The organism is Thermomicrobium sp. 4228-Ro, assembly GCF_026241205.1.
In the GTDB taxonomy this organism is placed as follows: Bacteria; Chloroflexota; Chloroflexia; order Thermomicrobiales; family Thermomicrobiaceae; genus Thermomicrobium.
The window spans coordinates 1-115343 of the sequence record NZ_JAPFQM010000006.1 but is presented as its reverse complement, the minus strand read 5'-3'; the positions used below and the strand labels follow the sequence as shown (position 1 = coordinate 115343).

Below are 115343 nucleotides of genomic sequence, written 5' to 3'. Positions count from 1 at the left end.
TACGGGCACGCGATCGAGCAGGCAACGAGAGCGTGGCGACGGTGCAAATGCTCCGGGGAGCGTGAGCGATGCGCGAGCCGGGTGAGGAGAACCGGCCCTACGATCTCGAAGGGTGGTTGGGAGCATTCACGCTCTCCGATCTCCTGCAGATGCTCGCCTATACCCACAAGACGGGAACCCTCACGCTGATCCAAGGGTGGAATACGCGAACGATCACGTTCGAGCGCGGGCGGATTACGTATGTGGCGGCTGGCTCGCGCTTGCCGACGTTGAGCGAGCTGCTCGTGCGCGCCGGTGCGCTCCGTGCCGAGGAAGTCGAGCAGCTGGCTGCCGAGGAACCGGACGAGGAGCGGCTTTTGGAGCGCTTGCTGACGGAAGGGCGGATCGCACTCGACGATCTCGAGCGTTGCCGCGAACAGCAACTGGAAGTGGCGATCTACACGCTGTTTCTCTGGCGCAACTGTCGATTCACGTTTCGGGCCGGGGAATGTCGCTACGAGGACGGGATTCCGATCAGTGTCGACAGCATGCAGGTGATCCTCGAAGGAACACGCCGGGTCGACGAGTGGATTCAGTTCAGTCCGGTCATCCCGTCGGTGTCCGTGATCTTCCGCAAGCGGGGCCCGCTCCAGCCAGTTCCGGCGGAGCTCGTCGGGATCTACCAGCTCGTCGATGGACACCGTGACGTAGCGACGCTGGCTCGGGAGGCGGGTTTGACCCAGTTCGAGACGGCTCGGGCGCTGTTCCGCTTGTACCAGATGGGGCTGGTCGAGGCGATCCCGCCGAACCGGGCGAAGATCATCGAACTGTTCACCTTGGCGGTCGAGTCGATCTATCTCAAGCTGGTGCTGTACGACTATCCGCGGATCGCGCTGGAGTTCGAGCAGCAGTTGAATCAGTTCGCCCGGCAACATGGCCTGCGGGTACGCATGGCAGCAGGAAGGGTGATCAAGACCGATCGGGAGACGCGCCTCAGTTCGACCGAGCTGATCGATCTCTACAAGCTCTTCATCGCGATCCAGAACAACAAGTTCCAGAAGCTATTCGAACCGACGATCGCTCGTGGGTTGATGGAAGGTCTCTACCGGCACGCTGATCCGGAAATGCAGCAAATGCTCCGCATGTACGAGTTCTATGAGATCGAGGGCCTGTTCCCGCGGCGACGGGAGTATCGGGCGACGCGTTCGCAGGCCTGACCGCGACGCTTTGCGAACCAACCGGTCGAGAGGAGCGACCGCGCTCGCTCTGTGGAGCGCGTCGCTCGTGCTCCTCGTCATCCGGGTTTGCAGCGGTCGGACGTCGGCCAGCTGGGCTGGTTCAGCCGGTTCGGCCGGGGTAGCGTGCCAGTGCTTCGCCGAGGAGTCGAGCAGCGCGCTGGAGGAGTTCTTCGGGCTGAACCAGGGCGATACGAATCGCTCGGCGGCCGAAGCCGGGGGTCGCGTAGAACCCGGCGAGCGGTGCGACCATGACGGTCTCGCCGTCGAGCTGGAAGTCGGTGAGGAGCCAGACGGCGAAACGCTCGGCGTCGTCCACGGGAAGTTCCGCGACGAGATAGAGTGCGCCGGCCGGTGGAATGACGCGCACGCCGGGAATGCGGGCGAGTGCAGTGAGTGCGATGTCCCGGCGACGCCGATAGGTTGCGACGACCTCATGCACGTAGGTGTCAGGTGCCTCCAGCGCGGCGACTGCGGCGAGTTGGGCAGGGAGCGGGAGCGACAGACGTAACTCAGCGAGCTGCGCGACGGCGGCGACGATGTCCGGATTCCGACTGATGAGAGCACCGATACGAAGGCCACAGGCGTTGAAGCGCTTGGAGACACTGTCGAGAACGATCGCTGCACTCTCGAGCCCTGGGATCTCGAGTGCGCTGGGTGCGCGGCTGCCGCTGAAGACGATCTCGCGGTAAGTCTCGTCGCTGTAAAAGGAAAGGCCGTGCTCGCTCGCGAGCACGGCGAGGGCTTCGAACTGTGAACGATCGTAGACGACTCCGGTTGGATTGGACGGGCTACAGAGAAGAATCCCACGGACGCGCGGGGAGATCCGTTCGCGTACTGCGTCCGCTGATACCGGCCCATATCCATCCGGTGAGGGGACGGGAACGAGTTCGACGCCTGCCGCGGTAAGGATGCCCTGATAGGGCGCATAGAACGGCTCGGGAACGAGGATACGATCACCCGGATCGGTCGTCGCGAGTACAGCGAGAGACAGTGCTTCGCTCGCGCCTCCGGTCACGATGACCTGCTCGGGCTCGACGGTGAGGCCGACGCGCTGGTAATAGCGTGCCCAGGCGGTCACCAGCTCGGTCATGCCGCGGGAAGGTGTATACGTCGGTCGCTGCGTCGCTGCGGCAGCGAGCGCAGCGGGAACCCCGGGTGGGGGTGGAAGGTCAGGCTGGCCGATGTTGAGATGGATGACGCGGATACCACGCGCTTTCGCTGCTTCGGCATGGGGAACCAGTCCACGAATCGGAGACGGCGGGATCGATGCTGCCCGCACCGAAATCCTCGGTACGACCGTTCGCTCGACCATCGTTCCTCCCCCACCCGACGACATAGACAGCCAACGAGTGTAGCACCATGAGCGTGCGGATGGTGCATATTCGGACGAGTGGCGATGGGCCGGTGCGTGTTACGCTTGACAGCGAAACGAGGTGCGTCGTGCCGCTCGTCGATCACCGTCGATCTCCTGAGCAGGCAACGGCTCGCGATCTCCGCCGTACTGGAGCGATCGTCCTGCTCTCGTGCTACGAGCTCGGGCACCAGCCGCTGAGCCTGGCGTTGCCGTTGGCTTACCTGCGGGAGGCCGGCTATCGGCCCATAGCCATCGACGCTGCGGTTCAGGAGCCGGACGCTACGATGCTCGCCGGGGCAGCGTTGGTGGCGATTTCGGTGCCGATGCACACCGCGCTCCGGATCGGTGTGGCTCTGGGCCGGCGAATCCGGGAGGTCAACCCAGGCGTTCACCTGTGTTACTACGGACTCTACGCGTGGTTGAACCGAGACTACCTTCTGCGCGAACTCGCCGATAGCGTTATCGGCGGAGAGATCGAGTTGCCGCTCCTGGGGCTGGTGCAGGCGCTCGAGCGAGGGGAGCCGGTCACGGTGCCGGGTGTCGTCACGCGGCAGCGGGATGCCCAACCAGCACTCGTGCGCGTCTCGTTTCCTGTGCCAGCCCGGGAGACGTTGCCACCCCCGCGACACTATGCGCATCTCGTGATGAACGGACGGGTCGTACCGGCGGGGTACACGGAGACGACCAGGGGGTGTCATCACACCTGTGCGCATTGTCCGGTCGTGCCGGTGTACCGAGGGAGATTCTTCGCGATTCCTCGGCAGGTCGTGCTGGCCGATATTCGGCAGCAGGTGGCACAGGGAGTGCGGCACATCACGTTCGGTGACCCCGATTTCCTCAATGGGCCGACGCACGCGCTGCGGATCTGCCGTGCCCTACACGACGAGTTCCCGGATGTCACCTTCGACTTCACGACGCGGATCGAGCACATCGTTGCGCATCGTGACCTTATCCCGGAGTTCCAGCGGCTCGGCTGCGTCTTCATCGTCTCGGCTGTCGAGCTGCTGAGCGAGCGCGTGTTGCGCGCGATCCGGAAGGGGCACACGCGAGCTGACGTGGTCGAGGCGCTCCGCATCTGCGACGAGGCGGGGATCGCGCTCCGCCCCTCGCTCCTTCCGTTCACCCCCTGGACGACACTCGCCGATTATCTCGAGCTCCTTGCCTTCATCGAGGAGGAGGAGCTGATCGAACATGTCGATCCGGTTCACCTTTCCATTCGGCTGTTGATTCCGCCTGGATCGGCGCTGCTGGAGGAACCGGCCATCCAGCCGTATCTCGGTGAGCTGGACGAGGCGAATTTCACCTATACCTGGCGACACCCCGATCCGCGCATGGACGCGCTCCAGCGGGCCGTCGCAGCGCTGGCCGAGCAGGCGACGCGCGAGCAGTGGGATCCGTACTGCACCTTCGCCGCTGTCCGGGCGCTCGCCTACGAAGCAGCCGGTAAGATGCCGCCAGCCGAACCACCCCGACAGCGGCGCAAGCGACCGGCTCCGCCGCGCCTGACCGAATCGTGGTTCTGCTGAGCGGAGCCGCTGGAGGACTCGTCGGGTCCGGTAACCGAGTGAACGAGACAGCGTACTGGCGAGCAAAGCAGTAGGGTTGCTCTTCGTCACCGCATGGCTGTCTCAGGTTCGTGTGGCTGGATACCTCGGCAAGGGTGTCAGTAAGCGTGTCACTGTCGATGTGGTGTCGCGGAGACTGTGGTGACCGCAGCCGATCGCTCCTGCCGGGCGACAGGTACCAGCGGAACCGTCGCGACGAGCGTCGCTGCGGCCAGGAGCAGAAAGAGCCCGCTCCCGCTGGCCAGCCCGGGAACGAATCCACCGATGATGCCGCCGAATGACCCGACTCCGTTCACGATACCGACAGCGAGCGCGGAGTGCGCTCGCCCGGCCTCTGCGCTCGCGACACCGACGATGAGCGATTCAGCTGCGTAGAGCGTCACCCCGAGCGCCAGCAGGACGAGTGCGAGAAGCCACCACCGGCCTGTTCGAGCTGCGACCGGGTAGAGAACGAGCGTGAGACTACAGCCGAGGAGCGCCAACAGCGCCGGGAAGGCTCGTCGCGACGCGAAGAGGCGGTCGGATACCGTACCGGCGAGGAGCGGACCAGCCAGACCAGCCAATCCGAGGACACCAGCGAGGGTCGTCGCCAGCGCTGGGTCGAGCGTCGGGATGGCATCGTGAACGAGCACCGGTGCCCAGAACACGGTCGCGTAGATGACGGGCTTCAGCAGAAAATCCGCGACGCTGAGGAGCCAGACCGCCGGCTGGCGGAGAACGTCGCTCCAGCCCGCACTCGCTCCGGTGGTGACTGAGCGAGTCCTGCGGTGGCGAAGCCCGAGCCAGCGCAGGTAGATCGTGGTCACGAGAGCAGCAACGACTGCACTGGCGAGCGGGGCAGCACGCCAGGATCCAGCAACCGCGTAGGCGATCCAGCCGAGCACAACCGGTGCGGCGAGCGCGCCGAAGGCGTAACTCGTGCTCAGGACGCCGAAGGCGGTTCCGCGGCGTTCGACTGGCGTGTGCGAGGCAACATCAGCGCAGACTGCTGCCCACCCGGTCGATTGCGCGATTCCCTGGACGACGAGCGTGGCGACGAGCAACCAGGGATGCCGCACGACTGCCAGAGCGAGTGCCGCAGCGGCTGCGAGGAGCAGGCCGAAGCTGACGAGACGCCGGGGGCCGAGTCGTTCGGTCACTGCACCGGAAACGAACTGACCAGCGGCGTAAACAGCGAGGAAAAGGGCGTCAGCGAAACCCAAGAACGCGCGCGACAACGCGAGGGACGGGTCCGCTAAGAGACCGAGCTTGCTCGCCGAGAAGGCGAGACGAGGAAAGTAAAAGGTCGCGTAGGCGAGCCAGCTCGCAGCGAGTACCTGCGTCGTGCTGGTCGTTTCGGTCGAGCCATGATGGGGATCGTTCGATCGACTTCCGTCAACCATCGATCTCGAGCCGTACGACGCACCACCCTACGACTTCCAGCTCGACCAGGCAAGTCCGTGCTGGTAGGGGCCGCAGGCCTCACACCTGCGACCTTCTACGACGAGGATGCTCGGTGCGAACGGCTCACCGGCGCGGATCTGCAACGGAGTGCCGTACACTTGGAGCGATCGATATCACGCGAGGATATGGACGACAAGGATGAACGACGAACGACGTCGCGACGAGTGGGAAGAGGTTATCCCGGAACGCTCACTCGTTGTCCGCGAGCCGTGGGCATCGTATATCGTGCAAGGGCGGAAGACCTGGGAGATCCGGCGGTATCCGACGCGTATCCGCGGCCGTATCGGGATCGTGAGTCCCCGTGGCTTGATCGGGGCGGTACGGTTGGTTCGGGTCCTCGGGCCGTTCTCGGTAGAAGAGCTTCTCGAGGAGATCGAGAGGCACCTCGCTCCCGAGGAGTTCCTGCGGGCATATGCGCAGGAACGGCCACTCTGGGCCTGGGAGCTCGAGGAAGCGGAAGAGTTCGCTGAGCCGTACGAAGTCGAACGAGCCGGTGGACCGCGCATCTGGGTCGTCCGCCGCCAAGTACGCCGACGTGAACGCTAGGCTCCTTCAGCCTGGACGATGCCGCCATAGCCGACGACGAGGACGCGGTCCGGCTCGAGCGCTCGGATGACTTCCGGGCGATGCGTCGCGATGAGCGCGGTGATACGGAGCCGTCGCAGGAGCATCGCGATCTTGCGGGCGACTCGGCTGGCGAGCGCGGGATCGAGGTGGGCAGCGAACTCGTCGAGCAGCACGAGGTTCGGTCGTTCAGCGAGGAGGAGTGCGAGGCGCGCTCGCTCGCGTTGCCCGGTCGACAGCTCTTGCGGAGTCGCGCGCCAGAGCACGGCGTCGCTCAACCCGACGGCGTTGAGGAGTTCCATCGCGCTGACAGGGTCCTCGACCGCAGCGACGATGCGCTGGAGCAGCGGTTCTCGCCCCCACTTGGGCTCGATCTCGCCCGGTAAGAGGGCTGCAGCGACTGCGTTAGCGGGGACCTCGATGTGCCCAGAGTCGGGGCGGTAGCGCCGCCCGCGCTGCTCGCTCGTGGCACCCCACACGAGCCGGAGCAAAGTCGTTTTGCCGGCACCGGAGGCGCCGATGAGCGCCACGATCTCACCTGGCTCGACATCGAGATCGAGATGGCGGAGCACGACCGTCTCGACCACACGTCGCTCGACGCCGAAAGCCCGCAGGATGGCGCGGAGCTCCGGATCCAAGCGGTCCAGATCGAGCGAGCGCCGGTAGGCCTTGCGGACATGACGCAAGCGGATGGGTCCGGCCAGTGGCTCGGGAGGTTGAAGAGCTGGGCGGTACAAACGTCCCTGGTGCAGCTGAGCGACCGAATCGGTCGCGATGAACTGCTCGATCAGGGCATCGGCTTCCGGGACCAGACCATGGAACAGGACGGGGCGGCCCGAGGCGGTATCCCAAAGGTAACGGAAGCCAGCCCGTTCGAAGAACGGGTTGTAGCGCGCCATCATCGCGACCGTCTCGACGATCGCTTTGGGGCGGCGCATCTCGGGAATGCGCCGGTCGAGAATCCAGCGCAGGGCAGCGCTGACGAGCGTGTGGCCGAGCCCTTCACCGCGGTAGTCGGAATGGACGACGACGCGTGCGATACGTGCAGCCCGAGTGTCGCATTCGGCAAGAGCGCGCTCTTCCGCTTCGGCCCAGAGTTCGTCAGGATCGGCGTCCGACTCCTGCTCGCGCAGCTCGCGGTAGTGGTGTTCGGGCCAGTAGGTCGGCTCGAACCAGTCGGAAGGAAAGACCTGTCGGCGGATGTGCCGGACGAGGCTGCCGTCCGGTAGACGCCGGTGCATGATCGGGAGGGGTGGGTCGACGCGCACATACCCAACGATCGTCGGCTCGTACGGTTCGCGATCGACCAGTTCAGCGACCAGGAAGCGGCTCGCCCGGGTGGAGCCGAGGAGGTCGGTGAACCGCATGGGACGGTGGCAACGGGGGCAGAGTGGACGAGTGTTGGCATCGAGCGTCGTTTCGTCCACGGGGCACGTCCAGCGAGCGACATACTCGTGTTCGCTCGCGTAGTGCGATTGCTCGAGTTCGACGATCGCGAGGAAGTCGGTTTCGCGAGCTGCCTCCCGAAAGCGGAGGCGATAGGTAGCCAGGACGGTCTCGGTGAGCGGCGACCGGTGTTCGAAGGTCGCTTCTTCTTGCCACAGCGGCCAGACCGGTAGCAACTCGTCATCGGTCAGCTTCCACAGTGCATAGTTCTGGAAGTTGGGTGGATCGTTCGCTGCATCAGCGAGCGCGAGGACGAGTCGCTCGCCAGGTCGGAGCCACTGAGCTACTGTCCCGGTCATCGGCAGAGCCAGTTCCCCCGCGCCGTCGCTGACGACCAGGCGACCGAACCAGCGGTAGCGCCACCGCTCGAGTCGTGGCGCGAGAACGTGAACCACGCGCTCGCTCGTCACCTGCACGCTCTCTCCCGCTCCGGAGTATCGTACCCGAGCGGCAATGGCCAGGCAGCCCCCCGTTGCGTGGCGGGGTACCGACGGGCCGCTGGGTAGCGGGTCTCCCAGCAGCTCGTCACTGCAGGAGTACTACGGTCGCGCGAGGATCACGTCGAGCACGGCTGACTGCCCGTCGCGGACGTGAGCCAGCGCGCGGCGAAGGGCGGGAAGGACCTGATCAGGCTCCTCCACTCGCTCGCCGTAGGCATCGACCGAGCGGGCGAGCAGATCGAACCGTGGCGTCGGAGCGAGGTCGATACCGACGAACTGTCCCGTGCTGACCGAATACCCTGCTGGGTAAGCAGCGACGAGGGGAAGCCGGGTCGCGTTGTAGCAGCCATTGTTCAGAACCACGACGAGGATGGGTGCCTTCGCCTGCTGGGCGATCCACAGGCTCGCTTCTGGAACGCCGAACAGGAAGGATCCATCACCGATCAGCCCGACGACTGTCCGGTCCGGTGCGGCCAACTTGGCACCGATGGCAGCACCGAGTCCCCAACCGAGGCCAGAGCCACCGCTCTGGAACCAGCTGCCGAAACTGTCCGGCCGGATCTGGCAGAACAGTGGGACCTGGCTGGTGATCGCCTCGTCGATGAAGAGGATATCGGGGTTCTCGCGGCGGAACTCCTCGAGGCAATACCCCAGCCACTCGACGGTGATGGGGCGCGTCGTCGCCTGGGCGGCGGCTCGCTCGCGCCACTCGGCACGCCGGGCTGCGGTGGCCGCAGCGATGCGCTCCTTCCGTTCCTGGATCCGCCGCCGGTCGGCTTCGGTGATGCGCTCGCGCGCTGCAGCAGCGAGGAGTGGGAGAGCGGCTCCGGTATCGGCCCGAATGGGGAGATCGACTGGGAAACTCCAGAGCGGAATCCGTTCCTTGACCGGATCGACGTCGATCTGGATAACCGTCGCCTGTTCCGGAAGCGGTGTGCGCGTCGGGATATAAGGGACATCGTGGTCGAGGATCAAGACGACATCGGCTTCGGCCAGCCCGTGCTCGAGACCGTAGTTGTACCCGGCGTGGAGCGGGTGGTCAGCTGGGAAGTTGGCGCGCGTGCGCCATTCGACGACGGGGAGCGCCAGGAGCTCGGCCAGCTCGAGCAGCCCGTCCCAGCCGGCCCGTGTGCGACCGGTAGTCGAGGTGAGCACCAACGGTCGCTCGGCCGCGACGAGGATTTTGGCTGCCTGGCGCAGGAGATCCGGGTCGCCGGCGCCGAGGCGTACCGGTGGGAAGCGGCGAGGATCCGGGATCGTGACACGCTCGACACGCTCCATCAGGACCTCGCGCGGGAGGGTGAGATAGACCGGTCCGGTTGGATCGCTTTCCGCGATCTGATAGGCGCGCGCGATGACCTCGCCGACCTGGTCGGCACGACGTAACTCGTAGTCCCACTTGACGTAGTTCCGGACGATACCGTGCTGGTCGAGCTGCTCCTGCAGCCAGTGGATGTAACCGTCGCGTGTCCCACGAATCGCCGGATCAGTGGTATAGGGAGCCCGCCCCGCACTGAGCAGGACGGCAGCACGCCCGCGCTGGGCGTTGTGGACCATCGCTCCGAGATTCTGGGTGCCGACGTCGACGTGCACCAGCACTGCCTGGGGGCGGCCCGAGACAGCGTAGTACCCGTGAGCGGCCGCGAGGGCAGGAACTTCGAAGGGACAGAGCACGACCTCGACCGTCGGTTGGCCGAGTGCACGTCGCTTGGCGACCGCTTCCTGGATCGGAAACGTATCGGTACCTGGATTCAAGAAGAGGTACGAGACACCGCGGGCCAGCAGCGCTTCGACATACGCTTCAGCGATTTCCACATCGTACAACTCGCGGGCGCCGGTCAGTGGGGCGACATCGACCCGTTCAGCCATGCGTTTCCTCCTTCGTGCGTCCGCTCTCGTGGCGCGTCAAGTGTATGGCGGTTCGAGAACCTTCACCAGACGGCGGTTCCGAATGGTCGAACCTGGCGGACCGATCGCTGTGCAGGAGGGCTCGCGCAATCTCGATCAGCCGGATTCACAACCGATGCCGTCCCGGTCAGTATCCAAACGGTGGGGATCAGGCGGTTGTACGCGGAAGCGGCGATACGGGATATCGCGACAATCGAGGTCAGGCGGCGGGGGAGGGACACAGATGTCGGGATAGCTCGGATCGCAGCGTGCGTCGCGTGCTGGTGGTGCGGTGGACGTCGGTGTGACGTCCGCCGTGCTGCAGTGACTCCACAATCCCGCTCTGGTCGCCTGAGCGACCTGCTGGGCTGCGGCCAAGCGGGCTGCGTACCGTGTATCCGGCGGGTACTCGCGTGCGACAGCCGCACCGCGCCGTACGAGTTCCTCGTTGAGGAGCAGGCGCTGTCCGTTCCGGTCGATCCAGACGTACCGCAGGAGTCGCCCGTAGCGATCGGTCTCGCTGACGTCGCGTTCGAGAAGGACGACCGTACCGGGTGGGGCCAGCTCGGCGAGCAGTCGTGTCGCCTCTTCGTTGTAGCACTCCGGCGGATGTCCATCGCTTCCTCGCTCGGGAGCGTCGATCCCGATGAGCCGCACGACCGCTTCGCCGCGGAGGGTCACGACCGTGAGGGTGTCGCCGTCGATGACAGTGCGGACGGTGGCGGGCTCGGTGAACGGGGCGGGCGCGGTGGGAGGTGGCGAGGTGACCGGGCGAAGCCCCGCAGGAGCAGTCGGCGCGGTCAGCCCGGCCGGCGTGACGACCGGACTGACCGGTGAGCGTGGTACCGCTGCGCCGTCGCCCGATGGCGCTGGGGCGCATGCAGTGAGGACCAGCAGGAGGAAGAGGCCAGCCAACCGACGCATGAAAGTCACTCCCAGGCGACGATCAGCTGGTCGAGCGGGCGTCGTGGTCGACGCTGCGGGTCGGCAGCAGCATAGCCGAGTGTGATCAGGGCCTGCGGTTCGAGCTCCTCCCGGAGCCCCAAAACGCGGCGGACCACGTCGGGACAAAAGAGGGGAGCGCACATCCAGCCGGTGTCGAGGCCGAGGCGGTAGGCCATGAGGAGCAGATTCTGCACGGCTGCGCCGAGGCTCTGCACGGCCATGATGCGTTCAGCCTGCTGACGCTCGGCATCGGGATACCGATCGAGGTCGCACGGATCGAGGCAAACGAGAATGAGGACGGGTGCTTCGCGGAGTCGCCGTTGCGAGCCAGCCAGGCGGCGTGCGATGGTCTCCTCGTCCTGGCCGTCCAGAGCCAAGTGGTATCGCCAGGCGTCGGCCATCGCCTCGGCAAGTTCCTGTTTGCGCTCGTCTTGGGTAAGGACAACGAAGCGCCAGGGTTGCGTTCCGTGCGGCGATGGGGCCCAGGCGGCAGCTTCGAGCACGGCCATGACGAGTTCGCCGGGGACGGGATCGGGACGCAGGCGACGTACCGAGCGGCGACCGCGGATGAGTTCGGGCAAATCGAGCGGTCGCGCACCGGGTAATCGGTGCAGGTCGGGAAGCGGTACGAGCGGTGGCGGTACGGGGTGTCCGTTCTCTGGCATGGCCGTGCTCACGTGAGGGGTGTCGCCGGTCGCGGCTCGCTGGCCGGTGTCGGAGCCGGTATCCAGGACAGGACAGTGATCGATGTCCACAAGAGGACGAATCCAGCGAGCTGGACGATATCGATCGTCGCGCCCAGAGTGAGCCAGTTCACGACGATCGCGAGAGCCGGAAAGGCGAGTTCGGCCAGTGTCGCGTAGGAAGCTCGGGTGTGGCGAAGGCCAAGATAGTAGATCAGCATCGCGGCCAACCCCGGAACGAGAGCGAGAAAGGACAAGCGTGGTGCGTACTGCGCGAGGCCGACGGTAAAGGTGCGCACGAAGGTACCCTCGAAGAGCGCGAGACCAGCCAAGAACGGTAACGCGAAAAGGAAGCGCGCAGCGGCGAGCGTCGGGAACGACAGTGTACCCAGGACGTACCGACCGAGCACCGTGGCACTGCCCCACAGTGCAGCGGCACCCAGTGCCAAGAGTGCGGTGAGGATGCGCTCGCGGGGGAGGAGCCAGAGGGGCTCGAGCACATCGCGGCCGAACGACACGAGGTACGCACCGGCGAGTGCAGCGACGAAACAGGGCCAGTAGAGGCGCGGCAGTTGCTCTCGGAGCAGCACGGCGGCGAGCAGCACGGCGATGAGGGGTTGCACCTTCTGCAACAGGATCACCGTCGTCGGGTTGCCAATGCGGAAGGCAGCGGTGAAGAGGACAGTCGCCAGGCCAGATGCTCCCCAGGCGATGACGAACAACGCCAGCCAGCCGCGCGGCGACAAACTCAGCAGCGCGCGTCGCTGCCACAGGAGGACGGGGATGGCATAGAGTGCGAGAAACAGATGCTCGGCGAAAACGATCGACGTGGCAGGTAAGAGATCTGCCAGCGGTTTGCGGATCGGTGCGTCAACGGCCCAGAGTGCCGCGCCGAGCGCGACGACGAAGGCACCCCAGCGGGTTACCGGGAGCTGTCGTTCCGTCACGTCTCCCCCTCTCTCTCGCGGACGCTGCGCAGCCGTGCGAGATCTTCCGGAGTATCGAGATCCAGCGCGAGCGGCAGCGCCCACACCTCTCGAAGCGTACACCGAGCGCGACGCGCTGCAAGACGATGGCGCACGCGACTCTCGGGCCCGAATGCCGGGATCGGAAGGTCGGGAGGGGACAGGGCGAGGAGGTTGGTACCGGTGCCGTGGCGGTCCGGCGCCAGGACAACACCGTGCGGCTCGAGCAGTGCGAGCGCTGTGCGGAGCGTCGTCATCTCCAGCAGGGGCAAGTCACCGAGGACGACGAGCAAGGCACCGAAGTCTTCGGCAACGGCATACCGCTGGGCGAGCACGATCGCTCGCTCGAGCCCCGGCTCAGTCTGCTCGAGTGGGAGGGCTCCCCAGGCTCGGGCCGCGACGGCCAGGTGCGGGTCGGGAGTGACCAGAGCGACTTCGTCGATGCCGGACACGCTCCGGAGGAGCCGGACGGTCCGCTCGGCGAGCTGGAGCACGAGCGAACGGCGCGACGCCGGGTCGAGTACAGGGGCGAGTCGCGATTTGGCGGTATCGAGCCGCTGGACGGGAATGACGGCGAGCGTGCGGATCACCGCGTCACTCCGTGCAGCCGACGAGCGAAGTCGAGCGTCTCGCGTGCCAGACGCGCCCGGTCGGACTCATCGTGCATGACGGCATCGGTGACGTAGGGTTCGATCCCCATGTTCCGGAGCGCGTCGGCGAGCGCTGTATCCTGCACGTCGATGACGAGGCCATCGAGAAAGTCCTGGTAGAGACGAGCCACGCCGAGTGGTGACACCTCGTGCCCGAGCGAAGCGAGCATCCGGTCCGCTGGCCCTTTCAATGCCCGCCCGCCGACGATCGGGCTGACGGCGACGATCGGAACAGTGGCGTGGCGCAAGCGCTCGCGGAAGCCAGGAAGTGCAAGCAGCGGACCGATACTGACGATCGGGTTGGATGGGGCGAGGACGACGATCTCTGCTTCCTCGAGCGCTCGCTCGACCTCCGGGGTTGGACGTGCGTGCTCGATTCCATCGAAGCGCACGCCGAGTACCGGATCCTGCTGGCGTCGCCGGACGAAATATTCCTGGAAGGGGAGGTCACCCACGGGCGTGTGGACGATCGTGCGGACCGGTTCGTCGCACATGGGCAGGATGCGAGCGGCGACACCCAGTGCACCGGCCAGCTCGCTGATGACTTCGGTGAGGCGAGCTCCCTGGTGCAGTCGCTCGGTTCGCAGGATGTGCGTGGCGAGATCGCGATCGCCGAGCCAGAACCAGGTCGGTCGGCCGTAGCGGCCGAGCATTGCCAGCGTGTTGGCGGTATCGCCGAGAATGCCCCAGCCGGTCGCTGGGTTCGCGATGCCGGCGAGGGTGTACATGACGGTGTCGAGATCAGGGGAGATCGTGAGGCCGTAGAGTTCGAAATCGTCAGCTGTGTTGACGATGATCGCGAGTCGATGACCGAGGCCGAGCTGGGCGAAACCGTGAGCGAGCTTGGCACCTCCGACGCCGCCGGCCAGGACGACGACCGTTCCAGTGACCTCGGGTGGCTGTGCCATCGATGTGCTCCTCTCCGCCTCCGCTGTTTCGAAGCCGGGCATGCGGGCCGACGCGGCCAGTTCCGAACTCGTTCGGATGCTACGGGGAAACAGTGCGTCGCGGCAACGGCCGGGAAGCATGCCGTCGGCGAGAGGCTCGTTTGCCGAGATGCGGGCGGATGTCCATGAACTGGAGGTGCCTCGCGCTCAGACTCGTCGCGTGGGTAGTTGACTGTCGGGGGACTATCTGAGACAATGATCCTACATCCACCATCCCCCACCACGGAGGTAACGCTATGGATGCTCGCCAGGTCGAGCACGTCCTCACCCACTTGTGCAGGAAAGGGCTCTTCGGCGACGTGCGGCAGTGGTGTGAATCGCGCTACGACTGCGTCTACGTCGTCACGTGCCCGGACTGTGGGTGCCGCTTCGTCTTGAGCGAGGCCGAGTTCAACGAGCTGGTCGAGCGGAGCGTGGCGCTGCAGGTGTGCGGTGTCTTACCGGGATCCTTCGAGGTCCGGACGCCCTATCCGCGACCACCGTTGCTCAGCTGAGGGTGGCCTGGTCGTTGCCCGTTCGTTGCTGGTGACTCGGTCGTCATCTCCTGGGCGGCCTGGAGCACTGCCGCGAGGGTTCCTTCGGCGAGCGCAGCGGCGAGTCGCTCTGGTGCTCCCTCGACCGTCAAGATGCGGCGGGCGGACGTTCTCCCCCGATAGGCTGGGACATTGGCTGGATGGCAGATCACAGCGGTGAAGGTGGCCGGGTCGATCCGTGACCGGAGCTGCTCGAGCGACGGATCGTCCAGTACGAGGTCGACGAGGATCGTGTGGAGATGGGGACGTGACAGCTGCCCGACCCAGCGCGTGAGCTCCTCATCGGTACCGAGTTCGACGAGCGCGATATCGGCGGTGGCGAGGGTTCGACCGAGCCATTCGACCAGATCGGCTCCGAAGCGGTGCTCGACTGTGTGGTAACGAAGTTCCGGCCAGTCCGTGCTGAGCTCGCGATAGGCTGCAGCACCGCGGCGGCGTAGTGCAGTGACCGTCAGCGGATTCCCGCGCTCCTCGAGGAATAAAGCTTCCTGGTTGTGCTGGGCGAGGAACCGGCCGAGCAAGCGGAAGATCTGCGTGGGAGGGTGTTCCTCAGTGGCGACGAGCGAACGGACGAAAACGACCCACCGGAAGCGAGGGAGCGACACCGGTCACCTCCGCGTTTCGGCTGCAGAACCAACCAGGACGACGCTGATCTCAGGATCGCACTCTGCCTCGAGTACATAGCGACCGTTCTGTTTTCGGACGGACAGGTCGATCCGCGTTCCCGCGAAGGAGATTCCTTCGAGATGCACCTCGTTCAACCAGTCTGGAAAAGCGGGGCGGAGAATGAGCCGTCGCTCGGCAGCACGCGCTTCGGCACCGAGCAGGATGCGGAGCACGAAGGGGACAGTTCCGGCAGCCCAGGCTTGTGGACTGCAGCTCACCGGGTAGGAAATCGGAACCATGCATTCCGCTTCGTCACGGCCGAAACCGCAGAACAGCTCAGGTAGGCGGTAGTAAGGGAAAGTCGTCGCAACTTCTAGCAGATCACTCGCGAGCTGGACCGCTTCACGATCGAAACCGTAGCGGCGGAGCCCCGCGATCGTAAGCGCATTGTCGTGTGGCCAGATGCTTCCGTTGTGATAGCTCATCGGATTGTAGTGTGGCATCGACTTGGCGAGTGTCCGGATTCCCCAGCCGGAATAGAGGTCGGGAGTGAACAGTCGGGCGACGATCCGGTCTGCACGCTGCGGGCTCACGATCCCGCTCCAGAGGCAGTGTCCTGGGTTCGACGAGATAGTCGGAACGAGACGGCCACGACCGTCGATCGCCTGCCCGTAGAAGTGCTGTTCCTCCATCCAGAAACGCTGCTCGAAGCGCTCCCGCAAGCGCTCGGCTTCCGCACGGAGCCGCGCAGCGAGCATGTGGAGAGTGGTCTTCCCGTAGCGCTGCAGAACAGCAGCGAGGGCTCGCTTGGCCTGATAGACGTAACCTTGCACTTCGACCGGCGCGATCGGCGGTACGGGCTCGGTGCCGTCGAGGAAGAGGAGAGAATTGTGGCTATCTTTCCAGTTCTGGTGGACGAGACCGCGCGATGACGTTTTTCCGTAATCGACGAATCCGTCACGATCGTGATCGCCGTACTCGTCGATCCACCGGAGCGCTGCTTCGACGGCAGGGAACAAGTCCTCGAACAAGGTCGGTGAACCGATCCAGTCCATGAGCTCACAGAACGTAACGATGAAGAGTGGTGTGGCATCGGCGGTTCCGTAATACGGTGCGTGCGGCGTCTCGCCGAGCCGGACCATCTCACCGAAGCGGAGCTCGTGCAGGATCTTGCCCGGCTCCTCTTCGGTCCAGGGGTCGACTTTCTGGCCTTGGTACCGAGCGAGGAAGCGCAGCGTTTCCAGTGCGAGTTCCGGGGAGAAGAGCATCATCTGGAGGCTCACGATGAGACTGTCACGACCGAACGGGGCGACGAACCACGGAATACCGGCGGCGACGAGTCGTCCTCCTGGGAACGGTGTGAGGAGGGCGCGGAGATCGTCGAGACTGCGCTGGAGGATGCGGTCGAGGAACTCATGATCGGTTCGGACACGAGCGAAGACGATCGCAGCTGGCTCGGCTGGCTCGGTGAGGCGGGAGACATCCGGTACCCGTACGCTTACACGCCGTTCGAGCAGCTGGCGCGGTGCGACGCGGAAGGAGAGGCGCTCATTGCCGTGAGCCGGAAGAGTCAAGCGAAAGAGGGTGAAGGCGCGTGGTGGGTGAACGGTGCCGCGTGCGCGGATGAGTTGGTCGTGTCCTGGTAGGAGCATGCGTGGCAGGGCCAGGTCGGCGAGATGCGTCGTCCCCGGTTCGGTCGTGAAGACATCAGGCGGCCGGCTGAAGAGCACCTCTGTCTCGAGTACGACGTCGTCGGGTGCGCGGTAGGCGAGGCGGAGTTGGTGCCCCTCGTAGTGCGGCAGCAGGATATGGCCGCGTGGCCGCTCGCGGGGGAAACCGCGAACTTCGAAAATGTCCGAGAAATCGGCGGCGAAGACGAGGGCCAATTCCACGGTGACGAGGAACGGATTGTAGTTCTCGAGCACGAGTTCTTCCTCGAGCGTCCCTCGGCGGACGCTCCGGCAACGTCGCAGAGCGATCGTGTGAGCGAGGACGTCATGGCCTGCTTCGTCGCGGAAGACCGTGTTACCGAACTCGAAGACGGCAACGGTCGTCCGCTCGGCTGACGAGTCGAACAACTCCGGCTCTTCGCCGTTGAGGAGCAACCAGAGTTCGCTCAGAAAGCGCGTGTCGCGGGCGTAGACGCCAGCACCAGGGAAGGTGCGGCGGAGGTCGCCGCGTTCATCGCTCACGACGAAAAGTTCGCCGTCCTTGAGAATCCGTGCGTCGCGTACCAGTCCCATCGAACCCCCGCCTCGAGACCGAGCGGCCCGACTCCGGTGAAGTGTAGCGGGCTCTACTGGCTAAATCAGCTCACCGTACTCTTCCCATTCGTAGGGGTCGATACGGTGATTCCACTCGGGCGAGCGGTAATCAGGACAGCGGCGGCGACACTTTTCGGCGTCCCACCGCTTGACTGCGACGTACGTCTCGATGAATGGCCGCCCGAGCAGGTCGCAGAGGATCGTATCCCGCTCGAGCGCATCGAGGGCCTCGTCGAGCGAACGCGGCAGTGGCGGGAGCCCTTCGAGCCAGCCGACATCCTTTTGGATCGCTTCAGGAGGCTCGAGTCGACGTTCGATCCCGTCCCACCCAGCAGCGAGGGAGGCTGCGAGCGCGATGTACGGATTGGCGGCTGCACCGCCGAGCCGGTTTTCGATCCGCGCCTTCTTGCCATGCGCATCGGCTGGTACACGGAAGGCCGCCGAACGATTGTCGTATCCCCAACAGACGCTGGTCGGTGCGAAAAGGCCTGGTTGGTAGCGCTTGTAGTCGTTCGGCGTGGGCGAGAACACGGCGATCAAGGCGCGAGCGTGTTCAAAAAGTCCGCCGAGGAAGTACCAGGCGAGTTCAGAGAGGCCATGCATCCCCTGCGGGTCAGCGAACACGTTTTGGCCAGTCGTAGCATCGATGAGACTGTGATGGAGGTGGGTCCCCGAGGCAGCCTGGTCGATGAAGGGCTTGGTCATGAACGTTGCGATGTAGCCATGCTTGCGGGACACCTCCTTGACGACTGTCCGGAACATGAACGCCTGGTCGGCAGCAGCCAACCCGTCGGCTGGATCGAAGGTGATCTCGAACTGTCCTGGTGCATTCTCAACGCTGAGAGTAGACACCGCAATGCCGTGTGCCTCGAGAGCAGTCAACAGCTCGTCGCGCCAAGCAGGATCGAAGTTATTGCGCAATGTCGAGCAAATCTGTTTATCACGGAAGACCGGTTCACGCGTGGTCGCGTGAAGCAGGTAGAACTCGTACTCGAACGCGCTGCGGGGGATCCAACCCCGTGCTCGGAAGCGCTCGACCATACGCCGGCAGACGACGCGCGGATCCTCGGGCGCCGGCGAACCGTCGCGGTAGAGGTCGCCGAGGACGCGTACCTCGCCTGGGGCATACGGCAAGACAGTCAGGGTGTCCAAGTCAGGTTTGAGGAGGTAATCGGGCGGAGGTAGCCTCTCCTCGAGTGGAATGTCCCAGCCGGATGCGTCCTGGAGCAGCATCCCGCCGTAGAAGTTCACGCCTCTGGCTGCGTACGTGGGGAATTTCTCGATCGGTACGCTCTTCGAGCGAGCGATACCGTGGGTATCGGCCATTTCGATACGAACCCACCGTATACCCGCTGCGCGCAACAGTCGCGTAACGGTCGCGATATCCATAAAATCCTCCCAACCGTCCCATACGGCGTCAGTATAGCGACTCGAGGGCTGCCTTCGGCAAGGTGCACCGTGTCCGAGGCGAGCACGGATCGGCACGAGCTCGCCCTGCCGAACGCCGTTCCGCAGGCAGAACGAACGTGCTCGGAGGGCTTACACTGCACAGGACCAGGAATCAGTCACGAGCGGAGTGGCTACAGACTGTGCACACTGGCGGAAGAAGGCTGTGCTATCGGCGCGCAGGTTCCCGCTCGCGGACGTGCGGATGCTCCTCGACTGCCGATCCGGAGCGACGGCGTTCCCGCCAGATATGCAGCACGGATGGAGCGAGCGAAAGGGCGATGATAACGCTGACGATCGGCAGGAGATAGCGATCGATACCGGGTATGACACTGCCGAGCCAATAACCGCTGAGGGTCACACCGACAGCCCAGAAGAGTGCACCGAAGACATTGAAGACGACGAAGCGGCGGTAGCGCATGCGCCCCATTCCGGCGACGACCGGCGTGCAGGTGCGCACGATCGGGACGAAGCGTGCGAGCACGACCGCTTTGCCGCCGTGGCGTTCGAAGAACTGTTCAGTGCGGTGGAGATAATCCTTCTTGAAGAAACGGGAATCCTCGCGCTGGAAGAGTGCTCTCCCGACACGTGCTCCGAAGGTGTATCCGACCTGGTCGCCAGCAACAGCGGCAAGGAAGCAGGCTGGCACGAGCCAGCGAATGTCGAGAAATCCTTGCGACGCGAGGAAGCCAGCTGTAAAGAGAAGCGAGTCACCGGGCAAGAAGAGTCCGATCAGAAGCCCGCTCTCCGTGAACACGACAGCCGCGACGCCGATGACTCCGATCGTGCGGATGACCGTCGCGAGATCGAAACCGAACACCGATCCTCCTTCGCAACCCTGTCGAGTGTAACCGATCGACCCTTCATCGACAGCGTAGCCTTATCGGGAAGTCCAGTGGCACTGCACGAGCACTCGTTCGATGCCATCGTTGCCGTCCACACGATCGACTCGGTGAGGGCGAAAGCTGTTCGCTACTCCTGGTGTATGGTGGGCACGAGCGAAAGACCGGAGTCTCTTGACGGCATGGTGACGTTCTGCGATGTGTGCGTTCGGTACATGGAGAAGCAGGAGAGGAGGAACCATGGAGATCGAACAGCGGCTCGCGGAACTCGGTATCGAATTGCCACCGGTGCCAGCACCGGCCGGAAACTATGTCCACGCCGTACGCACGGGGAATCTCCTGTTCTTGGCCGGCAAAGGACCGTGGAATCCAGATGGGACGATGCCGACGGGCAAGGTCGGACGCGAGGTCACGGTGGAAGAAGCCTACCAGCATGCACGGTCGGTCGGACTGGTCCTGCTGGCGGTCCTCAAACAGGAGCTCGGGGACCTGGATCGTGTGAAGCGGATCGTCAAAGTCTTGGGGATGGTCAACGCGGTGCCGGAGTTCGAGCGGCATCCGGAGGTGATCAACGGCTGCTCGGATCTCTTCGTCGAAGTGTTCGGAGAACGTGGCCGGCACGCCCGCTCGGCGGTCGGCATGAGCTCGCTACCCCGCAATATCACTGTCGAGATCGAGGCGATTGTCGAAGTGGAGTGAGCGCCGTTACTGATTCGGCGACGTCGAAGGAGGCGAGGACTCTGCTCGAGAGCTGGCGTCCTGCTCCTCGGAGACCTTCTCTTCGACTTCTTCCAGCGACGCGGGCTCGTTTTCGGATTCGCCGCCGAGCATCTGGCGAACGAACAGCAGTTCCCGCCGCCGCAAGTCCCACAGTCGCTCGAGTTCGACGTTAATCTCGGCGACGCGTCGCAGTGCTTCCTCGCGCTCGAAGAGCATGTCCGGGATTGCTTGCAGGAGACGCCGACGCTCCTCAGCCAGCTCCTCGATGCGCGCGAGGACCGGTGATGGGAGGCGGATCCGTTCGAGTTCGAGCCAGATGAGTTCGTCTTCATCGAACATCGTTCAGCGCCCGGCTGCTATGTGTTCGACCAGGGAATCCAAACCCAGTTCGTGCAACCGAGTCGGCGGCACGAGACCGTCCGGGGTCCAGCCCCGTACACGGTAGTATGCCGCGACGAGCGCATCGAGTTCAGCTGGATCGATCCCATCAGGGCCGAGGAGTCGGGGTGGAAGCGTGTCGTCGGATCGTGTCCAGCCTTGCCGGAGGTTGAAGAGCTTCTTCAAGGTCACGATCCGTTCACCGATCACGCGCAGTTCGTCTGGATTGCAGGCCATCCCAGTGACCAGAGTGACCAATTCCGCTGCTTCGGCAAAGAAGTCGTCGAAGCAGTGGCGAAGAAACTTGCAGAGCGGCAGGGCGTCGAGGACAGCAGAACGGTCCTCGTTGCGCGCGGTTTCCAACGCGATGCGCTCGTACTGATCGCTGGTCTGCTCGGAGAAGTCGATCTCATAGGCCGAAGTCCGGTTGTGGCACGCGCCGCGCGGCGTTACGGCGAAGCCGAGGGCCATTGCGCGGAGCTTCTTGGGATGGTAGCCAGGAAGTTCCAGCCCTTTCACGTGCATCGCCCAGCTTTCGCTTCCCTGCCCGATGATTTCCGCTGCTCGCCTCGAGCCTTCGGCGAGAAGATCGCCGAGCGGGCCGCGTCGCTCACCGATCGCCTCGAGCGTGCGGAGCAGACTCATCCCGTCGCCGAAGCGTGGCCAGTCGGCCGGGTCACCGGGCAACGCGATCCCCCGTTCGACACACTCCATGGCCCAGGCGATCGTGCCGCCGGCACTGATCGCATCCATCCCATACTGGTCGCAGAGTGCAGCCGCCCGCAGGACGACATTCGGATCATCGATTCCGCACAAGGAGCCGAGCGCGAAGAGGGTCTCGTATTCGAGGCGGACCGTCGCCGGTGGGCCCGCATCGGTCGTCCGGAAGTGATGCTCACAGCCAACGGTACAGGCAGCACAGGCTTGGCGGTCGGCATGGTGCGCCGTTACCAGTCGTTCCCCAGCGAGTGCCTCAGCAGCAGGGAAGCTCCCCGCGGAGAAGTTGCGGGTCGGCAGGACACCGAGCCGACTGAAGAAGGCAAGATTCGCGACCGTGCCAAGCTCGCGGTATTTCGCGGTTTCGGGGCCGAGGCTCCGCTCAGCGAGACGGCGGGCGGCGCTCGCGACTGCAGCGGGATCAGCGACCGGCGGGAAGCGTCCGGTACCTCGCACCGCGACTGCCTTGAGTCGCTTGGCGCCGAGGACAGCGCCGGGGCCAGTTCGGCCAGCTAACCGGCCGTCGTTGACGACGGCAGCGAACCGCACCAAACGTTCGCCTGCCCGGCCGATCGCGGCGACCCGTACATCGCGGCCGAGTTCGGCGCGCAGGGCAGCAGCCGTCGCCTCCGGATCGAGACCGAGGAGGTCGTGTGCTGGCCGGAGGTTCACGCGATCGTCTTCGACGACGAGAACCGACCAGTCGGGTGCCTGGCCGATGAGGACGAGACCATCGAAGCCGGTCCGGCGAAGCACCAGCGCGAAATAACTCGAGGTCAGGGAATCGCCGATGAAGCCGGTCTGCGGCGAAGTGGTGGCGATCGCGAGTTTGCTCGAGGTGGTCAGTCCGGTGCCGATGAAGGGCCCGGTGGCGATGACGAAGGGGTTTTCAGGTGCCCATGGATCGACCCGCGGCGGAGCGAAGTCGAGGAGCAGCCGGGTGGCCAGTCCGGTACCACCGAGGACCGAGCGGGAGACCTCTGGCGGAATCGGGAAGGCTCGTGCATCTCCAGTACCGAGATCGACTAGGAGCGCGCGACCATGGACGGCTTGCATGGTTTCAGCCTCCAGCCTGAGCAGCGACGAGGAGGACTTCCGAGTCAGGGCGGAGCGGTGTGGCCGGGTCGCGAGTGAACCGGCCATCGACGACGAAGGTATAGCCACGGTTGAGCCAGTGCCGTTCGGGGTCAATGACGGTGCCACACAGTGGAGGGAACTGTGCTGCGAGAGTGTGGACCAGCTCCTGCAAGGTCGCTGCAGCGACCTCGATACGGCGTTGGCCGATGAGGAGCGCTGGAAGACCGTACAGTTCGACTCGAAGTGTTTTCGTTTCGCGCGTCATGGGAGCCGAGCCGTTCGCGACGAGGCCTGCACAGCGCTAGTATGGCCGGATCGAAGCCCGGAGTGCAAGCGAGTGCATCGGTTCCACGATACTTGGCTCACTGGAAGCGAGCCGGCTTTGCGGTGGGATAGCGAGACTGACCCACCGAGGCGGCGATCGGAACTGTGCGTCGGGATTCCCGCTCGACGATCTCGGATCGTCAGGGTTTCACCGCGATCGGTCCGGGGGAAAACGGTTCTGTTCCGCGTTGTCGAACACGATACTCGCCAGACAGGGTTCCGGTCGCGACAATACAGTGCGAAAGCGAGGGTGAACGTCGAGAAGGTGACCGATGGTCAAGGGCAGTGAGGGATCGGGTTGGCGGCGGTGGATCGATGGTGAAGCGTTTCTCGCCGTGCTCATCTGGGGTGCGTCGTTTCCGATCGTCAAGCACGGTGTCGACTCGTTCGGACCGTTGTCGTTTGCGGTTCTGCGACTCATCGTCGCGATCGCGTGCCTGGTACTCTGGCTCCGCCTGCGGGACGAAACGCTCCGGATCGCACGCAGTGACTGGCCGCGGCTGGCGCTCGCTGGATTCGGTGCGATGGGGATCTTCCAGATCGTGTTTCTCGTCGGGATGCGCCATACGACGTCAACGCACAGCGCGTTGTTCCTCAACACGAGTCCACTCTGGGCCCTTCCGATCTCCTGGTTGGTGGAGCGCGAGCGACCGCGTGCAGCGGGGCTCCTCGGTGCCGCGCTCGGTTTCATCGGGGTGGTCCTGATGGTCGGGACACCTGATCCGACGGGGACGGCAACGCTTCTCGGCGACGTGCTGACGCTCGGAGCCGCGATCTGCTGGGTGGGAGTGACGATGATTCCGCGTCCGCTCGTGGCCCGCTACGGTGCAGTACCGATCACGACGTGGTTACTGATTCTGAGTCTCGTTGTCGTCGGGCTCGCTGGGGCGAGCGAGACGGTGCGGTCGCTCGCGACGCTCCCGGGGTGGAGTGCGTGGGGGGCGCTCCTGTACACCGGCATTCTGGCGATGGTGGGTGCCAACGTGTTCTGGCAACGAGCTGTCCAACGCCTGGGTGCCTCGACGACACTCGTCTATTACTATCTGCAACCAGGCATTGCCGTGGCGCTCGGCGCAGCCTTCCTCGGCGAACGCGTTCGTCTCGTGCAGATCGTCGGGCTGTTCGCGGTGTTCGCCGGTGTGCTGGTCGCCCAACGAGCTGCGGTCAGGGAAGCGGTGCCTCAGGTAGCGGAGAAGGTGGGTCAGCGGGCCGATTGACCGTGGTCGAACTGTCGACAGGGATGGTTCCGGCGAGCTGCTCGCGGGCAGCCGTCGTCAGATCGATACCGGTCATGGCACTGAACTGACCGGCTCGTTGTTGGACGACGACCTCGACGGCGCGCTGGCCGGGGCTACTCCGTCCTTCAGCTGCTGCGCCAGAGTCGCAGTCGACGCGCTCGCGTCACGCGAGAAGCTCCACCGCGACTGTGGACTCCGTGTCGAGTACCCTCGCATCGGCTCGGCTTCGCAGCTTCGGCCAGACGTGCAGCGCGCTCTCCTTCTCGATGCCGCTCTCCCCTGACCGCTGACTGCGGCTGCAAAGCGAGCGAGTTTGCCCTGCTGTGCCGCGCTGCGTTCGCATGCCCCCGCCTCGACGAGCACCAATTGACCGGAGTCCGTGCTGGGCTTCCGCTCAGGATTCGTTATAGCCCCGACGGCAGCGGCTTCCTGGTCCGTCGCGCGTCTCTTCTCGGCTGTTTTGTTGCATCGGAGGAGACTGTGGACGCAGATAGAGAGAACGATACGGGACATTCTACCGGCATACGCGAGGGAACCACATGGGATCCTTCTCGGTGGTGAACTGGGCCGACCGGTGAAATCGCATCCGATGCGAGCGGCTGAGTACTCCGCGGAGGACCGATCATTCGCGTCGGCACCACCGCGGATACGGTTTCTGCACCTCTGCTCACGCTGGCACGATACGGAGGAGGCGATCGTCGTCGCGTTGTGGGCTGCCCCGGCCGTCGCGGTTGCTGGTGAGGAGGTAGATGGCGCCGTCCGGCCCCTCGACGACGGTCCGGAGGCGTCCGAACTCGCCCTGGTAGAGCGCTTCGAGTTGCTGGGCGCTCCGTCCATCCGGCGCGAGGACGAGTCGCCAGAGCGTTTGGCTCCGCAGACCAGCGAAGAGGAGATTGCCTAGCCACTGCGGGATGCGCCCCGAGCGGACGAACGTCGCACCACTGGGAGCCCAGGTGGTTGCGCCACTCTCGATGACCGGTAAGACCGCATCGGGTCGTTCCCGGCGGACGAGCGTGCCGACCACGTCGGGCCAGCCGTAGTTGCGACCCGGTTCGATCAGGTTGACCTCGTCGTGTGCTGCCAGGCCGAGGTCTCCGGTGGGACCGTGCTCGGTGGCGTAGAGCCGTCCCTCAGCCGTCCAGGCGAGCCCCTGCGGGTTGCGATGGCCGTACGACCAGACCGGCGAGCCAGGAAACGGGTTGTCAGCAGGAATGGAGCCGTCCGGTTCGAGGCGGAGGATCTTCCCGGCGAGTGAGGTGAGGTCTTGTGCTGCGTCGGGGTTGCGCGCATCGCCGGTCGTCACGTAGAGCTTGCCGTCCGGGCCGAAGGCGATGCGTCCACCGTCGTGGATCGTGGCACCAGGGATCCGATCGATCAGAACGATCGGATCGACCAGATGCCCGTCGGTTTCCGTATAGCGCACGACGCGGTTCCAGAGCTGATTGCCCTCGCGGTAGGTGTAGTAAAGGAACACCCAATGGGTGGCTGTGAAATCGGGATGGAGGGCGAGACCGAGGAGGCCGCCTTCCCCGACGGCGGCGACCGGGACTGTGAGAAGCGGCTGAGGCACGAGCTGGCCGTCGAGAACGACACGGACCCGCCCCGGGCGCTCGCTGAGGAAGATTCGCCCGTCCGGTGCGAAGGCGAGTTCCCAGGGGGCCTCGAGGCCGCTCGCGATCGTCTCGACACGGAGCGGCACCGGGCCGGTGGGGAGCGGTGTCGGTTCTGGAGTCGTGGTGGGTGCGGGTGGAGGAGCCATCGTCACGGTAGGACGTGGCGCAGTTGGTGTGGGAGAAGGTGCCGGTGAGGGGACTGCTGGTCCGGGCATGCTGGTTGCGGTCGGACTCATGGCTGGTGGTGTCCCCACGGTTCGGCGGATACCCAGGTTGCAAGCAGGAAGCAGCAACATGGCCAGGAGCAACGAGCGTCGGGTGGAGCGGCCGATCCGGCGCCATGCTGAGTGCCCTGGCTGCAGTGACCATTGGCCCATCGGTGTACGCTCCCTGCTCACGCTGCCCCGAGATAGCGCAGTGCGATGGCGGTCAGCAGCCGGACGCCGACCGCGAGTGCGTCCTCGTCGAGGTCGAACCGAGGATGGTGCGGTGGGTAGACGATACCGCGCTCCGGGTTCGCGACTCCCAGGCTGATCATGCAGACGGGCACACGCTGCGCGACGAAGGCGAAGTCCTCGCCGGCCATGAGCGGTTCACGGTCGAAGACGCGGTCAGGTCCGAGCAGTTCAGTGGCGACCTGGCGGGCGAGGGCAGTGAGTTCGGGATCGTTGTGCATGGCGGGGTAACCGCGGAGGTAGACCGTGTCGGCCTCGGCCCGCATCGCCTGCGCGATGCTGCGGGCGAGTTCAGCGATACGTCGTTCGATGTGGTCGCGAACGCTCGGCGAATAGGTGCGGACCGTACCCTCGAGCACGGCATGGTCAGGGATGATGTTGGTCGCTGTGCCGGCGTGGAGCTTGCCGACCGTGATGACGGCTGAATCGAGCGGATTCGTCTCGCGACTGACGAGCGTTTGCAGTGCGACGACGATGTGCGCCGCGATGACGATCGGGTCGACCGCAGCCTGCGGCTTGGCGGCGTGCCCACCGACGCCGCGCACGACGATCCGGAACGTATCGGCGGCAGCGGTGGCAGGCCCCGGCGAGACGGCAACCTCCCCGGCGCGACGCGTGCTATCGACGTGCAGGGCGAAGGCGGCATCGACGGGGGGATCATCGAGGATACCGTCGGCGACCATCGCGGCCGCGCCGCCCGGCCCTTCCTCGGCGGGTTGGAACATAAGCTTGACGGTGCCAGCGAAGCGATCGCGGAGCTGGTTCAAGAGCTCGGCGACACCGAGGAGGATAGTTGTGTGGGCATCGTGCCCGCAGGCGTGCATAACACCAGGCCGCGTCGAGCGATATTGGACGTCGTTCTGCTCGTCGATCGGCAGCGCGTCCATGTCGGCACGGAGCAAGACGGTTCGCCCGGGCCCGCGGTCGCCGCGGATCACTGCCAGGATGCCGTTTCCACCGGTCGGCGGTCCAGGTTGGATGCCAGCTGCACGCAAAGCTTCCGGTGACATGAAGAGGGAGCGACCGTCCCCACCCAGGCCGGATCGGTACTCGATACCGAGCTCGCGGAGATGCCCGGCGACGAGGCGAGCGGTGTTGGTCTCTTGCAGCGAGAGTTCGGGGTGCATGTGCAGGTAGCGACGGGTTTCCCGAAGCCAGGCATCGAGTTCCGGTGTCACCTGGACAAGTTCATCCCAGTGCATCGTTCCCCTCCTCGAGATCGCCCGATCCAGGGGTGATCGTACCATCGATCGGTGCCACACGATCGGTCGATCTCGTGCAGCGGGTCGGGATCATTTGCGCGCGCGTCGAGGAGTTTGCGAAGATGTTCCTGGACACTTTCGTGTACCGGGTGCCTCCTACTGGAACCGAAGGCCTGGTACACAGCACCGAAGGTACGAGCGGTGATCACGGTCTTTCTCGGACGGCTCCTCAGTATCGTTCTGATCGACCTCGTGCTCAGCGGGGACAATGCGCTGGTCATCGGGATGGCGGCTCATCAGTTACCGCCGCGCCAGCGTCGCTGGGCGATCGTTCTCGGTGGGGCAGGGGCGATCGCGCTGCGCGTGCTCTTCACCGCCCTGGCGGCACTGCTCCTGGCGATCCCGCTCCTCCGAGCGATGGGTGGGCTGCTGGTCGGCTGGATCGGCTTCAAGCTCGTGCGTGAGGAGAGCGAGGCGCGGGTGCTTGCGCCGGCGCTGTCGCTCTGGGAAGCGATCCAGACGATCACGCTCGCGGATTTCGTTATGAGTTTCGACAACATGCTGGCGGTCGGCGGGGCTTCACATGGAACGGTCGAGCTCCTCGCGTTCGGTCTCCTGCTTTCGATGCCGCTGATCCTGTTCGGGAGTGGGGTGATCGCGGCTTTGCTCGATCGTGTGCGATGGCTCGTGTGGATCGGCGTCGGTGTTTTGGCAGTCACCGGTGGACGCATGATCGTCGAAGACCCGATCGTCTCGGCCTGGTTGGGAGAGTCGCTGGCGTGGCCAGCAGTAGGCCTCTTCAGCACCGCGATCGGGATCGTGGCACTCTGGCCGAGCATGCGGCGGCGCTTGCGTCGAGAGCAGGCTGGAGGGCACCCGGTGCGACAGGATGAGACGCGGCACGCGAGGTGAGGGATGTACAGCGGGCGGTTTCCCTATGGACGGTACGATCGAGCTCCGCAACCGGATCTGACGCTCGAGGATCTGCGGCGCGTGTATGTCCTCGTACCGCGTGAGGACGGGCGAGGTGACGAGAACGTCACGGTGGTCGAGATGACCGACCGGCAGTTCCGCGAGTGGATCGTGGCGAAGGCGGCGTTGCACGGGGTACCGCTCATCCCGCCGTTGGGACGGATCGGGTTGGAGACGCGGCTCCGGCTCCTGAACTACCTGATCCACCACGGCGTGCGGATCTATCTGGTACCCAAGCCAGAGGCATGAGCGTAGCTGCTGGATACCACGAGCCACGCCGGTGGCGTCTCCACGAGGATACGGTGCGTCTCGCCATGTCAGTGCGCTGATTCCTCCGTCAACGAGAGTACAGAGGCCGCACAGCACGATTCGCGAACCCCCCTCTCTTCCCTGTTCAGATTCCTCGCCCATCCGGACATCCAGCCGTCCGGTACCGGGACTCCTGGACTTCTGTCCTGAAGCGGCTTCCGACCGACAGGATATCGGCACGAGGTCGACCGATGGGTAGTGTAGGTCGTGCGAACGTCGCGCAGGGAAGGGAAGGAGCGCCAGGATGGGGATCTTCGAGACGATGCGCGTCAGCCTCTCGGCGCTCACGGCACAGCGCGTGCGGATGGACGTGACCGCCTCGAACCTGGCGAACGTCGACACGACGAGGACGCCGCAAGGTGGGCCGTATCTCCGGCGTCAGGTCGTCTTCGCAACGGAGCAACCAGATGCGTTCGCGCGGCTGGTGCAGACGCGCACGGGACTCGTGCCGTCGGCACCGAGTGCAGCGCGCGGCGTGCGGGTGGCCGGGATCGTCGTCGACCAGCAAGCCGTGCGTGAGGTCTACGACCCGACGCACCCGGACGCGGACGAGAACGGAATCGTCCGGTACCCGGACATCGACGTGGTCAGCGAGATGACGAATCTCATGGCAGCGACCCGTGCCTATGAAGCGAACGTAACCGTGCTCGAGTCGCTCAAAGCGATGGCGATGCGCGCGTTGAGCATCGGCCGCGCATGAGCACTGTGGTGGAGAGGGAGTAGGGAGCGATGAGCATCTCGCCGATCGCGCCGATCGTTGCAGATATCACACCAGTCGGAGCCGCGAACTCGCCGACAGCAGCTGCTCGTCCATCGTTCGGCCAGGTGCTGGAGCGCGCCTTCGGTGCCCTGAACGAGCAGATCAACGAGGCAGACCGCTTGGCGGTCGCGCTCGCGGCGGGCGAGGACGTCGATCTGCATCAGGTGATGATCGCGCTCGAGACGGCCTCGATCGGCTTGCAAGCGGCATTGCAGATCCGGAACCGGGCGCTGGAAGCCTATCGTGAAGTGATGTCGATGCCGATCTGACGGAGTGAGCGGGACGGATCGAGCGCATGCTGCGGCGTCTCTCGGTCTACTGGGACTACGTCCGTGAACGGTGGGATAGTCTGAGCCAGAACCGCCGGGTGGCGATCGTCGCCGTGGCGCTGACGGCGATCTTCGCCGTGGCCTTGCTCCTGTTGATCCAGCCGCCGCAGCAGTATGCGCCGCTCTACACCGGGCTTTCGGCCGACGACGCAGCGGCGATTATCGAGCAGCTCCGTCAGCAAGGAGTACCCTACAAGCTCAGCAACGACGGGACGACGATCAGCGTCCCGGTCGATCAGGTGGCCAAGTTGCGGTTGGCGCTGGCCGCGCAGGGGTTGCCGAAGAGCGGGACGCTCGGGTTCGAGCTCTTCGATCGCTCGTCGTTCGGCGTGACGGACTTCCAGCAACGCGTGAACTACCAGCGGGCACTCGAAGGGGAACTGGCTCGGACGATCAGCCAGCTCGACGGCGTCCAGTCAGCGCGGGTACATCTGGTGATCCCCGAGGAATCGCTGTTCAGCGAGCAGCAACAGCCGACGACTGCGGCAGTCGTGCTCCAGCTGAAGCCAGGCAGCCGGCTGACCGACGAGCAGGTGCGCGGGGTCGTGCATCTGGTCTCGGCGGCGGTGCCGGGACTGCAGCCGGAGCATGTCACGGTCGTCGACGAGAGCGGGAATGCGTTGTGGTCCGGCGGTGGCGTGGCCGCTGCGGGCGGCATGAGCGATCACCTGAAGGCACAGCGGGCGTTCGAGAGCGCGCTGGCGACGCAGTTGCAGACGATCGTGGCGCGGGTAGTGGGGAACAACAACGCTGCCGTGCAAGTGAGTGCGAACTTCGACTGGGACCAGCGGCAGGTCGACAGCGAGATCTACAGCCCGAACGGGACACAGCCGCAGGTGCGCAGCCAGCAGGAGCGCGTGCAGACGACAGAGGGAACAGCGACCGGGCCGATCGGTGTGCCGGGGGTCGACAGCAACGTCGGGACTTATCAGGAAGGTGCCGCCGGGCAGAACCAGCAGCGCAGCGAGCTGCGCGAGACGACGGTCAACTACGAACTCTCGCGGCAAGTGGAGCGTGTCGTCCAGGCGCCTGGGAAGATCCAGCGCCTTTCGGTCGCGGTCGTGTTGAACAGCGCGGCGGTCGATCCGGCAGTGGCCGAACAGGTGCGCGATCTCGTGGCCGCGGCGGCGGGAATCGTCCCGGAGCGTGGTGACGAGGTGACGGTGAGCGTGGTGCCGTTCACGACGGCGAACGCCGAAGAAGCCGCGGCCCAACCGTCGCTCATGGAGCGGCTGCTGGAAGCGGCTCGGTTGGGAGCGATCGTCCTCATCCCGCTGATCGCGCTCTTGATCGCCTGGCGCGTGCTAGCGGCGCAGCGCGCTGCACTCCCACCGGCTCCGCGTTACGAGGTCGCGACCGAGGCCTTGCCCGGTGGGGCAGCGGCGGCCAGTGTCGCGCCGGGTACGGTGCCCGGCCTCGGCACACAACGAGAAGCGGCACTCAAGGAACCGGTCGGGCCGCCGCCGACGCTCCGGGAACTCCAGGAGCTGGCGAAGAAGGATCCGGCGACAGTAGCACACGTTGTCCGTGCCTGGTTGAACGAGGAGTAACCGGAGATGACGGCGCAGGTGCCGACACGACCAGGCCAGCAACCGGAGCGCCTGAAGGGCGCAGCGAAAGCGGCAGCCCTCTTGATGGCGCTTGGGCCGGACTACTCGGCGAAGGTACTCCAGCATCTCCAGGAACACGAGATCGAGGTGATCACCGTCAAGGTCGCGACGATGCCGCGTCTCAACGAAGAGGAGGTACACCAGGTACTCAACGAGGCGCACGAGATGGCGGTCGTACACCGCTACCTCGCGGTCGGTGGCATCGAGTACGCACGCGAGATGCTGGCGCGAGCGATGGGACTCGAGCGCGCGAACGCATTGATCGATCGGGTCGTGACGATGAACCCGCCGGCGCCGTTCGAGTTCCTGCGGAAGTCGGATCCGCGGCAGATGGCGATGTTCCTGCAGAACGAACACCCGCAGACGATCGCGTTGATCCTGTCGTACCTGCCGCCGGTGCAGGCGGCAGCCGTGATCAGCCATCTCAACGAGGACTTGCAGGCGGAAGTCGCTCGACGGATCGCGACGATCGATCGCACACCGGCTGAGATCGTCAAGCGGGTCGAGGAGATCATGCGACGGCGGATGTCCTCGCTGCTCACTCAGGATTCGCGGACGGTCGGTGGTGTGCCACATCTCGTGGCGATCCTGAGCAAGGTCGACCGCAGCACGGAGAAACACATCCTCGAGCGACTCACCGAAGTCGATCCCATGCTGGCGGAAGAAGTTCGCAAGCTGATGTTCACGTTCGATGACCTGATTTTGCTCGATGACCGCTCGCTCCAGCGCGTCCTGCGCGAGGTCGACATGCGGGATCTGGCGCTGGCGCTCAAGGCGGCGCGGGACGAACTCAAAGAGAAGATCTTCCGCAACATGTCGCAGCGAGCGGCCGAGCTGCTGCGGGAAGAGATCAGTTACCTCGGGCCGGTCCGGATCCGAGCTGTGGAAGAAGCGCAGCAGCGGATCGTCGCGATCGTGCGGCGCCTGGAAGAGGCCGAAGAAATCGTGATCTCACGCGGCGAGGAGGCGATCCTTGGCTAGCGGTCGCGTGGTCAAGGGGGATAGGGCGACGGTGGCGGGAAGCGCACTGGTACTTCCCCAACCGTCCGCTGCTGACCGGGAGCGTGCGGTGCAACTTCTCGCGGAGGCGGAAGAGCGGGCCCGGGAAATCGTGGCCGCAGCGGAAGCGGAGGCTGCGGCCTTGCGATCCGCAGTCGAGGCCGAAATCGAAAACTGGCGACGGCAGCTCTGGGAAACGGCACTGGCTGAAGCGCGGACGCACCTTGAAAAGGAACTGGCAGCGGAACAGCGGGCGCTCTTGGCACGGCTGCACGATCTCGTCGAGCGAGCGGTCATCCAGGAACAGGAGATCCGTCACGCATACGCGCATCTCGTCCTCGAGCTGAGTGTGCTGATCGCCGAGACGATTCTGCGGCGCGAGGTTGCCCGCGACGATGGCCTGCTCGGCCGGCTCGTCGAGACAGCTCTGGCTCAGGCGCCGCGTGCACCGGTTACACATCTCATCGTCCACCCGGACGATGTCGAGCGGGCACGCGCGTGGCTGGCTGCTGCCTGGGACGGCCGCCCACCCGTCGAGGTAGCCGGTGACCCACATGTCGATCGCGGTAGTTGCGTGCTCGGTACCCCGGTCGGGTTCGTTGATGCGCGGCTGTCCACGCAGCTGGAAGCGATTCGGCGAGCGCTTGCGGAGGTAGCCGATGAGTGGTGACCAGCTGCTCGAGCGGTTCCGCGAACGTCTGTGTGGCTTCGAGCCGATCCGGCGGGAAGGGCGGGTGGTGCGCGGTATCGGGTTGACGGTCGAAGCGATCGGGCTCGACCTGGAAATCGGCGATCTCTGCCACATCTTCCCCAGCTTCGCGGAAGAGGGGCGCCTGGCAGCGGAGGTGGTCGGCTTTCACGACGAGCGTCTCGTGCTGGTGCCACTCGCTGAGCTCCGTGGGGTGCGACACGGGAGCCGGGTGGTTCCAGCACCGGAGGCGCTGCACGTGCCGGTGGGGCCGGAGCTGCTCGGGCGGGTGATCGATGGCCTGGGGCGCCCGATCGACGGGAAGGGGCCCTTGCGTTGTCGGCGACGTGTGCGGCTGGGGGGCACGCCGCCCAGTCCGCTCCAGCGGGCACCGATCCGCGAGATCCTGCCGACCGGTGTGCGGGCGATCGACGCGACCTTGACGTGTGGACGCGGCCAGCGTCTCGGAATCTTCGCTGGTTCTGGGGTGGGGAAGAGTACCTTGCTCGGGATGATCAGTCGCAACGCAGTTTGCGACGTGCGGGTGATCGGGTTGATCGGCGAGCGCGGGCGGGAAGTGCAGGAGTTCATCGAGCGCGACCTCGGCCCGGAAGGGCTGGAGCGCGCGGTACTCGTGGTCTCGACCTCCGACCAACCGGCACTCATGCGGATCAAGGCAGCCTGGACGGCGACGCTCATCGCCGAATACTTCCGCGACCGTGGCATGAGCGTGGTGCTGATGATGGACTCGGTAACGCGGCTGGCGATGGCTCAGCGCGAGGTGGGTCTGGCGGCTGGTGAGCCGCCGGCGACGCGTGGCTACCCACCGTCGGTGTTCGCGCTGCTCCCACGGCTGCTCGAACGAGCGGGCAACGCCGAGCGGGGCAGTATCACCGCGTTTTACACCGTTCTCGTCGAAGGTGACGACCTGAACGAGCCGATCAGCGACACGGTGCGGGGAATCTTGGACGGTCACATCGTGCTCTCGCGGTCGCTGGCTGACCGTGGACATTTCCCTGCGATCGACATCCTCGCGAGCGTCAGCCGTCTGATGCCCAACCTGGTGAGTCCGGAACAGTGGCAGCTGGCGAGCGAGGTGCGGGAGTTGCTCGCTGCCTACGAGAGTGCGCGCGACCTCATCGATATCGGCGCGTACGTCAGCGGATCGAACCCGACAGTCGACCGGGCACTGGCATTGCTGCCCGAGTTGCGGCGCTTCCTGCAGCAGCGGCCCGAGGAGAAGGCACCGTTCGCTGCCACGCTGGAGTGGCTGGGACGGATCGTCCGTGGCCGAGGAGGTGTGGATCCACGAGAACGCGCACGAACACCGGTGGAGGCGTAGGAGGTAGGGCACGATGGTACGCGCGCTCCGCCAGCGAGCCGGACGGATGACGCGGCTCCTCGAACACCGGCAGAAGCTCGTCGAAGACGCACAGCGGGAGCTAGCTGAACGACAGCGCTGGGTGGCGACCTGTCAGGGAGCTCTGGACGAACTCGCCGCATCGCAGCGGGCACTGGCCGTCAGTCTGGCAGCACTGGCAGGTAAGCCGGTCGACCCGGTGGTGTTGGCCGGGGCGGAGTCGTACGAAGCCTGGCTGGTGCGACGCCGGGACGAGCAAGAGGCACTGCTGGAAGAGGCGAAACGACGTGCCGAACAGGCACGCGTAGCGCTGATCGCCCAGCGGCGGGAAGCCAAGAAGCTCGAGGTGATGCGTTCACGGTGGCTGACGGCGGCACGGCAGCTCGAGCAGAAAGCCGAGGAGGCGATGCTCGACGACGTCGCGACTGTCCGCGCAGCGTACCGGCTGCAGGCGCGTGACGGATCGGTCTGAGGAGTCGCTCTCGATGGCGGGAATCACGATCCCACCCGAAATTCTCGCGACGATGCCAGCGCGGTTCGGTGTTCGCTCGCCGCAGCTGGGCGGGCCGACATCGCGGTCGGCGCAATTCTGGACGCTGCTGGCCCAGCGTGGGATCGTCTCCAACACGGGCGTTGGATCGACGAGCGGAGCGAACGCCGCGAGCGATTCGCTGGCCGCCTTGCGAGGCTCGTGGCCGGTCTCCGGTGCGGTGACCTCGACCTACGGTCCGCGGTCGCTCTTGCCAGGAGAGACGCTCCATACCGGTATCGACATCGCTGTTCCGGAAGGAACGCCGGTGCGGGCGACAGCGAGCGGCACGGTGCGCTTCGTCGGCAATACCGACGGTTACGGGCTACGTGTCGAGATCGATCACGGGAACGGCGTGACGACGCTGTACGCGCATCTGAGTGCGGCTGCGGTCGCACCCGGTCAGCGGGTCGAACGTGGCCAGGTGATCGGCCGGAGCGGCAATACTGGTGCCTCGACTGGGCCGCATTTGCATTACGAGATCCGCCAGAACGGGCGGGCGATCGACCCTGCGCCGTTTCTGCAGGCGACTGGGGACGCGCGAGTGGACCGCCGTGCGCTCCCGGTTCCCTTCGGTCAGTTGATCGCGGTGACTGCGCAGCGTTACGGGCTCGACCCGGCGCTCCTGGCCGCGATGGTGCAGGTGGAGAGCGGGTTCGACCCACGGGCCGTTTCACCGGCGGGCGCGAAGGGGCTCTTGCAGCTCATGGACGGAACCGCGACGGCGCTCGGCGTACGCGATCCGTTCGATCCGGCTCAGAACCTGGACGGTGGTGCACGGTACTTCCGAGAGCTTTTGGACCGTTTCGGCGGTGACGTGCGACTGGCGCTGGCCGCATACAACGCTGGTCCGGCGGCAGTCCAGCGTGCGGGTGGGATCCCGCCGTACCCGGAGACGCAGCGATACGTGGAGGCGGTGCTCGCGACGTGGCGCAGTCTGGGCGGAACGGGATGAGAGGTGAGCGATGGCAGGCACGGTCGGTCCGATCGGCATCCTGGCGAGGACGCTCGATGCACTCGCTCTCCGGCAGCAGGTGACGGCGAGCAATGTGGCGAATGCCGACACGCCTGGTTTTCAGGCGCAGGCAGTGCGGTTCGAGGACCTCCTCGAATCGATGCTCAGCGGGCGATTCGCGCCGCTGCCGCTGGCGCGTACCGATCCGCGGCACATCGCTACCACGCCGGTCTCGGCTGCGAGTGTGGAGCCGGAAGTGGTCGAACTGCGTGGCACCCGGTATCGGGCCGACGGTAACAATGTCGACATCGAGCAACAGATGGGGCTCCTGGCCGAGACGACGCTGCGCTACAGCGCGGTGAGCGAGATCCTCGCCCGGCGGCTGGCGATGCTGCGGGCGATGGCGAGCGGTGGCCAAGGCAGCTAAACCGGTTGAGGAGGTGCGGCGGTGGTACTCCCGATCTCCAGTCCGACGGTCAACGAGGGGATGCCGCGAGGGCCGGGTTCGGTCGCGCCGACGACTGGTGACGCGTTCCTGCTGCTGCTCGCGGCGTTCCTGGGACTCGGTGAGGCGGCGGCGTCGGTTGCGGACGGTGACGCGAGCGCGCCCAAGCTCGACGCTTCCGGACAGGCCGAAAGTCCGAAGAAGGTCCTGCGCGACGAGCATGACGTGTTCGCGCTGCTGGCGCTGACTGGATCCTTCCCGATCCCGGTCGGAGTACGGGCGTCACCGGTACTCGGCGAGGAAGCGTCCCTACCGTCACCAGAGGTAGCGCCAGTCGGTGTCCAGACGGTCAGTGCCGTCGGTCCTGCACAGCAGCTGGCGCAGCCGGTCACTGGCGATGGGTCACCGAGTCTCGCTCCGAGCGGAGAGCAGACGGCAACCAGCCTGGCCGAGAGCCTGGCGGCGGCCACCTCGGCGGGAGCGGGACTCGCCGAGGTGGAGGGCGCGCTGCGCGACGCCGCGCCACTGGCGGGCGTACTGGCTACCGAAGAGAGCGCAGCAGGCACCGTATCGCAGCTGCTCGGATCGGTCGCGGTCCCAGGCAAGACGGAACAGGCTAGAGTACGGACAGGACAGCCACGGCAAATCCCAGCGGAGGCAGCGGTCGGGTCGGATGCGGTGTCACAGGCTGGTCAGGTCGTCCCGCGGACGGCCAAGGTTGGTGACGCGGTGCTGATCCCCGAGCCGGCGAACCTCGAGGGGGTGCTGTCCAGGCATTCGGTCGAACCAGAGCGGGCTGCGGCTGAGGAACGGATCGGCATACTGCCGAATGCAGCGACCGTGCCGGGCATCGAACAGCGCGGGTTGGCTCGCCCCGTGGAGGCGGGGGGGCCGGTGCCCGATGCGGACGTGGCTGGGCAGGTGCAGGAAGAACTATCGCGGGCGCTGGAGCGTGGCGCGCGGCAGATCCGGGTGCGTCTGGAACCGCCGGAGCTCGGTGTGGTGGACATCCGGGTGCGGGAAATCGGCGGGCGCCTCGAGGTGACGCTGGCAGCCAGTCGACCGGACGTGCACCAGGCGTTGGAGGCTGGGCGCGAGGGGCTGCGGACAGCGTTGGCGGCGAGCGGGTTCGCTGTGCAGCGCGTCGAGGTCCAGCCAGGATTCGCGGCGAGCGGGCAGGGGACGCTGGGCGGTGGGCAGTCCGGAACGGGATGGAACGGTGGACAACACGGGTTCGCGAGCGATACCGGATCCGGCCGCTGGAGCGGCGCGCCGACGAGTGACCGGGTGAGCCCGGGAGACGAGTCGGTTCGGGTGGGCCAACTCGAGATGAGCGGCCTGGTCGATACACGGGTGTGAGGAGGGGCGAGGATGAGCGTGAACGGCATTACGGCCAGCAGCCCCGCGACGACGAGTTCGACTGGGAACACCGGTTCGGTCGGGCCAGGTGGGAGGCTGGACAAGCACGCGTTCCTGATGCTGCTGGTCGCCCAGCTCAAGAACCAGGACCCGCTCAATCCGATGCAGGACCGCGAATTCATCGCACAGCTCGCGCAACTCAACGCGCTAGAGCAGCTCCAGCAGCTCAACGAGACGGTCGCGGCCATGGCTCAGCATGCGGCGCTCGGCCAGGTGGCGAGCTATCTCGGCAAAGTGGTGAGCGGGTTGGAGCGCTCGAGTCGCGAGCTGGTGAGCGGGACGGTGGTGCGGGCAACGATCCTGGACGGTACCGCGGTGCTCGAGCTGGATAGTGGACAGCGGGTGGCCGTGCAGGACGTCGTGAGCGTGGCCATGCCGAAAGAAGGGAACGACACGCGAGCTGGTGACAGCAGCTCCGGGCGTACAGGGGACGGCGGTGCGGACACGCCAACGTTGCCCGGTGAGGCGTAAGTGCGGACGCCAACGAGGAAAGGATCGGGGGACGAGCCATGATGCGATCGATGTTTTCCGCGATCTCCGGGTTGCGAGCACACCAGACGTGGATGGACGTGATCGGCAACAACATCGCCAACGTCAACACCACCGGCTTCAAGGTCGGGCGCGTGCGCTTCACGGATATCCTGAGCCAGCTGGTGCGCGGGGCGAGCGGCCCGACCGAGCAGCGGGGCGGCATCAACCCGCTGCAGATCGGACTCGGTTCAGTCGTCGGCGCGGTCGATACGATCCACACCCAGGGAGCGCTGCAGCTCACCGGGAAGCCGAGCGACCTCGCGATCCAGGGTGACGGCTTCTTCGTGGTGAGCGATGGCTCGCAGACGCTCTACACGCGGGACGGAGCGTTCGATATCGGTTCGGATCTCCGACTGGTCAACCCGTCGACCGGTTTCTACGTGCTCGGCTGGCAAGCGGATGCCGACGGCAAGGTCGATACGGCCGGGCCGGTGGGGCCTATCACCATTCCGATCGGGCAGCAACTCGATGCCGTGCCGACGACCCAGCTCACGGTGCAGGGGAACCTGGACGCGAACCAGAGTACCGCAGCGACCCCGCCGCACTACGTGACCAAGGTGAGCGTGGTCGACTCGCAAGGGAAGCGACACGAGTTCTATATCCTCTTCGAGAAGACGGGTGCGAACACGTGGGACTACACGATCCAGCAAGACGATCCCCGGACGTCGGCGGACGAAGACGCAGCCGATCCAGACTTCACGCTCGGTGGGGCGACGACGGGGACGCTCCAGTTCGACGCGAATGGGAATCTCGATTTGACCAACTCGACGATCGGAGCGGTCGACCTGGATGCGACAGCCGGTGGGGCGGGGATAGTGAGCGTCACCCCGGACTTCTCACGGTTGACGCAGCTCGCGGCCCCGTCCACGGCGAACGCTGCGGCCAACGGCGCACCGGCTGGCTCGCTGACGACGTTCACGGTGAGCCAGTCGGGCGAGGTGCTGGGTATCTACTCCAACGGCGTGACGAAGGTGATCGGGCAGATCGCGCTGGCGCTGTTCACCAATCCTGGTGGTCTCATGAAGGTCGGCGGGAATGCGTACTTGCCGACGGTCAACTCCGGTGAGCCGATCGTCGGTCCAGCTGACTCGGGAGGACGCGGCAAGATCGCCAGCGGCTATCTGGAGATGTCGAACGTCGACCTGGCGCAGGAGTTCACCAGCATGATCATGGCCCAGCGCGGATTCCAGGCGAACTCGCGTGTCATTACGACGAGCGACGAAGTCCTGCAGGAACTCGTGAACTTGCGCCGGTAGGGCGTTAAGCGACGCCAAGAAGGGACGGTCGCGCGGAGCTGGCGCGTGAGCCGGTCGCGGGAGCGTGTGTGCGCAGCGGAAGGGCAGGCGGAGTGCACTGGAAAGGTTTGCAGGTTACGTTGCTCGTGGGGTCGCTGGCACTGGCGGCGGTTGGCGGGGCGCTCGTGTTCGCGTCGCCGATCGGCGCTGCTGAGGTCACCATCAGTGTGACAGGAACCAGTGACGGTACCGGTGCCTGCTCGGGTTCCGGAGCGAGTCTGACGTGCCCGACGCTCCGCGCAGCTGTCCTCGCGGCGAACGACCTGACCGAGCCGGTCACGATCGACTTGGCGGCCGGTTCTTATCGACTGGATATCCCTCCGGCAACGGACGACACTGCGGAGACCGGTGACCTCGATATTACCAAGCGGGGCGGGGCGTTAACGGTACGCGGCCAGGGCTCGAGCCAGACGGCGATCGCGGGTGGATGGGCCGGCGAGGCAGACCGGTTGTTCGACGTGGGGCCAGGGGCGACCGTCGTCCTCGACGGTGTGCGCCTCACCGGTGGTCAGGCGGTGCACGACGACGCACGCGATCACGACGGTGGCGCGATCTGGGTCGGCGGCGTGCTGCAGCTGGGTGAGGTGGCCTTCGAGGGGAACCATGCCGCTGCAGACGGCGGGGCGATCTACGTCGCACCTTCAGGAACCGTGACGACGCTCACGGGAGCGCGGGTCACCTTCCGGGAGAACACCGCTGGTGAATCCGGGGAGGACGGTACTCCCGGCAAGGGGGGCGCGCTCGCGGTCGCGGGAACAGTGGTACTCGACGGCACGGTGGCGTTCACCGGCAACAGTGCAACGGAGACCGGTGGCGCGGTGCACGTCGCGGGTGGTCGGGTGGTTCTCGGTAGCCGGGTCGTCATCGGTGGGACAGCTGACGGTGCTGCGAACCAGGCTGGGACGGATGGAGGCGGTCTCGCGCTCGACGGTGGGCAGGTCGAGCTGCAGGGCACACTGGTGCAGGGGAACCGAGTGCCCACCGATGTCACCGAAGGAGACAGTGGCCGCGGTGGCGGGATCTGGGTCGCGAAGGGGCTGCTCACGCTGCGGAACGCGGTCGTGGCGGGTAACCGGGCTTCCAACGGTGGTGGTATCGCGACCGACCAGGGCAGGCTGACGGCCCTGGACAGCGAGATCCGGGACAACCGCGCGACGCACGGTGGAGGCGGTATCGCCGTCGTGGGGGCGGGGAATGTCGAGGTGGTCGGTGGGACCATCGCCGGTAACGTGGCCGAGAACGGTGACGGCGGCGGGATCGCCAATGCCGGCACGGTCGCGCTCTCCCGGACGGTGATCGAGAACAACCTCGCCGAAGCTGGGTCAGGAGGTGGTATCGCTAACGACGGCACGCTCGACCTGAGTTCGCCGGACACGGTGATCGTGCGGAACAACCGAGCGCGACTCGGTGGCGGCATCGCTAGTATCGGGAGCGGACGCCTGCGCAGCCTGATCGTGCAGGGCAACCTGGCGACGCAAGACGGCGGCGGTATCTGGAGCCGCGGAGAGCTCGTCCTGGAGGGTGCGACGATCGAAGGGAATCGATCGCAAGCCGCGGGTGGCGGTATCTACCATGAGGGGAGCAAGGCCCTCACGCTCCTCGGCGGTACTGTCGTCCGCAACAACCAGGCGGTACTCGATGGGGGCGGGATCGTTGGACTCGGCAAGGTGATCCTCACGAGCGTCACGATCGAGGCGAACAGCACGAGCGGGTCCGGTGGAGGAGTCGTGGCTGCGGCCCAGGCTGACCTGCAGCGGGTGCAGCTGATCGACAACCAGGCGGTGAACGATGCAGGCGGGCTTCTGGTGCTCGAGACCGGAAAGGTGACCGTGACCGATACAGCGGTGCGGCGGAGCACCGCGGGGCAGTTGGGGGGCGGCATCGTCGTGCGGAATGGTGGGCAATTGACGATGTCGGCAAGTTCGATCACCGAGAATCAGGCGAGTTCCTATGGCGGTGGTATCGCCGTTCTCGGGACAGCGGCCTTCACGAACGTGACGGTGAGTACCAATGTCAGCCAGCAACGGGGTGGTGGCCTGTGGGTCGGCCCGCAGGGGACAGCGACGCTGTCGTTCGTGACGATCGCCTCGAACGCAGCTGCTGCGGGTGGGGCGCTCTATAACGACGGGGGAACAGTCACGGTGCAGGGTACCCTGATCGCGGCGAGCCCGGGTGGGGGGAACTGTGGCGGCCTGGCGCCAGGGTCGCTCGGGACCAATCTCGAGGACCGTGACAGTTGTCTCCTGCGAAGGGAAGGTGACCTCGTCAACGCGATGGCTGGGCTGCAGCCACTCCAGGTCGATCCGGCTGGTGGAACGCTGTTCCACGCGCTCGGCCTGGGGAGCCCGGCAGTGGATGCAGCAGGAACGCAGAAGTGTCCGAAGGAGGACCAACTGCACGTGGAGCGGCCGCAAGGGCCAGCCTGCGATATCGGTGCCTACGAATACCCAGTGCCGCAAGTCACACCGATGCCGACGGCTGGCCCCACCAGTACGGCGGTCAGCGCGACGCCGACAGCACGCCCGGTGACACCGACACCGGCGCTCGGAGTCGGTTCGCCGATCGTCGCACCGAGGGCGACCCCGACACCGACGATCGGGCTACCAGCGACGGGGACGAGCGGTGACGGGAGCGGGCAGCGGGCACTCGGGTTCGGTCTCGTGGTCATCGGACTCGCCGGCGCCATGCTCGGGGGTGTCGGACTGGTCCGCTCGAACCGGCGGACGGAGCGGGAACCGGAGTGAGGAGTGCGGCAGCTGGTCGGTCTGGTGGTACTGGCGGTGGCGAGCTGGCTGATCGGCATGGGGCTCGGTCTGGCGGGTGCCTCCACACTCGGAGACCGGTACTCGCGAGCGAGTGCGGGAGCCGGCACGGTCGTGGTTCGGTCGTCTTCGACCCGTACCAGCGTCGTGGGACCGACTTCCACGTCCTCGACTCGGACCGCTGAGGCGGCAGTGACCCCGACGACGGCTGCGAGCGAGAGCCGGATCGTCGCGCTGCGGATTCCGGCCATCGGGGTCGAGGCGCCGGTCGTTGCGAAGGGTCTGGATGCGTCCCGGCGGATGGAGGCACCCGACCGGCCCGAGGAGGTGGCCTGGTACGATTTCACCGCTCTCCCCGGTGCGGGGAGCAATGTGGTGCTGGCTGGGCATGTCGACTTCGCCGGTGTGGGGCCGGCCGTGTTTTGGGACCTCTGGCGCGTGCGAGTTGGGGATATCGTGGAACTCGAGCTCGCTGACGGTCGGGTCGCGCGATATCGTGTCAGCGGGTTGGAAACCGTTGAGGAGGCCACAGCTCCGGTCGAGCGGATCGTCGGACCGACACCGGCGGAGCGGCTGACGCTGATTACCTGCGCTGGGAACTACAATCCGGCAACTGGTCGGTACGACCAGCGGCTGATCGTGGTGGCGGTGCCGCTGGAGCAGAGCCGGCGATAAGCAGTGGCAACGCGTATTGGCTGACCCCCGTTCTTTGCTGCGGACAACGCATCGCAGAGGGTCCGCTGCAGTTCCGGGGATGTGTGGCTCTGTGCAGCTGGCGAAACAGAGCGTGAGTCCCTTGCACGGGGGAGGATGCTTTCGGCATGATGACCTGCATGTGAGTGATCGCTCGGTGATCGTTCCGACCGGGGAAGGATGGAATCTGTGGGCGAGAGACCGACGCTCGGTTTCATCGGGTTGGGGAACATGGGGCGCCCGATGGTCCTTCGCCTGCTCGAGGCGGGATACCGGGTGTTGGTGAGCGACCGCCGTTGGGAGGTTGCCCAAGCACTCGAGCTGCATGGTGCCGAGGCAGTGCCGACACCGCTCCTGGTTGCTGACCAGGTGGATGTGTTCCTGACCTGCCTTCCGGGAGACGAAGAACTCTTTGAAGTGTACATCGGCCCGGAAGGGGCATTGGAGCACCTCAGAGCGGGAGCGCTGGTGATCGATCTGAGCACGGCCTCACCGATGATGGTGCAGCGGATCGCCGACGAAGCACGTGCTCGGCAGATCGACGTGATCGATGCGCCGGTGGGAGGGGGCCCAGCGGAGGCGCGGAACGGGAATCTGACGATCATCGTCGGTGCGGACGCGGCGGTGTTCGAGCGAGCGTTGCCGATCCTCCAGACACTGGGGCGCGATGTCTTTCTCGTCGGCGATCCGGGGATGGGAAAGGTCGTCAAGCTGGTCGGTAATCTCATCGCGGGGGTCAGTCTGATCCTGATCGGTGAGGCGCTGGCGCTGGCGGCGAATGCCGGTGCGGATCTGACGCGAGTCTATGAGGTCATTCGTTCGAGCAGCGGTGGCTGGAAGCTGTGGACGGAGGTTGTGCCGGAACTGCTCGGGGAATCGCGCGGAGCCGGGTTCCGCCTCGAATTGATGAAGCGGGACATGGAACTCGCGATGCGCCTCGGGAACGATGTCGGCTCGCCGGTGCCGCTCGCGGCGTTGGCGCACCAGTTCTACGTAGCCGCGATGGCGCGGGGCTGGGGTGGTCTGGCTGCACATGAGGTGGCGCGTTTGGTGGGGCGGCTGGCCAACGTCCAGTTCACAGCCGGAAGAGCGGTGAGCGGAGATCTTCTGGTAGCAGAATGACGGTCAAGCCGCACCGAGGTAAGCGGCCTGGACACGAGGGTCGCGAGCGAGGTCGCGGGCGTTGCCGGTGAGGACGATCTGGCCGGTCTCGAGGACATATCCCCGATGGGCGACTTCGAGCGCCATGCGGGCATTCTGCTCAACGAGCAGGATCGTCGTCCCGTCCTGGTTGAGCCGCTGGATAACCTCGAAGATGCTTTCGACCAGCACCGGTGCGAGCCCCATCGAGGGCTCGTCGAGGAGGAGGATGCGCGGCTGCATCATGAGGGCGCGACCGATCGCGAGCATCTGCTGCTCTCCTCCGGAGAGGGTACCGCCGGCTTGCTTCCGCCGCTCGGCGAGGCGAGGGAAGAGTGAAAAGACGTACTCCTGACGGCGAGCGATCTCGGCGCGATCGCGGACAGTGAACGCACCGAGACGGAGATTCTCCTCGACACTCAAGCGGGGAAAGATCCGGCGTCCTTCTGGGACATGGCCGACACCGAGCTCGACGATCTCGTGGGGTTTGCGATGCGTGATGTCGGTTTCGCCGAGAAGGATGCGGCCGGCAGAGGGGCGGACGAGGCCGGAAATGGCACGCAGTGTCGAGGTCTTACCGGCGCCGTTGGCACCGAGCAGCGTGACGATCTCGCCGTCGTCCACCGTGAGCGAAATGCCCTTGAGGGCCTGGATCGGCCCATAGTGCACGTAGACACGCTGGAGTTCGAGGAGTGCCATGGATCACGCCTCTCCTGGTTGCGCGAGTGACGACGGCCCGAGGCCGCTCGCTGCACCGCGCCCGAGGTAGGCCTCGATGACGCGTGGATCGCGGCGAACCTCGTCGGGTGTTCCCTCGGCGATCTTCTCGCCGAAATCGAGAACCGAGACCACTTCGCTGATGTTCATCACCACCTTCATGTCGTGCTCGATGAGGAGGATCGTGATGCCGCGCTCGTCGCGCAAGCGGCGAATGAGGTGAATCATCTCGTCCGTCTCGGCTGGGTTCATCCCCGCCGTCGGCTCGTCGAGCAGGAGAAGCTTCGGGCGCAGCGCGAGCGCTCGCGCGATTTCCAGACGACGCTGATCACCATAAGGAAGATTCGCTGCCATGAAGGATTCCTTGCCGGCGAGGCCGACGAAACGGAGGATCTCGAGTGCTTCGTCTTTCGCGTCCTTTTCGGCCTGGCGGTATCGCGGCGTGCGGAGAATCGCATCGAGCAACGAGTAGCGGAGGTGCGGATGCATACCGATCAACACGTTGTCCAGCACCGAGAGATGGCGGAACAGGCGGATGTTCTGATAGGTGCGGGCAATGCCTTGGGCCGCGATGAGATCGGGGCGGAGCCCAGCGATCGAGGTGCCGGCGAACCGGATGTCACCCCCATCGGGGACGAGGAAACCAGTGATGCAGTTGAAGAGTGTCGTCTTTCCGGCGCCGTTCGGGCCGATGACGCTGTGGATCGCACGCTCCTCTACGGTGAGGTCGATATCGCGGAGGGCGACCAGACCCCCGAAGCGTTTGGTGAGGTGAAACGTCTCGAGCAGGACCATCACGATCCCTTTCAGTCCTGACCGGTGGCCAGTTCGGCTGGGGTGGCCTCGCGCGATTCCTCGACTGCTTCCTCGAGTTCGACTCGATGGATCCGCTCGGGCAGGAGACCAGCCGGACGCAAGAGCATCATCGCGATGAGGACCATACCGTAGACGAGAAGACGGTATTCCTGGAATTCGCGCAGGAGCTCCGGGATACCGACCAAGGCGAGTGCTCCCACGAGGACACCGGGCAGGCTCCCCATGCCACCGAGGACGAGGAGCGCGACGACATTGATGCTGACGAGCAGCGAGAAGCTCGCAGGCACGACCGAGCCGACCAGCGAAGCGAAGAGGGCGCCACTGAGACCACCAAAGGATGCGCCGATCGCGAATGCGGTGAGTTTCGCTGTCACTCGATTGATGCCCATCGCTTGTGCGACATGCTCGTCTTCGCGGATCGCGAACCAGGCGCGACCGAGGCGCGAGTCGCGCAGGCGCACCGAAAGGAACCAGGCCAGGAGGCAGCCCAACAGGATGAGGAAGTAGAACTCTTGGGGTGAGTCGAGACGGAGCGAGCCGAGGTGTGGACGGCCGATCTGCGTAATGCCTTGCGCGCCGCCGAGGTGCGGCTTCAACCAGTCCGAAAGCACGAGAAGACGCACGATCTCGCCGAAGCCGAGGGTGGCGATCGCCAGGTAGTCGCCACGCATGCGCAGCACTGGGAGACCAACGAGGAGACCAGCACCGACGGTAACGACGACCGCGATCGGCAAGGCGAGCCAGAAGTCGAGGATGTAACCGCCGACTGCGATCTCCGGTGAAGTCAAAACAGCCATGGTGTAGGCACCGACGGCGAAGAACGCGACGTACCCGAGGTCGAGGAGGCCCGCGAAGCCGAGAACGAGGTTGAGACCGAGCCCCATGAGGATGTAGAAGCCGACGAAGTCAGCGACGTTGCTGAGGAAGAGGCCGGCCCATAGGGGGATACTGAGCAGGAGAAGCAATGCGATCGTGCGCACGAGTGGTCGGCGCAGCGGCGGTGGCACCGCGGTCGCTACCGCGCGTGTCGCGGTGCGACCGCTGGCTGTTGCACGGAGGGCGAACAGGAGCACGCTTGCAACCAGAACGACAACAGCACCCGAATAGGAAAGTCCGGCTGACCCGTAGAGGAAACCTGTCAGCACACCTGGTAAGACAGGGGCGAGGACATCTCGTAACAGACCGACGAGCAGCGTCGTCAAACTCGCAAAGACGAGGATACGCCCCCAGGGGGGTGGCAGGGCACCGACTGCGCTGGTGACCCCGGCAGCGACCACGGCTATGACGAGAACTCGCAAAAAGCCGTCGGGATCAGCCCCACCGCCGAACGTCAGCGTCCGAGCCAGCTCCGGGGTGGCGTTCAGGAGGATCTGGCGGAGGTTGAATGCGGTGACGACGAGGGCGAGGACGAAGAACATGATGCCTGTTACCAGTGCGCTGACCACTCCGAAAGTGAACCGAGGGAGCACACCACTGTAGCGCCGGGCAGTCGCGTGGGCCGCGATGACGATGAGCGCGAGGAGCAAGGCGGAGCTGAACGTGACTGCCTCGCCAATCAGCCGTCGTTGCGCGAAGGCAGGCACGAGTCCAGCGAGGCTGAGGTGCCAGCCAGCGATGCCGGCGAGGAATCCAATGAAAAGCGCTCGACGCCAGGCTGTGAGCGTCATACGCGATCCTCTCCGCCGAGGCGCTCACCGAGGAGGCCAGTCGGCCTGAAAATGAGGATCAAGACCAAGATCGTGAACGCGATGACGTCTTTGAGCTGGTGGGCCGCGCGGATACCGTAGCCATCGAAAAAGAGGCTCGGGCCGACGGATTCGATGACTCCGAGAACCAGCCCGCCGAGCGCTGCTCCCGGCAGGTTGCCGATACCACCGAGTACGGCTGCCGTGAATGCCTTGATGCCTGGCAAAAACCCCATAAAGAACTGTACTTGTACGAAGACCAAGGCGTACAGGACACCAGCGATACCAGCCATGAAACCACCGACGGCGAACGTCGTGACGATGGCACGGTCGACGTCGATCCCCATGAGTGCCGCGGCCTCACGATCCTCCGCGACGGCACGAATCGCGAGGCCAGCCCGGGTCCGCTGGAGGAACAGGACGAGCAGGGCGAGCGTGATCAGGACGCCGACGAAGACCGCGACCTGCGTCTTCTGGAAGAACCAGAGTTTTCCTTGTAGGACTGGGATGGGCGGATAGGCACGGACGCCACTCCCGAAGAGGCCGCGAAAGGTGTATTGGAGGAAGAAAGAGGCACCGACCGCTGTGATGAGTGGGACGAGTCGTGGTGCGCCGCGGAGCGGCCGGTAGGCGATACGTTCGACCAGCACCGCCACCGTCATCGAGACGAGGCCGCTGAAGAGCAGCATGGTGACCAAGCTGACCCAAGGGTGGGACTTGAGGAAGCCGCTGCGGTTGAGGTAGTCGGCGAGGAAAAACGTGGTCATGGCGCCACTCATGAAGACCTCGCCGTGGGCGAAGTTGATCATTCGAAGGACACCGTAGACCATCGTGTAGCCGAGCGCGATGAGCGCGTAGATGGCGCCTTGTGCGATGCCGAAGACGATGAAGTCACGCCACTGGGCGGCCGTGTAGTGGCCAGCACGCAGTGTGAGCACGGAACCGATGAACACGATCGTGAGGAGGACGCCACCGATCGTCCAGACGATCAGCTGGGAAACGTCGATCCGACGGCTTGCCGAAAATCGATGCGGCGCAGCGATGGTCACCGGATGCTCCTCGTCACTCGATCGCTCGCCTGCGAGAACATTGCCGGGTCGGGATTGCCCCGACCCGGCATTCATACGGTTACCGGGCTTATGGATAGATCTTCCGGATGGCGCTGTCAGGCCAGCCAGCGGTATCGGTGCTGAAGACCTCATAGACTGCAATCTTGGGATCGGCGCAGTCGCCGTACTGGTCACAGGTCAAGTTGCCGGTGAGGCCCTTGAAGTCTTTGGTCTGGTACAGCGCGTCACGCAGCGCCTTGCGCGGGATGTAGAGCGTTCCATCCGGGGCTTGGACAGCGACCTTCTTGATCGCTTCGACGATCATCATCGTTGCGTCGTAGGCGTGGGCGTGGAAACCCGCGACCGGCTTGGTACCGTACTTCTGCTGGTACTTCTGGACGAACTGCTGATACGCTGGACCGAGAACCGTGAGATCCGGCCCGCTGAGATACATACCGACGGCAGCTTGACCCGCGTTTTGCACGGTCTGCGGCTCGAGCAGACCATCAGCGCTCATCAGCTTGACATTCTCGAGGCCGCTGATCTCCTTGGCCTGGATCGTGATGAAGGAGCCAGCCGGGTTGAAGATCGGATAATAGATCAGTTCTGGTTGCTGCGTGGCAATCCGGGTGAGTACTGGCCGCATGTCGGTATCGTCGGGGCTCACCGCTTCCTGAGCGACGACCGTGCCACCGAGCTTTTGCACGTTCTCCGCGAAAACATTGGCCAGCTGCTCGGCGTAGAGGCTCCCGTCGTGGATCGTGGCAACGCGCTTGAGGCCAAGCTTGTTCACCACGAACTCAGCAGCGACGCGACCTTGAACCTTATCGTTGTGGGCGACACGGAGGTAGGCCTGGACGTGCTTCGCCGGGTCGGTGAGGTCCGGAGCGGTGTTGGAAGGCGAGACCATCACGAGGCCAGCTTGGTCGATAATGGGTGCGCCGACCCGTGCTTCGGACGAGCAGGACGACCCGATAATCGCGACGATACGCGGGTTAGCGGCGAGGCGGGTCGCAGCGGCCTGACCACCTTCGGGGTTGCAGCCCGAGTCCTCACCGACGAGTTCGATCTTGTGGCCGAGGAGTTGACCGCCGAGGTCGTCGATCGCGATTTCGATGCCGCGCTTCGAGTCCTCACCGAGCTGAGCCGTACCACCCGAGACGGTGAGCATCCAGGCGAGGACGATCGGCTCACCAGGCTTGATTTCGAGGACACCGATGGGGTCGGTCGGCTTCGTCACCCCCGCTTGTGGGGTCGGTTGTGCTGCAGGAGTCGGCGAAGCTGCCGCAGCCGGTGTGGGACTCGGCTGAGTGGCCGGCGCGGAAGTCGGTGTCGGAGTCGGTTCCGCTCGCTGGCAGGCTGCCAGGATGAACACCAACGAGACGAGTAGTGTCGCCAACACGTGCGTCGGACGTCGCATCCCTTCTCCTCCTCGAATCACCCCAGACGCTACTCGACAGATAACCACATACCTGCCGGAACGGCCTCCGGACGTGACCATTCTGACACAGGCCGGGCGATCGAGTCAAGACTGGCGGACCGGTGCATTCTCCACTGGTCACTCGTTCCGCTGCTGTGCAAACAGCGCGTTGCCTACCTCTCCACCTTCTGGAGGTGGGGAAGCTTTTCACGTACTCGTGGAGAGCGGACCCAACCGGTCAGTCCTGCAGCCAGTCCAGTTCGCGTGTCGTCAGTGAAGGGATACACGTTACCGATCTGCAACGGTGTGAAGGTTCCACCGGAGTAACGGACGACCACGCGGTCGGGAAAGGCAGCCAGGATTTCCGTATTCCGAGGGCCGAGGTCCTGTGCGAAGAGAACGGAAGAATCGAGGAGCGGGCTGTTGCGGACGAAGAACGGCGCATACTCGGTCCAGTAGGAGACAGGCAGCAGGACCAGCGAGTGCGGTGGCGCCTGCGCGGCAACCGTACGTGCAGGTTCGGCATGGATGTCGTACCAGCCGGAGTAGCTCCGCCACCATGGGATGCCGGTGACGAAGAGTCCCCAACCGACCAGGGCCACGAGGATGATCGATCCGCTCGCGACCAGCGGCTCGGGTACATCGTGGCGGAGCGTGACCACTCGCCACAGCCAGCGAATGCCCGCTGCGACCGCGAGGAGACCGCGAGCGCTGAGGAGCACGATCGCCCCGAGCGCCTCGAAGTAGTAGCGCGGGCCGTACATCTGCCCTGGTGTCCAGTAGGCCACGTGCACGGCGATCAGTGTCGTGACCTGGGCGGCCAAGGCGAGGTCGAAGGCACTGTCGAGCGGAACGGCGTGGGAGCGGGCAACCTGCCGCAGCGGATGGAGGGCGAGCCGGATCGCTGCGACGACGATGCCGAGAAGAGCCGGGAGCAGGTCGAGACGGCCGGGCCAGCCATAGAGCACCTCCTCGAGGAGCTGGATGTTGGAGCGGGTATTCAGGATCCCTTCTGCGAGCGTGTGCTTGCCGTCCGGGGAAATGCCGGAACCGAAGCCGACCTTGTCGAACGGCCACCAGAGTTCATAGCCGAACAGGAAGGGATTTCCGGTCGTCAAGCGGTTATAGGCGAGCAGCCCGATACTGCCCAACAGCCCGCCGGCAGCGTAGCAGAGTGCGATAGGGCGCCAGGTTGGGCAGCGCCAGAGCCTCCAGAGTGACCAGACGGCGAAGGGCAAGAGGACACCGACGGCGGTGAGCGGCCGGGCGAGGACGAGGATTGCCGCTGTTCCTGCTCCCGGAAACGCTCGAACCAGCGAGGGCTGGCGGAGCGTCGCAGCGAAGGAATACAGGAAGACGAGAGTCAGCAACAGGCACACGGTGTGCGCCATGAAGGACGCTGCCTGGAGCAGGAAGAACGGCGACGTGGCGAGCAGGATAGCTGCGAGCAGGCCGGACGGAAAATCGTAGACACGGTGGGCCAAGGCCACGACGAGGAGGACGCAGAACCCGGCACTCAAGGCGTTGACGATCGGTGGATATCCGACGAGTACACCGAGGGCGAGCACGAGCGGGTAGCCGGGTGGGTACTTGCCGAACCACATGCCGTCGCGGACGATGACGAACGGGATGGCGAAGGCGTCTGGAACCGGCGGCGCAGGAGCAACAAGGTGACCGCGTGCCAGTGTCGCTGCCTGGAACAGGAATGCGATTTCGTCCTCGGTGTGGGGAACACCCTGGAAGACGGTCCGGTTGAGGAGCAGGCTCGCGACGACGACACTCCCGGCGAGCAACAGGGGTAGGCAAGCGCGAAGCCAACGCGGATCGATGCGTAACCCGATAGACTCCATCCTGGATCGATGAGGCCGTCGTTCGCGATCCATTTGCCGGGACGCTCGCCTTCCCGGTCGAGTATAGGGCACAGCATAGCGTGCTGCCGAAAAGAGACTGTCTTGCCGCTCGACTCGGTAGCGTGTGTCGTCGCGGCGGTGATGGGCTGGCCTGGAGCACCGGTATGGTACTGCATGGCACAGCGGGCCTGTACTTGACGGGAAATAGTGGTGTGACTACGCTGGGTGTATCTGGGGCTGGTGACGATCCAGGACCGGATGTCCACGGTGAGGTGGGGCGCCGTGGTGGATGAGAGTGGGCAACCAAAGGAGACGATTCGATGCCATGGGAATACCTGGATCATGAGGCGGATATCGGTCTGGAGGCAAGAGGAGCGAGCTTGCAGGAGGCACTGCGCGACGGGGTACGAGGCCTCCTTGCGCTTCTGGTCGATCCGGAGACTGTGGAACCGCGCGAGGTGGTCTCCATCGAAGCGAGTGGTGACGATCCTGGCTCGCTGTACGTGGCCTTGCTGAATGCCGTGCTGGCGGCTATTGACGTGCATCGGATGTTCTTCCGGGACTTCGAGCTGACCCGGCTGGAGCGGGTCGACGACCAGTGGATCGCGGAAGGTCGGCTGTACGGCGAGCCGATCGACTTGGACCGACACGCAGTCGAAATCGAGGTGAAAGCAGCGACCTACGGCGGACTACTGGCTGAGCAAACGGAGTCAGGTTGGCGACTCCGTTGCGTGCTCGACCTCTGACGCGTGGGTCGCGACAGATCGGGCGACAGGGAGGGACGAGGATGAGCAAGGCGTTGAACATCAAGAAGATCCACGACTATCTGTTCGAGGTCCCGCCGCACGGGCGGATGCGCGTGCCCGCTCGGCTCTATCTCGACGAGCGGTCACTCCGGGAACTCGTCGAGAACCGGAGTTCCGAGGAGTGGAACGCGATCCGGCAGCTGGAGAACGTCGCGTGCCTTCCGGGAATCGTCAAGGCAGCGATGGCGATGGCTGACGTTCACCCGGGGTATGGCTTCCCGATCGGTGGTGTGGCCGCGTTCGACCCGAAGGAAGGCGGGGTGATCAGCGTTGCCGGCGTCGGGTTCGACATCAACTGCGGCGTGCGTTGCCTGCGGACGCATCTCACGCGGAGGGATATTGCGGGAAAGGAGGAGAAGCTCGCCGATACGCTGTTCGAGGTCGTGCCGGCAGGTTTGGGCAGCACTGGTGAGCTGAAGCTCTCACCGAAGGAGATCGACCGGGTGCTCCGCGAGGGGGCGCGCTACGCTGTGCGGCTGGGCTATGGGCGCGAAGAGGATCTCGAGTACATCGAGGAGCACGGCTGTTTGAGCGATGCCGACCCGTCGGTCGTCAGCCATACCGCAAAGCAACGGCAGATGGCACAGGTCGGCACACTCGGTTCCGGCAACCACTATGTCGAAGTGCAGGTCGTCGACCAGATCTATAACGCGCGTGCGGCCCAAGCGTTCGGCCTCGAGGTCGGGCAGATCGTGATCATGTTGCATACCGGCAGCCGGGCACTGGGACACCAGATCGGGACGGACTACCTGCCGTTCCTGGAGAAGGCGACGAAGAAGTACGGCATCGAAGTACCGGATCGGGAACTGGTCTGCGCACCGATCGAGAGTCCGGAGGGTCAGCAGTATTTCCGAGCGGTGATGGCTGGTGCCAATTGCGCGTTCGCGAATCGGCAGGTGCTGACGCATCTCGTGCGCGAAGCGTTCTGGAAGGCGCTCCGGGTGCCGGACACCGCGATCGAGACGCTGTACGAAGTCGCTCACAACACGGTGAAGTGGGAAGTGCACGAGGTCGATGGGGAGCGGCGCCGGTTGCTGGTGCACCGGAAGGGCTCGACGCGCGCGTTCGGGCCGGGACGACCGGAGATCCCGGAACGCTATCGCGCTGTCGGTCAGCCGGTACTGGTCGGTGGAACGATGGGGACAGCGAGTTACATCCTGGTCGGGACGGAACAGGGGATGCGTGAGACGTTCGGAACGGCGTTGCACGGAGCCGGACGCGCGAAGTCACGCCGACAGGCGAAGCGACAGTATCCGGCTGACCGGATCATCGAGCAGCTCCGGAAACAGGGGATCATCGTCCGGGCGCACGGGAAGGCATCGATCAGCGAGGAAGCGCCCGGTGCATACAAGGACGTGGAGCACGTGGTCGAGGTGATGTGCAACGCCGGTATCGTCGCGCGGGTAGCGCGGCTGCGCCCGATCGTCTGTTTGAAGGGCTAGGCGGTGGCCGACGATCGACGGATGGCGTTCCTCTTCGACCTGGACGGGACACTGGTCGATTCGGTCTACCAGCATGTCCTGGCCTGGCGAGCAGCACTGGAGGCGGTCGGCATCGAGCTGTCGATCTGGCGTATTCACCGCCGGATCGGTATGAGCGGTGGACTGTTCCTGTCGGCGCTCCTGCGCGAGACCGGGCGTGCCGTGACGCCGGAAGACATCCGGCGTGTCCAGCAGGTGCACGCGGAGACGTACGGGCAGCTGCTCGACCAGGTGCGGCCGTTGCCGGGTGCGCGGGAGTTGCTCCGGGAACTCTCGCGTCTGGGCATTCCATGGGCGATCGCGACGAGTGGCCGGATGGAGAGTGCGCGGAAGACGGTCGCGGTGCTGGGACTCGATCCCGACAGCATCCCGCTGGTCACCCGAGATCACGTGCGGCATGCCAAGCCGGATCCGGACCTGTTTCTGGCAGCAGCCCAGCTCCTGCGGATCGACATCGGTGAAGCGATCGTTGTCGGCGACAGCGTCTGGGACATGCTGGCCGCACGCCGTGCGCGGGCGCTGAGTGTGGGGCTCCTGTCGGGTGGATACGGAGCTGGAGAGCTCCTGGAGGCCGGTGCCTATCGCGTCTACGAAGATCCGGCTGACCTACTCCAGCATCTCGACGAGGTCGGCGTGCGATCGCCGGACTACGAGTGGGTCGTCCAGCAGGGAACCGAGGCCGATGAAGACCTCGCCTGAATTCCCGGGTTGGGTGCGAGGGCTTTCGGGCGCTTCCTGTGTTGAGAACGCAGGCTCACGAACGGCCTGTCGCTCCGCCGGAGCGACGAGCGATCCATCAGGTTGCACCGGACGGGAAAAGTAGTTCATAGTCGCACGTACGGCGGGGAATGGACACGATGATATGCGACGAGGCTGGCTGCCAGCTGACCGTCGCCGGGGCGGTGACCGAGCGGACGACGCGCGGGCTGGCAGTTCTTTCGACTTCGACGTAGAAATCGTCGCCGATCAACGGTGCGAGGAGTGCACGGAGGGGCGCCGACACCTGCTCGAGCGCCAGCTCGATGCCGAGCAATCGTCCCTCGTCAGCGACGTCGAGGATGCAGGACACCGCTGTCGTCAGCGGACGGTCGAACGTTGGTCCGGTCGGTGTGTTGTCCGACGCGATCTCGAGCGTGAGTTCGAGCTGGTCGGTCGTGGAGTCGTAACACACCTGCATGAGGATGAGCCGTCCCGCCTGCTGATTCTCGCACTGGAAGGGTAGCATCGGAGGGAGTACAGCGTGCGTGGGGGAGGAGCGTGCGCTTGGACTGGTACGAGCGAGTGATTGGGCCGCTGTTGTTCCGGATCCAAGCGGAACGAGCGCATCATGCGGTCCTGACTGGACTCGGTCTAGTGAGCCGGATACCCGGCAGCGGACAGGCGCTCCGGAGCCTGCTCAGCGTTCCGCAGGATGCGCGTCTCGCGATCGAGGTCGCAGGGCTGACTTTCCCGAACCCGATCGGGTTGGCTGCCGGTGTCGACAAGGATGCAATCGCGGTCAGTGGCTGGTTCGCCCTCGGGTTCGGTTCGGTGGAGATCGGTACCGTCACCCCGTGCCCGCAAGCCGGTAACCCGCGACCGCGCCTGTGGCGTTTTCCCGCCGAGGAAGCACTTGTCAACGCGCTCGGTTTTCCGAGCGCCGGTGCGGCTGTGGTGCGGGAACGGCTGGTCGGTCGGCGGTTTCCCGGTCCGGTCGGCGTGAACCTCGGGAAGAATGCCGGTACACCTTTGGAACGTGCGGCGGTCGACTACGAGGCGGGGTTTCTCGCGCTGTGGGATGTTGCCGACTATGTCGTCATCAACGTCAGCTCGCCGAACACACCAGGGCTGCGGACCCTGCAGGACCCGGTCCTGCTCGGGTACCTGGTCGAGCACATGAAGGAGGTCGATCGCGCGCTCGCCCGGCTGCACCGTGCACCGCAACGGCCGATCTTCGTCAAGGTGGCGCTCGATCTCGAGCCGATGGTGCTGGACGAGGTCGTCGATGTCCTGATCGCGGTCGGTGCCAGCGGTCTCATCGTCGGCAATACGAGTACCGACCCGTCGCTCCGTCCGAGCAGTGCTGCTGGACTGCCGGGGGGGTTGAGTGGCCGGCCAGTGCAGAAGCGGGCCCGTGACTTGCTCGCCCGGGCGGCGGAACGAGCGGACGAGCGACTGGTGCTGGTCAGTGTCGGTGGCGTCATGACGGCCGAAGACGTCGTCGAGCGGATCCGGCTGGGAGCGCACCTCGTGCAGCTCTACACTGGCCTGGTCTACCGTGGCCCGAGATTCCCAGCGGCGGTACTCCGGCAGCTGCTCCGCACCCTGGACGAGGGAGGGCTCTATGCGGTCGGCGCGCTGCGTGGCCGCTTGCCGCGGTCTTAATCCGACTCGGCGGTCACCGGTCGCACATGCTCGAGCGGGCGCCCGCGTGTTTCCTCACCGAGGAGCAGGACGTCGGCGGCGATGAGGACGAACACCGCCATGAAGATCGCGAACACGACTGGTTGTGAGAGGCCGCCTGTCGTCAGGAGCCACGGAGTGAGGTAGGGCGCGAGGATGCCGGCGATGCGACCGAAACTCGCCGCTGCTCCGGAACCGAAGCCGCGGAGCGCGGTCGGGTACAGCTCTGGTGTGTAGGTATAGATGACACCCCAGGCGCCGAGGTTGAAGAACGAGAGCGAGCACCCCCAGAGGACGAGGATAGGCGCAGTGCCCGCATTGCCGAGAAGCCAGGCTGACGCGGCCGAGCCCAGGAGGTAGACGGCGAGCGTCGGCTTCCGGCCCCGGCGCTCGACGAGATAGGCAGCCGAGAAGTAACCGGGAATCTGCGCGAGTGTGGTGACAAGGACGTAGGAAAAGCTCCGGGCGACCGTGAGACCGCGCTCGACCAGGAGCGAGGGAAGCCAGGTGAAGACGCCGTAGTAGGCGAAAACGATGCCGAACCAGAGGATCCAGAGCATGAGCGTGCGTCGGACGAGTCGGCGACTCCAGATGGCCTGGAACTGCTCGAAGAGGGACGGACGCTGCGGGGACGGGGAGAAGGTTACCTCTGTGAACGGGACGCCAGCCGCGCGCTCGAAGGTACGCAGGACTGCGAGCGCTTCGTCGTGCCGGCCGGTAATGTCGAGGTAGCGCGGCGATTCCGGGAGCCGTCGCCGCAGGTAGGCTGTACTCACGGCTGGGAGTGCACCGATGACGAATGCCGCGCGCCATCCCCAGTCGGGGAGTTGCGGTACGACGAGGAGTCCGATGACGGCAGCCAGGATCCATCCGTAGGCCCAGAAGCTTTCGAGGATCACGAGCAGGCGCCCACGGGAGTGGGCTGGTGCGAACTCGCTTACCAAGGCGGCGGCAACCGGAAGCTCTCCGCCGAGGCCGATTCCAGTGAGGAAACGAAACACGAGCAGCGTTGGATAGTTCCAGGCCAGCGCACCTAGCAGGGTACCGCCGCTGTAGAGAAGCAAGTTGGCGAGGAAGACGGTACGCCGACCGTATCGGTCAGCGAGGCGACCGGCCACGAGTGCGCCAACGAACATACCGAGAAATCCCGCGCTCGCGACGAGACCGAGCTGTGTCCGACTGAGATCCCAGTCGCGACCGAGACTGACCAGGACGAAGGCGACGAGTCCGACATCCATGGCGTCGAACATCCAACCGAGCCCGCTCAGGAAGACGATCCGCCAGTGCTCGCGGGTCAGTGGAAGTTCGTCCAAGCGTTCGCTGAGCGTGGGCATCCAGGGATCTCTCCTCTCACGACGTATCCCGCGTTCCAGGATACCGGGTCAGTGGTCGGAACGGTCGATAGCCGGACGTCCTGTACCGATGCTCGCCGGGAGCTCGCGACGGAAGCCGAGCTGTTGTATGCTGTGCGTGAGTTCCGATCGACAGCCGGGTGGTCAGGATGAGCGGACGGACGTCGGAGCTGGAGCGGCTCGCGCGCGAAGCTGGCGGAGACTGGCTCGCCGTCGCACGGCTGGCCCGACTGCTCGCACTCGCGGCCCGTGCTGAGCTCGTGCTCGACGTGGGTGCTGGTCCGGGTGTCGTCTCGCTGTGGTTGGCCGATGCGGTCGCTGAGACTGGTGGCCACCTGATCGTGCTGGAACGCGAGCCGGCAGCGATCGAGCGACTGACCGTGCAACTCAAGGCACTCGGGCTCGCCGAGCGGGTCCAGGTGCTGCAGGGCGACGCACACCGGACGATCCGGACTGTCGCCGGAACCATCGATTTCGTCCGTCTGGCGGCGGACCGCGCTGGCTATGTCGACTACCCGCAGGCGGTGCGGCATCGCCTGCGACGGGGCGGCGTGCTGCTGGCCGAGGGTCTGCGCCGGCCGGAGACGGATGCCTTCCGTCGCGTCGTCGAGGACGACGACCGGTTCGCGGCGGTGGAAGTCCCGTTCTGCGGGGGATGTCTCGTCGCTGTCTGGTGGCCGGGGGAACGAGCAACACTGTAGGACGCGATGATAGGGCGCGATGAAAGGAGGCAGGCATGCCGATCTACGTGATGCTGAGTTCGCTGACCGACGACGGGATGGAGACGTTGCACGAGCACCCGGACCGGATCAAGGAGGTCAACAAGGAGATCGAGCGGTTCGGCGTGAAGGTCTTGCATCAATGGGCGGTACTCGGCCCGTACGACTTCGTGAACATCGTCGAGGCACCGGACAACGAGACCGTCGCGCGGGTTTCGGTCGAGCTGGGTGCCCGAGGCACCGTCAAGTTGATGACCATGCCGGCGATCCCGATCGACGACTTCATCGCGCGACTGAAGGAAGGTCGCGCTGCCGAAACGAACGGCGACGATGAGGGCTGATCGAGGCAGCGTGTCAGGAGAGACTGCTGACCGATCACCTGTCGCTGGGTCGGGCGAAGTGGCCGAGGGGATTGTCGGTGCTGGGGAACCGATCGCCCGGTCGGTGACGATCGAGGAAAGTACGCGAGGCACGAGTGCCGGTCTGCCGAGTGTGGTGTTGGTCGGCGATCACTCGGTATTGGGCGCGTTGGGCACGAGCACGATGACGTTGCGATACGTGTCCGTGATCTTCCGGTAGTTCACGATGAAGTCGGACGTGCCGCGCACGATGAGGTCCTTCACGATGACCTGGCCGTCGACGGCGGTGCCGTGAGGATTGCCGTGCATCGTCACTCGGGAGCAGGGGGCGTAGAAGAGTCCACCGATGTCGAATTCGCCGTTGCCCTGGCTGTCGAAGGTAGAACAGTTGGCGAGCCAGACTGCCATCCCAGCGACCCCTGCGGGGTACGGTGCGGAACTGGGTGCTTCGAGATGCAATTCGCCGTTCTTCGGGTCGAGCAGTCCCTGGCTCCCGGTGACGTAGAGCAAGACGCCGTGCGACTCGAGCCGTGAGTTCGTATTCCCGAGAGCGAGTTCCGTGTTCTCGAGGTAGGCGACCGGCGGGACACCGGGCTCAGTGACGAACTTTATGGTCTGCGCTTGTGTACAGGGGCCGCTGCCATTCGGTCGAGGCAGATCCCGGGGCAGCTGGAGTCCACGGTAGAGCCCTGGTCGGAGCGTCACCGTCTCCTGACAAGTAGGGAGGGGGCGGCAGGTGAGGGGACCGGTGTACCCGTCGCAGCTCGGCCGGTACTCATAGTGGAGATCGCGAAGCGCGGGTGGACTGATGCGGCCAGCGAGTGGGTCGGGAACGTAGTCACCGAGTTCCGCGTTGAGGCAGTCGTACTGCCAGGTTCCATTTTCGTTGATCGTGCCTGCAGCGTCGATACAACCATCGACGATGAAGGTTACCGTCCCTCGAGTGTCAATGGCGGCGTTGGAACGGACGCTCGCGCCGCGACCGCTTGGCCCACGCCCGCGGACGATGATGTCGGTGGTACCGTTGGCGTAGATTCCGGGATCGGTGATCAAGTCTTCGAGGGCGAGGAGCGCGTACTCACCCGGAGCTTGCGTGACGCGGGCTGTCGCGCGTGCACCCAAGCGGAGTGTATCGGTGCCGAGGACAGGCAGGAAGAAGAGCGGGACTTCTCGCTCGAGGCGTACCCGGACGGTATCGGGCCGGAGGATGGTCACGGCATCGCCCGGAACCGGATCGGTATAGCCGTTGCGCATCGCGTAGCTGGTGGCTGCCTGGATCACCTGGGTATCGCTCGCCGTCCGCTTGAGCAGTTCGCGAGCACCGGCCAGCGCGGCAGCGTCGGCAGCGTTCTGGGTGAGACGGCGCTGGCTGTAGAGCCAGGCAGCGTCGGTACCGAGTGCGGCGAAAGCGAGCAGCGAGAGTAGGAGAAGCGCCAGCAGTGGCAGTGCCTGTGCAGGGAGCGTCCGGCGCATCGATGCCCTCCTCAGTAATGGACGATCATCGAGCTGCTCGTGCGCATGGTGAACCCACCGACCGGCAGGACGAAACCGACCAAGGGACGGAAAGGGTAGCTGACCTGGATCGTGACGCGCTCGCCAGGCGCGAGCGAGCCCTGGAGCATGACTGCGATACGATCGGCCTCGGGGACTGAAAGACGGTCGAGGATGTACGCCCGGACACTCTCGCTGGTCGCGCGCTGGCAGGGCGGGTGCTCGGCGCAGAGATCGCCGTGCACCGCAGCGTAGCGCGCGCCTTCGCGGGCAGCGTTGGTCAGTTCGCTGTGCACGTAGAAAGCCCAGCCGAATTCCACGACGCCGAAGACGAAGAGAAAGAGCAACGGCGCAACGAGCGCGAACTCGACGAGATTTTGACCAGTGCGGGCGCGACGTCCGATCATGGCAGGACTTGCATCTCGGCCGTGCGTTGAATCGCTAACTGCCCGTTGAGACGGTCACCGGTGAGTGGGAGCGGTACCGGAAGCAGAGTCCGCATCGTTAGGCGAGCCGTCACCTGTACCGATACGGGTTTGCCGTTCGCGTAGGAGATGCTGGAGTTGATGACTGGCTGCTGTCCGAACAACAGTGGGAGGCCCGTTGCCTGGTATTCATCGAGTGCTGCCTGGCGGATGCCGCTCGCGTCGGTGGGTGCGATGGAGCCATAGTGGGCACCTTCACGGGCCACGTTGGTGAGCACGATGCTGGCATAGAGCAGGCGCCCATAGTCCACGACGGCGGCTAGAACGAGAAGCAGCACCAGCAGGCCGAGCGTGAACTCGACCAAGGATTGTCCCGGTCGTCGCTGGACGGTTCTGCCGAGCATCGCGGTGCGCCTCCGACCGTGCCGTGCGCAGCAGGATGATCGGCGACAAGCGAGGCAACTCGGTAGAGCCGATCGTACCGAATCGTTGCGGTGAGGTTGAGACACGAGGGCCTACTGGACCAGCCAGACAGTTGGGCGGGTAACGGTCACGTGCTCGACGTACTCGACGCGAATGTCGGTGTTGCCGTTGGTGGTGAACCGATAGACGATGATCTGACCTCTTGCCCATGTCCCCGAGACATTACCGCGCAGGTCGAGCGTACCGTCAGGCAGATACAGGATGCCGTTGACCTGCGCGCCACTTATGCCGACCATGCGGAGTGTCGACGTGTTGCCGCGCGCCTGGAAGAGAACGAGACCCGGATGCATGCCTGGGTAGGGAAGTTTCGCCGGGTCCGTGACGCCACTGAGCACGTAGCGGGTGTTCCCGACGACGTCGAAGGAAGAACCAGGGCCGAAGTAGAAGAGAACATCCTGGCCCGTGATAGTCTGATTACCCTGCAAACGGAATGTTCCCCCATCGAAGTAATAGAGGCCGGGCGGTAAGATGGAGTCGGTGTTTCCAGTGAGGGCGAAGTCGGAGTTGTCGAGGTAGACGAGAACGTCGCAAGGAAGGACATTCTGTAATCCGAAGTTACCCTGGACAGCGAAGGAGCCGTTGCGGACGAACAGCCGGAACTCCTGACCGACGCCAGAACAGCTAGTCGGTTGTCCCTGGAGGAGAAGGCGCGCATTGCGACCGATCGAGAAGCTCGAACCGTCGAAAACAAAAGTGCCTGGCGCCATCGCGATGGTGGCGTTGCCGCTGACTGTGAAGCCCCGGCGGAAATAGTAGAACCCGGGCCCGAGCGAGACCGTACCGTTTCCTGAGAAAGAGACTGCATTGTCGAACTGATAGGATCCGCCAGTGAATACGAGCGATCCGTTGCCGCTGTAACTGATGCTGGTGCTATAGCCGCCAGGTGGGCAAGTCAAGCTGGTGCCGTTCGAGGTGCACTGGGCGGCGCTGCCGCCCGGCATGCTCGGAAACGCTGGGGTCGGTGGCTCTGGCATTGTCGCGAGCGGATCGTCGACAGGACTCAAGCCGCTGCGTACGCCCTGACCGGCTTGGAACTGGCAGTTGCCCGTTTGGGAGAAGGACAGTGCCGCATCGACCGTGCCGTCCGCTCGGAAGGTACCGTTGCCGACGCAGCGCATGCCGCCGTTGGACATGGCGCTCCCTCCGACGACACGCACGTTCACGTTCCCGATGAGGTTCACTGCGCTCGGGTTGTCATGCTCCAACGCGAGAAAGGCGTAATCGGCTGGTTGTCGGCCGACCTGGGCAGCGGCTTGCGCGGTGGTGCGCCACGGTCCGCCGTAGAAAGCGCCGAGGAAGAAGCGTTCAACGTCGGCAGTTGCGGTGACGCGGACGACTCGGTTGGTCTGGTCGATCTGGACGTCGAGCTGCGTGACGGTCAGTCCTTCACCGGGATCGTGGTTCGCAGTGAGGTTCTGTTGAAACGCTGCCTGAGCTGCGGCGGTGGCCTGGCTCGCTGACTGTCCATCGTAGAGAGCGCGCGCACCAGCCAGCGCTGCCGCGTCGACCATGTTCTGGAGGAGACGTCGCTCCGCGTAGGCGAAGGCGACATCGACCGCGAGGGCGCTGAAACCGAGCAATGCGACGAGGAGCAGTGCCAACAGGACGAGCACCTGCCCGCGCAACGCAGCTCGCTGATCAGGACGCCGTCGGAATCGGATCGCCAGCATGCGCCAGTCCCCAGCTCGAGGCCGGATCGTTCCGTCCTCGCAATACGGAAGAGACGACCGCCTCGGATAGAGCAAGAGGTACCGATTCGGCTGTCAGAGGCTGGTCCCAGGTCGCTGCCTTGCTGCGCGGCTCCGTAGTAGGATGCGGCGGGGAACACGAAGGAGGCGAGAGATGACCGATCCACGGATCACGAAGTGGGCACGAGTACTCGTCGACTATTCATTGGCGGTCCAACCGGAACAACTGGTCGTCATCAACGGCACACCGCTGGCTGCGCCGCTCATTCGCGAGGTGTACCGGCTGGTCGTGGAGAGGGGGGCGTATCCGGTGGTCCAGGTAGCGCTCCCGGGATTAGCCGAAATCTTCTACAAGACAGCGAACGAGCGGCAGCTGGCTTTCGTCACACCCGACGAGCGAATCGGCCCGGAGCAGGCCGATGCGTTGCTGCGCATCCTGAGCGAGAGCAATACGCGAGCACTGACCGGCATCGACCCGACCCGGCAACAGCTTGCCCAGCGGGCACGGACGGAGCTGCGGCAGACGTACTTGCAACGCGCGGCCGAGGGAAAGCTGAATTGGTGCGTGACGCTCTATCCGACAGAGGCGTACGCGCAGGACGCCGAGATGTCGCTCACTGAGTACGAGGAATTCGTCCTCAAAGCTGGCTTTCTCGATCGCGACGATCCGGTCACTGTGTGGCAGGAGCAGTCGCGCGAGCAGGCACGGCTTATTGCCTGGCTGGCAGACAAGCGAGAAGTGCATATCCGGGCACCGGACACTGACTTGCGGCTCTCCATCGCCGGTCGGCGCTTCGTGAATGCCGACGGGCGGCGGAATTTCCCGGACGGCGAAATTTTCACCGGGCCGGTCGAGGACTCGATCGAAGGGACGATCCGCTTCAGCTATCCCTCGATGGTGCAAGGACGCCGGGTCGAGGAGATCCGCCTCTGGTTCGAAGGTGGGCGGGTCGTCAAGGCGACGGCAGCACGGAACGAAGCATTCTTGCACGCGATGCTCGAAACGGACGAGGGTGCCCGGTACGTCGGTGAGTTCGCTTTTGGGTTGAACCGGGCGATCACGCGGTTCACCGGCAACATCCTGTTCGACGAGAAGATCGGTGGAACAGTGCACCTGGCGATCGGCGCCGGCTACCCGGAAACGGGAAGCCAGAACCGATCGGCAGTACACTGGGACATGATCTGCGATCTCCGGCAGCAGAGCGAGGTGTGGATCGACGGCCAGCTGTTCATGAAGGACGGGGAGATTCTGATCTAGTCGAGCGTCGCCAGCGCGACTGGCTGGCCGTTCGGTGCCGAGACCTGCGGGCCGTTCTCGAGGGTGATCGCCATCGCGTCGAACGTGCGCAGCGACTCGCGCGGCGAGAGGAAGAGTTCGGCATGCCCACGCTCGTCGACCGGGAGGATGCCCGCCTGGTGGAACTGGTCGCCGCGGACGAGCCAGACAACGTAGGCCTGGCCGGTGGCTGGGCGGGGTAGTCCTTCGACCGCGATGAGCGCCGTATTGCTCGACGGATCGAGGATGATGGCTCCGTGGGCGTCGCGTGCGGTGCCGGTGCCCTGGAGGCGGATCAGCAAGCCGTCGCGCTGGGCGATCAGCTGGACGACAGCCCGGCGCTGGGCATCAGCTTCGACTGCCTGGTGGGCTTGCCGATGGGCCTCCTGGCGCTGCTGGATCACCTGCCAGCCGAACAGGAGGGTGAGAAGGCTAGCGGCGACTGCCAGTGTCCAGGCCGGGCGCCGGAGCCAAAAGCGGACACCGGCGGTGATAGGGTACGCACGGATTCGGGCGAGGAGCTGGCGCCTGGCATGGGCCGGCACCGGTTGCGGCGGTGCCGAGAACGCGAGCAATTGGGCAGTGCGGCGAGCGTCAGCGATCGCCTGGCGGCAGCGCTCGCATAGGGCCAAGTGACGCTCGATGACCTCGAGGTCTTCAGGATCGAGCGCACCGAGCGCGTACGCGCCGATGAGGTCTTCTGGACAGCCAGTTCGAGGAGCGTCCACTTCAACCATCGCCGAGAGCCCCGTTGGGATGATCGCGTAGCAAGACTTGCAGCTTCTGCATCGCGAGCCGGAGCCGTGTCTTGATCGTTCCGATCGGCTCGCCGAGCACGGTGGCGATCTCGCTGTGGGTGAGTCCGCCGAAATAGGCGAGTTCGATTACTTGTCGCTGCGGCTCCGGGAGTTGGGCGAGGGCGCGACGCACACGATCACGGAGCTCGCTCACCTCGGCGGCTTCCAGGGCGGTCGCACGTTCGTCGATGTCGTGGAACGGAAACGTAGCCAAATCGACGAAGTCGGCGCGCTGAGGACGGCGGCTCCGCTGTCGGAGGGCGTCGACAGCCAGATTATGGGCAATGCTCATGAGCCAACTCCCGAAAGACCCACGGTGCGCGTCGTAGCGAGCGGCTTGCTGCCAGAGCCGCACGAACGTTTCCTGCAGCAACTCCTCTGCCTCGCCAGGGTCGCCGAGCATCCGGAAGGCGAGGGAGAAGACCGGCCGAGCATAGCGATCGTAGAGCAGTTCGAAGGCGCGGATATCTCCTTCTACGACACGCTGGACGAGGAGCTCATCACTCGCTCGTTCCAGTTCCGTCGTGGTTTCTCGTGCTCGGCGAGCGAGGCCGCTCCACTGCAATATACGGCGGTACGGCTGACTCAGATGCATCCAGTACCACTCCCCTGCTGACGCTGGGAGTATAGCGCGCTGCTCGCTCAGGAGGCGCGCAGGGTACGGTCGTAGAAGGCGGTGATGCGCTCGATGAAGATGCGCCAGGCTGGTGGCGAGAAGGCATGACCCTCACCGGGGTACTCGAAGTACTCGACTTCCTTGCCGGCGAGCTGCAGGCTGTCGCGGATCGTGCGCGACCATTCCGGAGGGGTGACCGTATCGGCAGTGCCGATGTGGATCTGCACCGGACAGGCAACGAAATGGAAGTGAAAGAGTGGTGAGGTCGCGCGCAGGAACTGTTCGTTCTGGGCAGCCTCGGTGTAGAGCGCGCCGAGCGGATCGTCGGGACGCGCACCATCACCCCACTTGCGGATATTGTCGAGATCCCAGCCACTGACCGGTGCGTACAACACGGCGGCCCGGATGCGATCGTCGATACAGATGGCCTTGGCAACCAGCCCTCCGCCCATGCTGTGCCCCCAGAGACCGACGCGAGCGGCATCAGCTTGGGGAAGGGACGGCAGGGAACTGACGAGATTGAGCGTATCGATGACGATGCCCGTACGAAAGTAGTTGGGGCCAGGATCGGAGCCACCCCAGCCACGAAAATCGGGTGCGACGCAGAGAAAGCCCCGACGAGCGAGTGCGTCGGCGGCCTGGATCGTGTCAGCTCCTGTCCAGTACTGATCGGGTGGGATATACCCGTGGCAGAGGACGACGACGGGGAACGGCCCGTCACCGTGCGGGAGGTGGAGTCCGCCGGTGATGCGGAGACCATCGCTCGGATACTGGATGTGGTGGTAGGTGTACGCATCGGTTTCGGCGACCGTACGGACGATCTCGATCTGGCCGCCAGGGTAGGGGCGGGCGCGCAGCCCTTCGATCGTGTATGCCGCGAGGGGATGCGGGGTGGGGGTCGGCGCAGGTGTCGGGGTGGCGGTCGCGGTCGGAAACGGGGTCGGCGAGGGAGTCGGAGGAACAGAAGTGGGCCGGGGCACGGTGGTCACCTTCGGCCCCGGCCCGAGAGAGGAGGTGGGAGAGGGCAGGCTGGGAGTTTGCGTTGGACTGGCCCGGCTGCGGCAGGCTGCCGCAAGGCCGAGTGTTGCGGACAGGAAGCTGCGCCGGGTGATACGTCCTGCCCGTCGGATCATGGCACCCGTTCGACCGTAAAGTCGAGTTCGAGCGTGATGGTATCCTCCAGGCTCAAGACGACCGGAACCCGCGGCGGTGTCATGCCGAAGTCCTCGAAGGTCACCTGGGTCGTCGCGGTTCCGGTGATCCGATTCCCGTCCACCGCTGCCTCGACGTGCCAGGTGACCGGCTTGGTCACACCGTGCACGGTCAAATTCCCCTCCAGCTGGAACTGGAGTTGCCCGCTGGTCGGCAATGGCCAGGGGAGCCCGCTGACCGCCGTCGGCTGGAACTCTGCGGTGGGAAACTGGTCGACCTCGAGCGTGTTCCGCTTGATGTAGTTGTCGCGCCGCGCCTCGTCGCTCTGCAAGGTCGTGAGGTCGACAGTGACCCGCGACTGCTGACTGTCGATCGTCCCGTCGGCAGCGAACACGACCTGTCCCGCGACGGCATTCGTCCGGCCGACGGCATCGTTCGGCAACGAGCGTCCGAGCAGCTGCTCACGAGCGCGGTAGCGGGCCTCGCTCTGGTCTGGCACGATCCGGAACGTCACCGTTCCGGCAACTGGTTGGCTCGCTGATGTGGTCGTCACGGTGGATGACGAAACGGTGGTCGCGGTCGGTACGTCGGTTGCTGTCGGTGACGTGAGCGCTGCCGCTGTCGCCGTCGGTGCCACAGCAGGGCGCGTCGGCGTTGGTGTCGCGTCCGGGGTGTTTCCGCACGCCGCCGGCAGGAGCGTCGTCAGAAGCAACAGGGTCACGGTCGTTGCCAGCCGAACCACCATGATCGAGCCCCTTCCCGTTCGCCCGCTACCGAGCGTAACCGGCCAGACTGAGAAGCGGGCAAGAGGTGGGTAAGAGTTCGCTGAGAGTCACTTGGGTGGACAGAATGACGTGGTAGGATGCCTGGCGAGAAACGGGCGGAGGCCTGGAACGGGAACGGGCATCATGGCGCACGTCCTCGTCGTCGATGACGATACGCGACTGGTCGAAATGTTGCGGCGGACGCTCTCGTACGAGGGGTTCACAGTGAGTGTCGCACAGTCCGGTGACGAAGCGCTACGGTTGGTCGCCGAGCGGCGACCCGACGTCGTGGTGCTGGACTGGCTTTTGCCGGGACTCGACGGGCTGGCAGTTGTGCAGCGCTTGCGGGCAGCTGGCGATGGCACACCGATCCTGATGCTGACTGCCCGTGATGCGGTCGAGGATCGGGTACTCGGATTGGACAGTGGGGCGGACGACTACCTGGTGAAGCCGTTCGCGCCGGCTGAACTCCTGGCGCGTATCCGGGCGCTGCTGCGGCGGATCGAGCCTGCGAACGACGAAAAACCGCTGGTGTTCGCCGATCTGGTGCTCGATCCGGTGACACGGGAGACGCGGCGTGGCGATCGCCAGTTCCGGCTGAGCCCGCGCGAGTTCGACTTGCTCTACTACTTCATGCGTCACCCACGCCGGGTCTTGACGCGGAGTCAGATCCTGCTGGCAGTGTGGGGACACGACTTCGATGGCTATGACAGCGTCCTCGATGTGTACATCGGCTATTTACGGCAGAAGCTGGAAGCAGGTGGCGAGCCGCGGCTCATTCACACCGTGCGCGGAGTCGGCTACGTGCTGCGGGAGCCGTGAGCGATGTCGATCCGGCTGCGCCTGACGCTGCTGTACAGCGGGATACTCGCCTGCACCCTGGTCGTCTTCAGTGTGGTGCTGTACGTCCTGGTCGGCCGGTTCACGCTGCACTGGCAGGAGCAAGCACTGGCGGAGGAAGCGGCGCAGATCCTGACGCAGGGCGAGTTCCGGTTGACGGTCATCCGCACTCCACAGGGCAAAGTAGCGATCCCGCAGACCTTCGTCCAGACGCGGGATCTTTCGGGACAGATCGTCTCGCGCTCGATCAATCTCGGGAGTTACGAGTTGCCCTTGAGCGACAAGGGGCTGGCTGCGCTGACCAGTGGGCAAGCGAACGGCTGGCTCGAGATCGTCCGAACGGACAACGGGCGGCTGTTGATCTACAGCCGAACGGTCGTCGCGAACGGGCAGACGGTCGGGATCCTGCAGGTCGCACGCTCGCTGGCTGACCTCGACCGAACACTGACGACACTCCGCCAGTACCTCGTCGTAGGGACGATCGTCTCGACGATCACGGCGTTCTTCGTCGGATGGGTGTTGGCGGGAGCGAGCCTCCGGCCGATCAACCGGATCACGCAGACTGCCCGAGAAATCGGCCAGGCACGGGATTTCAGCCGTCGCGTCGAGTACGAGGGGCCGAATGACGAGATCGGAGCACTGGTGACGACATTGAACGAGATGTTGACCGAGTTACAGGCAGCCTATCAGCAGGTCGAGCACGCGCTCGTCGCCCAGCGACGGTTCGTGGCGGATGCGTCGCACGAGCTACGGACGCCGCTCACCACACTACGGGGGAACGTCGAACTGCTGCAGCGCGAGCCGCCGCTTCCCCCAGAGGAACAGCGAGCGATCCTGCAGGACGTGACGGTCGAGATCGACCGGATGATCCGGCTCGTGCGGGAGCTCCTCACGCTCGCCCGTGCCGATGCGGGCTTGCGGCCGCGCTGGGAACCGGTCCAGCTCGGCCCGCTCCTCGAGGACGCGGTGCGACAGGCGCAGTTGCTGCGTCCGCGACCGATCGTCCGAGCGCTGGGAACGCGCGACGCGGTGGTGCTGGCCGACCGCGACCTCTTGCGGCAGGTCCTGCTCATCCTGCTCGACAACGCGCTCAAGTACACGCCGGAAGACGGAACGGTCGAAGCACAGGTAGTGGTCGAGAACGGGTGTGCCGGTATCGTGGTGCGCGATACTGGTGTCGGTATCGACCCGGCGATCCTGCCGCACATTTTCGATCGGTTCTTCCGTGGCGATGCCGCGCGGCGCGGCGATGGGACAGGTCTGGGTCTGGCGATCGCCAAGTCGCTGGTCGAGGCGATGCGTGGCGAGATCCGCGTGGCGAGCAAGCCCGGCGAAGGGAGCACCTTCACGGTCCTGCTGCCGCTGGAAACGAGCGTGGGTGACGGCGAGCGAGGGGACGCACACCGGCTCGTGGCAGCTCACCGGACTCTGCCGTAACGCTCGGGTCCGCATTCTCATGAAATTCTCAGCTTCGTCTTGCCTCATTTTCACCCCGGTACGCTAGCCTGGAAGGAGACGGGTAGCGACGCACTACCCGAGCGAACGGTTGGAGGGTCGGTACATGGAGAACAGCACTTCGAGCGGGCGCGGGTGGGGACGCCCGTGGCTGCCCCTACTGGTCGTGATCGGTTTTGTCGTTGCGGGGATCGTCGGCGGCTTGGCTGGCGCGAGCCTGGTGCGCGAGCGAGCGGTCACACCGACGGCGGTCGCCACTCGCGCGGGCGCAGCGGCAACGCGTGGACAGCCAGTGGTAGAGACAACGGCGCAGACGGTTGCGGGGCAGGTGTACCAGGCTGTCGGGAAGGCGGTCGTGGATGTCATCGCGCGCGAGTCGAACGGCTTCTTCGACGAGCAAGGGTCAGGCTCGGGGGTCGTCGTCGACCAGCGCGGGTTGATCGTCACCGCAGCCCATGTCGTCGCGGGTGCCTCGACGGTGCAGGTGCAGTTCGCGACGGGTGAGCGCCACACGGCGCGCGTGCTGGGCGTCGACGAAGCCAACGACCTGGCGCTCCTGCAGGTCGACCGTTTACCAGACGGGATTCCGGTGGCATCGCTCGGTGATTCCGACACCGTGCAAGTGGGTGACGTGGTCATCGCGATCGGGAGTCCGTTCGGCCTCTCGGGGACAGTGACGCAGGGGATCGTCAGTGCGGTGAACCGGAGCTGGAACCCACCGGGTGACCGGCTGCACACGGGTCTGATCCAGACGGACGCGCCGATCAATCCAGGGAACAGCGGTGGGCCGCTGTTCAACGCGGACGGGGAAGTGATCGGGATCGCGACGATGATCGAGAGCCCGATCCGAGGCAACGTGGGAATCGGTTTCGCCGTTCCGAGCAACACGGTCAAGCGGGTGCTCCCGCAGCTGGAGCAGGGGGCGCAGTTGCAACCTGCCTGGCTGGGCATCAGCGGCACCGATCTCGACGCGGCGACGGCGCAGCGATTCGGGCTCGACGTCGATCGCGGGGTGATCGTACTGAACGTGGTGCCCGGCAGTCCGGCAGCACGCGCTGGCCTCCGTCCGGCGCAGATCCGCGGGAACGACATCGCGTCGCTCGGTGACGTGATCGTGGCGCTGGACGGCACGCCGGTACAAGGTATGGAGGATCTGGCAGCGCGGATCGGTACGCACCAGCCTGGCGACACGGTCGAGTTGACGGTGATCCGCAACGGCCAGCGCCAGACGATCCGGGTGACGCTGGGCAGCTGGCCGCAGCAGGGTTGACCTTGACGGAGCAGGTATCGATGTGCTAATATATGTAGGTTTCGAAACGACGCCGTACCGTGTCCGTACGGCGCGTCCGAACGACGGAGGGCGATGATACCCATGACGGAGCGCGAACTGCAGGAGCTGCTGGAACTCGAGGAACTGGTCGCAGCCGAGGGGCTGGATGCGGTCGAGGAGTACGAGGAGATCGAGGAGTCGGACGACCTCATCGACCAGGCGGCCAACGATGCGGTCTACCGCTACTTCCGCGAGGTAGGCGGGCACCGGCTCCTGACGCACCAGGAGGAGATCGAGTACTCGCGAGCGGTGCGGGCTGGCTTGGCGGCCAAGAAGCGGATCGAAGCTGGTGAGGACACGCCGGAGTTGCGTGAACTCGTGCGCAAGGGGATGGAGGCGCGCGAGAAGCTGATCCGGCACAACCTGCGGCTGGTCGTCTCGATCGCGAAGCGCTACCGCTCGAGCGAGTTGCCGCTGATCGACCTCATCCAGGAGGGGAACATCGGGTTGATGACGGCTGTCGAGCGGTACGATCCCGAACTCGGTTACCGGTTCAGCACCTACGCGACCTTCTGGATCCGGCAGGCGATCGGACGGGCGGTCGCGAACTTGAGCCGGACGATCCGGGTGCCGGTGCACATGCACGACCTGATCGCGAAGATCCGGCGCGCTGAGGCGCAGATCGAGCAGCAGAAGGGCCGGCCGGCGACCAACGAGGAGCTGGCGGAACTGCTGGGGATCGATGTCGCGCGGATCGAGCAGGCGCGGACGCAGATCCCGCGCACCTCGTCGCTCGACAAGCCGATCGGCGAGGACGGTGAGAGCACGATCGGTGACCTCCTGCCGGACCCGCGCAGCGAGGATGTCGTCGAGGAGGCGCTGACGAACGCGATCCGCGAGCAGATCCGGCGCAGCCTGGAGCAGCTGACCGAGCGCGAGCGGACGGTCCTGATCATGCGCTTCGGGCTGGACGGCGAGCAGCCGCGGACGCTGGCTGAGATCGCCGATGCGCTCAAGATCAGCCGGGAGCGCGTGCGGCAGGTCGAAAAGGAAGCGCTGGCCAAGCTGCGCAATTCGGACTTGCGGCTTCTCGCCAGTGCAGCCTGAGCCTGTTCGACAGGGATAACGGACGACGAGCCGGTCTCCGAGAGGAGACCGGCTCACGTTTCGTGCTCGGTGCCGTGGTCGTGCTGGTGCTCAGCGTCGTGCCAGTGCGGGTGCGAGTGCACGATCGGACCGTGCCGGTGGGGATGGTCGTGCACGAGGTTCGTGGCCAGTAGGAGCTCGTGGTCGGTGAGGATCTCATCTGGGGTACCCTCGGCGACCGGGCGGTGCTCGCGCTCACCGAACACGACGACCCGGGTGGCGAGCAGGGCCGCGAGGTCGAGCTCGTGCGTCGCGATGACGAGCGTGTGGCCGCGCTGGTGGAGCGTGGCCAGGAGATCGATGAGGTGAGCCCGGCTGCGCGGGTCGAGATTCGCTGTCGGCTCGTCGAGCAAGATAACCTCCGGCTCCATCACGAGGACTGTTGCCAGTGCGACGCGCTTCTTCTCGCCGCCACTGAGTTCGAACGGGGCGCGGTCGGCCAGGTGGGCGAGGTCGAGTTCCTCGAGCACGCGCTGGACCGCCTCGCGAACGCGCTCGGCTGGCCAGCCCAGCTGGAGCGGCCCGAACGCGACATCGTCGAAGACGGTCGGCGAGAAGAGCTGGACGTCGGGCTCCTGGAAGACGAGCCCGACCCGCCGGTGCAGCCAGTAGCCGAGTTCCGGGTCGTCAGCGGCCCGCGTGACGTCGCGGCCGAAGGCGAGCAGCCGACCGCTGGATGGCCGGTACAGTCCATCGAGGACCTTGAGCAGGGTCGACTTGCCCGAGCCGTTCGGGCCGAGGACGACGAGCGCCTCGCCGGCTTGGATCGTGAGGTCGACATCGTGCAGCGCGACGATGCGACCGTGGTAGGCGTAGCTGATGTCGATGAGTTCGAACACCGCCGGTGCCGTCATGGTCGAGCCAAGTCGATCAGCCAGAGGGCAGCGCAGACCGCACTGCCGAAAGAAAGCGCAAGCCAGTCGGCATCGGCGAGCGCTCGCGGGCGCAGCGAGCGTGGCTCGCCACGGAAGCCGCGGGCGGTCATCGCCAGGTAGACCTGCTCGCTGGTGCGCAGGCTGCGCTGGAAGAGTACGCCGAGCGCACTGACCAGCCAACGCCGTTGCTCGCCGTCACGGCTGGCAGCGAGCGAGCGGCTCCGCCTGGCGAGGAGCAAGTCCTGTAACAGTTCGAGCAGGACGAACACGTACCGGTAGGCCATCGCGAGAACGAGGACGAAGAGCAGGGGAATCCGCAGTGCCCGGAACGCAGCCAGCAGATCGGTCCAGCGCGTGGTCAGGACGAGAGCGAGTGCGGCAGCCAGGGAGGAGGTCACGCGCAAGAGGAGCGTCACGACGCTCGAGACACCGTGGCTGGTTATGGCAAGACCGAACGGTAAGTATACCAACGGCGGGCCAGGTACCAGGACGAGTGCCGGGACGCTCACGAGCAACGAGAAGAGCGGGAGCCCGAAGAGCAACCGGGCGACCGTTGCTGGCGAGAGTCGACTGGCGAGGAGGAGCCCGACCAGGATGGCGAGCAGCACGAGTTGGGTCGGCCAGGTACGGAGGCTCGCGGCAACCAGCAACGCGAATGCGAGCACCACGACCTTGACGCGCGGGTCGAGGCGCTGGAGGAGGCCAGGACGCCGCGCGATGTCCTCGGCGTAGAGCGATCGCTCGAGTGTCCCGGCCAGACTTTCCAGTGTCTTCTCGACGAAGCTCCGACGGGCCATCACTGCCGGCCTTTTCTTTCAAGCCGGCGCGGGTGGGCGGTTACTGGGCGTACGCGAACGGAGGAGCAGTCGCAAGGCGAAGATGGCCGCGCTGACCAAACCCACACCCACGACAGCTGAGAGAACATAGGCGAGGACTTGCTCGAAGAAGCTCGCTTCGGCTGGTAGCCAGGGGACGCTGTAGTCCGGCAGCGGAGCGCGCCACCAGCCTTCCCAGCGAGCGAGCCCGCTCGGTACGTAGCCGACCAGCTGCTGGAGTTCCTCGGCTGACCATTCACCCCAGGCGGAACCGGAGGCCACGAGACCCAGTGGCGTGAGGAGCACGAGAACGGCAGCGATGAGCCAGATGACAGAACGGCGTTGCCGTCCTGTCGGCAATGCGGCTGCGGTAGGCGCGCCGAGGAGATCCGGCGAGAGGCGGCGCACCAACGCGAGGCCGGCTGCCGTGACGATCGCTTCGGCCGCTCCTGCGATGGTGAGGTGGGGGATCAACATTGCCGGAACGGCCACTTCCAAGCCGTACGGATTGTAGAGCGCGCGTCCGTTCTCGCTCCAGAACACCGGCTGGATACCGAGGGTGACCCCGACGAGAAGCGCGGCGACGTTGATGCCGATGTATCCGGCGAGACCCGCTGCGAAAATGCGCCGTCGACTCTCCGGCGCGCTGCGCCCGGCGACGAGGCGATACACACCGTAACCGACCAGTGGCATCGCGACACCGAGGATGAAACAGTTCGCTCCGATCGCGAGGATCCCTCCGTCACCGAAGAAGAGCGCTTGGACGATCAGCGCGACGGACGTCGCGACGATGGCGGCCCACGGACCGAGGACGATCGCAGCGAGGACACTGCCGACGGCGTGGGCGGTCGTCCCACCGGGTACCGGAACGTTGAACATCATGACGACGAAGGCGAATGCGGAGAAGAGCGCGAGCGCCGGTGCAGTGCGCCCCGCGAGCGCGGAGCGGAGTCGCTGGATGGCGAGGTACCAGAAGGGCAGCACGCCACCCCAGTAGGCGAACGCCGTTGCTGGACTGATGTACCCGTCCGGTATGTGCATGACCAGAACTCCCGTAACCGTGCTGCCAAGCCGCCGGTCGACTGCGACAAGTATGCCAGGTCGCAGCGCGCACCGTCTCGGTCTCTCCGCGTCTCGCCTGTTGCGGAGCGGCACCGTTGACAGGGCGACGGCTCACACCGTTCGTGTCGGCCGGACGATCGGACGAATCCGGAGTCTGGAGATCGCACTCGGCCGGTGGTGTCGACGAAAGCGCGAGACTCGTCTCACCGGTTATCGATCGTTTCCAGGACGGTGCCGATCGTGATGCGTAGTGGATTCGTGCGCGACATGAGCACGTCGTTGGTCTTCACGAGAATGAACCACGGGCGTCCCTGCGCGTCGCGATACCGGTAACCGACGACACGGAGGTCGTCGGAGAGTTGATAGTAGTCGACAACGAGATCCTGGCGGAGCGGGACCGAAGCGAAGGGCTGCCCCCAGTCGACGGGCGGGGCGTACTCGGAGTCCGCCCGGAGGATTTCGATGAGCGCTCCGCCCGGTGCGAGATCGTCAGGGCCCATGCTGTCGAACCAGGCCGCGACGTCCTCGGCGCTCGGGCTGTTCTGGACCATCAGCTCGCTCATGAGCATCCAGTAGCAGTGGCAGCTGCGGAGGTTGTATTCGGGATAGTCGGGCGTCGTGACGAGTACCCAGCCGGGCGGCAACTGGATGCGGAGGTAGCCGGGATCGCGGTACTCCTGCCAGCCCTCGACCATGCGCGGGCCAGCGGGCGCTGGCGGATTGGTCGGCGGAGGGGGTGGCGGAGGAGATGGCGCTGGCAGAGGCGGGGTGGCCGTCGGCGTGGGCGGTACGGGAGTCGGCGAGGGGGCGGGAGCAGCGGTGGGGGTCGGCGCGGGGGGTGGAGTCGGGCTGCTTGGGGCCCGTGGTGTGGGGGTCGGGCGTGCGGCAGGGCGGGTGGGTGTCGCCCTGCCACCGGAGGCAGAGCGCACCGTCGGTGAAGCCTGGCTGACGACTGGACTCGACGTGGGCGTCGAGCCCCCCTCCCGCTGACTCCGGTAGACGAGATAGCCGAGGGTCCCGCCGACGATGAGGGTGAGGAGGAGCAGGAACGATCCGCCGAGGCAACCAAGTAGTGTGATGACGGTTCGACGTGCGTTCGACTCCAACTCGCCTCGCTCCCTGTGCTGGAAACCTTCTGATAGTGATAGCAATGATAGTGCAGTTCTTTCCCGCGCGAAAGGGCGTACCTGACGCTCAGTGACCGTCCGGCTCGGAAGCCGTGGCATGCAGTGACCAGGCTCCTGTCATGATGCGGAACGTGCTGCCTCCTCTCGCGGTACGGTTGCTACCGCTCGAAGCATCTCATCCGCGTGGGAGGAGCTGGCGGAGCAGGAACAGCAGGTTCGCCGGTCGCTCGGCGAGGCGGCGCGTGAAGTACGGGTACCAGTGACGGCCGAAGGGGACATAGATACGGACCGGCTCGCCGGCGCGCCGCAGTGCGTCCTGGAGATCGCGGCGGACACCGTAGAGCATCTGGAACTCGTACTTCTCCGGACCGACGCCGATGCGGCGAGCGAACCCCCGGGCGACGCGGATGATCGCGTCGTCGTGCGTCGCGATGGCGACGAAGCGCCCGTATTCCAGCAAGGCTTCCATATGCCGGCGGTAGGCGGCGTCGACAGCGGCCTTACTGGGATAGGCGACGGTCGGTGGTTCGGCGTAAGCGCCCTTGACCAGGCGGATCCGCCAGCCGCGTTCGACCGCTCGCTCGATGTCCTGCTCGGTGCGGTAGAGGTACGACTGCAGCGCGAGTTGCAGGTGGTCGCCGTAGGTGCAGTGCAGGCGGTCGAACAACTCGATCGTCTTGCGGGTCGTTGACGAATCCTCCATATCGACTTCGACGCGGCCGCCGAGTCGCTGAGCGAGGCGCGCGAGCCGTTCCAGGTTGAGCCGGGCCAGCTCGGGGTCGAGCCGGAGCCCGAGGTGGGTCGGTTTCACCGAGATCGTCGCATCGATGCCGCAGCGAGCGATGGCCTGCAAGAGCTCGGCGTAGGCCTCGGTCGCAGCAGCGGCTTCGGTGGGGGTGCGGACGTCCTCGCCGAGCAGATCGAGCGTCGTCGTGAACCCGCGGTCGGCCAGGGCGCGGGCGACGGCGAGCGCCTCTTGCATCGTCTCGCCAGCGACGAAACGGGTGACGAGCGGTACGAGGAACGGTGTCTCGCGGGCCAGACGCTCGACCGTCGGGTGGCGAGCGATGGCGAGGACGAGCGAACGGAACAGCGGCATCGACGACCTCCACCCTTCCCGCAATCGACCCGCTGCGCAGTGTAGCATCGTCGTCGAGACGAGGAGCGGAGGATGGACTGCGGCGAGCGCTTCGTCACCGTCGTGCGCGATAGCCTGTACGACCGGATTCCACTGACGGCCGCGGAAGTGGCGCTGATCAGCACCCCGACGTTCCAGCGGCTGGACCGGATCCAGCAGCTCGGTTTCGTGAGCAAGGTGTGGCCGGGAGCCAAGCACACCCGCTACGAGCACTCGCTCGGTGTCCTGCACCTCATGCGACAGGCCCTGGCGACGTTGCGGCGACACGGCGCGCCGCTCCTCGACGAGCGAGCGAGACGAACCGCGCTGGCAGCGGCACTGCTGCACGACGTCGGGCACTATCCGTTCAGCCATGCCATCGAGGAACTGGGTCCGCCGGTCCTCCCGCACGAGGAGGTCGGCCGGCGGCTGATCGAACGGAGCGAGCTCGCCGATATCCTGGAGCGGGAGTGGAGTGTCGATCCGGCCCGGGTGGCGAACTTGATCGCACCCCGCGAGCGTCTGGAGCCTGCCGAGCGGCTGCTGCGGGGGCTCCTGAGCGGGGCGCTGGACGTGGACAAGCTCGACTACCTGCCCCGCGATGCGCGCCACTGCAACGTGCCCTACGGTGGTGTCGATACGCCGCGCCTGCTCGATGCACTGCGGGTCGCCGAAGTGCACGGTGTGCCGCGGATCGTCGTGACCGGCAAAGGGGTCAGCCCGTTGCATTCGCTGATCAACGCGCGGCAGGAGATGTTCGACAACGTCTACTGGCACCACGCGAACCGGGCAGCGATGGCGATGCTGCAGCGGGCAGTGCAGGACGCCCTCCTGGCTCGGGCACTAGCAGCGGAAGAGCTCCCGCGACACGACGACGCGTCGCTCCTCGCTCGGTTGAGCGAGCCCGGGATGCCGGAGAGTACGCGCCAGCTGGTACTGCGGCTGCGCGACCGGGTACTGCACAAGCGGGCGCTGGAGGTGAGCGCGCGGGCGCCGGATCTCTACCGCTACCTCAGCAGCCTGTACGGGCAGCCGGCGGCCCGGCGGCAGCTGGAAGTGCAGCTGGCCCAGCGACTCGGCGAACTACTGGGCGAGCCGGTCGCTGATTGGGAAGTGCTGCTGGCGATTCCGAAGCCGGAGAAGTGGAGTACCGACGTGTGGGTACTCTTCGAGCGCCCGCCGCTCGGGTTCCAGCCGCTCATGCCCTGGCAGGACGTGGTCGGACTCACCGACGCCGATTTTGCCCGTTTCGAGGAACACCGGCGGCTCATCCGGGTCGTGACCACGGCTCGGCTCCGCGAGACGGTCGCTCAGAACTGGCCACGACTGCTCCTCCCGCTCTTGCGTTAGCGGGAGCTGGATCGCTGGGTGGGGCGTCCAGGTTGGCTGAGCCGGAGACCGAGCAGGAGCAGCGCCATGCCGAAGACGCCGAGCGAAAGCAGGGGAAGCGCCGTGGCGAGACGATTCGCTCCGGTGTGTGGTGCCACCTGCGTGAACTGGGTTGTCACCTGGTCTCGCGCGATCTCGCGCGTCGAGCTGCCCGCTTCGTCGCTCGTCTGGCCAGCTGGAGCCGGACTGGCCGAAGAGGCGTCAGTCTCGGCTGGTACACCGCTGGGGCCGGTGACGCGATCGGCCGTCGGCGAGGGCTGGAGCGTTGGGGTAGCGGGCGGCGGAGCATCGTGCTGCTGGTCGGAGGGGGTGTCCGAACCTTCGTCGTCAGCGGGCGTTTTCCCGCCGGGCGATTGGGCTCCGGAGTCGCCCTGGGGAAGCTGTGCACCGGCTGGACTCGTCACCGACGCTGGGGCCTCGTCTTCGGTCTTTCCGGTCGGACTCGGCTGGGGTGGGAACCGGGCCGTCGTCGGTGTCGCGGTGGGATCGGCGATGCGGGTAGCGGGCAGCCGCTCGGTGATACCGGCATCCCCCGCGACGTGGGCGGCAGCGAGCTGGAGCGCCAGGGCCGCGAGGAGCAGCGCGGCGATCACGCGGTACCGGGTCATCGTACCATCCTTTCCTCGTCGGACGATAGCGTCCGTACGCGCGTACGGACGCTATTCTACTCGGGGAGCGTGGCGCTGTCCACGGTCCTCCGGTTCACGTGCTGCGTTGGTTCGTGCGGTGAGCCAGAGGGCATGGCCATTTCTCGCCTGCCGGGGTTCGCACGCTGGCTCAGCGGTGGAGGGTACTCGCGAGGGGGACGAGCGTCATGCGGGCAGAGGGTGACCGTCGGTGGCTGCTCCTGGTCCTGGCGCTGGCGGCGCTGGCCTGGGTAGTCGTGGGCTGGCGCTACCTGGTGCGTCTGGAGCCGCTGACTGGTGACGAGCCGTACTACGTGGTGACCGCGATCTCGTTGCTGGAGGACGGTGATCTGGACGAGACGAACCAGTACGCCGAACGGGTCTGGCTGCGCTTCTACCCGCCGCAGCCAGTGCCAGCCGATTGGCAGGGGTGGCCGAGCTTCCCCTGGGATCTGCCGCCGCACGCCGCGCACGCCGCGCGGCCCGGACTCTACAGCAAACATGGACTGGGGCCGGCACTCCTCGTCGCCGTTCCCTTGCTGTTCGCTGGCCGGGTGGGGGCGATGGCGGCGATCGGGCTGTGCGGGATCCTGCTGGTCGGGCAGCTGTATCTTCTGGCGCGGGAAACGGGGGCTGGTCCACGCCTGGCCGCGGCACTCGCCCTCGGCACGGGACTCACCATGCCGATCGGCCCCTATGCGCTCCTGATCTTCCCCGAAGTACCGGCCGCGTTCTGCCTGCTCTATGCGGTGCGTCGCCTGGCGGCGCGCGAGAACCGGTGGTGGCAGTGGCTGCTGACCGGTAGCGCGATCGGCTTCTTGCCGTGGTTGCATCAGCGGTTCGTTTTCAGCGCGGCGCTGCTCGGTGTCGTCGCGCTCGCCCGCGCCGTTGCTGCCCGCTGGGGACGCGCTCCGGTGACCGACTGGCCGCGAGCGTTGTGGGCTGTCGGACCGGCGCTCGTGGGTGGGCTCGGCATCGTCGGCTACGATCTCTGGTTATACGGGCAGCCGTACCAGAACACCAGCGACCATGCGGGGTTCAGCGACCTCGTCGGGACACTGAACGGGGCGGGTGGACTGTTGCTGGACGCCCAGTGGGGACTTTTGGTGGCGGCGCCGGTCTACCTGGCGGCGCTGGCGGCGGTGTCGCTCTGGTGGGCGCGCCAACCACGCCTGGCCGGCTTGGTGGCGGCTGTCGCGTTGCCGTACCTGGTGCTGGTTGCGGCCTATCGCGTCTGGTGGGGGGAGTGGGGACCACCGGCCCGCTATCTCGTCCCGGTGGCCGCTTTCGCAGTGGCACCGCTGGCGAGCTGGCTCGGCCAGGCGCGACCCTGGGCGCGGCTCGTTGTCGCTGTGCTCTGGGGTTGGGGGGCGCTGCTGACGACGATCGGCTATCTGGATCCGCAGCGCTTCTATCACCACCCGGACGGGGTGAACAAGCTGTACCGGACGCTGGACAGCTGGCTGGGGACGGCGTTCGCCGAGTGGCTGGTGCCGTTCCAGCCCTTCGCGCAGGCGCCAGCGAGCGTCCGGCTGGCAGTGAGCGGCTTGGCTCTGGGGTTGCTCGGAGTACTGGCGATGGTCGTCGCATGGTCGGTCGAGACCGCCGAGGCGGGGACTGGTCAGGAGCGAGGAGTCGTGCGAGTCGACCGGGTAGAATGATGCCGGGAGAGGGGGCCGTGATGGTGCAGTGGTGGCGCGGGCGCCCGTTTCAACCGAAGGAAAAAGTGACCGAGCCCCGGACGCCGGGAGCCTGGGTCGTGACGATCCGGTCGGTGCCGCTGCGGTACGACGAACTGCGCCGGGTCGTCGAGTCGACCGGCGAGGCGCGCGTTTACTTCGGCGAGGCACTGGCTTATCTCCACGGTGAGGCGGTAGCCCTCCTGCGGGTGGAAGCGACCGGCTTCCGCTGGGTCGAAGCCCTGCAGACGTGGTGGCGTCAGGCCCAGAAACGAGACGGTATCCCGTTCGACGTGCGCTTCTACGTGCGTGACCGGGAGTTCGTCGGGAGCTTCCAGCGCGACCAGGTAGAGGAGCTCGTCGAGCGCTTGCGTGATCGGGCGCCACGGGTCGGCGGCGTACCGGTCGCCCAGTGAACCGAGCGCACGGTCAGGCTGGTGGTCGTGCATCTGGCTCCGGCCGGAGTGCTGGGAAGTGGGCAGGACGGCACGTCGACCGGTGTAGCTATCGCCTGTTCACGAACTCCTCATTTCCCGCTCGAAAATGAGTACTTTCGTCCCTTCCCTTTGGTCATGTGACCTGTTACACTCTTCCTAGGACGAGCGGACATCAGGTTCTGACCCGTTCGTCTCACGAGGGAGCGGTTCCCCGGAGGCGATGAAGCGCCGCCTGGAGCGATGGGCGCCAGCGGGCGGCGTGGAGCCAGTGGCGCACCCGGCCGGGTGAGTCCGGCCGGGTGCGCTTTTGGATTCGGCGCGGAGAGCGAGGGGAGGAACGGAGGTGTGCAGGACGGTGCGACATCGAGGGGACCGAAGAGGGGAGGAAGCGAGAGATGGGTAGCCAACAATCCTGGACACGGTGGCTCGGGCGACTGACGGTGCTTGTCGGGGTCGGGTTGGTGCTCGCCAGCCTGATGCTGGCGGCGCTCGGGAGCGGAGCCGGGGGCACAGCGGCCCCGGCCATGAAGGGTAATAGCACGCCGACACCGACACCCAGCGGGTCGAAAGAGATACGTGTGAAGCAAAAGGATTACCGGAAGAGCTGTAAGAATGATGACTGGATCGAGTGGCACTTCGTGATCACCCAGATCGGCAATTCCGCTGACGCGCCACCATCGATTACCGTGCAGTTCGCGAACAGTGGTACGATCACTGTCCCGCTCTACGGGGTTACTGGTGGCACCGCTCACTACTACTGGTACACCCCGAGTCCGGAGAGGATGATCGACGCCTGGACGACGATCTATACGTCCTGGAAGGGTGAGTTCAACCTGAGTCACGCTGAGTGCGTGAAGGGGACGCCGACGGCGACCGCGACCGTGACGACGACGCCGGAGCCGACTGCCACGCCGACCCCGACACCGACGCCGACACCGACGCCGGAGCCGACTGCCACGCCGACCCCGACACCGACGCCGACGCAAGAGACGACGCCGGTCGGGACGCCGGAGCCGACTGCCACGCCGACCCCGACGGCGACGCCGACACCGACGCCGGAGCCGCCCACGCCGACCCCGACGGCGACGCCGACACCGACGCCGGAGCCGCCCACGCCGACCCCGACGGCGACGCCGACACCGACGCCGGAGCCGACTGCCACGCCGACCCCGACACCGACGCCGACGCAAGAGACGACGCCGGTCGGGACACCGGAGCCGACTGCCACTGGCACTCCCACGCCGACTCGCACACCGACGGCCACACCGGTGACCCCGACCGCCACGCCCACGGCGACTCGCACTCCGACGGTGACTCCGAGACCCGGCACGCCGACGCCCACTCCCACGCGCGTGACGACACCGCAGGGCACGCCAGCTTCGTCTCCGACACCGCGCACGACACCCTCGCCGACTCCAGCGAGCGAGGCAGCGGGCGCGACGGCGACGCCGACCGGTTCGCCGACGCCGGTGAGCGAGGCGCTGCCGGCGACGGCGCAACCGACGCGGACACCGCCGACTCCGGCAGTTGCGGGCCAGGTACTGCCGAAGACCGGTAGCCAGGCCGGGACAGTCCCGTTCTGGCTCCTGGGTGCCGCGGGACTCCTGCTGAGTGCGGCCGGTGTCGCACTCGAGCTGCATCGCCGGCGGGCGACGAGCTGACGCCGATCCACCACGAACGACAACGCCGGGCCGGGGCATCACCCCGGCCCTTTTGGCGCGCCAGCTGGCTGCGACTCACGAACCGATACCAGGGCAGCACGGGATCGGAGCCGGCCGGTCGATTGCTCAAGCAGAGGAGTGGACGTAGACTCGGCGCGGGCCGTCGTAGCGTGGTGTCGCTCACCGGCCCGGAGTGTTCCGGCACGCAGTTGGGATGCGGTGGTGACGCTCGGGCAGCTGGTCCAGCTGGTCCTGCTCGGGACGATCTGGGGAAGCTCGTACCTCTTCATCAAGCTCGCGGTGGCTGGCTTCCCACCGCTGGCGCTGGTCGAGCTTCGCTTGCTCCTGGGCGCCCTGGTCCTGGCTCTGGTCCGCTGGTCAGCGCGCCAGCCGTGGCCGGAGCGGCCGGTGTGGCCCCACCTCGCCGTCATGGCGGTGGTCGGGAATGTGTTGCCCTTCCTCCTCATCGCCTGGAGCGAGCAGCACATCGATTCCGGACTTGCCTCGGTCCTCAACGCGACCACGCCCTTCTTCACGCTGGTGTTCGCAGTGCTCGTCTTCCGGGCCGAGCGATTGACGCGGGGCAAGGCAGCTGGTGTGGTGCTCGGGTTCCTGGGGGTGGCGATCCTCAGCGGCAGCGATCTCACCGCATTCCGGACTGTCTCGGCCCAGGGGCAGCTGGCCGTCCTGGCCTCGAGCGCCTGCTACGGGCTGGGGTTCGCCTACGCGCGCCGATTCCTCCGAGGGGCACCGCTCGCGCTGGCAGCGAGCCAGATCGGGGTGGCAGCCGTGTTGCTCCTGCCACCGAGTCTCGTGCTCGTCGGCGGCGCGACGCTCCAGCCGAGCGGCAGCGCGGTGCTCGCGCTGGCGGTACTCGGGATCCTCGGTAGTGGCTTCGCCTACGTCCTCTACTACCGGCTGATCGCTTCAGCTGGAGCGGTCGTCGCCTCGCTGGCGACCTATCTCATGCCGCCGGTCGGGGTGACGCTCGGCTGGCTGGTGCTGGGCGAGCCTGTCGGCTGGCGGCTCCTGGCCGGTGTCCTCGTCATTCTGGTCGGGATGGCGATGGTGCAGGGGCAAGCCGGGTGGGCAGCGCTGCTGGCGCGTCGCCGGCCGGCTTCCGCACCACCGGCTCACGATTAGGGCAGGGTCAGGATTTCCGGACCGTTCTCGGTGATGGCGACGGTGTGCTCGAACTGGGCGGAGAGACTGCCATCAGCAGTCACCACGGTCCAGCGATCGGGCAGGAGGCGGGTCTCCGGTCTTCCGGCGGCGATCATCGGCTCGATGGTAATGACCATGCCAGGGCGGAGGAGCGGGCCTTGACCGGGTGGACCGTAGTGCGGGAGCATCGGCTCCTCGTGCAGGGCGCGGCCGATACCATGCCCATAGAGGTTCCGGACGACCGAGAAACCGTTCGCCTCGACATGACGCTGGATAGCGTGCGAGATATCGGTGAGCCGGTTCCCGGCCCGAGCATAGGAGATGCCGATTTCGAGCGCCTCTCGACAGACCCGCAACAGCTTTTCGGCCTCGGGTGAGATACGGCCGACCGGGACGGTGACCGTCGCGTCACCGTGATAACCGCGGTAGCGTGCGCCGACGTCGATGCCGACGATGTCGCCTTCCTGGAGGACGCGCGGCCCGGGGATGCCGTGCACGACCTCCTCGTTCACCGAGACGCAGATCGAGGCGGGAAAGCCACGGTAGCCCTTGAAGGAGGGTACGGCCCCGTGCTTGCGGATGATCCGGTCGGCGATCCGGTCGAGTTCGGCGGTCGTGATGCCGGGTCGGACGGTTTCGGCGAGGACGGCGAGGACCTCTGCCACGATCTTGCCGGCCTCGCGCATGAGACGGATCTGCTCGGGACGTTTGAGGACGATCGCCACACTCGCCTCCTGGCCGGCCGTGTCGGGCCACCGACTGAGAATTGTAGCACAGGGGTCGATGCCGATTTTCTGGCGATCCGGCGGCCGAATCCAGACTGCCGGCATGCTGCTGGTGCGGGGACTCCAATCCACTGGTGGTGCTCGTGCGTAATGCAAGTGAATAGGGGCGTTGTCAAGAAGGAAGGAGAAAACCATGCGGTGGTTCGTACGCGTGCTCGTCATCGTGGTCGGGTTCGTCGCGCTGGCAGTGCCGGCGGCGGCGCAAGAATCGGTGACGATCCAGCTCCGCGAGCAAAACGGCTCGGGACAGTCGGGAACAGCGGTCCTCGCTGCGGAGGGAAACCAGACGCGTGTGGTAGTCACGCTCTCCAATCCGCCAGCGGGAGTTGCGCAACCGTCCCATATTCATGAAGGGACCTGTGCGAATCTCAACCCGAAGCCGAAGTATCCGCTTCAAAGTGTCATGAACGGACGCTCGGAGACGGTCGTCGATGTGCCGTTGAGTCAACTTCTCGCTGGCCAGTTCGCGATCAATGTCCACAAGTCGCAGCAGGAGATCAGTACCTACGTTGCCTGCGGTGAGATCCGGTCCCAGCTCGCCCCGGCGACCGGTGCGGGTCCGCGAGGGGTGTCACTCTGGGCCGTCGCGGTGACGGCGATCGTCGGTCTGTTGCTGGTCATCGGCGGTGCTGGGCTCCGTCGAGCCTGGCGGTGAGGCGCGCGATGAGACGGTGCTGGTTCGTTGTTGCCCTCTGCACGGTCGTGTTGCTGGCGAGTTGCGGGAGCAGCCCGCGTACCGGAACGGTCGAGAACGAGAGCTCAGCCGGTGGTTATGGGGGACCATACGAGACCGGGTCCGTACGCGTCTCGCCAGCGGTCTCGCCGAGTCCGTCGGCCGTGACAACCGCTCCGGCAGCGATGCCGAGCCCGCCGGACATGACTGCTTCCGTGCCGGTTGCCCAGCAGACGGCGACAGGCACGACAGTCGAGATTCGCGTGGTGAACTTCGGCTTCGAGCCGGCCGAGGTAACTGTCGAGGTCGGGACGACGGTGATCTGGCGGAACGAGTCGCCGACGACGCACACGGTGACCGCGAAGGACGGATCGTTCGACAGTGGGCTCCTCGAAGGCGGGACGAGCTACTCGGTCACTCTGACAAAGCCGGGAACCTACGACTACTGGTGCACGCTCCATCCGGAGATGGTCGGACGGGTCATCGTGCGGTGACCGCTGCGGTATGCTTGCCCGGCGGCTGATAGGATGCAGCGAGGGCGGTAGAGGGAATGTACTGTCCGACCTGTGGGACCGAGCAGCCGCCGGGTGGAGCGTGTGTCGCCTGTGGGAGGCCGTTCCGACGGCAGGCGACGGTGCAGCCGGTCGCGCGGCAGGTACGTCGATACCAGCGATACAGCATCGGTGCGCGACTCCTCGGCTGCGCGTCGACGCTCGTTGCAGCGATTCTGGTGGTGCTGGCCGTGACGGCCTTCGTGGCGCGGGAGCCAGCGAGGGCGCCGGGGCCAGCTGTGCCCGAAAGGGGTGGCTCCGGACCGCAGGGGACGGCGACAGCGGGCGCCGCAGACGTCGCGCCGACAGGGGACAGTGTGGACGCCGGGACGCTGATCGTGACCGAAGCGGAATTGAACCGCTGGCTAGCGGAACATGCGGCAGCGTTGCGGCCAGCCACTGACCCCCGGGCCGAGATCGATGCGGACGGCATCGCGGTCCATATGCGGGTCTACGGAATCAGCGCCACCTATCGGGCGTATCCGAGAGTGGAGGGTGGTCGCATCGTGCTCGCGGATGCGCGGGTCGAGGGGCCGCTCGGCCTGGCTCTCCGGGCGAGCGATGTGACGGCGCGGTTCGAGGCGGCTCTGGACGAGCGTCTGGCAGCTGGCGGGATGCGGGCGACCGGTGTCGCACTCGAGCCGGGTGTGTTGCGGGTAACGCTCGAGCCGGTCGGCGGATAGTGCGGATGAGAGCGGAGAGCGCAGTGGGCGAGCCCGCCGAAGTCGTGCGGACCGTACTGGCGGCGCTGAACCGGGGAGACCTGGAGACAGCGCTGCAGTATTGCGCGGACGATATCGTCCTCTGGGCGCCCGGTCCGAGTCCAGCTGGCACCGAGCTGCGCGGCAAGGAGGCGCTGCGGGCGTTTCTCGAAGCGAGCGAGCGGGCCTGGCCGGACAGCTGGGCAGCGGTGCGGAGGCTCGTTGCCGACGGCGAGGAGGTGGCGGTCGAGCTGGTCGCGACGGCGACGCACGAGGGCGAGCGGGTGAGCCAGCCGATGGCAGCGTTCTTCACGGTGCGCGGTGGGCTCATCGTGCGGCAGGCCTGTTACTTCGATCTGGCTGGCCTGCTGGCGTTGCTGCGCGAACGGGGCATCGCCTGACGTTTCCGCGTTCACGAAGTCGCCATGTCAGGGGCTGGACGGGTCGTGCGGAGTATGGCATACTCCATGGTGCCGGGGTAACGCGAACGAGCCCTGGCCCCACCGTCGCACACCTGTCTCATCTCCTCCTCACGTGCGAGGCAGCCGGCATTCTTGCGGCTGCCTCGTGCGTCGTTCGGATGCCGTGTCGGTTCCGCAAGTACAATGAGGAAGAACCGGCCAAGGCGAGACGAAGAAGCCTGGCTAGAATGGGTCGAGGATTCGGTCATGGACGAACGTAACCAGACAGCACGCGAACGACGCGAACAGCAGCACAACCGGGGATTACGGTTCCCCCGAGGGCCGCTCGGTTCGCGCTTCGGTCTCCTCTGGATCATCATCGGGTTGATCGTCTTCTACAACGTGTACGCGCTGCTCCGGCCGGATTCGAGCGGGCCGCAGCCGGAGGTCGCCTACTCGAGTTTCGTGCAGGCGGTCGAGCGGGGTTTCGTCTCGCAGGCGACGATCGCGGGGCAGACGGTCGAGGGGCAATTCAACCAGCCGCTGCGGATCGCCAATGGCGTGGTCTATTTCCCGGACGAGCCGTTACCGGAAGCGGTCGCTGGGAGCGCGGTGCGCGAAGTGACGCGTTTCCGGACAGTGATACCGGAAAACACGCAGCCGGAGGTCGCCCAGCTGCTGCAGGAACACGGCGTCCTGTTCTCGGCACGCGCGTCGGGCGGCGCGTCGTTGCCGTCGCTCCTCCTGAGCGTCTTACCGTTCGTGTTCTTGATCGGGTTGCTCGTCTTGCTCGGTCGGAACTTGAGTCGTGGGCAGCAGAACGTCTTCAGCTTTGGCCGCTCGCGGGCGCGCGTGTACGACGTGGAACGGCCGCAGGTGACGTTCGCCGACGTGGCTGGTGAGGAGGAAGCGAAGGCGGAACTCGCTCAGGTCGTCGATTTCTTGAAGAATCCCGCCAAGTACCACCGGATCGGTGCGCGGTTGCCGCGCGGCGTGTTGCTCATCGGGCCACCGGGTACCGGGAAGACGCTGCTGGCGCGGGCGGTGGCTGGTGAGGCGGGGGTGCCGTTCTTCAGTGTCAGCGCTTCCGAGTTCGTCGAGATGTTCGTCGGTGTGGGGGCGAGCCGGGTGCGAGACCTCTTCGAGCGTGCCAAGGCCCAGGCTCCGTCGATCATCTTCATCGACGAGCTGGACGCAGTCGGACGGCAGCGGTTCGCGGGTCTGGGTGTCGGGAACGACGAACGCGAACAGACATTGAACCAATTGCTGGTCGAGATGGACGGGTTCGAGGCGCACACCGACGTCGTCGTGATCGCCGCGACCAACCGGCCGGACGTGCTCGACCCGGCGCTCTTGCGACCGGGTCGGTTCGATCGGCAGGTGGTGGTGGGATTGCCGGACAAGCGAGGGCGCGCAGCGATCCTGCGAATCCATACGCGGGGTATTCCGATCGCACCGGATGTGGATCTGGACGCGCTGGCGGCAGCGACACCCGGGTTCTCGGGGGCTGATCTCGCCAACCTGGTGAACGAGGCGGCGCTGGTTGCAGCGCGTCGCGGCAAGGAGGTGGTCGATCGGTCGGACTTCGAGGAGGCGCTGGACAAGATCCTTCTCGGAACCACGCGCTCGCTCCTGATGAGCGAGGAAGAGCGACGGCTGGTGGCCTACCACGAGGCCGGGCATGCGGTGGTGGCCTACTTCACGCCTGGCTCGGACCCATTGCGCAAGATCAGCATCGTGCCGCGCGGTCGCGCGCTGGGCGTGACGGTGCAAGCACCGGAGGAAGACCGCTTCAACTACACGCGCAACCAACTGCTCGGGCGACTGGCGGTGCTGTTGGGCGGCCGCGCGGCCGAGCAGCTGGTGTTCAACGAGGTGACGACCGGTGCGCAGAACGACTTGAAGGAAGCGACACAGCTAGCGCGGCGCATGGTCGGGTTGTGGGGGATGAGCGAAGAACTCGGGCCGGTGTACCTGGGGCTCGGCGAGCAGCACGTCTTTCTGGGACGGGAGATCGTGCAGGACCACAGCATCGGGACGACGACGCTCGATCGGGCGGACCAGGCGGTTCGGCGGCTCCTGGACGAGGCGATGGAGCGAGCGGAACGGATCCTGCGGGAGCACCGGGCGGAACTGGACCGGCTGGCGGAGCTCTTGATCGCCGAAGAGACGGTGGGTCCGGAGAAGATCCGGGAGGTGCTGGGGGAGCAGCCGGTCGCGACGGTCGACGAACGCTGAGACGCGACAGAACCCGCGCGCTTCCGGTTCGAGCTGGAATACCGTGGCCGTGTCGCCGCGGCTACAGGTTGCGACTGCCCGTCACGTCGTTCCTCGCCTACCGAGTCGAGCCATTCGCGAACTCCGCTGTGTTGTCACGCTACCAGGCCGGGACGCACGGTCGATGCGCGTGGATAGGGACGATCGGCTCGACGCCGATCAAGCAACGGTTCGATTCGCTCGTCTTCCTCACTGGCACCTTCATCGGCACGGTGGCCGGGGAGGGTCTGGTACGCACGATGGCGATGGCGTGGCTGGTCAAGTCGAGTTACGAGGCGCTCGCGACACCGTTCACCTCTCTCGAGGTCAACGCGTTAAGCGAGTCGAAGGGATCGACACGTACGACGACAGGGTGATCTTTCCACCGTTCCGGCTGGACTGCGCCGCGTCATGGGTGAGTCAGCACGGGAACGGATTCGGTGTCGAGGCCCTGCGGGCCGGGCAGGTCAGACGTGCTTGACCCGAGGGGTCACGCACGAGTGACCCCTCCAGGGACGCCGGTGCGCGGTTGGTCGTGCTGCTGCGGTTTGCAGGCGACCGCTCGTCATCGACCACGTTCCCTCTCCGCAGGGGGGCGCGGCGTGCCGCGCTCAGCCGCACCGGAGGTGCGAGTACGTGTTCCCGTTCCCAGTCCTGATGGGCTGGGCGGATCGGGCACGCTTGACCCGCGGGGTCGGGCACGCCCGACCCCTACAGGAACGACGGGGCCTATGGGGCGCAGGTGGGCGATGGGCAGCCGACCGTCGTCCAAGGATCCCACGCTGTCTTCTTCAGGGCGACGCGTGCGTCGCCCGGCCGCGCCGCATGGCGCGGGGATCGGGTTCGGTTCCCGGCCCTGACGGGCCGGACGGGTCACGCACGCGTGACCCCTACAGGGGGTGACGGTGATCGATGGCGGCAGGTGGCCGATCGGTAGGTGTCCCTACGTGATACGTGTCGCCCGGCTGACACCCCCTCTCCCGCACCGTGGGGGAGAGGGGGACGGGGTCCGTCGCGATCGGCGGCGGGCCGCACCGAGGACGCGGGAACGGGAACGATTTCGCGCCCGCGAAGGTCGAACGGGTCAGGCACGCCTGACTTCTACGCAGAGCGAGCGTGGCCTGGAGGTTGCTGTGGGCAGCGGCAGAAGAGACCATTAGTGTGGGGGCACCTATCGCTACTGGAGTGCGGCGAGGCACGCCTCGTTCGGTCGCGCTCGGGGACGCTCGTTCGACAGCCGACCCGGCTCGCAGGTGTGTGTTACGATACGGCGACAGCGAACGAGGGCGGGTGGGTGAGGGCGAGGTGCGGCGATGGAACTGAGCGGGCTCCTGCAGAAGCGGTTAGCCCTGCTTTTTCCCGGTCAGGGGAGCCAGCATGTCGGGATGGGGCAGCGGGTGCATCAGTTCTCCGAAGCGGCCCGGCGCGTGTTCGCGCAGGCGGAGGAGATCCTCGGCATGCCGCTCCGGCGTCTCTGTTTCGAAGGGCCAGTGGAGGAACTGACAGATACGGCGAACGCCCAGCCCGCGATCCTGACCGTGAGCCTCGCTTACCTGGAGGCGATCCGGGAGCGCTTGCACGAACTCGGTACATCGCTCCAGCCGCTCGTCCTCGCTGGGCACAGTCTGGGTGAGTTCACCGCGCTCGTCGCAGCGAACGCTTTGCGGTTCGAGGATGCCCTGCGGCTGGTGCGAGAACGTGGCCGCTTGATGCGCGAGGCGAGTCTGGAGCGGCCTGGTGGGATGGCGGCGGTACTCGGGTTGGAGCGCGAGGCGCTGGAGGCAGTGTGTCGCGAAGCGAGCGAACTGGGTCTCGTGGTAGTGGCGAACGACAATGCGCCCGGCCAGCTCGTGATCTCCGGTGAAGAACGCGCGCTGCAACGGGCGATGGAGCTGGCCGCGCAGCGTGGAGCCAAGCGGGTGGTGCGACTCGGCGTGACGGTCGCGTCGCACTCGCCGCTGATGGAACGGGTGGCGCAGGCGCTGGCGGAACTTTTGGCTCGTATCCCGTTGCGCGAGCCGGAGATCCCGATCGTGGCCAACGTGACCGGCAGGATTCTCTCGACCGTCGAGGAAATTCGCCGGGAGCTGGCGGGTCAAGTGGCGCTTCCGGTGCAGTGGACCGCGACTGTCCGCGAGATGCGGAGTCGCGGAGTGACGACGTTCCTGGAGGTCGGCCCTGGACAGGTCTTGACCGGTTTGGTGAAGAAGATCCAGCGTGACGTCGAGGCGTATTCGATGAAAGATCTCGGTTTCGAGCCATAGTGCGGACGAGGGGGTTCAGGTGCACCGCGTCGTCGTAACCGGACTCGGGGCGATCACGCCACTGGGTTTGGACGTGCCGACGTTTTGGCAGCGCTTGCTGGCTGGCGAGTCGGGAATCGACCGGATCCAGAGCTTCGATCCGAGCAACCTCGAGGTGCAGATCGCTGCCGAGGTGAAAGGGTTCGATCCGCGCGACTTCATGGACTTCAAGGCGGCCCGGCGCATGGACCGGTTCTCGCAGTTCGCGGTCGCGGCGGCACGCGAGGCGATCCGCGATGCACAGCTGGAAATCACGCGAGAGAATGCCGAGCGGATCGGCGTGATGATCAACACCGGCGGCGGCGGTATCCAGACGATGGAGCGAGAAGTCGTCACGTTCTACCAGCGCGGGCCGAGTCGGGTGAGCCCATTCTTCGTGCCGATGTTCGCTCCGAACATGGCGGCGTGTCAGGTGTCGATCGTCTACGGAATCACCGGCCCGATCATGGCCTCGGTCGCAGCCTGTGCCGCCGGGACGCAGGCATTCGTCGACGCGCTGCGCCTCCTGCGGCTGGGCGAGGTCGATGTCATGATCGCTGGTGGAACGGAAGCCGGCCTCGCGCCGGTCGCGGTGACGGCCTTCGCGAACATGGGCGCGCTCTCGCGCCGGAACGAGGAGCCGCAGAAGGCGAGCCGGCCGTTCGACAAGGATCGCGACGGCTTCGTCTTCGGCGAGGGCTGCGCGGTGATGGTCCTGGAGACCGAGGAGCATGCGCGCCGTCGGGGTGCACGGATTTATTGCGAACTCGCCGGCGGTGCGGTGACGGGGGACGCCTACCACGTGAGCGCGCCGGATCCGGACGGACTGGGCGCGGCCCGTGCGATGCGGCTGGCGCTGCAAGACGCCAAGCTGCGGCCCGAGGACGTGGACTACATCTGCGCGCACGGGACCTCGACGCCGCTCAACGACGTGACGGAGACCAAGGCGATCAAAGCGGTCTTCGGCGAGCATGCCTATCGGGTCGCGATCAGCTCGCCGAAGAGCATGATCGGGCACCTGGTCGGGGCGGCTGGCGCGGTCTCCGGTGTGGTCTGTGCCCTGGCGATCCGGGACGGTGTCGTCCCGCCGACGGTCAATCTGGAGAACCCAGACCCGGAGTGCGACCTGGACTACGTTCCCAACGTCCGACGCGAAATGCCGGTGCGGGTGGCGATCGCCAACGCGTTCGGCTTCGGTGGACAGAACGCGGTCGCGGTCTTTCGCGCCTACGAGGACGCGGGTGCGTGAGTCTCGGGGGCATGAAGCCCACCACACGTGGGTGTGCGCGCCTCGTCTGGTGTGACGAGCGAGCTGGCACCGGTTACCAGTCGAACTGCCGGGCGAGCAGGTCTCGGTCGACGCGCAGGACCACCGGCGAGCCGTGCGGGCAGACGGCTGGTGCGCTGGTCTCGCCGAGTGCTTGGACGAGCGCGCGCATGGCAGGACGGGTGAGCGGCCTACCACGGCGAACAGCGGTCCGGCAGGCGAGCTGGACGAGGCAACGCTGATACCAATCGTCACTGTCATCGTCATCGGGCTCACTAGCGAGGGAGAGTAAGGCGGGAGCGAGTTCCGCGAGGTCGCCGAGCTGCATTGGCAGGTGCGTGTTTCCGGCGATCCCCGGCAACTCGGGTACGGTACGCAGTACGAAGGAGTGCGGGCCGAACGGCTCGCACTGAAAGCCGAGCGGCGCCAGCCGGTCGATCCAGTCCTGGAAGCGCTCGAGATGGGCTGGCCGGACGTCGATGAGGATCGGTTCGGGGAGCGGTACGGGATCGGTGGGCGGCGCTTGGGCGTGAGCGAGCAAGCGCTCAGCCAGGATCCGCTCGTGGGCGCGGTGCTGGTCGATCAGGTAGAGACCGTCCGGGCCCTCGAGGAGGACGAGGCAGTTGGCGAGCTGGCCGATCAGCCGAAGCGGCGGGAAGGCGGGCGTCACGATCTCGCGCTCTTCCGTCTCGTCGTACGGCGTCGCTGGTTCTGCGAGACGCGGCCGTAGGGGGTCGAGCTGGTGGACGTCGCGTTTGAACGCGAAGGCTCGCGGGGTGCGGGCGAGCAGCTCGCTCAGCTGCTGGGCGAGTGCCTGGGCGACTTCGCGTTCAGTACGGAGTTTGACCTCGAGCTTGGCTGGGTGTACGTTGACGTCGACCAGTTCCGGTGCCGTTGCGATGACCACGATCAAGATCGGATGGCGACCGCGTGGGAGGTACGGGCGGTAGGCTGTTTCGACGAGTGCGAGCAACGTGCGCGGCTGCGTCCAGCGCCCGTTGACGATGACATGCAGGTGATTGCGGCTCCCGCGGGTGAGTTCCGGTGCGGTAACGAGTCCGGAGAAGCGAGCTCCCGCGACTTCGAACGGCTCCAGTTCGCGCAAGGTGTCAGCGAGCGCTGTCCCGTATACCTCGAGGACGGTCGTGCGCAGATCGCCGCTGCCACTGGTGGCCAGCACGGTCCGACTGTCGACCGTAAGGGTGAAGCGGACGTGCGGAGCTGCGAGCGCGAGTCGCTGGACGACCCGTGCGATTTCGGCTGTTTCGGCTCGCTCGTTCCGGATCGTTGCCAAGCGGGCCGGGACGTTCTCGAAGAGACGGCGGACGGTCACCGTGGTGCCGGGCGGATGTGCGATCGGCTGATCGGCGAGGAGCTGGCTTCCGAAGAGGACGAGCTGGCGGCCGACGGGACTCTCGGTCGTCGCGCTGGCGATGGTGAGTTCGGCGACAGCGGCGATGCTGGGGAGCGCTTCGCCCCGGAAACCGAGCGTGCAGATGCGCTCGAGATCGTCCTCCAGGAGCTTGCTCGTCGCGTGTCGCTGGACAGCGAGTGGCAGCTCGTCGGGTGGAATGCCGCAACCGTCGTCGCTCACGCGGATCTCGTGAAGGCCACCGCGGCGAATGTCGATGCGGACGCGGGTCGCCCCAGCGTCCAGGGAATTCTCGACCAGCTCCTTGACGACCGAAGCTGGGCGCTCGATCACCTCGCCTGCAGCGATACGGGCGGCGACCTGTGGGGGAAGGATGCGAATAGCGCGCCGGGCAGGTGATTGCCTGGTCATGCTGTCCCTTCGGTTACGGTTCCACGGAGCCGTGCCTGCCACGCGAAGAGCCAGTCGAGCGCCTGGCGTGGCGAGATTTGCGTGAGATCGAGCGCGATCAGGTCACGAGCCAGCGCGTGGGCCACGTCGCTCCCATCGGGGAAGCCGGGGAGCGCGAGCTGGTAGGCAGCTGACGATCGCGCGAACCTGCAGTCGCTGAACTGCGGGCGAGCTGAGCGTCTGGATGGCGGCTCGCCGAGGAGGGACTCCGCACGGTCAGCGACCCAGGATGGTAGGCCAGCTAACCGGGCCACGTGGATCCCGTAAGCACGGTCAGCCGGGCCGGGAAGAACGCGGTAGAGAAAGACGACGTGTCCGTCATGCTCGATCGCCGCGACGTGGGCATTGGCGACGCTGGGCAGCTCATCGGCGAGCGTGGTGAGTTCGAGGAAATGCGTCGCGAAGAGCGTGCGCGCGCCGACGCGGTGGTGGAGGTCCTCGAGGACGGCGCGGGCGATTGCGAGTCCGTCTTGGGTGGCGGTACCGCGTCCGACTTCGTCGAGGATCACCAAGCTCCGCTGCGTGGCCTGGCGAAGGATGGTCGCCGTCTCGACCATTTCGACCATGAACGTGCTCTGACCACCCGGGAGGTCGTCATGGGCGCCGACGCGACAGAAGATGCGGTCGACGAGGCCGATGCGGGCGGCGCGGGCGGGCACGAAGGAGCCGATCTGGGCGAGCAGGACGATGAGTGCGACCTGGCGGAGATAGGTACTCTTGCCGCCCATGTTCGGCCCGGTCACCAGGACGATGCGCGGGTGCTCGCCGCCCAGCCGGCAATCGTTGGGGACGAACGGTTGGCCGTCGAGGAGCGCTTCGACGACCGGGTGGCGCCCTGCCTCGATCTCGAGGCAGTCGCTTTCGTCGAGGTGCGGCCGGGTCCAGCCGTACCGGACGGCCGCCTCAGCGAGCGAGCGGAAGGCATCGAGTCGGGCGAGCCAGTGGGCGAGGCGGAGAAGTGCGTCGACGCGGGCGGTCACCTCGTGCGTCAGGCGAGCCAGGGCAGCACGTTCGAGCTCGGCGATCTCGGCTTCGGCGGTAAGCAAGCGCGCCTCGGCCTCCTTGAGCTCCGGCGTGATGAACCGCTCACCAGTGGCGATCGTTTGCTTTCGGACGTAGTCGGACGGGATACGGGCCAGGTGCGGGCGGGTCACTTCGATGTAGTAACCGAAGACCTTGTTATAGCCGACCTTGAGCGAGCGGATGCCGGTGCGCTCGCGCTCGCGTTGTTCGAGCGTGGCGAGAAACTGCCTAGCCTGCTGGACGGTCGCGAGTGCGGTATCGAGTTCGGGGCTGAATCCAGGGCGAATGCGTGCGCCGTCGGCATCTTCGACCACTGCTCGCTCGAGGATGGCGGCGAGATCGGTACAGCATGCTGTCTCGGCGGCGAGGGCACGGAGCGCTGGTTCGTCGCTCGCCTGGAGCGTGCCGATGACGGCTTCGGCAGTGGCGAGGGCCTGGCGCAGCGAGAGGAAGTCGCGGACGCTCCCGTTGCCCTGCACGATCCGGCTGGTGAGTCGCTCCAGATCGCCGGCACCGAGCAGGATCTGCTCGAGGCGTCGTCGTACTTCGCTCGCGCTGACCAGTGCGGCGACAATCTCTTGTCGATGCTGGATCTCCGCCAGATCGCGCAGCGGCTCGTTGACGAGGCGGCGAAGCGCTCGTGCGCCCATCGGCGTGACCGTGAGGTCGAGGACACCGATGAGCGAGGCGCGGGTGCCGCCGGTGCGGAAGCTGCGCGTGAGTTCCAGATTGCGGCGGGTCGCTGCGTCCAGGCCGACCCGGCGTCCCGGCAGTTCGGTACGGAGACTGGTGAGAAGGGGAAGCAGCGCGGGATTCGTGCGCTCGAGATAGACCAGGATGGCACCGGCGGCTGCCGTCGCGGCCGGCTGGTGCTCGCATCCGAAGGGCGCCAGGGTTCGGGTGCCGAAGTGCGTTCGGAGTCGCTGGGCAGCGCGGTCAGGATCGAAGTGCCAGCGCTCGACGCGCGTGATCCGGCCAGCGCTGACTGGCGGGTGCGTCTGGTCGTCGGGAACGAGACACTCGGCGGGGGCCAGTCGCGCGAGTTCCTCGGCGAGCGCCGTTTCGCGTTCCGAGCCGTCGATTTCCAGGGCAGCGAACTCGCCGGTGCTGACGTCGACCCAGGCGAGGCCGATGCGATCCGTGAGTGGGGCGATCGCCGCGAGATAGCGGTTTTCGTTCGCCGGGAGAAGAGCAGCCTCGGCGACCGTTCCGGGGGTCAAGACACGCGTGACAGCGCGCTCGACCAGGCCCTTGCCCGGTTCGCTCAGTTGCTCGGCGATGGCGACCGTGTGTCCGGCAGCGAGGAGGCGGCTCACGTACTCGTTGAGCGCGTGGTGGGGGATACCGGCCATGGGAACACGCCCGTTGCGCCCGAACGAGCGCGAGGTGAGCGTGATCCGGGCGTCGCGAGCCACGATCTCAGCATCCCGATCGAAGGCCTCGTAGAAGTCGCCGAGCCGGTAGAGCAGGATCGCGTTCGGGTACTGTGCCTTGAGGCGGAGGTACTGCCGCCGCGAGGGAACGAGGTCGTCGCCGAAGTCGCCCGTGCGCAGGGAGCGTGCGGACGGCTGGGCAGCTCGTGTCCGATGGGTCATCGGCCGTTGTCCTCCCCGTCCCTCGTGCGGCATCGCCGTTAAGAATACGGTGCCCATGAGGCGGTGACGAGGCGGCACAGGCGACAGGTAGCGCGGTAGCGAGGCGGGCTCGAGCGGCGGCTGTCGTGCGCGCTCGGAAACGAGGAACCCCGCTGCGGATCGAGCAGCGGGGTCGACGCAGGGTTGCCTCAGTGCTGCTCAGCGTGCGGTCGAGGGGCGACGGGCCAAAAACCAGGCCAGGAGCGTGAAGGCGATCATGATGGCGGTGCCGACGAAGACCGGTGGCCAGCGGTCGTGCGTCATCTCGCGAACGAAGAGCAGCGTTTCACCGATCGCGACGATGATCGCGACAGCGATCGCGACCGACAGGATCGGGACGATCAGAGCCAACACGAGGTCACGGCGCATGTAGACGCTCCTCTCGGCTCACCTCGATTCGGCGCGAAACGAGTCGCGCCCTCACCACTCGCTTCGAGTATGCGCGAGCCGACGCGACCGGGCAAGCGGCTCCGCTCGGGTGAGTGCACGGTACCGTGAGGACACCAGGCAGAGACACCGTCCCGTGCGAGTGGCATGCTAGGAGCGAGGCGGTGCGAACGTGCAGCCCTTGGGGCTCGGCGGGAAGGGGGTTGTGGTGGAGTGGGGAACACTCTTGGCGGAGCGGATGAGCCGGCTGGGAACCGAGAGCGCCTTCGAAGTGCTGGCTCGCGCGCGGGCGCTCGAAGCGCAAGGCCGGTCGGTGATCCATCTGGAGATCGGCGAGCCGGATTTCGATACACCCGAGCATATCGTCGCGGCAGCGATCGATGCGTTGCGTTCGGGCGATACGCACTACACCCCGGCCGCTGGGTTGCCGGAACTCCGGGCGGCGATCGCCGAGGAGGTAAGCCGGACGCGGGGGATTCCCGTCGACCCCGATCAGGTCGTGGTGACGCCCGGCGGCAAGCCGATCATGTTCTTCACCATCTTGGCGCTGGCGGAAGACGGTGGCGAGGTCATCTATCCGGATCCGGGCTTCCCGATCTACGAGTCGGTGATCCGCTTCGCTGGTGCGACACCGGTGCCCTTGCCGCTGCGGGAAGAACTCGGTTTCGCTTTCGATCCGGACGAGTTGCGCCGGCTGGTCACGGCGCGGACGAGACTAGTCATCGTCAATTCGCCGCATAACCCGACCGGTGCGGTCATCGGGCGGGAAGCACTGGAGGAGCTGGCGCGGCTGGCGCAGGAGTACGGCTTCGTCGTCCTCTCGGACGAGATCTACCGGCGGATCGTGTACGACGCAGAAGTCCGGAGCATCGCCAGCTTCCCTGGGATGGCAGAGCGGACGGTGATCCTGGACGGCTTCTCCAAGACCTATGCGATGACCGGCTGGCGGCTCGGCTACGGAGTCGCGCCGCGCTGGTTAGCCGAGCATCTGGTGCGTCTGGCGGTGAACTGCCATTCCTGTGTCCCGGGTTTCACGCAGCGTGCTGGCCTGGCTGCGCTGCGTGGGCCGCAAGAACCGGTGGAGCGGATGGTCGCCGAGTTCCGCCGGCGGCGGGACGCGGTCGTCGCGGGGCTCAACAGTTTACCGGGAGTGCGGTGCCTGGAGCCAGCTGGCGCGTTCTACGTGTTTCCGAACGTCACGGGAACGGGGCGTGCGGCGGAGACGCTGGCCCGAGAACTCCTCGAGCGCGCGGGCGTTGCGGTGCTGGCGGGAACAGCGTTCGGCCAGTACGGACAGGGATACCTGCGACTCTCGTTCGCGAACTCGCTCGAGAACCTCCTGGAGGCGATCGAACGGATGCGGCGGTATCTGGCTTGATCGCGCCTGGGCCGCGCTATCCCGATAAGCTCGCGTTGGGTCGTTCCAGGCTTTCGGACAGAGCGACAGGAGAAGCGTGGGCGACCAGCCGAGACGGTCGGTGACGCCTGCTCAGAGGGGCTCGTCATCGTCGGGCCAGCCCCTTCCCGGTGTCACACCAGACCGTCCCTCTCACGCGAGCCCCGCTGGATGGTCTGTTGCATCATGCCAGTGAGTTCACGTGCTTGTCGCCCCCACGGTCGCGTGCCTGACGGCTGCATCCGGGGTCAGGGTGCGAGAGCCGGGTCTGCCCCGGGCCCGCGCCGTGCTGCTCGTTGCCCGCCTGATAGGGACACGCGAACGGCTCGATTACGAATCTCCTCTTAGTAGACAGAAAAGGTATGGAAGCGCGTTGGAAGTCGTGCTAGAATCGTCGTGAACCGACACATCCTTTCCAGTGCGCAGGGGCGAGAGGGGGTGCTCGATGCAGTCGGGAGCGGCCATGCTTTTTCTGCTCGTGACTGTCCTCTGGACGGCCGTACTCTGGTGGGTCGCGGCACGCGCGGGAGCGGCGGCACCGTACGAGCGCGTGAGCCCTGTCATCGGCCGGATCCGTCGGCTGGGTACACCGGCTGTGGTCGTCGTCCTCGGTATCGCGTTCGTCGTCTCGCTGGCGTTTCTGCCGTACGCCAGTTCACGCGCTGCCCGACTCGGAGAACCGACCGTCCATGTCGAGGTGACCGGACGGATGTGGGCGTGGGAACTCAGCCAAACCAGGATCCCGCGCGGTCAAGTGGTCGAGTTCAGGGTGACCGCCGCGGACGTGAATCACGGGTTCGGCGTGTTCAGTCCGGACGGGCGGCTCGTCACGCAGGTGCAAGCGATGCCCGGGTACACGAACCGGTTGTTGTACCGGTTCGACGAACCTGGTGTCTACACGATCCGTTGTCTCGAGTTCTGCGCGACTGGCCATCACCTGATGCAGGCGCAGTTCACCGTCGAGTGAGGAGGGGCTACCATGGCACCGGTGAGGACGAACGGTGAGCAGCTCCAGCGGTCGGTCGATCAAGCCGCGCTCGTCTATCTCTTGACTGGCTTCGCGGTCTTCCTCCTGATGGGGTTGCTCGGACTCGCGATGCGGCTCCAGCATGCGGGCTGGCTCGACCTCGGGCCACGCTGGTTCTATCGGATCATGACCCTGCACGGTGCGGGCATGGTGGCGGGGGTTCTGCTCGCCTCGCTGGGTGGGGTGTCCGCAGTGATCGCTCCGCGCATCGGTTTGAGCCCACGGTTGTTGTGGAGCGCGTACGTCGTCTACTTCCTCGGTTCCGGTCTCGTCGTTCTCGCGACGCTGGTCGGAGGATTTGCGGCGGGGTGGACGACCACCTATCCGCTACCGGTGCGCGGAGACTGGCCAGTGAGCGCGACCTGGGGCTTCTTGTTCGGTTACACGCTCGTGGCTGTCGCGTTCCTCTTGTGGTGCCTGGCGGTCTTGCTGGGCGCTCGTCGGCGTTTCGGGAGCCTGGCGAACGCGCTGGCTTGGCCCGTGCTGTTCCGACGGCCGGCCAGCGGTGAACGGCCGCTGCCGACTGGCCCCGAACTCATCGCGACGGTGGTCGCTCTGGACGGCGTGATCGCTGTGCTGGCCGGTGTCGTGTACCTGGTTCCGATCTTCGCGCAGCTGTTGGGCCTCGTGAGCGGTTTCGACGTGCTCTTCGCCAAGAACATGCTCTTTCTGTTCGGCCACACGCTCGTGAATCTGAATATCTACGTTGCGGTCGCGCTAGTGTATGCGACTCTCGGGGCCTACACCGGTCGGTCGTTCAAGATGAGTTTTCCGGTCGCACTGGCTTTCAACCTCGTCATCGTGCTGGTGCTGCTTCCTTACTTCCATCATCTGTACCAGGACTTCGCTCAGCCGCTGCCGCTGCACCTCCTGGGGCAGTTCGGTTCGTACGCGGTCGGCGTACCGGCCTTCTTCGTGACGATCATCGGAAGCCTGGGACTCCTGTATGGGTCGCAGGTGCGCTGGTCAGCGCCGGTCATCTTCGTTCTCGCTGGGTTGTGGGGCTGGACGATCGGCGGTGTGGCCGCGGTCATCGATGGTACGATCGCGGTCAACAACGTCATGCACAATACGCTGTGGGTACCGGCGCACTTCCACTCGTACTACCTCTTCGGTGCGGCGGGTTTCACGTGGGCATATCTCTTCCACCGGCTGAGTGGCGTCGAGGGCTGGGCGAGGAGCGTGGCGGCACGCCGCCTGGCGTGGTTGTACGCTATCGGCGCTGGCGGTTTCGTGCTCGCGTTCTTCTTTTCCGGTCTCCAGAGCGTGCCGCGCCGGTATGCTGTTCACCTTGCCGAGTGGCAGGGACTCGCACAGATCGCTGTTCCGTTCGTGCTGCTGCTCGTGGTTGCCTTCGCGGGGCTCCTCCTCATGGTGGTGCGGAGCGTTCCGGCTGCCTGGCGTCTCCCAGCGATCGAGCCGGCCGCGGACGACTGAGTGCGAACGGCGTCAGAGTGAAGAGTCCGCGGGAGCAGGGCCGTGAGATGCGGTCAGGCGTAACCTCGTGAGGGGGTTCGCGGTGCGCGAGATCGAGAGTCGCCCGAAACGGGAAGCTCGGTCGATCGAGGGTGACGCGCTGGCTCCAGGAGAGTTGGTGACGCAACTGCTCGATACTGCAGAGAAAAAAGCCCGGTTGGGAGTCCTGCAGTTGATCGTGCGCGGGGCGGTCAGTGGCGGCCTGCTCGGCGCGGCGACGTTGCTTGCCGCTGCTGCATGGGCCCAGGGTCTCCCGCGCCTGACCGGAGCGCTGGTGTTCCCGGCCGGATTCTGCATGCTCGTGCTGCTGGGAATGGAGCTGGCCACGGGCAACTTCGCTCTCTTGCCAGCCGCCTGGTACACGCGCCGGGTGACGGGGCGGGAGGTCGCTCGAAACTGGTGGTGGGTCTTTCTCGGGAACGCCATCGGTGCCGGAGCGTTCGCGACGCTGGCGGTGGCGAGTCTCACGGGCTGGTGGACTCACGGAGCGGGCCCGATCGGTGAACAGTTGTCGAATTGGGCACTCGCCAAGACCGTGGCCTATCGTGAGGCGCGCTGGCTGGGTTGGCTGACCGTCCTGACGAAGGCCATCCTGGCCAACTGGCTCGTGACCGTCGGGACAGTGCTCGCTTTCGCCTCGCGGTCGACGGTCGGGAAGATCGTGGCGATGTGGCTCCCGATCATGACCTTCTTCGGGTTGGGGTACGAGCATTCGGTCGTCAACCTGTTCGTGATACCAGCCGGGATGCTCGTCGGGGCACCGGTCGGTGTTGGGGACTGGTGGATCTGGAACCAGATACCTGCCACCTTGGGCAACATCGCTGGTGGTGCGTTACTGACCGGTCTGCCCTTGGTGTGGATCCACGGTGAGAAGTGAGCGCCGTGGTGGAGCCGCTCGTCTGGCTACCTCTTTCGGAATGGTTCGATCCACGGAACTGGACGTGGCGGTTGCCAGTCGTGATCGGCCTGAGTTGGCTCGTCGTGGGTTACCTGGTGGGCTCGATTCGACTCCAGCACCGGAGACCGATGCGAGCGGTCTGGCGACGCATTACTTGCTGGACCGTCGGAGTCGGGATGCTGGGTCTGGCGCTGCTTTCGCCTCTCGACGAGTTCGGAGGCCTGTTCTTTTCGTGGCACATGGTGCAACACCTCGTTCTCTTGTACGCGGCGCCAGTGCTGCTGCTGGGCTGGCCGTTCGCGGTCCTTCTTTGGGCATTGCCCCGGAGACTGCGACAAGCGGTGGGGCGAGCACTGGGGCGCTCGTCGCCGGGTGGGCGTCTCTTGCGAGTCCTGACGTCGCCGGCAAGCGCCTTGGGGGCAGGTATCGTATCGCTGTGGGTCTGGCACTTCCCGCCGCTCTACGACGCGGTCCTGACGCGCCGTTGGTTGCACGATATCGAGCACATCACCTTCTTCCTCGGTGCCCTACTGTACTGGTGGCCGCTCGTCGGTGTGCCGCCGGTGAGCGGGCGTTTCCGTACCGAAGGAGGGCGGGTATTCTACCTGGTACTGTACGGTTCTCAGGCGGGACTTCTGGGGGCCCTGGTCACCTTCTGGCCGGGGGTCTTGTACCACCGCTATCTGGTGGAGCGAGCACTACCGGCTGACCGGTTGCTGGCCGACCAGGCATTTGGCGGCCTGCTCATGTGGCTCAGCGGGCCGGTCGTGGTCTTGCTCTTGTCCCTGCTCACGCTGGGGCGGACCGTGCAGCATGTTGCCGAGGGTGAGGTGCTCGTACCACACTGAGACATGGCGTGACCACGCCATCGGTTCGGGAAGGAGGGAGTGTGGGCGAGTACGAGCACCGCGAACGTGCACTCGTTATCGGGGGAGGGATCGCTGGGCTGGTCGCGGCCTGGCGCCTCCAGCAGGCTGGGGTCGAGGTCGAAGTGCTGGAGGCGCGCGATCGGGTCGGCGGTCGCTTGTGGACAGCCTCCGAGTACGGTCCGTTCCCGGTGGAACTCGGAGCGGAGTTCATTCACGGTGACCGGGTGATCACCTGGCGTTTCCTGGAGCGTTACGGCTTACGAGCGCTCGACGATCCGAGCCAGGACCGTCGTTACGTCGGGATGAAAGGCCGCGTGTTCCCCTCGGAAGACCTCTCGCGCCCGCTCGGGGAGGGGATTTTCGCACCGCTCGCGCGGGCATCCGAGGCCTGGTTCGCAGCCGGAAAGCCGGATACGGATCTGGCGACGGCATTGCGCTGGTGGCCCCAGGAGGAAGGCATCGATCTGACTCCTCAGCTATGGGAGCTGTGGCGAACGCTCGCCTCGATCGGCTGGTCGGCCGATCTCGAGGAGATCGGCGTGTATGGCGATGTCGAGGCGACGTACGAGGGAGACGGTTGGCGCAACTGGCGCATCGTGGAAGGGCAGCAGGCACTGGCCGAACGCCTGGCGGCGGAGCTGGGGACGTCCGTGCGGCTCGGTTGTGCGGTGGAACGCATCGACTGGAGCGAAGATAGCGTGTGTGTCGTCACCACGGAGGGCGCACGGCGTGGCGACTGGGCTATAGTGGCGCTGCCGCTAGGCGTGCTCCAGTCGGGGGCGGTCGAGTTCGTTCCCGGTCTTCCAGCGGAGCTGGCGGAGGCGATCCAGCGGCTGTCTCCCGGGTACTCGATGAAGATCGTGGTGGAGTTCACCGAGGATCCGTGGACACCCGAGATCGGCTGCTTGTTCGTGACGACGCCGCACGGGATCTGGGAGCGGCCCGGACTCGGCTTCGCGGCACCGGAGCCGGTGTTCAGCTTGCTGGTCGGGGGCAGCGATGCGCGGCGTCTGAGTGCAATGGGCGAGGAGGACGCGATCCGCGAGGTCGTCCAAGCCCTCGGTGCTGTGCTTGGCCAAGACCTTGTCGGTCGCATCCGTCAGGGGCGCGTTGTTGACTGGGGGCGTGACCCGTGGTGCCGCGGTGGCTATTCGTTCGTCCCGCCTGGTGCTTCGGGTCTACGGGCGCGGTTCAGCGAGGTCGTCGGTGGGCGACTGGTCTTCGCTGGCGAACATACCAGCGTCGAGCGTCCCTCGACAGTCCACGGTGCGATCGAGAGCGGGTTGCGGGCAGCGGAGCAGATTCTCGAGTTCCGGGCCGCCGTCACGCTGGGCTCCTGAGCACTGATCCACTCAGTGTTTGCCGACGGTTTCGAGCCAACCCGGTAGATCGGCGATGGAGGCGAGCGAGACGTCCGGCTGGCCACGTTCGAGATCCTGCGGGCGGAACCGGCCGGTGCGGACGAGTATACCCGTCATGCCGAGCGCCTGCGCGGGAAGAACGTCGGCGTTCAGGCTGTCGCCGATCATGGCGACCTGTTCGGGCGGCAAGCCCAGCCGGGCCAGGCCGGCCCGGAAAAAGTCAGGCGAGGGCTTGCCGACCACGTGCGGTGACCGTCCGACTGCAGCCTCCAGGCCCAGAAGGAACGCACCGGCGTCGAGCGCCAAGCCGTCGCGGCGTTCCCAGACGAGGTTGCGGTGCATGGCGACGAAATGCGCACCGCGCAGCAGCAGGCGGAATGCCTGGTTCAAGCGGTCGTAGGTGTAGGCCGGACCGGCGCCGCCGAAGACGACGACCGTCGCCGAATCGTCCTCGACGAGTGGGATGCCAGCGAATTCCTCGCGGACGTCCCCCTCGACGAGGAGGAAGCAGGGCTCGTCTGGATAGTGCTTACGCAAGTATGTGGCGGTCGCTGCACCGGCAGTGACGATCTCGTCGTCGGCGACCGGAAAGCCAAGTTCGCGGAGCAGGTGCCCGAGCTGTCGGCGAGTCCGGATGGTCGTGTTGGTGAGCAGGACGAAGGGAATGCCGCGGGCACGCAATGCCGCGAGCGCTCGCACGGCGCCGGGGATCGGTTGCCCATCGATATGGAGGACGCCGTCGACGTCGATGAGGAGTCCCTTGATGGGCGGTCGCGACATGGCCACCTCTCGGATGCGGGACGCTCCCTCGATGGAGAGTGTACCGTGAGCGGGTAGCCATCGGGGACGTTGCCGTGGGGAGGGGATCTCGCGGAGACTCCCTCCCCACGCTGGTGGTCGCTGGGTTCCGGCTTCAGCGATCTCCGGCGAGCACGATTGAATGATCGGTCAGTGCGAGAGGCTGGAGCGTGGCCGGTTCGTCCTGTTCGGTCAGCATGCCGGATTGGGCGATACGGAAGCGGGACAGCGCGTGCGCGAGCTCGTTCGCGAACTCGACGAGACGGTCCGCAGCGTGAGCGACTTCGCGAACACGAGCCGCCATGTCTGCGGCTGCATCGGATACGGACTGGGCGGCGAGGGCATGACGCTGGGCGGTGGTCGCGACGTGACGCACCGACTCCCGTGCGCGACAGGCTGTGACGTCGAGTTGGGACGCAGCGGCAGCATGCTGCTCGGCGATGGCGGCCGTGCTCTCCAGTGCCTCGCGGAGCCTGGCGCTCTGTGCTGTGCTGGCCGCGAGCGCCTCGAGGAGTTGCTGGTTCGCGGTCGCGATGGCGCTCGCGCCGTGCTGGATCGTCTCGAACGCCGTCGCGACGTTGTGGGCATGCTCCGCCAACCGTTCGACTGCCGCAGCACTCTCGTGCATCGCGTCGACGGTCTTTTCGACGGTGCGCTGGATATCGGAGATCATCGAGCCGATCTCGTCGGTCGAGCGTGACGAACGCTCGGCGAGCTTGCGCACCTCCTCAGCGACGACGGCGAACCCCTTGCCTGCTTCACCGGCCCGCGCGGCTTCGATCGCTGCATCGAGGGCGAGGAGATCGGTCTGTTCGGTAATCTCTCAACTATCCGATGGGTGACTATGCCTATTCGACATCGGGATACCGCCGCGTCGTCGTACTGGCGACGGATCATGCGGGTGGCCGGGAACACGCGTCCGGGCTCATGAAGCGCTTCCGCGAGCTGAGTGGTGAGATCGTCGGGGAACTCTACGCGCCGCTGGACACGGTGGACTTCGCGCCCTATTTCCAGCAGCTCGCTGGGTACTCGGCTGATGCCGTCTGGGCATGGTTCGCGGGAGCCGACGCGTCGCGCTTCGTGACGCAATGGGAAGACTTCGGGTTCGAGGGGCAGATCCCGCTGATCGGCTCGGGGTGGGTCACCGATGAACCGGTTCTCCCGGAGATGGGCGAGGCAGCGGAAGGGATCGTCACCTCGTTCCACTCCTCGCCGTTCGTGCAGACGGTCGAGATACAGAACTTCGTCTCGGCCTACCGCCAACAGTACGATGCCTGGCCCGGTGTGACGGCGTACAACGGGTGCATCTTCGCGCGGGTGCTGGAGGAAGCGCTGTCGCGCCTCTCGGGTGACTCTTCGCGCGACGCGTTCCTCGAAGCGCTCCGGGCGATCGACTTCCAAGGCGCGACCGGCCGCTACCGGATGGACCCGGAAACCCAGGGACCGATTCTGACGGTGTTCATCCGACGAGTTGAGCGAGTGCAGAACGAGTTCGGTAACCGCGTCATCGCCTCGTTCCCGGATGTCCCCGACCGGGTGGCGCAGCCGTCTTGAGCCACGTCGTTACCTCGCGATCAGTCGACTGGCCGTGCTCACCGACGGACGATGGGTACTCGACTCGTTCGTTCCGCTACGTCCCCGTGAGTCAACCAGGACGAGCATTGTGGTTCGCTCCATCGCGGGCTCGTCATCCCTGACGATCCGGAACGCCTGGTTCCGGGTGACCAGCTCGTCATGAGACGAGCCGGGGCCGTCGCTCCACGAGGTAGGCGAGCGTCGCACTCGCGTTCGTAGGCGAGAGCCGGCACGGCTTGCGCGTTTCCGTAGCGTGCGGTAGCAAGGTACGGGTCGGAGTCCGCAACCTGCGGTGCACGGAGAGTGAAGGGTGGGTCGTCATGGAACGGATCGGGTTCATCGGGCTCGGGATCATGGGGCAGCCGATGGCGCGGAATCTCCTGCGCGCGGGATTCTCTTTGACCGTCTACACGCGTGACCAGCGCAAGATCGAGCGGTTCGTCGAAGAGGGTGCGCAGGGGGCGCACTCGCCACGGGAGGTTGCCGAGCAGAGCACGGTCGTGATCACGATGCTGCCGGACTCACCCGAAGTCGAGGAAGTCGCGCTCGGTCCGAATGGGGTGATCGAGGGGATCCAGCCGGGGAGCCTCTTCATCGATATGTCGACGATCGACCCCTCGGTGGCGCACAAGCTGCACGCGGCGTTCGCCGAGCGAGGGGTGGAGGCGCTCGACGCCCCAGTTTCCGGTGGGCAGATCGGGGCGGAGCAGGGGACGCTTTCGATCATGGTCGGCGGGTCGGAGCAGGCGTTCCAGCGGGCCTTGCCGATCTTCCAAGCGATGGGGAAGAACATCGTGCATGTCGGTGGTCCTGGGGCCGGTCAGGTGACGAAAGCGTGCAACCAGGTCGTCGTCGCGTTGACGATCCAGGCGGTCGCCGAAGCGCTCCTGCTCGCCGAGAAAGCGGGGGTCGATCCAGCGCGGGTGCGACAGGCGTTACTCGGTGGGTTCGCCCACAGCCGGATCCTCGAGGTGCACGGGCAGCGGATGCTCGAGCGCTCTTTCGCGCCGGGCTTCCGGGCACGTTTGCACCGTAAGGACCTCCGGATCGCGCAGAACTTGGCACGAGAGCAGTCGGTACCACTGCTCGCCACGCAGCAGGTCGCCGCGCTCTTCGACAGCATGTTGGCGCGGGGGCTCGGCGAGCATGACCACTCGGCACTCGCGCTGGTCTACCGCGCGCTGGCGGGTGACACCGAGTCGGTCGCCTGAGTACGGTCTCTCGCACGCAGGTGTGGCGAGGAGCTCGAGGCGAAGACGGTCGTACACGGATCGCACGGGGTGGAGGAGCCAGACGTGCGGGGACGGTAGGGAACGTCTTACCTCCGTCGAGAGCGGCGCGGGTGAATGCAGTCTCGTCCGTATCCGAGTCGAGGGAGGACTCGTTCCGCCTCCCTCACCGAGGTATCGAGCTGGTTCGGACGGTGTCTACATGTTCCGCGCTCGAGTCCTGCTGCCGGGTGGAGACCAGGTGGCCACAGCCGACAGCGGTGGACGGATCGCTCTGGTGTCGCGATCGATTCCGGAGCATTCGACAGAATGCGTCACGTATGACCTGGGATCGGGCGGAGCGCACTCGCCTTCCGGTGCGGCTCCGGTCGGGGAGCGTCCGTGCCGTCAGCCGGCAGTCTCGTGACCGTCGCTGGTCGATGGAGGCGGTGCGCTCGCCTCGCTCGATGCCGACGCCCGCCGTCGCGCGAGCCGGTCGGTCAACTGGATGTCCAGCGCTTTCGGGTCCTCGAGCAGCTGTTTCGCTGCTGACTTCTTGGTGGATCGGGTGAGTGCCCAGGCCGTTGGGAGATCGCACCCTCGCGCAGCGAGGCGTTCGACCATGTGTGGGTGCGTCCACCATTCGGAAGACTGATCCGAACGTCCGATCCAGTCGGGAAGATCGCTTCCGGAGAAGAATTCCCGCACCGTGAGAGCCACGACGGCTCCGAGGGGAACCGCACCCTTCGCGCGGTCCTGCAGGAGCTCATCTTCGATGACGGACCAGACGGCAGTGACGAGGTCTGCCTTGACCAGCGAAGAGGCCCAAGCGGCTGTGCCAGCGAGGTCGGCCGCGGCTCGGTCGGCGAGGAGTTCTCGTTCGACCATCTTGGCTCGCTGCCAGAACGCGAAGCGAGCGAGCCCGAACCGCACCAGCGGCCGGAGTAGCGCGCAGATCGGATCGGGGAGGCGCGCGGTGACGGTCGCGACGACCAGTAGCGTTCGAGCGGCGAAGTCGGTGAAAAGCGTTTGGAGCCGTTTGGGGCGCGTGTCCTGGCGGCGAAAGTGGTCGAGTTCGTGGGCGATGACCGCCCGCAACTCGTCCACGTCGAGGAGATAGAGCAGGACCAGCGAGAGCCCGAGCGTCCGACCGGTGACCGTCGCGTCGGCCAGGCGAACAGGAGATTCGGTCCCGAAACACAACGGACCGAGCGTGAGCAGCAGGTTGTCGGGGGGCGCGGTGCCCAGCTGGTCCGCGACCTCCTCGACGATCCGCCAGAGCGCAGGTGCCTGCGCACGGGTAACCGGCAGAGCGCTCGCGATTTCATCGAGTAGACCTGGGCGCGTCGGTGCGGACGACATCGTGCAACGCTTCCTCCTTCTCTCATGCCCGCATGACGCTCGGACAGTGAAGCCAGCCAGGGCCCCATCGCTCGGCGCGAGGGAGCCACCGACTCGGGTAAACGCCAGGGCGTGTCCCTCCGATGCGCTCGTTCTCGAGTTCTCGCGCGGATGGTGGTTGCCTCCAGACTGCGTGTGCGCGACCCTCACGGTGCAGCGCGTCCCCGAGCGGGCTGCCGGGACCGTACCCGGCAGTTCCAGAGGGCGCGGTGTGGGAAACCTGCCGAGTCGGTGCGGGCGTCTATCGAGCGACTGGCGATCGGTGCAGCAGACGAGTATCGTCCTTCTGTCACTTTCGCGTGCTCGCCCCGTGCCGGACCGTCGTGACGCCTGGCGTACGTCGCGGAGCAGCGCTGAGACCGTTTCGACCAGGCTGGTCAGGTCGCGATCGATCGCCTCGGGGTGCTCGAGGAGCTCGACAGCTGGCACCGCCGGGGGTACCGCCGCGCTCCAGGCCTCGGCGAGGTCGATGCCGAGCGCTTCCAACCGTACCGGCAACGGGGGATGGGTATCGACCGGATGCGCGGTCCGCTCGCGGGTGAGCCAGTCCGGCGGCTCGGTCGCGAGCAGCGCCTGCGCGGCCAGCCAGGCGACCGCTGCGCCGACCGGGGGTGGGCTCTGGCCGTCCTTCTCCGTCGCTCGCTGGAGATAGACCACCCACGCCGGAGCTGCGACCGCGACCTTGAGCAGCGCAGTCGCGAACGCGAGCGGCCCCGCGACGCGCGCGGCCGCACGGTCGGCAGCGAACTCGCGCTCCCGGGAGTGGGCTGCGGTCGCGAGCGTGAACCGCTCCACCGTGAAACCGAAGATCGGCACGAGGGGGAGGACGGCGACAGCGCGGGCGTCGCGGTCGAGTGTGGCACGGAGTCTTTCGAGCGCCTCGGCCGCGGCGCGGAGCGCGGGCGCGAATTCCCGCGAGTAGCGCGTGTCTTCGCCGTGGAAGTGGGCCAGCTCGTGCGCGACCACCGCGCGCAGCTCGCGCTCGTCCCAGAGGTGCAGCAGCGGTAGGGAGAGGCAGAGCGTGCGACCCGAGACTCGCTGGTCCGGCAGGACGACTGGTACCTCGACCGCGTAGCAGTTGGGCTCGGGGGTGAGGACGAGGTTGTCCGGGGGCGTGGTCCCGACGGTGCGCGCGACCTCGTCGATGAGTCGCCAGAGCGCGGGCGCTCGGGCACGGCTGAGCGGCACAGCGATCTCCCGCTGCTCCAGCGGCTTGCCCCAGGCCAGGGCTGTCGCCGCTGTCCGCAACGCCGCGTAGGCTCCCAGGAGGAGCACGACCAGGAGAAAACCAGGCCAGATCGACTCGAGAAAGACGATCATCAGGAGCGCGATGCTCCCGGCGACGAGCGCGGAGAGCGCGAGGCCGAGCAGCGCAGCGCCGATGCCGGTCGCTCGCACGGCCTGCCGGAACAGCGCTGGGAGGCGCTCGCGCGACTGCTGCGCCTGGCTGGCCCGATGGGCGACGAAACCGAGCAGACCGAGGCCGAGGAGGCCGGTCAGGATGCCACCCGTCTGGAGCCAACCGGCCGCTTGGAACTCGACGCACTCCGTTCGCTCGGCGAACCCGGGTCGCTGACAGAGGAACTCCAGGCGCAGGTGGTCTCGGAGCACGTTCGCACGCGAGGGGCCGAGTTCGCTCACGGCGAGGTCGTAGATCCGATCGTTCAACTGGCTCCGCACGCAGGAGCCGCTCAGCCAGACCAGGGCGGGGAGCAACAGGACGACGAGGATGACCCCGAGACGACTGCCGTTCTGTCCCACCGTAGCCTGCGGGTGTTCTGCCATCTGCCCTCTCCTCGTGCAACCAACGACTGACCAGCCTCCCTCGTAGTCTCGACGACCGGTGGGAATACAGGTATTCCCGCGGATCGAGCGGGTGCAGCGATCTGTTCGTCTCGAGGGGAAGCCGGAGGCGCGTGTTGCGGAACGCTCGGGAGCCCGCGAGAGATCCGGAACTCAGCGCATGGGAAGCGGTTCCAGTGGGGCTACCGAGCGAGGAGACGGTAGCCGATCTCCACTGCCAACCAACCGGCGGAGAAGAACGGGATCAGGGGCAGGCCCGGGGTCGGGTGCAGGGTGAGGACGGCGAAGGCGAGCGCGAGACCGAGCAACGGGGGGATGGTTCCGGCGAGGACGGGAAGCGCGCGCCGCTTCGCGTGGGCTGCGAGCGCGACGGCGAGGAGGAGGTCGAGCGCGCCGAGCACGAAGCGCCGCCCGTGCGGCAATAGGAGCACGACATTGCCGTAGAAAAACGCCGTGGGCAGGTGTGCCGGACTGTCCGCTGCACTCGGAGCGGGCAGCAGAAAGAGCCCGATGTCGATGGCCGACAGGGTGGCCAGGACGAGTCCCAGTGGCATGGGGCGTGCTGGAACGAGCGAGGCGAGCATGCCTCCGCTGGACAGTGCGAAGACAAAGACGAGCACGTCCGTCCAGGGATAGAGGCGAACCTCGAGCAGTGCGCCGGTCACGAGTGCGACCAGGCTGACGGTAGCCGCGACGAGCCAGCGACACGCGTGCCGAGGGACGAACCAGCCGGCTGTCGCCGTACCGGCCAGGAGCGTTGCATCGAAGCCGAACTCAGCCAGGCGGAGCACTGATCACCTCGCATCGGACAGTGAGGCCGCTGCACTACAGAGACTCTACCCCAACAGGCATGCGTGGCCAGTGCCAGTTCGCCTCCGGTGACCACGGGTGGGCGTGGGAACAGGTGTGCCCCGGCGGTACCGGCATGGAGTGGACATCGACGTGACGGCGCGTGAGGTTCTCCTCAGTGTGAATCGAGCAGGCGTTGCAGTCTGTCGACCAGCTGCCGCGAGCGTGTGGGGATACTCGTGCGATCGACCGCGTCGGTACGCATGCCGCAGTGGGCGAGGTCGTTCCGGAGCTGCCCCAGCTGGTTCCAGAGATCGCCGATGTCCCAGTGGGGGTGGTGGGCAGCCAGGCGCGAGCCCTGTCTGGCTGCGGAGCCGAGTTCGCCCAGGATCCGCTCGGCCTGCTCGCGCGCCGCTCTCTGACGCCAGTGTGTGCGCATCTCGGGCATGAACGACCAGATGAACCAGCTGACGAGCCATTCGCGAGCCATGGTGACCGCTTGGAGCACCAGTCCCTTCTCGAGGGCGTAGCGGATGACCGCCAGCTGGGCCTGCAGGTGGCCGCGATCGAGCGTCTCCGGGTCGGGGTGCGCCAGGGCGGCAACGTCCGCAGCGAGACGGTCGGCGAGGAGGGCGAACGGTGGAGCCCAGCGAGCCAGTTCCTCGCGAGCGCGACCGAGGCGTTCTCCGAGCAGGTGTGCTGCTCCAGCGGCTTCGACAGGCCGGTTGAGGCGGATCGCCTCGCTCCAGGCCTCGAGCGCTGTGCCGACGGCTTGGAGCTGACGCGGTAACTCATGGCGCCCTCGGCGCCAGGCTGACGCCTGCGTCTCGCGCAAGCGTTGGGCGAGGAGGCGGCCGTCGCCGGAGCGCTCGAGCGCTTCGATCCCGCTCAGCCAGCCGACCAGGTCGAGGAGCGGCGTGAGGTCGAAGACCGGTGCCTCGTGCTCTTCCGGGTCGCGTGCCTCGTAGGCACCGTAGACGATGCGCTCGAGGGTCACGTTACGGAGGTCGCGCAGGAGGACAGCAGCGACGGCGGCGAACAGCGGCAGGGAGCGGAAGCCGTGGGTCACGTCGATGACGAGGCTGCTCCCTTCCGGGAGGGCTCCGGCCAGACGGTCGAAGATTTCCCACAGTTCCGCTTCGCTCCGGCCAGGCGGGATGGGTACCGGTTCGACCCGACTGCCCAGCTGGCTGCGGAGCGTTTGCCAGTGCGGCCCGCGCTCGGCTTCGGCCGTGAGGAGCACGAGTACCCGCTCGGGATCGAGCCAGGCAGCGAGCGCCAACGGGAAGAGGTGCGTGGTGGAGCGGCGCACCTCGCGACCGTCATCCCAGACGTAGGTCACCGTCCGGTAGTGGCCGGTACCGAGGAAGGTGACGAGATGCATGAGGGCCTCCTCCCTCCCGAAGCACGTTTGCTCCAGCGAGCCTGCTGGCTCCTACGGACTCGCGACCTCGCGAGCAGACCGATTTCCCGGTTAGAATAGCGGTACACGACCGGGCCGGCAAGCGGCACTGTCCGATCCGGCGAAGCGGTTCCGGACGGAGAACTGGCGCACGAGTGGGGGGTGACCGGTGCGACCGATGCGAGACCGGAACGGGCGCGTCCTCCCGACACCGCTGCAGGACGATCCTTGGTGGTGGGAGACGACGGGTGACGTGCGCGTACTCCTGGCATTCGCCCTGCGGAGATATGGGCACCCGGGCACCGCGCATGGACTCGACCGGGACGTCGAGGAACGGCTCGCTCGGAGGCTCGTCGGCTGGCGGGTCGGGAAGCCTCGACGCGAAACGGAGCCTGACCAGTCTGGCGGACAGGCCAGCGCAGCGATCGAGCCGGCAGGAGCGCCGGTACCCCGCTGGCTGGAGCAGGGGCCGGAGCAGCGACCGGTCGGGGCAGCGGTGGTTCCAGTGCGCCAGCGTCACAAGGAGGTGCGGTGGACGCACCGAAGACTGCAGCGCAGCCGCTCGATGCACTGGCTGCAGCTCTGGAGCAGTTCCTCTCGCTGGCGGCCCGTCCGCTCGCGGTCACCCGCGTCGGGCGAGACCGGCTCGAGGTTCGTGCCGCGCCGGAAGGTGACAGCCGCCCTTTGCCCGTCCTGATCGCGCAGCTCGTCACCGCAGGAGCGCGCGACCACGTGCGGCAGGTCGACCGCTGGCTGGGAACCGGGGTCGAGCGGGTCTGGCTGCTCGATCCATCTGCCCGGGCGGTGACCGTGCACCGGGCTGAGGGATCCCCGCTCTGGTACGGCGCACCGAGCCGGGTCCCGCTGGAGCCCTGGTGGCCGGACTGGGGCATCGACCTGGCGGTGCTCTTCGCGCAACCGGGCGGACGACCGCTCGTCCGGCTCGGCGGCGACGAGCGGGTGCCGTTCAGACGGCGTCGGTCAGCATGAGGAGCACGGTGGTTCCCTGCTCGCCCCCCTTGACGACGACCGTGAGGGCAGCATCGCCGCGCTTGGCCGCCACCGAACTCTTGGGCGATGGCTGGAGCGTCCAGCCGAGCTGTTGGAGCGCCGTGCGGTAGAAGTCGAGTACCTTGTCGGCGGGGTCGGGCGTGGCGAAGCTGATGGTACCCCCGTTCTGGACCTGGGTGGCGAGCGGCGAGAGCTCGCCCGGCTCGGAGCCGGGATACTTGGGCACCTGGTGCATCGCC

Annotated in this window: 107 protein-coding genes, 1 pseudogene and 1 riboswitch (1 of these 109 running past the window's edge); of the genes and pseudogenes, 58 read left to right on the top strand and 50 right to left on the bottom strand. The window is 66.1% G+C overall.

Annotation, left to right across the window (positions count from 1 at the left end; translation table 11 throughout):
- Positions 1-65, top strand: the end of a protein-coding gene (locus OO015_RS10085) for a GDSL-type esterase/lipase family protein (protein WP_265941136.1). It extends 955 nt beyond the left edge of the window; the window shows 65 of its 1020 coding nt (coding positions 956-1020); the start codon falls outside the window, past its left edge; its stop codon occupies positions 63-65.
- 3 nt (positions 66-68) lie between these two features.
- Positions 69-1196 (top strand): DUF4388 domain-containing protein, encoded by a 1128-nt coding sequence (locus tag OO015_RS10080; RefSeq protein WP_265941135.1) that lies wholly within the window; start codon positions 69-71, stop codon positions 1194-1196.
- 121 nt (positions 1197-1317) lie between these two features.
- Here the strand turns inward: OO015_RS10080 and OO015_RS10075 are convergent, their stop codons facing one another.
- Positions 1318-2529, bottom strand: coding sequence for a pyridoxal phosphate-dependent aminotransferase (locus OO015_RS10075; protein WP_265941134.1), 1212 nt, complete (start codon positions 2527-2529; stop codon positions 1318-1320).
- 47 nt (positions 2530-2576) lie between these two features.
- Here OO015_RS10075 and OO015_RS10070 point away from each other — a divergent pair, with 47 nt between their 5' ends.
- Positions 2577-4097 (top strand): CUAEP/CCAEP-tail radical SAM (seleno)protein, encoded by a 1521-nt coding sequence (locus tag OO015_RS10070; protein WP_265941133.1) that lies wholly within the window; start codon positions 2577-2579, stop codon positions 4095-4097.
- 149 nt (positions 4098-4246) lie between these two features.
- Here OO015_RS10070 and OO015_RS10065 read toward each other — a convergent pair whose 3' ends face one another.
- Positions 4247-5518 carry an MFS transporter gene (locus OO015_RS10065; RefSeq protein ID WP_265941132.1) on the bottom strand — a complete coding sequence of 424 codons (1272 nt, stop codon included), beginning with the start codon at positions 5516-5518 and terminating at the stop codon, positions 4247-4249.
- Positions 5519-5717: 199 nt separating this feature from the next.
- Between OO015_RS10065 and OO015_RS10060 the strand changes: the two genes are divergently transcribed.
- Complete coding sequence (locus OO015_RS10060; RefSeq protein WP_265941131.1) at positions 5718-6125, top strand: ASCH domain-containing protein; 408 nt, start codon at positions 5718-5720, stop codon at positions 6123-6125.
- Here OO015_RS10060 and OO015_RS10055 read toward each other — a convergent pair.
- From OO015_RS10055 to cofD, 7 genes are all read right to left on the bottom strand, one after another.
- Entirely contained in the window at positions 6122-8005 is a 1884-nt protein-coding gene (locus tag OO015_RS10055; RefSeq protein WP_265941130.1) for a GNAT family N-acetyltransferase, read from the bottom strand. The two genes, OO015_RS10060 and OO015_RS10055, sit on opposite strands and share 4 nt — an antisense overlap.
- Before the next feature lie 123 nt (positions 8006-8128).
- Complete coding sequence (locus tag OO015_RS10050) at positions 8129-9898, bottom strand: thiamine pyrophosphate-requiring protein (protein ID WP_265941129.1); 1770 nt, start codon at positions 9896-9898, stop codon at positions 8129-8131.
- A gap of 135 nt (positions 9899-10033) precedes the next feature.
- Complete coding sequence (locus OO015_RS10045) at positions 10034-10840, bottom strand: thermonuclease family protein (protein WP_265941128.1); 807 nt, start codon at positions 10838-10840, stop codon at positions 10034-10036.
- A 5-nt stretch (positions 10841-10845) separates the two neighbouring features.
- Positions 10846-11526 carry a nitroreductase family protein gene (locus tag OO015_RS10040; protein ID WP_265941127.1) on the bottom strand — a complete coding sequence of 227 codons (681 nt, stop codon included), beginning with the start codon at positions 11524-11526 and terminating at the stop codon, positions 10846-10848.
- Between the two features lie 8 nt (positions 11527-11534).
- The gene (locus OO015_RS10035) at positions 11535-12491 is read right to left on the bottom strand and encodes a DMT family transporter (RefSeq protein WP_265941126.1); all 957 of its coding nucleotides are present in this window, start codon (positions 12489-12491) and stop codon (positions 11535-11537) included.
- Entirely contained in the window at positions 12488-13099 is a 612-nt protein-coding gene (gene cofC, locus OO015_RS10030) for a 2-phospho-L-lactate guanylyltransferase (protein WP_265941125.1), read from the bottom strand. Before cofC ends, OO015_RS10035 begins: the two co-directional genes overlap by 4 nt.
- Positions 13096-14067 (bottom strand): 2-phospho-L-lactate transferase, encoded by a 972-nt coding sequence (cofD, locus tag OO015_RS10025; protein ID WP_265941124.1) that lies wholly within the window; start codon positions 14065-14067, stop codon positions 13096-13098. Before cofD ends, cofC begins: the two co-directional genes overlap by 4 nt.
- 275 nt (positions 14068-14342) lie before the next feature.
- On the opposite strand from cofD, the gene OO015_RS10020 reads away from it, so the two are divergent.
- Positions 14343-14600 (top strand): hypothetical protein, encoded by a 258-nt coding sequence (locus tag OO015_RS10020; protein ID WP_265941123.1) that lies wholly within the window; start codon positions 14343-14345, stop codon positions 14598-14600.
- Here OO015_RS10020 and OO015_RS10015 read toward each other — a convergent pair.
- From OO015_RS10015 to OO015_RS10000, 4 genes are all read right to left on the bottom strand, one after another.
- A complete protein-coding gene (locus tag OO015_RS10015; RefSeq protein WP_265941122.1) occupies positions 14573-15244 on the bottom strand; it encodes a hypothetical protein in 672 nt (223 codons plus the stop codon). The two genes, OO015_RS10020 and OO015_RS10015, sit on opposite strands and share 28 nt — an antisense overlap.
- Positions 15245-15247: 3 nt before the next feature.
- Positions 15248-17488 (bottom strand): glycogen debranching N-terminal domain-containing protein, encoded by a 2241-nt coding sequence (locus tag OO015_RS10010; protein WP_265941121.1) that lies wholly within the window; start codon positions 17486-17488, stop codon positions 15248-15250.
- Between the two features lie 60 nt (positions 17489-17548).
- Complete coding sequence (locus OO015_RS10005; protein ID WP_265941120.1) at positions 17549-18898, bottom strand: glutamine synthetase family protein; 1350 nt, start codon at positions 18896-18898, stop codon at positions 17549-17551.
- Between the two features lie 226 nt (positions 18899-19124).
- Positions 19125-19775 (bottom strand): DedA family protein, encoded by a 651-nt coding sequence (locus tag OO015_RS10000; protein ID WP_265941119.1) that lies wholly within the window; start codon positions 19773-19775, stop codon positions 19125-19127.
- A 262-nt stretch (positions 19776-20037) separates the two neighbouring features.
- Here OO015_RS10000 and OO015_RS09995 point away from each other — a divergent pair, with 262 nt between their 5' ends.
- Positions 20038-20496 (top strand): RidA family protein, encoded by a 459-nt coding sequence (locus tag OO015_RS09995; protein WP_265941118.1) that lies wholly within the window; start codon positions 20038-20040, stop codon positions 20494-20496.
- Between the two features lie 6 nt (positions 20497-20502).
- On the opposite strand, the gene OO015_RS09990 is transcribed toward OO015_RS09995, so the two are convergent.
- From OO015_RS09990 to OO015_RS09980, 3 genes are read right to left on the bottom strand one after another with little or no spacing between them, the layout of a single operon-like run.
- Positions 20503-20856 carry a hypothetical protein gene (locus OO015_RS09990; RefSeq protein ID WP_265941117.1) on the bottom strand — a complete coding sequence of 118 codons (354 nt, stop codon included), beginning with the start codon at positions 20854-20856 and terminating at the stop codon, positions 20503-20505.
- Positions 20857-20859: 3 nt separating this feature from the next.
- Positions 20860-22668, bottom strand: a complete 1809-nt coding sequence (locus OO015_RS09985) for an aldehyde ferredoxin oxidoreductase family protein (protein ID WP_265941116.1) — start codon at positions 22666-22668, stop codon at positions 20860-20862.
- A 4-nt stretch (positions 22669-22672) separates the two neighbouring features.
- The gene (locus OO015_RS09980; RefSeq protein ID WP_265941115.1) at positions 22673-22954 is read right to left on the bottom strand and encodes a MoaD/ThiS family protein; all 282 of its coding nucleotides are present in this window, start codon (positions 22952-22954) and stop codon (positions 22673-22675) included.
- Positions 22955-23285: 331 nt separating this feature from the next.
- On the opposite strand from OO015_RS09980, the gene OO015_RS09975 reads away from it, so the two are divergent.
- Positions 23286-24230 (top strand): DMT family transporter, encoded by a 945-nt coding sequence (locus tag OO015_RS09975; RefSeq protein ID WP_265941114.1) that lies wholly within the window; start codon positions 23286-23288, stop codon positions 24228-24230.
- Positions 24231-24918: 688 nt separating this feature from the next.
- On the opposite strand, the gene OO015_RS09970 is transcribed toward OO015_RS09975, so the two are convergent.
- Positions 24919-26241, bottom strand: coding sequence for a PQQ-dependent sugar dehydrogenase (locus OO015_RS09970; RefSeq protein ID WP_265941113.1), 1323 nt, complete (start codon positions 26239-26241; stop codon positions 24919-24921).
- A 17-nt stretch (positions 26242-26258) separates the two neighbouring features.
- Positions 26259-27521 (bottom strand): M20 metallopeptidase family protein, encoded by a 1263-nt coding sequence (locus OO015_RS09965; RefSeq protein ID WP_265941112.1) that lies wholly within the window; start codon positions 27519-27521, stop codon positions 26259-26261.
- Between the two features lie 201 nt (positions 27522-27722).
- Here OO015_RS09965 and OO015_RS09960 point away from each other — a divergent pair, with 201 nt between their 5' ends.
- The 17 genes from OO015_RS09960 to OO015_RS09880 all read left to right on the top strand — a co-directional run bounded on the left by OO015_RS09960 (position 27723) and on the right by OO015_RS09880 (position 44299).
- Positions 27723-28433: a TerC family protein gene (locus OO015_RS09960; protein ID WP_265941111.1), complete on the top strand. Its 711-nt coding sequence runs from the start codon at positions 27723-27725 to the stop codon at positions 28431-28433.
- 3 nt (positions 28434-28436) lie between these two features.
- Positions 28437-28742: a hypothetical protein gene (locus tag OO015_RS09955; RefSeq protein WP_265941110.1), complete on the top strand. Its 306-nt coding sequence runs from the start codon at positions 28437-28439 to the stop codon at positions 28740-28742.
- A 304-nt stretch (positions 28743-29046) separates the two neighbouring features.
- Positions 29047-29502: a flagellar basal body rod protein FlgC gene (gene flgC, locus OO015_RS09950; RefSeq protein ID WP_265941109.1), complete on the top strand. Its 456-nt coding sequence runs from the start codon at positions 29047-29049 to the stop codon at positions 29500-29502.
- Positions 29503-29531: 29 nt separating this feature from the next.
- Positions 29532-29831: a flagellar hook-basal body complex protein FliE gene (gene fliE, locus OO015_RS09945; protein WP_265941108.1), complete on the top strand. Its 300-nt coding sequence runs from the start codon at positions 29532-29534 to the stop codon at positions 29829-29831.
- A gap of 26 nt (positions 29832-29857) precedes the next feature.
- Positions 29858-31441 (top strand): flagellar basal-body MS-ring/collar protein FliF, encoded by a 1584-nt coding sequence (gene fliF, locus OO015_RS09940; protein ID WP_265941107.1) that lies wholly within the window; start codon positions 29858-29860, stop codon positions 31439-31441.
- A gap of 6 nt (positions 31442-31447) precedes the next feature.
- A complete protein-coding gene (gene fliG / locus OO015_RS09935) occupies positions 31448-32482 on the top strand; it encodes a flagellar motor switch protein FliG (RefSeq protein ID WP_265941106.1) in 1035 nt (344 codons plus the stop codon).
- Entirely contained in the window at positions 32475-33170 is a 696-nt protein-coding gene (locus tag OO015_RS09930) for a FliH/SctL family protein (RefSeq protein ID WP_265941105.1), read from the top strand. Before fliG ends, OO015_RS09930 begins: the two co-directional genes overlap by 8 nt.
- The gene (locus OO015_RS09925; protein WP_265941104.1) at positions 33160-34530 is read left to right on the top strand and encodes a FliI/YscN family ATPase; all 1371 of its coding nucleotides are present in this window, start codon (positions 33160-33162) and stop codon (positions 34528-34530) included. The genes OO015_RS09930 and OO015_RS09925 overlap by 11 nt, the downstream gene beginning before the upstream one ends.
- Positions 34531-34543: 13 nt before the next feature.
- Entirely contained in the window at positions 34544-35020 is a 477-nt protein-coding gene (gene fliJ, locus OO015_RS09920; RefSeq protein ID WP_265941103.1) for a flagellar export protein FliJ, read from the top strand.
- Between the two features lie 13 nt (positions 35021-35033).
- Positions 35034-36032 carry a peptidoglycan DD-metalloendopeptidase family protein gene (locus tag OO015_RS09915; RefSeq protein ID WP_265941102.1) on the top strand — a complete coding sequence of 333 codons (999 nt, stop codon included), beginning with the start codon at positions 35034-35036 and terminating at the stop codon, positions 36030-36032.
- Between the two features lie 10 nt (positions 36033-36042).
- Complete coding sequence (gene flgB, locus OO015_RS09910; protein WP_265941101.1) at positions 36043-36459, top strand: flagellar basal body rod protein FlgB; 417 nt, start codon at positions 36043-36045, stop codon at positions 36457-36459.
- Positions 36460-36480: 21 nt separating this feature from the next.
- Positions 36481-37836, top strand: coding sequence for a flagellar hook-length control protein FliK (locus OO015_RS09905; protein WP_265941100.1), 1356 nt, complete (start codon positions 36481-36483; stop codon positions 37834-37836).
- Positions 37837-37848: 12 nt separating this feature from the next.
- Entirely contained in the window at positions 37849-38367 is a 519-nt protein-coding gene (locus OO015_RS09900) for a flagellar hook capping FlgD N-terminal domain-containing protein (protein ID WP_265941099.1), read from the top strand.
- 38 nt (positions 38368-38405) lie between these two features.
- The gene (locus OO015_RS09895; RefSeq protein ID WP_265941098.1) at positions 38406-39683 is read left to right on the top strand and encodes a flagellar hook protein FlgE; all 1278 of its coding nucleotides are present in this window, start codon (positions 38406-38408) and stop codon (positions 39681-39683) included.
- Positions 39684-39775: 92 nt separating this feature from the next.
- Complete coding sequence (locus OO015_RS09890) at positions 39776-42466, top strand: right-handed parallel beta-helix repeat-containing protein (RefSeq protein ID WP_265941097.1); 2691 nt, start codon at positions 39776-39778, stop codon at positions 42464-42466.
- Positions 42467-42469: 3 nt separating this feature from the next.
- Positions 42470-43159, top strand: a complete 690-nt coding sequence (locus tag OO015_RS09885) for a class F sortase (protein WP_265941096.1) — start codon at positions 42470-42472, stop codon at positions 43157-43159.
- Positions 43160-43366: 207 nt separating this feature from the next.
- Complete coding sequence (locus OO015_RS09880) at positions 43367-44299, top strand: NAD(P)-dependent oxidoreductase (RefSeq protein WP_265941095.1); 933 nt, start codon at positions 43367-43369, stop codon at positions 44297-44299.
- Between the two features lie 3 nt (positions 44300-44302).
- Here the strand turns inward: OO015_RS09880 and OO015_RS09875 are convergent, their stop codons facing one another.
- From OO015_RS09875 to OO015_RS09850, 6 genes are all read right to left on the bottom strand, one after another.
- Positions 44303-45016 (bottom strand): ABC transporter ATP-binding protein, encoded by a 714-nt coding sequence (locus tag OO015_RS09875; protein WP_265941094.1) that lies wholly within the window; start codon positions 45014-45016, stop codon positions 44303-44305.
- 3 nt (positions 45017-45019) lie between these two features.
- Positions 45020-45829 (bottom strand): ABC transporter ATP-binding protein, encoded by an 810-nt coding sequence (locus OO015_RS09870; RefSeq protein ID WP_265941093.1) that lies wholly within the window; start codon positions 45827-45829, stop codon positions 45020-45022.
- Positions 45830-45840: 11 nt separating this feature from the next.
- Positions 45841-47517, bottom strand: coding sequence for a branched-chain amino acid ABC transporter permease (locus tag OO015_RS09865; RefSeq protein ID WP_265941092.1), 1677 nt, complete (start codon positions 47515-47517; stop codon positions 45841-45843).
- Entirely contained in the window at positions 47514-48584 is a 1071-nt protein-coding gene (locus OO015_RS09860; protein ID WP_265941091.1) for a branched-chain amino acid ABC transporter permease, read from the bottom strand. The genes OO015_RS09865 and OO015_RS09860 overlap by 4 nt, the downstream gene beginning before the upstream one ends.
- A gap of 88 nt (positions 48585-48672) precedes the next feature.
- On the bottom strand, positions 48673-50004 hold the full coding sequence (locus tag OO015_RS09855; protein WP_265941090.1) for a branched-chain amino acid ABC transporter substrate-binding protein: 1332 nt from the start codon (positions 50002-50004) through the stop codon (positions 48673-48675).
- Between the two features lie 173 nt (positions 50005-50177).
- Entirely contained in the window at positions 50178-51854 is a 1677-nt protein-coding gene (locus OO015_RS09850; protein WP_265941089.1) for an ArnT family glycosyltransferase, read from the bottom strand.
- A 320-nt stretch (positions 51855-52174) separates the two neighbouring features.
- Between OO015_RS09850 and OO015_RS09845 the strand changes: the two genes are divergently transcribed.
- Genes OO015_RS09845 through OO015_RS09835 form a run of 3 tightly spaced genes read left to right on the top strand, consistent with a single transcriptional unit; the run spans position 52175 to position 54840 of the window.
- Complete coding sequence (locus tag OO015_RS09845; RefSeq protein ID WP_265941088.1) at positions 52175-52600, top strand: archease; 426 nt, start codon at positions 52175-52177, stop codon at positions 52598-52600.
- 41 nt (positions 52601-52641) lie between these two features.
- Positions 52642-54102 carry an RtcB family protein gene (locus OO015_RS09840; protein WP_265941087.1) on the top strand — a complete coding sequence of 487 codons (1461 nt, stop codon included), beginning with the start codon at positions 52642-52644 and terminating at the stop codon, positions 54100-54102.
- A 21-nt stretch (positions 54103-54123) separates the two neighbouring features.
- Positions 54124-54840 (top strand): HAD family hydrolase, encoded by a 717-nt coding sequence (locus OO015_RS09835; protein ID WP_416236603.1) that lies wholly within the window; start codon positions 54124-54126, stop codon positions 54838-54840.
- A 97-nt stretch (positions 54841-54937) separates the two neighbouring features.
- On the opposite strand, the gene OO015_RS09830 is transcribed toward OO015_RS09835, so the two are convergent.
- A complete protein-coding gene (locus OO015_RS09830; RefSeq protein ID WP_265941085.1) occupies positions 54938-55366 on the bottom strand; it encodes a hypothetical protein in 429 nt (142 codons plus the stop codon).
- Positions 55367-55398: 32 nt separating this feature from the next.
- Here OO015_RS09830 and OO015_RS09825 point away from each other — a divergent pair, with 32 nt between their 5' ends.
- Positions 55399-56505, top strand: coding sequence for a quinone-dependent dihydroorotate dehydrogenase (locus tag OO015_RS09825; RefSeq protein ID WP_265941084.1), 1107 nt, complete (start codon positions 55399-55401; stop codon positions 56503-56505).
- On the opposite strand, the gene OO015_RS09820 is transcribed toward OO015_RS09825, so the two are convergent.
- A complete protein-coding gene (locus OO015_RS09820) occupies positions 56502-57857 on the bottom strand; it encodes an MFS transporter (protein WP_265941083.1) in 1356 nt (451 codons plus the stop codon). The genes OO015_RS09825 and OO015_RS09820 overlap by 4 nt on opposite strands.
- Positions 57858-58024: 167 nt before the next feature.
- Here OO015_RS09820 and OO015_RS09815 point away from each other — a divergent pair, with 167 nt between their 5' ends.
- Both OO015_RS09815 and OO015_RS09810 read left to right on the top strand, forming a co-directional pair.
- Complete coding sequence (locus OO015_RS09815) at positions 58025-58576, top strand: O-methyltransferase (protein WP_265941082.1); 552 nt, start codon at positions 58025-58027, stop codon at positions 58574-58576.
- A gap of 35 nt (positions 58577-58611) precedes the next feature.
- A complete protein-coding gene (locus OO015_RS09810; RefSeq protein ID WP_265941081.1) occupies positions 58612-58935 on the top strand; it encodes a GYD domain-containing protein in 324 nt (107 codons plus the stop codon).
- 168 nt (positions 58936-59103) lie between these two features.
- Here OO015_RS09810 and OO015_RS09805 read toward each other — a convergent pair whose 3' ends face one another.
- The 4 genes from OO015_RS09805 to OO015_RS09790 form a co-directional block, all read right to left on the bottom strand.
- Positions 59104-60426, bottom strand: coding sequence for a pilus assembly protein TadG-related protein (locus OO015_RS09805; RefSeq protein ID WP_265941080.1), 1323 nt, complete (start codon positions 60424-60426; stop codon positions 59104-59106).
- An 11-nt stretch (positions 60427-60437) separates the two neighbouring features.
- Entirely contained in the window at positions 60438-60851 is a 414-nt protein-coding gene (locus OO015_RS09800; RefSeq protein WP_265941079.1) for a TadE/TadG family type IV pilus assembly protein, read from the bottom strand.
- Entirely contained in the window at positions 60848-61273 is a 426-nt protein-coding gene (locus OO015_RS09795; RefSeq protein ID WP_265941078.1) for a TadE/TadG family type IV pilus assembly protein, read from the bottom strand. The genes OO015_RS09800 and OO015_RS09795 overlap by 4 nt, the downstream gene beginning before the upstream one ends.
- Positions 61274-61384: 111 nt before the next feature.
- A complete protein-coding gene (locus tag OO015_RS09790) occupies positions 61385-63022 on the bottom strand; it encodes a pilus assembly protein TadG-related protein (RefSeq protein WP_265941077.1) in 1638 nt (545 codons plus the stop codon).
- A 172-nt stretch (positions 63023-63194) separates the two neighbouring features.
- Between OO015_RS09790 and OO015_RS09785 the strand changes: the two genes are divergently transcribed.
- Entirely contained in the window at positions 63195-64298 is a 1104-nt protein-coding gene (locus OO015_RS09785) for an aminopeptidase (RefSeq protein WP_265941076.1), read from the top strand.
- Here OO015_RS09785 and OO015_RS09780 read toward each other — a convergent pair.
- The 4 genes from OO015_RS09780 to OO015_RS09765 form a co-directional block, all read right to left on the bottom strand.
- Complete coding sequence (locus OO015_RS09780; protein ID WP_265941075.1) at positions 64295-65053, bottom strand: anti-sigma factor; 759 nt, start codon at positions 65051-65053, stop codon at positions 64295-64297. The genes OO015_RS09785 and OO015_RS09780 overlap by 4 nt on opposite strands.
- On the bottom strand, positions 65046-65708 hold the full coding sequence (locus OO015_RS09775; protein ID WP_265941074.1) for an RNA polymerase sigma factor: 663 nt from the start codon (positions 65706-65708) through the stop codon (positions 65046-65048). The genes OO015_RS09780 and OO015_RS09775 overlap by 8 nt, the downstream gene beginning before the upstream one ends.
- Before the next feature lie 47 nt (positions 65709-65755).
- Positions 65756-66709, bottom strand: coding sequence for an alpha/beta hydrolase family protein (locus tag OO015_RS09770; RefSeq protein WP_265941073.1), 954 nt, complete (start codon positions 66707-66709; stop codon positions 65756-65758).
- Positions 66710-66858: 149 nt separating this feature from the next.
- Positions 66859-67626 (bottom strand): YceI family protein, encoded by a 768-nt coding sequence (locus OO015_RS09765; protein ID WP_265941072.1) that lies wholly within the window; start codon positions 67624-67626, stop codon positions 66859-66861.
- Positions 67627-67789: 163 nt separating this feature from the next.
- Here OO015_RS09765 and OO015_RS09760 point away from each other — a divergent pair, with 163 nt between their 5' ends.
- The 4 genes from OO015_RS09760 to OO015_RS09745 all read left to right on the top strand — a co-directional run bounded on the left by OO015_RS09760 (position 67790) and on the right by OO015_RS09745 (position 72317).
- Positions 67790-68467, top strand: coding sequence for a response regulator transcription factor (locus tag OO015_RS09760; protein ID WP_323053863.1), 678 nt, complete (start codon positions 67790-67792; stop codon positions 68465-68467).
- Between the two features lie 3 nt (positions 68468-68470).
- Positions 68471-69922, top strand: a complete 1452-nt coding sequence (locus OO015_RS09755; protein ID WP_265941071.1) for a sensor histidine kinase — start codon at positions 68471-68473, stop codon at positions 69920-69922.
- 124 nt (positions 69923-70046) lie between these two features.
- Positions 70047-71210, top strand: a complete 1164-nt coding sequence (locus OO015_RS09750) for a S1C family serine protease (RefSeq protein WP_265941070.1) — start codon at positions 70047-70049, stop codon at positions 71208-71210.
- 93 nt (positions 71211-71303) lie between these two features.
- Complete coding sequence (locus OO015_RS09745; RefSeq protein ID WP_265941069.1) at positions 71304-72317, top strand: sigma-70 family RNA polymerase sigma factor; 1014 nt, start codon at positions 71304-71306, stop codon at positions 72315-72317.
- Between the two features lie 53 nt (positions 72318-72370).
- Here OO015_RS09745 and OO015_RS09740 read toward each other — a convergent pair whose 3' ends face one another.
- The 4 genes from OO015_RS09740 to OO015_RS09725 all read right to left on the bottom strand — a co-directional run bounded on the left by OO015_RS09740 (position 72371) and on the right by OO015_RS09725 (position 75803).
- Positions 72371-73210, bottom strand: a complete 840-nt coding sequence (locus OO015_RS09740; RefSeq protein WP_265941068.1) for an energy-coupling factor ABC transporter ATP-binding protein — start codon at positions 73208-73210, stop codon at positions 72371-72373.
- Complete coding sequence (gene cbiQ / locus OO015_RS09735) at positions 73207-74028, bottom strand: cobalt ECF transporter T component CbiQ (protein ID WP_265941067.1); 822 nt, start codon at positions 74026-74028, stop codon at positions 73207-73209. The genes OO015_RS09740 and cbiQ overlap by 4 nt, the downstream gene beginning before the upstream one ends.
- Before the next feature lie 18 nt (positions 74029-74046).
- The gene (gene cbiM / locus OO015_RS09730; protein WP_265941066.1) at positions 74047-75087 is read right to left on the bottom strand and encodes a cobalt transporter CbiM; all 1041 of its coding nucleotides are present in this window, start codon (positions 75085-75087) and stop codon (positions 74047-74049) included.
- Positions 75088-75311: 224 nt separating this feature from the next.
- Complete coding sequence (locus OO015_RS09725; protein WP_265941065.1) at positions 75312-75803, bottom strand: hypothetical protein; 492 nt, start codon at positions 75801-75803, stop codon at positions 75312-75314.
- 85 nt (positions 75804-75888) lie between these two features.
- Between OO015_RS09725 and OO015_RS09720 the strand changes: the two genes are divergently transcribed.
- The gene (locus OO015_RS09720) at positions 75889-76098 is read left to right on the top strand and encodes a hypothetical protein (RefSeq protein WP_265941064.1); all 210 of its coding nucleotides are present in this window, start codon (positions 75889-75891) and stop codon (positions 76096-76098) included.
- Positions 76099-76410: 312 nt separating this feature from the next.
- On the opposite strand, the gene OO015_RS09715 is transcribed toward OO015_RS09720, so the two are convergent.
- Positions 76411-77334, bottom strand: a complete 924-nt coding sequence (locus tag OO015_RS09715) for a proline dehydrogenase family protein (protein WP_265941063.1) — start codon at positions 77332-77334, stop codon at positions 76411-76413.
- A gap of 72 nt (positions 77335-77406) precedes the next feature.
- Here OO015_RS09715 and OO015_RS09710 point away from each other — a divergent pair, with 72 nt between their 5' ends.
- Positions 77407-78702 (top strand): HD domain-containing protein, encoded by a 1296-nt coding sequence (locus OO015_RS09710; RefSeq protein WP_265941062.1) that lies wholly within the window; start codon positions 77407-77409, stop codon positions 78700-78702.
- On the opposite strand, the gene OO015_RS09705 is transcribed toward OO015_RS09710, so the two are convergent.
- Positions 78699-79349 carry a hypothetical protein gene (locus OO015_RS09705; RefSeq protein WP_265941061.1) on the bottom strand — a complete coding sequence of 217 codons (651 nt, stop codon included), beginning with the start codon at positions 79347-79349 and terminating at the stop codon, positions 78699-78701. The genes OO015_RS09710 and OO015_RS09705 overlap by 4 nt on opposite strands.
- Positions 79350-79555: 206 nt before the next feature.
- Here OO015_RS09705 and OO015_RS09700 point away from each other — a divergent pair, with 206 nt between their 5' ends.
- From OO015_RS09700 to OO015_RS09685, 4 genes are all read left to right on the top strand, one after another.
- Positions 79556-81028, top strand: a complete 1473-nt coding sequence (locus OO015_RS09700; protein ID WP_265941060.1) for a hypothetical protein — start codon at positions 79556-79558, stop codon at positions 81026-81028.
- 20 nt (positions 81029-81048) lie between these two features.
- Positions 81049-81462 (top strand): hypothetical protein, encoded by a 414-nt coding sequence (locus OO015_RS09695; RefSeq protein ID WP_265941059.1) that lies wholly within the window; start codon positions 81049-81051, stop codon positions 81460-81462.
- A 226-nt stretch (positions 81463-81688) separates the two neighbouring features.
- Positions 81689-81775: riboswitch (cyclic di-GMP riboswitch) on the top strand.
- A gap of 555 nt (positions 81776-82330) precedes the next feature.
- On the top strand, positions 82331-83041 hold the full coding sequence (locus OO015_RS09690; protein WP_265941058.1) for a hypothetical protein: 711 nt from the start codon (positions 82331-82333) through the stop codon (positions 83039-83041).
- A 325-nt stretch (positions 83042-83366) separates the two neighbouring features.
- Positions 83367-84287, top strand: coding sequence for a DMT family transporter (locus OO015_RS09685; protein WP_265941057.1), 921 nt, complete (start codon positions 83367-83369; stop codon positions 84285-84287).
- On the opposite strand, the gene map is transcribed toward OO015_RS09685, so the two are convergent.
- Positions 84284-85033, bottom strand: a complete 750-nt coding sequence (gene map, locus OO015_RS09680) for a type I methionyl aminopeptidase (RefSeq protein ID WP_265941056.1) — start codon at positions 85031-85033, stop codon at positions 84284-84286. The genes OO015_RS09685 and map overlap by 4 nt on opposite strands.
- 193 nt (positions 85034-85226) lie before the next feature.
- Here map and OO015_RS09675 point away from each other — a divergent pair, with 193 nt between their 5' ends.
- From OO015_RS09675 to fabF, 8 genes are all read left to right on the top strand, one after another.
- A complete protein-coding gene (locus OO015_RS09675; protein ID WP_265941055.1) occupies positions 85227-85748 on the top strand; it encodes a hypothetical protein in 522 nt (173 codons plus the stop codon).
- A gap of 8 nt (positions 85749-85756) precedes the next feature.
- On the top strand, positions 85757-86260 hold the full coding sequence (locus OO015_RS09670; RefSeq protein WP_265941054.1) for a cupredoxin domain-containing protein: 504 nt from the start codon (positions 85757-85759) through the stop codon (positions 86258-86260).
- A gap of 56 nt (positions 86261-86316) precedes the next feature.
- Positions 86317-87000, top strand: a complete 684-nt coding sequence (locus tag OO015_RS09665) for a zinc ribbon domain-containing protein (RefSeq protein ID WP_265941053.1) — start codon at positions 86317-86319, stop codon at positions 86998-87000.
- A 5-nt stretch (positions 87001-87005) separates the two neighbouring features.
- Complete coding sequence (locus tag OO015_RS09660) at positions 87006-87419, top strand: nuclear transport factor 2 family protein (RefSeq protein WP_265941052.1); 414 nt, start codon at positions 87006-87008, stop codon at positions 87417-87419.
- A 267-nt stretch (positions 87420-87686) separates the two neighbouring features.
- Positions 87687-89657 carry an ATP-dependent zinc metalloprotease FtsH gene (gene ftsH, locus OO015_RS09655; protein WP_265941051.1) on the top strand — a complete coding sequence of 657 codons (1971 nt, stop codon included), beginning with the start codon at positions 87687-87689 and terminating at the stop codon, positions 89655-89657.
- Positions 89658-89725: 68 nt separating this feature from the next.
- Positions 89726-90052, top strand: a complete 327-nt coding sequence (locus tag OO015_RS09650; protein ID WP_265941050.1) for a VUT family protein — start codon at positions 89726-89728, stop codon at positions 90050-90052.
- Positions 90053-90988: 936 nt separating this feature from the next.
- Positions 90989-91939, top strand: coding sequence for an ACP S-malonyltransferase (fabD, locus tag OO015_RS09645; protein WP_265941049.1), 951 nt, complete (start codon positions 90989-90991; stop codon positions 91937-91939).
- Positions 91940-91958: 19 nt separating this feature from the next.
- Positions 91959-93206, top strand: a complete 1248-nt coding sequence (fabF, locus tag OO015_RS09640) for a beta-ketoacyl-ACP synthase II (RefSeq protein ID WP_265941048.1) — start codon at positions 91959-91961, stop codon at positions 93204-93206.
- 73 nt (positions 93207-93279) lie between these two features.
- Here the strand turns inward: fabF and mutL are convergent, their stop codons facing one another.
- The 3 genes from mutL to OO015_RS09625 form a co-directional block, all read right to left on the bottom strand.
- On the bottom strand, positions 93280-95007 hold the full coding sequence (gene mutL, locus OO015_RS09635; RefSeq protein WP_265941047.1) for a DNA mismatch repair endonuclease MutL: 1728 nt from the start codon (positions 95005-95007) through the stop codon (positions 93280-93282).
- Positions 95004-97664 (bottom strand): DNA mismatch repair protein MutS, encoded by a 2661-nt coding sequence (gene mutS / locus OO015_RS09630; protein ID WP_265941046.1) that lies wholly within the window; start codon positions 97662-97664, stop codon positions 95004-95006. The genes mutL and mutS overlap by 4 nt, the downstream gene beginning before the upstream one ends.
- A 198-nt stretch (positions 97665-97862) precedes the next feature.
- Entirely contained in the window at positions 97863-98072 is a 210-nt protein-coding gene (locus tag OO015_RS09625) for a hypothetical protein (RefSeq protein WP_265941045.1), read from the bottom strand.
- Positions 98073-98328: 256 nt separating this feature from the next.
- On the opposite strand from OO015_RS09625, the gene OO015_RS09620 reads away from it, so the two are divergent.
- From OO015_RS09620 to OO015_RS09595, 6 genes are all read left to right on the top strand, one after another.
- Complete coding sequence (locus tag OO015_RS09620; protein ID WP_416236602.1) at positions 98329-99468, top strand: pyridoxal phosphate-dependent aminotransferase; 1140 nt, start codon at positions 98329-98331, stop codon at positions 99466-99468.
- Between the two features lie 463 nt (positions 99469-99931).
- Positions 99932-100453, top strand: a complete 522-nt coding sequence (locus OO015_RS09615; protein ID WP_265941043.1) for a cytochrome c oxidase subunit II — start codon at positions 99932-99934, stop codon at positions 100451-100453.
- Positions 100454-100465: 12 nt separating this feature from the next.
- The gene (locus OO015_RS09610; RefSeq protein WP_265941042.1) at positions 100466-101950 is read left to right on the top strand and encodes a cbb3-type cytochrome c oxidase subunit I; all 1485 of its coding nucleotides are present in this window, start codon (positions 100466-100468) and stop codon (positions 101948-101950) included.
- 82 nt (positions 101951-102032) lie between these two features.
- On the top strand, positions 102033-102866 hold the full coding sequence (locus tag OO015_RS09605; RefSeq protein WP_265941041.1) for a formate/nitrite transporter family protein: 834 nt from the start codon (positions 102033-102035) through the stop codon (positions 102864-102866).
- Positions 102863-103735: a cytochrome c oxidase assembly protein gene (locus OO015_RS09600; protein WP_265941040.1), complete on the top strand. Its 873-nt coding sequence runs from the start codon at positions 102863-102865 to the stop codon at positions 103733-103735. Before OO015_RS09605 ends, OO015_RS09600 begins: the two co-directional genes overlap by 4 nt.
- 41 nt (positions 103736-103776) lie before the next feature.
- The gene (locus OO015_RS09595) at positions 103777-105096 is read left to right on the top strand and encodes an NAD(P)/FAD-dependent oxidoreductase (RefSeq protein ID WP_323053861.1); all 1320 of its coding nucleotides are present in this window, start codon (positions 103777-103779) and stop codon (positions 105094-105096) included.
- A gap of 12 nt (positions 105097-105108) precedes the next feature.
- On the opposite strand, the gene OO015_RS09590 is transcribed toward OO015_RS09595, so the two are convergent.
- Positions 105109-105897, bottom strand: a complete 789-nt coding sequence (locus OO015_RS09590; protein ID WP_265941039.1) for a TIGR01458 family HAD-type hydrolase — start codon at positions 105895-105897, stop codon at positions 105109-105111.
- A 133-nt stretch (positions 105898-106030) separates the two neighbouring features.
- Positions 106031-106696: a methyl-accepting chemotaxis protein gene (locus OO015_RS09585; RefSeq protein ID WP_416236601.1), complete on the bottom strand. Its 666-nt coding sequence runs from the start codon at positions 106694-106696 to the stop codon at positions 106031-106033.
- Positions 106697-106749: 53 nt separating this feature from the next.
- On the opposite strand from OO015_RS09585, the gene OO015_RS09580 reads away from it, so the two are divergent.
- Both OO015_RS09580 and OO015_RS09575 read left to right on the top strand, forming a co-directional pair.
- A complete protein-coding gene (locus tag OO015_RS09580; protein ID WP_265941038.1) occupies positions 106750-107469 on the top strand; it encodes an ABC transporter substrate-binding protein in 720 nt (239 codons plus the stop codon).
- A gap of 341 nt (positions 107470-107810) precedes the next feature.
- Positions 107811-108701, top strand: a complete 891-nt coding sequence (locus tag OO015_RS09575; RefSeq protein ID WP_265941037.1) for a 2-hydroxy-3-oxopropionate reductase — start codon at positions 107811-107813, stop codon at positions 108699-108701.
- Between the two features lie 405 nt (positions 108702-109106).
- Here the strand turns inward: OO015_RS09575 and OO015_RS09570 are convergent, their stop codons facing one another.
- The 3 genes from OO015_RS09570 to csx2 form a co-directional block, all read right to left on the bottom strand.
- A complete protein-coding gene (locus OO015_RS09570) occupies positions 109107-111884 on the bottom strand; it encodes a M48 family metalloprotease (protein ID WP_265941036.1) in 2778 nt (925 codons plus the stop codon).
- Positions 111885-112084: 200 nt separating this feature from the next.
- Positions 112085-112693 (bottom strand): hypothetical protein, encoded by a 609-nt coding sequence (locus OO015_RS09565; RefSeq protein ID WP_265941035.1) that lies wholly within the window; start codon positions 112691-112693, stop codon positions 112085-112087.
- A gap of 173 nt (positions 112694-112866) precedes the next feature.
- Complete coding sequence (csx2, locus tag OO015_RS09560) at positions 112867-114075, bottom strand: TIGR02221 family CRISPR-associated protein (protein ID WP_265941034.1); 1209 nt, start codon at positions 114073-114075, stop codon at positions 112867-112869.
- A gap of 549 nt (positions 114076-114624) precedes the next feature.
- Between csx2 and OO015_RS09555 the strand changes: the two genes are divergently transcribed.
- On the top strand, positions 114625-115083 hold the full coding sequence (locus OO015_RS09555) for a hypothetical protein (RefSeq protein WP_265941033.1): 459 nt from the start codon (positions 114625-114627) through the stop codon (positions 115081-115083).
- Here the strand turns inward: OO015_RS09555 and OO015_RS09550 are convergent.
- A pseudogene (locus OO015_RS09550) lies at positions 115061-115343 on the bottom strand (hypothetical protein); the annotation flags it as partial. The gene OO015_RS09555 and the pseudogene OO015_RS09550 sit on opposite strands and share 23 nt — an antisense overlap.

Coding starts and splice junctions, on each gene's coding strand:
- OO015_RS10080 (WP_265941135.1), top strand. CDS start 69: ATGCGCGAGCCGGGTGAGGAGAACCGGCCCTACGATCTCGAAGGGTGG.
- OO015_RS10075 (WP_265941134.1), bottom strand. CDS start 2,529: ATGGTCGAGCGAACGGTCGTACCGAGGATTTCGGTGCGGGCAGCATCG.
- OO015_RS10070 (WP_265941133.1), top strand. CDS start 2,577: ATGAGCGTGCGGATGGTGCATATTCGGACGAGTGGCGATGGGCCGGTG.
- OO015_RS10065 (WP_265941132.1), bottom strand. CDS start 5,518: ATGGTTGACGGAAGTCGATCGAACGATCCCCATCATGGCTCGACCGAA.
- OO015_RS10060 (WP_265941131.1), top strand. CDS start 5,718: ATGAACGACGAACGACGTCGCGACGAGTGGGAAGAGGTTATCCCGGAA.
- OO015_RS10050 (WP_265941129.1), bottom strand. CDS start 9,898: ATGGCTGAACGGGTCGATGTCGCCCCACTGACCGGCGCCCGCGAGTTG.
- OO015_RS10045 (WP_265941128.1), bottom strand. CDS start 10,840: ATGCGTCGGTTGGCTGGCCTCTTCCTCCTGCTGGTCCTCACTGCATGC.
- OO015_RS10040 (WP_265941127.1), bottom strand. CDS start 11,526: ATGCCAGAGAACGGACACCCCGTACCGCCACCGCTCGTACCGCTTCCC.
- cofD (WP_265941124.1), bottom strand. CDS start 14,067: ATGGCACAGCCACCCGAGGTCACTGGAACGGTCGTCGTCCTGGCCGGC.
- OO015_RS10020 (WP_265941123.1), top strand. CDS start 14,343: ATGGATGCTCGCCAGGTCGAGCACGTCCTCACCCACTTGTGCAGGAAA.
- OO015_RS10010 (WP_265941121.1), bottom strand. CDS start 17,488: ATGGGACTGGTACGCGACGCACGGATTCTCAAGGACGGCGAACTTTTC.
- OO015_RS10005 (WP_265941120.1), bottom strand. CDS start 18,898: ATGGATATCGCGACCGTTACGCGACTGTTGCGCGCAGCGGGTATACGG.
- OO015_RS09995 (WP_265941118.1), top strand. CDS start 20,038: ATGGAGATCGAACAGCGGCTCGCGGAACTCGGTATCGAATTGCCACCG.
- OO015_RS09990 (WP_265941117.1), bottom strand. CDS start 20,856: ATGTTCGATGAAGACGAACTCATCTGGCTCGAACTCGAACGGATCCGC.
- OO015_RS09985 (WP_265941116.1), bottom strand. CDS start 22,668: ATGCAAGCCGTCCATGGTCGCGCGCTCCTAGTCGATCTCGGTACTGGA.
- OO015_RS09980 (WP_265941115.1), bottom strand. CDS start 22,954: ATGACGCGCGAAACGAAAACACTTCGAGTCGAACTGTACGGTCTTCCA.
- OO015_RS09975 (WP_265941114.1), top strand. CDS start 23,286: ATGGTCAAGGGCAGTGAGGGATCGGGTTGGCGGCGGTGGATCGATGGT.
- OO015_RS09970 (WP_265941113.1), bottom strand. CDS start 26,241: ATGGGCCAATGGTCACTGCAGCCAGGGCACTCAGCATGGCGCCGGATC.
- OO015_RS09965 (WP_265941112.1), bottom strand. CDS start 27,521: ATGCACTGGGATGAACTTGTCCAGGTGACACCGGAACTCGATGCCTGG.
- OO015_RS09955 (WP_265941110.1), top strand. CDS start 28,437: ATGTACAGCGGGCGGTTTCCCTATGGACGGTACGATCGAGCTCCGCAA.
- flgC (WP_265941109.1), top strand. CDS start 29,047: ATGGGGATCTTCGAGACGATGCGCGTCAGCCTCTCGGCGCTCACGGCA.
- fliE (WP_265941108.1), top strand. CDS start 29,532: ATGAGCATCTCGCCGATCGCGCCGATCGTTGCAGATATCACACCAGTC.
- fliF (WP_265941107.1), top strand. CDS start 29,858: ATGCTGCGGCGTCTCTCGGTCTACTGGGACTACGTCCGTGAACGGTGG.
- fliG (WP_265941106.1), top strand. CDS start 31,448: ATGACGGCGCAGGTGCCGACACGACCAGGCCAGCAACCGGAGCGCCTG.
- OO015_RS09925 (WP_265941104.1), top strand. CDS start 33,160: ATGAGTGGTGACCAGCTGCTCGAGCGGTTCCGCGAACGTCTGTGTGGC.
- fliJ (WP_265941103.1), top strand. CDS start 34,544: ATGGTACGCGCGCTCCGCCAGCGAGCCGGACGGATGACGCGGCTCCTC.
- OO015_RS09915 (WP_265941102.1), top strand. CDS start 35,034: ATGGCGGGAATCACGATCCCACCCGAAATTCTCGCGACGATGCCAGCG.
- flgB (WP_265941101.1), top strand. CDS start 36,043: ATGGCAGGCACGGTCGGTCCGATCGGCATCCTGGCGAGGACGCTCGAT.
- OO015_RS09900 (WP_265941099.1), top strand. CDS start 37,849: ATGAGCGTGAACGGCATTACGGCCAGCAGCCCCGCGACGACGAGTTCG.
- OO015_RS09895 (WP_265941098.1), top strand. CDS start 38,406: ATGATGCGATCGATGTTTTCCGCGATCTCCGGGTTGCGAGCACACCAG.
- OO015_RS09875 (WP_265941094.1), bottom strand. CDS start 45,016: ATGGCACTCCTCGAACTCCAGCGTGTCTACGTGCACTATGGGCCGATC.
- OO015_RS09870 (WP_265941093.1), bottom strand. CDS start 45,829: ATGGTCCTGCTCGAGACGTTTCACCTCACCAAACGCTTCGGGGGTCTG.
- OO015_RS09865 (WP_265941092.1), bottom strand. CDS start 47,517: ATGACGCTCACAGCCTGGCGTCGAGCGCTTTTCATTGGATTCCTCGCC.
- OO015_RS09855 (WP_265941090.1), bottom strand. CDS start 50,004: ATGCGACGTCCGACGCACGTGTTGGCGACACTACTCGTCTCGTTGGTG.
- OO015_RS09850 (WP_265941089.1), bottom strand. CDS start 51,854: ATGGAGTCTATCGGGTTACGCATCGATCCGCGTTGGCTTCGCGCTTGC.
- OO015_RS09845 (WP_265941088.1), top strand. CDS start 52,175: ATGCCATGGGAATACCTGGATCATGAGGCGGATATCGGTCTGGAGGCA.
- OO015_RS09840 (WP_265941087.1), top strand. CDS start 52,642: ATGAGCAAGGCGTTGAACATCAAGAAGATCCACGACTATCTGTTCGAG.
- OO015_RS09835 (WP_416236603.1), top strand. CDS start 54,124: ATGGCGTTCCTCTTCGACCTGGACGGGACACTGGTCGATTCGGTCTAC.
- OO015_RS09830 (WP_265941085.1), bottom strand. CDS start 55,366: ATGCTACCCTTCCAGTGCGAGAATCAGCAGGCGGGACGGCTCATCCTC.
- OO015_RS09820 (WP_265941083.1), bottom strand. CDS start 57,857: ATGCCCACGCTCAGCGAACGCTTGGACGAACTTCCACTGACCCGCGAG.
- OO015_RS09815 (WP_265941082.1), top strand. CDS start 58,025: ATGAGCGGACGGACGTCGGAGCTGGAGCGGCTCGCGCGCGAAGCTGGC.
- OO015_RS09810 (WP_265941081.1), top strand. CDS start 58,612: ATGCCGATCTACGTGATGCTGAGTTCGCTGACCGACGACGGGATGGAG.
- OO015_RS09805 (WP_265941080.1), bottom strand. CDS start 60,426: ATGCGCCGGACGCTCCCTGCACAGGCACTGCCACTGCTGGCGCTTCTC.
- OO015_RS09800 (WP_265941079.1), bottom strand. CDS start 60,851: ATGATCGGACGTCGCGCCCGCACTGGTCAAAATCTCGTCGAGTTCGCG.
- OO015_RS09795 (WP_265941078.1), bottom strand. CDS start 61,273: ATGCTCGGCAGAACCGTCCAGCGACGACCGGGACAATCCTTGGTCGAG.
- OO015_RS09790 (WP_265941077.1), bottom strand. CDS start 63,022: ATGCTGGCGATCCGATTCCGACGGCGTCCTGATCAGCGAGCTGCGTTG.
- OO015_RS09785 (WP_265941076.1), top strand. CDS start 63,195: ATGACCGATCCACGGATCACGAAGTGGGCACGAGTACTCGTCGACTAT.
- OO015_RS09780 (WP_265941075.1), bottom strand. CDS start 65,053: ATGGTTGAAGTGGACGCTCCTCGAACTGGCTGTCCAGAAGACCTCATC.
- OO015_RS09775 (WP_265941074.1), bottom strand. CDS start 65,708: ATGCATCTGAGTCAGCCGTACCGCCGTATATTGCAGTGGAGCGGCCTC.
- OO015_RS09765 (WP_265941072.1), bottom strand. CDS start 67,626: ATGGTGGTTCGGCTGGCAACGACCGTGACCCTGTTGCTTCTGACGACG.
- OO015_RS09760 (WP_323053863.1), top strand. CDS start 67,790: ATGGCGCACGTCCTCGTCGTCGATGACGATACGCGACTGGTCGAAATG.
- OO015_RS09755 (WP_265941071.1), top strand. CDS start 68,471: ATGTCGATCCGGCTGCGCCTGACGCTGCTGTACAGCGGGATACTCGCC.
- OO015_RS09750 (WP_265941070.1), top strand. CDS start 70,047: ATGGAGAACAGCACTTCGAGCGGGCGCGGGTGGGGACGCCCGTGGCTG.
- OO015_RS09745 (WP_265941069.1), top strand. CDS start 71,304: ATGATACCCATGACGGAGCGCGAACTGCAGGAGCTGCTGGAACTCGAG.
- OO015_RS09740 (WP_265941068.1), bottom strand. CDS start 73,210: ATGACGGCACCGGCGGTGTTCGAACTCATCGACATCAGCTACGCCTAC.
- cbiQ (WP_265941067.1), bottom strand. CDS start 74,028: ATGGCCCGTCGGAGCTTCGTCGAGAAGACACTGGAAAGTCTGGCCGGG.
- cbiM (WP_265941066.1), bottom strand. CDS start 75,087: ATGCACATACCGGACGGGTACATCAGTCCAGCAACGGCGTTCGCCTAC.
- OO015_RS09725 (WP_265941065.1), bottom strand. CDS start 75,803: ATGGTCGAGGGCTGGCAGGAGTACCGCGATCCCGGCTACCTCCGCATC.
- OO015_RS09715 (WP_265941063.1), bottom strand. CDS start 77,334: ATGCCGCTGTTCCGTTCGCTCGTCCTCGCCATCGCTCGCCACCCGACG.
- OO015_RS09710 (WP_265941062.1), top strand. CDS start 77,407: ATGGACTGCGGCGAGCGCTTCGTCACCGTCGTGCGCGATAGCCTGTAC.
- OO015_RS09705 (WP_265941061.1), bottom strand. CDS start 79,349: ATGACCCGGTACCGCGTGATCGCCGCGCTGCTCCTCGCGGCCCTGGCG.
- OO015_RS09700 (WP_265941060.1), top strand. CDS start 79,556: ATGCGGGCAGAGGGTGACCGTCGGTGGCTGCTCCTGGTCCTGGCGCTG.
- OO015_RS09695 (WP_265941059.1), top strand. CDS start 81,049: ATGGTGCAGTGGTGGCGCGGGCGCCCGTTTCAACCGAAGGAAAAAGTG.
- OO015_RS09675 (WP_265941055.1), top strand. CDS start 85,227: ATGCGGTGGTTCGTACGCGTGCTCGTCATCGTGGTCGGGTTCGTCGCG.
- OO015_RS09670 (WP_265941054.1), top strand. CDS start 85,757: ATGAGACGGTGCTGGTTCGTTGTTGCCCTCTGCACGGTCGTGTTGCTG.
- OO015_RS09665 (WP_265941053.1), top strand. CDS start 86,317: ATGTACTGTCCGACCTGTGGGACCGAGCAGCCGCCGGGTGGAGCGTGT.
- OO015_RS09660 (WP_265941052.1), top strand. CDS start 87,006: ATGAGAGCGGAGAGCGCAGTGGGCGAGCCCGCCGAAGTCGTGCGGACC.
- ftsH (WP_265941051.1), top strand. CDS start 87,687: ATGGACGAACGTAACCAGACAGCACGCGAACGACGCGAACAGCAGCAC.
- fabD (WP_265941049.1), top strand. CDS start 90,989: ATGGAACTGAGCGGGCTCCTGCAGAAGCGGTTAGCCCTGCTTTTTCCC.
- mutL (WP_265941047.1), bottom strand. CDS start 95,007: ATGACCAGGCAATCACCTGCCCGGCGCGCTATTCGCATCCTTCCCCCA.
- mutS (WP_265941046.1), bottom strand. CDS start 97,664: ATGACCCATCGGACACGAGCTGCCCAGCCGTCCGCACGCTCCCTGCGC.
- OO015_RS09625 (WP_265941045.1), bottom strand. CDS start 98,072: ATGCGCCGTGACCTCGTGTTGGCTCTGATCGTCCCGATCCTGTCGGTC.
- OO015_RS09620 (WP_416236602.1), top strand. CDS start 98,329: ATGAGCCGGCTGGGAACCGAGAGCGCCTTCGAAGTGCTGGCTCGCGCG.
- OO015_RS09615 (WP_265941043.1), top strand. CDS start 99,932: ATGCAGTCGGGAGCGGCCATGCTTTTTCTGCTCGTGACTGTCCTCTGG.
- OO015_RS09610 (WP_265941042.1), top strand. CDS start 100,466: ATGGCACCGGTGAGGACGAACGGTGAGCAGCTCCAGCGGTCGGTCGAT.
- OO015_RS09590 (WP_265941039.1), bottom strand. CDS start 105,897: ATGTCGCGACCGCCCATCAAGGGACTCCTCATCGACGTCGACGGCGTC.
- OO015_RS09580 (WP_265941038.1), top strand. CDS start 106,750: ATGGGTGACTATGCCTATTCGACATCGGGATACCGCCGCGTCGTCGTA.
- OO015_RS09575 (WP_265941037.1), top strand. CDS start 107,811: ATGGAACGGATCGGGTTCATCGGGCTCGGGATCATGGGGCAGCCGATG.
- OO015_RS09570 (WP_265941036.1), bottom strand. CDS start 111,884: ATGGCAGAACACCCGCAGGCTACGGTGGGACAGAACGGCAGTCGTCTC.
- csx2 (WP_265941034.1), bottom strand. CDS start 114,075: ATGCATCTCGTCACCTTCCTCGGTACCGGCCACTACCGGACGGTGACC.